This window comes from Serratia sp. (in: enterobacteria) (assembly GCF_051654945.1).
Classification (GTDB): Bacteria; Pseudomonadota; Gammaproteobacteria; order Enterobacterales; family Enterobacteriaceae; genus Chania.
Genome location: NZ_JBOFZA010000072.1, coordinates 399279 through 512771, shown reverse-complemented (window position 1 = coordinate 512771; position 113493 = coordinate 399279). Strand labels below are relative to the sequence as shown.

Here is a 113493-nt window from a genome sequence, read left to right as displayed (position 1 = left end):
ATCCTGTTGGAGGAAGTCTGCGCCTGGGCCACCTGCGTGACCGGCCGCGCGGTCTATTTCCATTACACCCGCGAAGAAGAGTTCATCAGCAATACCTCGCGCCACGTGGCCAAGGTGCGGGTGAAGATTGGGGCGAAAAAAGACGGCCGCCTGACGGCGATCGACATGAACTTCCTGGCCAATACCGGCCCCTATGGCAACCATGCGCTGACGGTGCCCAGTAACGGCCCGGCGCTGTCGCTGCCGCTGTATCCCTGCGATAACGTCAATTTCCAGGTAACCACCTATTACAGCAATATCTGTCCTAACGGTGCTTATCAGGGGTACGGCGCGCCGAAGGGCAACTTCGCCCTGACCATGATCCTGGCGGAGATGGCAGAACAGCTGCAAATGGATCCGCTGGATATTATCGAGCGCAACCGGGTGGTTGAAGGGCAGGAATTGAAGATCCTCGGGGCGATTGGCGAGGGCAAAATGCCTACCTCGGTGCCAAGTGCCGCCAGTTGCGCACTGGAGCCGATTTTGCGCAAAGGGCGTGAGCTGATCCATTGGGGATCGCCAAAAGTGGATCAGGGAGACTGGCAGATTGGCCGTGGCGTGGCCATTATCATGCAGAAATCCGGTATTCCGGATATCGATCAGGCCAACTGTATGATCAAACTGGAGTCGGACGGCACCTTTATCGTCCACTCCGGTGGGGCGGATATCGGTACCGGGCTGGATACCGTGGTGGGCAAGCTGGCGGCGGAAGTGTTGTGCTGCCCGTTCTCCGAGGTGCATGTGATCTCTGGCGATACCGACCATGCTCTGTTTGATAAAGGAGCCTACGCCTCTTCCGGCACCTGCTTCTCCGGCAATGCGGCGAAGAATGCGGCGGAAAATCTCAGGAAGAAAATTCTGTTCCACGGCGCGCAGATGCTGGGCGAGGCGGAAAGCGACGTCACGCTGGTGACGCCAGGCGTGGTGCGGGGTAAACAGGGGGAAGTCACCTTTGCCCAGATAGCTCATAAGGCCGAAACGGGCACCGGCTTTGGTACCCTGGTAGCCACTGCCAGCTATATCACTGCTGACTTTGCCTTCCCGTTTGGTGCCAACTTTGCCGAAGTGGCAGTAAACGTGCGCAGCGGTGAGATCCGGCTGGATAAGTTCTACGCCCTGCTCGATTGTGGCACGCCGGTGAACCCGGAACTGGCACTGGGGCAGATTTACGGGGCCTCCATGCGCGCCATTGGGCACAGCATGACGGAAGAGATTATCTACGATCGCCAAGGCTCGCCGATCACCCGTGATTTACAAAGTTATGGTGCGCCGAAGATTGGCGATATTCCACTGGACTTCCGGGCGTTCCTGGTACCCAGCGACGATCGGGTCGGCCCGTACGGCGCCAAGTCGATCTCCGAGATTGGCGTCAACGGGGCTGCACCTGCGATCGCCATGGCAATCCACGATGCCTGCGGCGTTTGGCTGCGCGAATGGCATTTCACCCCAGAGAAGATCCTGAGGGGGTTAAATAAGCTGTCAGCCTAGTGCTCGTGTAATAAGTCGTGCCGGGATAATGGCAAATTTCAAGGCCATTATCCCGCTATACCGACCGAGTTAAACCGACGGTGGGTATAAGCGATTCAATATATTAGCCAAAAGCTAATCTGTTATTGCCGCCATAGATAAACGATGAGCTAAAGAAAAAAGCTCAGGCTAGCCCGTGGAATTCACATGGCGAAAGAGCAGGGCGTGGAGCAGTTAACGCGTGATTATTGAATCAGATGATCAAATTTACTGGCAGGGAGTAAAGCGATGTCTGATATACCTAATCCCAATAGCGATCTTATTTATCAGTTAGAAGATAAACCACCGTTCGACCAGTGTCTTGTTGGCGCGGTCACCCATCTGTTAGCCATTTTCGTTCCTATGGTGGCACCCGCATTGATTGTGGGTACCGCCCTGTCACTGCCGCCAGAGATCACCGCCTATCTGGTTTCCATGGCCATGATCGCCTCCGGGGTCGGCACCTGGTTGCAGGTGCATCGCTATGGTCGCGTCGGCTCGGGTTTGTTGTCGATCCAGTCGGTCAACTTTTCCTTCGTGACGGTGATGATTGCCTTGGGCAGCACCATGAAAGCCGATGGCCTGCATGTTGAAGCCATGATTTCGACTTTGCTGGGCGTCTCTTTTGTGGGGGCATTCTTGGTGGTGGGCTCCTCGTTTATTTTGCCTTATCTGAAACGGGTGATCACTCCTACCGTGAGCGGTATCGTGGTGCTGATGATTGGCCTGAGCCTGATCAAGGTGGGCATTATCGATTTCGGTGGTGGTTTTGCCGCCAAAAGTAGCGGCACCTTTGGTAACTACCAAAGTATCGGCATCGGCCTGTTGGTGCTGCTGGTGGTGATCGGTTTTAACTGTTGCCAAAACGCACTGTTACGGATGGGCGGTATCGCCATTGGGATTATCGTCGGCTATGTGGTGGCACTGTGCCTGGGGATGGTCGATTTCTCGGTAATGCACAACCTGCCGCTCATGACCGTGCCTGTTCCCTTCAAATACGGCTTCTCTTTCGATCTGCACGCCTTCCTGGTGGCAGGCACCATTTATCTGCTTAGCGTACTGGAAGCGGTCGGGGATATCACCGCCACCGCGATGGTTTCCAACCAGCCGATCAAAGGGGAAGAATATACCTCGCGCCTGAGCGGCGGAGTGCTGGCTGATGGCCTGGTATCGGTGATTGCTACCATGCTGGGATCGTTGCCGCTAACCACCTTTGCCCAGAATAACGGCGTGATCCAGATGACCGGCGTTGCCGCACGCCATATCGGCAGATATATCGCCGTGATCCTGGTGGTATTGGGGCTTTTTCCGGTCATCGGTCGCTTCTTTACCACTATCCCGGCACCGGTGCTGGGAGGAGCGATGACGCTGATGTTCTCAATGATCGCCATCGCCGGGATACGCATCATTATCTCCAACGGTTTAAACCGCCGCGAAACCATCATCGTCGCCACCTCGCTGGGCCTGGGACTTGGCGTTTCCTACGATCCGGAAGTGTTTCGTGTTTTGCCCGAGTCGATTTATGTCCTGGTGGAAAACCCGATCTGCGCGGGTGGGCTGACAGCCATTTTCCTTAATTTATTGATCCCGCTGAATAACAGAGAAACCAACGACGCCAGGGAAATTGAATTAGACGTGGCTCCGGCGGAAAAAAATACCGATTAACTTTGCACGTAATAAGGAATTCTAGAATGGAAAGTGAGCAATCAATCAAGGCCGTGCGGGGCAGTTTTCTCGATATCACCCGCACCGTGCAGTGCCCAGAAGAAATAGAGGGCCACCTGCGCTTTATTAAAGACGGTTTGCTGTTAATTCGTGATGGGCGGGTGGCGTGGTTTGGCGACTGGGAAGAGGGACACCACCAGATCCCGGAGAGCATCCGGGTGCGCGACTACAGCGGCAAAATGATCGTACCGGGATTTGTCGATACCCATATTCATTATCCGCAGTGTGAAATGGTGGGAGCCTATGGCGAACAGCTGTTAGATTGGCTGAACAAGCATACCTTCCCGGCGGAGAAGCGCTATAACGATCTGGAATATGCTCGCGAGATGTCGGCGTTTTTCATCAAGCAGCTGCTACGCAATGGCACCACTACCGCGCTGGTATTCGGCACCGTGCATCCTGAATCGGTAGAGGCACTGTTTGAGTCGGCGCGCCATATCAATATGCGCATGATCGCCGGCAAGGTGATGATGGATCGCAACGCACCCGATTACCTGCAGGATACCGCTGAAAGCAGCTATAGCCAAACCAAAGCGCTGATTGAACGCTGGCATAACAATGGCCGCCTATTGTACGCCATCACTCCGCGCTTTGCGCCAACCTCCTCACCGGCACAGTTGGAGATGGTGCAACGCCTGCGCCAGGAATATCCGGATACCTATCTGCATACCCACCTGTCGGAAAATAAAGACGAAGTCGCCTGGGTGAAAACCCTGTTCCCAGAGCATAAAAATTACCTCGATGTTTATCATCACTACGGCATGACCGGCAGAAAAAGCGTGTTTGCCCACTGCGTGCATCTGGAAGACGCCGAATGGGACTGTCTGCACCAAACCCAATCCTCCATCGCCTTTTGCCCGACCTCTAACCTGTATCTCGGCAGCGGTCTGTTTAATCTGCCTAATGCCTGGCGAAAACAGGTCCGGGTGGGGATGGGCACCGACATCGGCGCGGGCACCACCTTCAACATGCTGCAAACGCTGAACGAGGCTTACAAAATCATGCAGTTGCAGGGTTACCGGCTGTCGGCGTTCGAGGCATTTTATCTGGCGACGCTGGGCGGGGCCGATGCTCTGGGGCTGGCGGATACCATTGGCAACTTCAACCTGGGCAAAGAGGCGGACTTTGTGGTGCTGGAGCCGACGGCCACGCCGCTGCAACAGCTGCGTTACGATAACTCAAAAACCTTGATGGATAAGCTGTTTGTCATGATGACGCTAGGGGATGACCGATCGATTTATCGCACCTATGTCGATGGCCGGTTGGTGTATGAACGCACGTAAATAACCGTACTGCAATTTGCCAGGGTAGCTCACCGGTTATGTGAGCATAAACTTACAGAGGGCATTGATATGTCTAATCATTTATCGCAAGCGACGTCAGAAAAAGCGGCCGGTTCGCTAGATAACTATTTTAAGATCACCGAGCGGGGCAGCAGCGTACGACAGGAAGTGCTGGCAGGCTTGACCACCTTTTTAGCGATGGTGTATTCGGTGATCGTAGTGCCCGGCATGCTGGGTAAAGCCGGTTTCCCCCCTGCGGCGGTGTTTGTCGCCACCTGCCTGGTGGCCGGTGTGGGATCGCTGGCAATGGGCCTGTGGGCGAACTTGCCGATGGCCATTGGTTGTGCCATCTCATTGACGGCGTTTACCGCCTTCAGTCTGGTACTTGGGCAGCATATCAGCATCCCGGTAGCTCTGGGGGCGATCTTCCTGATGGGGCTGATATTCACCGCTATTTCGGTGACCGGGGTGCGTTCATGGATCCTGCGTAACCTGCCAATGGGCATCGCGCATGGCACCGGGATTGGTATCGGCCTGTTCCTGCTGTTGATTGCTGCCAACGGCGTCGGCATGGTGATCAAGAACCCACTGGACGGCTTGCCGGTGGCGCTGGGGTCGTTTGTTTCTTTCCCGGTGATGATGTCGCTGCTCGGCCTGGCGATGATCCTCGGGCTGGAGAAACTGCGTGTCCCCGGCGGTATTTTGTTGGTGATCATTGGTATTTCCCTGATTGGCCTGATTTTTGACCCGGACGTGAGATATCAGGGGCTGTTTGCGCTACCGAGCCTGTCCGGGCCGGACGGCGGCTCGCTGATATTTAGTCTGGATATCAAAGGGGCGTTGAACCCGGCGGTACTGCCAAGCGTATTGGCGTTGGTCATGACGGCGGTGTTTGACGCCACCGGTACCATCCGGGCGGTAGCCGGGCAGGCTAATCTGCTGGACAAGGACGGACAGATTATCAACGGCGGCCGGGCGTTAACCGCCGACTCCATGAGCAGCATGTTTTCTGCGTTGGTCGGTGCCTCGCCGGCAGCGGTGTATATCGAGTCCGCTGCGGGGACGGCGGCCGGAGGCAAAACCGGGATGACGGCGGCGGTCGTGGGCGTACTGTTCTTGTTAATCCTGTTCCTCTCACCGTTATCTTATCTGGTCCCTGGCTATGCAACGGCACCGGCGCTGATGTATGTGGGCCTGCTGATGCTGAGCAACGTCGCCAAGCTGGATTTTGACGACTTTGTCGATGCCATGTCCGGCCTGGTGTGTGCGGTCTTTATCGTGCTGACCTGTAACATTGTCACCGGCATTATGCTGGGGTTCAGTACGCTGGTGATTGGCCGCGTGTTCTCTAACGAGTGGCGCAAGCTGAATATAGGTACGGTGATTATTGCGGTGGCGCTGGTGGCATTCTATGCCGGTGGCTGGGCCATTTGATGGCATAGCTGAGTAGATTACTGACCAACTTGCACCCGATGCTAAAAGTAGGGGCGCTGCACTGCGCCCACTTTCTGCTGCAGGCGGGGAGTACGACCAAGCCGGAGAGGCTGATCCGTGAATTGGCAAGACGCGCGCCAAGGCATAAGGAGGAATTGATGACTATTGCAGAATATCTCGAGCAGAAAGGGCGAAAAGAAGGGCTACAGGAAGGAGTCCAGAAAGGTAAACATGAAGCACTTATGGAAATAGCCCGCGCCATGCTGGCGGATGGTCTCGATCTGGCTAGAGTGATGAAACTGACCGGCCTTTCAGAAGAAGAGCTGGCGCAAATCCATCACTAGCGTTTAGCTACTATTTCTCAACGCGCATCTCCTCATCCAACAGTTGCGCCTGCTCTACCGCCCTGACGATTGAGGTATAGCCGGTGCAGCGGCATAAATTCCCGGCCAGGCCGCGGCGGATCTCCTGTTCGGTGAGGCGGTGACCGCGAAAGCGTTCCACCATAGAGGTGCTGCTCATCACTAACCCTGGAGTACAGAAGCCACACTGCACCGCTCCGACGTTAACATAAGCCTGCTGCACGGCAGACAGTTTGCCCTGTTTCACCTCACCTTCGGTGGTGCGGAGGGTTTTGCCATCGGCCCAGACTGCCAGATATATGCAGGTATCAGTAGCCACTCCGTCGATCAGCACGGTACAGGCACCGCATTCCCCCACGCTACACCCTTGTTTGACACTGTTAAGCCCTTGCTGGCGCAGTAGCTCCATCAGCGATAGGCGGGGATCGACTTCAAACTGATATGGGCGGCCATTGATAGTGCAATTAATCAACATGATCACTCTCCTCCTGCGCGTTGGGCCGCTTGGGCCAGCACACGCTCTGCCAGCGTACGGATGATTTGCATGCGGAACTCTTTGCTGGCGCGCCAGGATGAGCGCGGCAGTACATCACGAACTACCGCCTCCTTTACGGCGGCGAGCGTTTGGGCATTGAACGGCTGACCCAAGGCTGCGGCCTCGGCATTTGGGGCGCGGATCGGCGTTGGGGCCGCCACGCCAAAGGCAATTTTCACCGCGCTAAAGCGGCCGTCTTCGATTTTGCAGGCCGCAGCGCAGCCGATGGTGGCGATATCCATCGCTCCGCGCATGGCGTATTTATAATAACTGGCACCAAAGTTCTGATAGTGCTGTGGCCTGAACAGCAATGCCACGGCAACTTCGTTTTGCCCCAAAGCGACTTTGCCCGGGCCGGTGTGGAACCCCTGGATTGGCGTACGACGCAACCCTGCGGGAGTTGCGATTTCCAGCTCGGCTTCCATCACCACGCAGGGTGAAGCGGAATCTGCGCTGGTGGCACCGTTGCAGATATTCCCGCCCAGCGTGGCCATGTTGCGCACCTGTGGCCCGGCGATGGTGGCAGCGGCTTCTGCCAGGATCGGGATATGACATTGCACCAACGGCGAATCGATAATCTGGCTAAAAGTGGTGCCGCTGCCGATGCACAGCGTGCCATCCGGCAGCAGGTCGATACCGTTCAATTCACTCAGGCCGTGAATATCCACCAGATGACGGTACTTGCCGTTCATATGATGCAGTTGGATCAGCACGTCGGTGCCGCCAGCAATCAGCCGCGCCTGAGGATCGGCGGCCAACTGCCGCACGGCATCGTCTATGCTGGTCGCCCGATAATAGTGTGCAATATCGTACATAGGTTTCTCCAGTTACTCGATCAGGCCCGCCTGCGCGAAATAGCGGTACAGCGTTTTTGGCGTCAACGGTAGTTCATCTATTTTCACGCCGGTTGCCATCCAGATGGCGTTACGTATCGCTGGCGCGGGAGAGATCAGCGGCGGTTCACCCAGCGCTTTGTGCCCATAGGCAGACTGTGGCTCATAGGTTGCGACAAACGCACACTCCAACTCTGGCAGGTCGAGAATGGTGGGGAACTTGTAATCCAGCAGGTTGTTGTTGCGCACGATGCCGCTATGCTCGTCGATGATCATCTCTTCAAACAACGTCCAGCCGATACCCATGCCCATCCCGCCATGCACCTGGCCCTCGGCCAGCAGTGGGTTAAGGATCTGGCCAGAGTCGTGCAGGTTGAGGATCTTGTTGATGGTGACCTTACAGAGTTCGATATCGACGGTGAGATCCACAAAGGTGCAACCAAAGGCCGGCGGGTTGCTGCGGGTTTTGCAGGAAACCTCGGCCATGATCTGCCCGCCGACCTCCTGATCGTAATGGGCACTCATGGAGACCTCTTGTACCGAGAACAACACCTTTTCCGGCATCTCCTTCAACACCACCTCGCCGTTAATGACATCAAGCGCCCATTCGGGTTGGCTGCTCATATAGGCCGCATGGGTGAGGATTTTTCCCCGCAGTTCCTCGGCAGCCTGACGGATGGCGGGGGCAGCGACATAGCTTTGCCGCGAGGCGAAGGCACCAGGATCGTAGGCGGTAATATCAGTATCCTGGGTGGAGATAACGTAGACGCAAGAGAAGGGCACGCCGATGGTTTGTGCCGCCATTTGCGCAAAGACGGTATCCGATCCCTGACCAATTTCCGTCGCGCCGATTTGCAGGTGGACGGTGCCATCCTGGTTCAGCAACAGTCGGGCGCTGGCGATCTCGACCCCGACCGGATAGGTATTGGAGGCATAACTCAGGCAAGCCACGCCAACGCCACGGCGGATGGGGCCACTCTGGTTCAGGCAGGCGGCACGGCGGGCATCCCAGTCAAACAGCTCCCGGCCTTTGAGCAGGCAGTCGATAATACCGGCACTCTTGATTTCTTTATGATTGAGCGGGTTGATATCCCCCAGGCGAGCGACGTTTTTAAGCCGCAGCTCCAGAGGATCCATCCCCAACTGAGCGGCGGCCTCGTCAATCATGCACTCCAGAGCAAAGGTCACCTGTGGCGCTCCATAGCCGCGCATGGCCCCGGCATTCGGCAGATTGGAGTAGAAAGTGGTGGCCTGGTAGCCGAAGGCAATACGCGGGTATAAATAGGCGATTTTATTGGCCCCGGCGGAGGCAATGGAATGACCGTGAGAAGCATAGCCCCCGGTATTTGAGAGCACATCCAGGCTGTAGGCTTGCAGGATACCGTCGCGGTTAATCCCCATCTTACCCTTGATGGCGAACGAGTGGCGGGTGCGGGACGCCAAAAAGCACTCCTCGCGACTCAGTTCTACCTTGACCGGCACGCCACCCAGTTTCCAGGTCAGGAACGCGGCCATCGGTTCTTCCAGGACGTCCTGCTTATTGCCGAACCCACCGCCGATATAGGGTTTAATCACCCGGACAGATGACCACGGGCGATCCAGCGCCTGACCCACCACGCGGCGTACCAGATGGGGGATTTGAGTGCTGGAGACAATCACAATTCGCTCCATTTCATCCATATAGGCGTAGGAAATCACGCCTTCCAGATGGCAATGTTGAACTACCTGTGTGCGGTAACTGCCTTCGATCACCACCTCTGACGCAGCCAGTGCCGCTTCGGGATCGCCACCGCTGAGTTGGTGCCGCTTCAGCAGGTTGCTTTTGCCCCCGTGCAATAAAGGCGCATCGGCCGCCAGCGCCGTTTGTGCAGTGGTCATCACCGGCAGTTCCTGATAGTCCACCTCGACCAGCATGGCGGCTTTTTCCGCGGTTAACGCATCATTGGCCACCACGATCGCCACCCCATCACCGTGATGCCGTACGTGCTGGGTCAGCAGTTGTTTATCGGCCACGTCACGCTTGTTGGCATCCAGCGACCAGGCATGGCCCGCCGTTGGAAAGCCGTGTTGCGGTACATCCTGATAGGTGAATACGGCCTCTACCCCGGGTAGTTGCAGAGCTTTGCTGGTGTCGATACGCGTAACCAGTCCATGGGCGATCGGGCTGCGGACATATTTGGCATGTCGCATACCGGGCATGCTCATATCGTCGGTATATCTGGCCCGGCCGGTGACTTTGGCTTGTGCATCGACGCGTTCGGGCGACGTTCCTACAGGCATCTTGGTCTCCTCGCTGAGAGAAAAAGTCGCGATAGGTCACTGCAGCAACTTGCAGGCCATAATGAGTCGATTAATCAGACGGATGTGGGTTTTGTGAGTTGAATCTGCTTTATTACGCCAGCGTGACATTTTTTGCTGATCAAACAGGGGCGGGGCGCTTCAATGTTGACATGGCAAAGACCAGGCACAACGATAATTTATCATATCGATAAGGATTAGATTATCAGGTTGATACTAGCTGGCTCAAAACCCGATCGCTCTTAAAGAGGGGGCATCAGAATGAGAACAAAAAAATTGCCCATGTATAGGTCAGGGCAATTTTCGTTGCGTGATGGCTGAAGCTAACTTAATGGCAGGGCTACTTTTTCTTGTAGACTTCTGCCGTACCATGAACTTTGTTATCCGTGTTGGCTGAGGTCAACACATAGATATCGCCACCTTTTTCATCCGCTTTTTTGGCCAGTTCCTCTTTTGCATCAGCTTGAGAGGTCTCACCAGAGGTGGAAATACTGCCGACATTAACATATTGATCTTTCACCTTTTCGAAATCTACTTTTGCCATCAATTCTGCGGCGACGGTACTGAAGGCGAGGGTGCTTGCGAAAAGAGCCAGTATCAATTTCTTCATAGCTTGTTTCCTTGTGGCCAGTTGAGTGCATGATATTCAAGTAAAAGCGCATTCATGCGAGGGATTAATCGTGGTTATGCTCAGGTTAAAACAACTGCTAAAGGTAGTCTTCAGGTGAGAGGCTTCGATTGCAAAGTCCCTGATGCCAAGTATAGACGAATAAATGATGAGGGCCCCAAACCGCTCTTGACGTGAGTACAACGTGATACGCGGCTGCAGCGGCCTCCTACACGGTTGGTGGCAAGATTGTGGGGTGCGCATAACAACCGGTGCGAAAACTAGCCTGTTACCGAAAAAATTATTACTTTAGTTTAAATGAATAAATAACAGGTCTACATAATATCCCCTGGGAGACTTTAATTTATTTTAAAGATAAAATGCTTTATCCAGAAGTGAATAATGAAGTTAAAAGTCTGGTAAATCATATGGATGTGTTGCGGTTAAACTATTTTATATTGATAAAGCTTAATGGATTCGATAATGAATTATGTATTGCATGTTTAATTTTGCTGGGTTAATAATGTTTTTCGATGAGGTTGTTTTATATTACTTAACTAAGGAGCTATTTATGATAGAACTCGATAAATCTGTGCTTAGTCAAATTTCTGGCGGTCGCGGGAATAATGGCGGTGACCGGAGCGATAACGGAGGCCGCAATAACAATAAGGGCAGGGGGCCGTCCACTAACTATGGCGGGCAGGCCAATGGCTTTGTCGGCAACTCATCTCCCGGTATGGATGCTGCTTGTGCTTCTGGGATTGCATCTGGTGCATTCGGGGGGGCTTTAGGCGGTTCCCGTGGTGGCATTGGCGGAGCCGCGCTCGGGGCGCTTGGCGGGGCAGTTGCCGGGATGGGGAGTTGCGTCAATACGGGTAATGGTGGCGGCGGTGGGCAGGGGAGTAATAGCAACTGCGGTAGTGGTAACGCGGGTGGTAGTTGCAGCCGGTAATGATGCTCTGTGCAAAAGTCAGTACCGCTATGCTTCATTTCTCGTCACTCAATGGAAGGGTTATACAATGAAGATTCAATCAAAAATTTTATTTGTCATATGGGTTTTGGCTTATATGTCTTTCATTGTTAATCCTCTTTATAAACACATTGGGGTAATAGCCTATTCTGTTATAGAGTACCCACCGTGTTTTGCTGTGGCAATTCTAGTTATTATCATACCGTTAGGCTTCCTCGGCTTGACCGATCTGATTTACAATACAGTGCGTAAGGTAGTGACCAGAATATCGAAAGCAAAATGATAGCCAGACTAATCAAGGAAAAATATTGGCCCCATAACTGTTAATCAGTTTGGGGCCAATCGTGTCGTTGTTTTGATGATTAAATCCCAGTCACACTGCACCTTGTGTGGTATGCAATTGCGGGAGCGGCTCGCAACCGTCACCCACTTCTACCGTCAGCACCAACTCTCCGCGCCGCAGTTGAATACGCAAGCCACCGTTATCCCGGCTGACATACATATCGGTTATCGGTTGCCGATCGTCAAAATCCCAGACGCCAATAAACTCCGCCCGTGGTTGATAGCTACGCAGTGTCAGATAACTTAAATCCGTCACCGCCGGATTGGCTGGCGCATAGCCTTGCCACAGCATCGCCTCGCCATGCAGCCACAGAGCCTGCCCTTTACGGGAGGTGGCAAAGTGGCGCGGCTGGCAGTTGTTAAGCTGAGATACCAGGGCATCATGTATGATCGTCAGAGGCCCTTGTTGGCTGAAGTGGGCTGGTTCACCTTCCGCGTCCAGCGCTTTGCCTTGCAGATGCAGCGTCCAATCCAGCTGCTGCTGATGCGGGTTGTCGATATGGCTGATATCGATCAATGCCCCCGGTAGCCACAGCAAGCGGCGGCGGAAACGGATATCACGATAGGCCTGGCTATCCCATTCCACCCGGGTATGGCTATCCAGCGGCGGTGGGCTTAGCTGCCAATCAACCTCGACATCCAGCCAGCAGAAATCCTCATCCTGGTGATAACGTTTCACCTGCGGGATCGCGGGCGGTTGATTCGCCTGATTGACCGTCAGCGTGTTATGGGTGGCGCTGTTTTTGTAGTAGGCGTAGTGCATCCGTGCACCATAGCCGGTGGTGCCGAGATCGGGCAGGATCTCTTTACCCTGGTCGAACAAAATCAGATTCAGGCGATCGTAATGGTCATGTTCACCGCCGTAGGGCGTATGTTTCACCAACAGCGCACGTCGTTGCTCTGGTTCGCGCCAAATGGTGATGCCGCAATCTGGTGCGTGCAGATGCTGCTGAGGGATCACATTCAACGTCTGAGTAGGCAACTCTGCCCCGTAGAGCAGTGCATCAATATTGGCGCGCGGCGAATCACGGTAGATGGCTTGCAGCGCAGCGGCATACTCTTCTTGCTGATAACAGGACCAGGCAAACTCGTAAACATCGCTGTGATCGAGCCGTTCCTGACCATAAATGCAGTCATTAATGCGTGGGAAACTGCCGTCCGGCATTAGCAGTTGCAGTGGGAAACTGAGCATCTTGCGGTAATAAGGCGCGGCAAGCAGGCTCCAACGGCTGCCCTGCGCCAGCTTTTCAAACGCCAGAAACCCTTGCAGCGCATAAAAGTGGTAATGAATCGAGCCCTCGAACCATAGCCCCTCGTCGAACAAGCCGTGCTCTAACTGATAGCGCAATCCATAGGGCTGATTGACGGCAAACTCCAGCAGCGCATCGTCTTGCAAAATAAACCCCAGCACGCCGATGGCGCTGCTGATCTTCACCTCGTGGTTATGCAACTGTGGTGTACGGTGCGCCATTAGGAATTCTGCACCGCAACGCAGTAAACGTTGTTCAATAGCGTCACGCTGTTCCTGCGTTAACGCCTCGCAGATAAAGTCATAGCCCAGGGTAAAGTCGAGCAGGCAGTTGGCTTCGCACAGGGTTTGGGCATTCATCTTGCCTGGCCCGTTGTAAGGGATACCGCCATGCTCCTGATAATCTGGATAGTATTGCGCGTAACGCAGTAAAATATCGCGCACCTTGTCCAGATAACGCTGTTCACCGGTGAGCTGCCATAGCAGCCCCAGTTGGCGGCAAGCCTTGGCGTTCAGGCCGTTCATCTCCCGCCACCAGGCACCATCATAAGGCTCGCCGCTAAAGCGCCGCCCGTCTACCGGGCAGCAATGTACTTTGGGTGAGTCGTGCTGCCAGACCAACCGCACGCCATGTTCCGGGCAGAAGTAATACAGATTCCAGGTGGCGATGGCGGTTGCTGGCACCTGCAACGGGGTATTGAGCACGACGGCGTTGTCCGCCAGCAGATGTTCCAGCACCAAAGGTTGTCTGGCCGCACGATCTCGCAACGCACTAAGTTGTTGCGTGGTGAACTGCTTCATTAGCTGCAAATCCTTCTTCCCGGAGCTTAAGGTTTTAATGGGGCAATCAGCGTGGTGATATCGTCGGGGTAGCTGGCCATCAGCCATTGCGCTTTTTCACGGAACAGGGGATCTTCCGGCCAGGCGCGGGCGGCGCTGACGATATTGACCAAGGCTTTTTTGTCAGCCATGTTGTCGATATCTTTCCACGGCCACGGCGTGTCGCTATTTACAAAACCGGCAACGTAGCTGTAGCCCTTGCGCAGGCTGTGATCGTCCAGGCTGAAGTTCCACACGTCGACGCCCGCCACTTCCCCCAGACGCCCCAGCTGGTTATAGGCTTCAAGGTTGAAGTTGCTGTAATGCCACGGGCGGGTGCGTTCCAGCTCGGCCATCTGGCGGCCTTGATTATCAAACTGGTTGGCAATGCGCCGCAGTTGAGTGATTTGCAGCCGTTGCTTGGCGGCAGCGGTTTGGCCGCTGAACAGGGCAAAAGAGGCGGCCTGCAGGTCAAAGTAGGTGCCGTGGTTGTTATGCCAGTTATCTTCCTCAAAGCCGTTCTGGCTGGTGGTCATCCAGTGGTAGAAATCACCGTACCACTGTTTGAGCTGTTGATATTCTTGCTCGCTGAGGACGTCGGCCGGGCGTAGCAGTTCGATGGCGTCGATCACGTCCACCAATGCGCGGCTGTCAATCAGGCCGATACCACGGCCATCATTAATCCCAGGGATAGCCTGCGCATATTGCAGGTTCGGGTTCATGCGGGTTTGCGGGTTGATAAACCAGTTCAGCAGTTGATCGCGAGCCTTCTGCGCATAGGCCGGATTTTGGCTGAAGTACCAGGCTAACGCCAGATTGGAGACGTCGTTGCTCATGCCGATCAGACGTTTTTTGTCGGTGGCATCGCTGTTGGCGTCCGGATTGGTTTCCCCGTCCTTGCGGATATAGGGCAGGCCGTCCTTTTTCGTTGAGTCTGGCCACCAATAAGGTGGGAAACTGTAATAGTCGTGCTTGTCGCCGCTGGCGGCGGTCAGGCTTTTGTCCATGACGGAGTACAGCGGTTGCTTGAGGGCGCGATCGGCGGAGGAGATCAGCTTGTTATAGGCACCGACAAACGCCGGGGTTTTCGCCGCCAGCTGTTGTTGGCTGTATTTTAAGTCATCCAGCTTGACGATCTGTGGGTGCGCCTCGGCAGCAAAGCTTCCGCCTGCATGGAATAATGCCGCTATGGTCAATGCCAGCAAGGGTAAACGGGGTAATAAAGCCATTTTTATCGGCAGCATGATTTTCTCCGTCTCTCAGAGGATAGTATTATTAATTGTAGGTGATTAATATTTCACGGCGGGATGGCCGGGAAAAATGCTTATGCTTTAAAAACGTTATTTTCTCTTTTTATGTGAAAATTGAAATAATGTTTCAAGGTGCTGGTGACGCAGTGTAAGAGAAGAGTGATAATTTTTTGTGATATACATCAAATTTAACCTTTGAGAAGAGAATTGACGTCAAAAGTCTGTGTTCGATCACGAAAAACCGGCTTTATCAAATAATTTTTATTTTACATCTAATAAGTTTAGTTTTTTAACCTGATGTTTTTAAAGAATTAATATTATTTGTGTGTTTTTTGCTCACTTGTCGGTGTGACCCACAGCAAAGTTTTTAATTTTGAAACACGATTTCTATTTTATGGCGTTGTATTTAAAAACGGCATTCGATTTAATGGCTGGGCATTCATTTAAAAAATATCTCCACCCTGGTTCACTCCATTTTCGTGATTATCAAACCTCTTAAAAAAGGATGTGAATAAAATGTCCGTTAGCAAAATTAAATCATTATTGCTGTTATCTGTGCTTGGCCTGGCAGCGACATCGGCTTATGCAGCAGAAACGCTTAATATTTGGATCCGTGCCAGTAACGATTCAAAAAACATTTATGCCAAAGAGGCCGAAACCTTCGAGAAGAAAACCGGCATCAAAATTGAGTATTTCAACGCCACCACCGATTTCGAACAACGCCTGGCCCGTGCAGCGGCGGGGAATGCCTTGCCGGATTTGATCTTCAACGATGCGGTCGCCATTGGGCAGTTTATCCAGCTCGGCATCGTTGAAGAGATTGAGCCGAAGAGCATTGCCGGGCATGACAATCTTTACCCCATCGCCTGGGAAAGTACCCGCTATACCGATGGCAAATATTACGGTGTGCCAACCTCGGCTCAGACCTTCGCCCTGTTTGTGCGTAAAGACTGGCGTGAAAAACTGGGGCTGCCTGAACCTAAAACCTGGCAGGACGTGGCTGCGCTGGCCAAAGCCTTCACCACGCAAGATCCGGACGGCAACGGCAAACACGATACCTACGGTTTTCTGCTGCCAGCGTCCACCACCCGTGGCTATGCCAGCTGGTTTATGAGCGCATTCCTCTGGCAGGCCGGTGGTGACTTTATCCGCGAATCGGCGCCGGGCAAATTTAAAGCCTCGCTCGATGAACCTGCAGCGGCAGAAACCCTGCAATTTATGCGCAACATGCTGTGCGAAAAAGTGGTGCAGCCCGGTGCCATTAATGCCACTACCGCCGATGTGATCCCCTCATTCCGTTCCGGCCAGACCGGTATGTTCTTTACCGGGCCTTACCATATCGCGCTGTTTGACAAAGATCCGGGCAAGGATAATTTCGAAGTGGTCGCCCTACAGGGGCCGAAGAGTGGGACCACGCTGGCGGAAGGGACCTCGGTGTTCCTGATGAAGAGCAGCCAGAAGAAAGAGGCCGCCCGGCAGTTCATCGAATTTATGATTTCGAAGGAAGGGCAAGAGATCGGTATGGGCAAAGGCAGCAAGAATATGCCGGTGGTGCGTCTGCCGGTGAACCAGCAGGTCGATATCCAGTCCGTTTACGACGATCCGCGCTGGGCCACCTTCGCCAAGCTGTATACCGAACAGGGCCGCTATGTGCCGCAGGTACCGAACTGGACGCCAATCCGCCAGATCACCGCCGATGGCTTTAACCGCATCCTGGCGGACTGCAATAGCGATATCGCCGCCGAGTTGAAGGCCAGCAATGGCAAGGTCAACGCCGAGCTGGCCAAACAGCAGGTGCTGGCCGAATAACTCTCTTGGGCGCCGCGACGTGCGGCGTCTTGTTACTCCTTCAGAGCGATGATAACGATGTTAACTTCCCGCCAGAAACGGAACCTGGTGCCGTGGATCTTCCTGGCCCCGGCCTTGGTCATTTTTACCTGGTTTAAATTCATCCCGATGCTGCAAGGCCTGGTGATGAGTTTCTACAAGGTGAACTTCAATCAAAAGAACGAGTGGGTCGGGTTTGCCAACTTCTCCCGCGCCTTTGCGGATGCCGAACTGCATGCGGCGGTGTTCAACACTTTCCTGTATGTCATCGTCACCATGGTGGTGGCGGCGGTACTGGCTTTCTTCCTGGCAATGCTGCTTGAAGGCCCGGCACGCCACCTGCGCTTTATTCGTACCGCCATCTTCCTGCCGGCGGTCACCAGTGCAGCGATCGTCGCCGAAATGTGGCGCATCCTGTTCAACCCGACGCCCAACGGCGTGATGAACCAGGTATTGAGCTGGTTTGGCGTGGCGGATCAAGGCTTCCTGGCGAGTTCCGATCAGGCGCTGTGGGTGATCATGCTGCTGCATATCTGGAAGGCGATCCCTTACAACATGGTGATCTTCATTGCCGGGCTGGCTGGCATCAGCCGCGATCTGTATGACGCCTCCAATGTTGACGGTGCCAACTGGTGGAATCGCCTGCGCTACGTGACCTTGCCCGGCATGATCCCGGCGCTTTCCGTGGTGTTGATGCTCTCATTTATCCGTGGTTTCCGCGTGTTTGCCGAAGTGTATGCCACTACCGGCGGTGGGCCTTCCAACTCCACCGAAATGATCATGACGCACATCTACAAACTCGGTTTCGAGCAGTTTGACTACGGCTATGCCTCGGCGGTGTCGTTCCTGTTATTCGCCTTCACCGTGCTGTTGACCATTTGTCATCTCACGCTGAAAAAACGCATTGCACGTTATTAAGGAGCCGCTCATGTCAGGTAAACGTTGGGATACCTTTGGCCGCTGGATGATTTATGCCTTGCTGCTGGTGGTATTTGTCGGCCCGTTCTGGGGCATTGTAGCCACCGCGTTCAGTGGCGCACCGGTCAAACCGGGGGAGCTGCTGGCGTGGCCGAACCAGTTCTCGCTGGAAAACTTCATCTTCGCCTGGAACGACATTGGCGTTTGGCAATACCTGCTGAACTCGATGGTGGTGGTGTTCTTCGGCACCGTTTTGCAAGTGTCAGTCAGCGCGTTGGCGGCTTATGCACTGGCACGCAAGAAGTTCGTTGGCGTGTCGCTGGTCAGCCTGGTGATCCTCTCCACCATGATGCTACCGGAAGAGGTGATCGCCATCCCGCTGTATATGATCATCAACTGGAAGCTGCCGCTAATCGACGCCTCGCTCTACAACACCTATCTCGGCATGATCATGCCGGTAGTGGGCTGGGCATTCTCCATCTTTGTGCTCAGCGAGTTTATGGCCGCCATTCCCAAAGAGTTGGAAGAGGCGGCGCGTATCGACGGGGCCAACGAATGGCAGATTTTCTTCCACGTCATTTTACCGCTGGTGAAACCGGCGCTGGGCACGGTGGTGACCTTCGGCTTCATCATGATCTGGGACCAGTATCTGTTGCCGCTGATCGTCATTAACCGCGACAGCCTGAACACCATCCCGGTGATCCTCGGCACGCTGCGTACCGATGAAAGCATCACCCCGAACATCTTTATTGCCATCACCTTACTGGCGATGCTACCTAGCATCATCGTTTATCTCGGCCTGCAAAAACATTTCAACCGCGGGATTATGTCCGGCGCGGTCAAAGGATAAGGAGCGACCTATGGGTTCCGTGGTACTGAATAATGTCTGTAAATCTTATGGTGATGTGCACGTCATCAAAGATGTCTCTCTGACTATTCCGGAAGGCGAGTTTTGCGTGTTGGTTGGCCCCAGCGGCTGCGGCAAATCGACGCTGCTACGGATGATTGCCGGGCTGGAGGAAATCACCGGCGGTAAGGTCGCGATTAACGAAAAAGACGTCACCGACGTAGAGCCCAAGCTGCGGGATATCGCGATGGTGTTCCAGAGCTATGCGCTCTATCCGCAAATGTCGGTGCGGGAAAACATGGGCTTTGCGCTGAAAATGGCCAAGCTGCCGAAAGCGGAGATTAAGCGCAAGGTGGAAGATGCGGCGGATCTGCTGGGGTTAGGCGTGCTGCTGGATCGGCTGCCGAAAGATCTCTCCGGCGGTCAGCGCCAGCGGGTGGCGATGGGGCGGGCGATAGTGCGTAACCCACAGGTGTTCCTGTTCGACGAGCCGCTCTCTAACCTGGATGCCAAACTGCGTACCCAGGTACGTGGTGAGATCCGCGAGTTACACCGCCGCCTGAAAACCACCTCGGTCTACGTTACCCACGATCAGATTGAAGCCATGACCATGGGGCAGATGATTGTGGTGCTGCGGGATGGGCGTATTGAACAGGTTGGCACGCCGTTGGAGCTGTACGATCGCCCGGCCAACCTGTTTGTGGCTGGTTTTATCGGCTCACCGGAAATCAACCAGTTAAAGGGCGAAATTGTGATCGTGGGCGATGAAACCCTGCTGCGTCTGGCGGATGATTCGCAGCTGCGTCTGCCTGTGGGGTTGCAGGTGCAGGCGGGGCAGAAAGTGGTGTATGCCATTCGCCCGGAACAGGTCAACGTGGTGGGCGAAAACGAGCGGCATGGGGCACTGCAAGCCACTATTACCGCCATCGAAAATACCGGTTCCGATATGCAGCTGTTCTGTAATACCGGCGGTGGGGCGTTCACCTCGGTATTCAAACAGCGCCTTGATGTGCAGGAAGGGGAAACGGTCTGGCTACAGCCGAAGCTGGCTGGGATCCACATTTTTGATGCTGCAAGCGGGCTGCGCGTGCCTTATCGTGACGCATAACGGGAGGGAAGGATGAAGCTGTATACCCTGGATATTGCCTGCCTGGAGAGTGCTCAACGTCGGCTGCAGCAGCCTTTTTCGCCGCTACAGCCTGCGCTGAGCCAACTGGTAAGCGATGCCGACAAACTGCGCAGGCAACCGCTGGAGACGGTAGTCAATAAAAAGCTGCGCCCGGTCAGCGGCGATCCTCATGACTATTACAGCCTGGGCACCTACTGGTGGCCAAACCCACGGCGGCCCAACGGGTTGCCCTATATCCGGCGTGACGGGCATACCAATCCACAGTGTCAGAACAACGATACCGACACCACGCGGATTATCCGTATGTGTGAGCGTTGCCTGACGTTGGGACTGGCCTGGTTCTTCACCGGTCAGCGCAATTATGCGCTGGCCGCCGCCGAGCAGATCCGCTGCTGGTTCCTCAATGGTGAAACCCTGATGAACCCGCACCTGAACTACGGCCAGGCGATACCGGGGATTGTTTCCGGGCGGGGTACTGGCCTTATCGACACGCGGTTGATGTGGATGGTGATCGATACCATTGGCCTGATCAGCCCGGCGGGCGTGTTGGATACCGACGACATTATCGGGCTGCATCAGTGGTTCCGGGATTTCAACCACTGGATGTATCACAGCGAGGTCGGCCATTCCGAGTACGTGTGGCACAACAACCACGGCACCTGGTATGACGCGCAGCGCACGGTGAACGCGCTGTTTTATGGTGATAAGGGGCTGGTGGCGCGGATTATCCAGCAGGGTATCACCCAGCGGATGGCGGCGCAGATCGATCAGGACGGCAAACAGACCATGGAGCTGGAACGGCCGGTGCCGTTCCACTATTCACTATTCAATCTGGAGGCCCACCTGTTGCTTAACCGCTATGCCGAGCACGTGGAATTTGACCGCTGGAACGAGGTGCGGGACGGCAGGAGCGTCAAGCTGGGGATCGACTATCTGGTGCCGTTTATCGCCGATCCTGAACTATGGCCGTATAGCGATTTGCAGGGCATTGTCTGGGATAGTGCGCTGCGGTTGTTGTTGCAATCGATTCGCGGTTATCCGCAGGATGCACCGCGCTATAAAGCGGTGCTAGAGAATTTGCCGGAAGAGACGCTCGGTATGCGTGACCGGTTGATGTGGTGTTGTTAGGGAGGGCTTTTCGTTTGGCGTTGCTTGTTCCCCTCACCCCAACCCTCTCCCAAAGGGCGAGGGAGCTGGTACGATGCGGTGTGTAGGCACAGAGATAGATCTGTCAGAGGGGGAATGCTGTAAGCAAATTGTGGCACGTTCGGTCCCCTCTCCTTTTGGGAGAGGGCTAGGGTGAGGGGCGTTCACCGATCCTGACCGCCCCAAAACTCCCTACAGCTTCACTATCTGCACCAGATTGGTATGTTGCGGATTGCCCTTGGCCAACGGGGAAGGGCGGTGGTTGGTCAGAATATTCACGCTGCCGCCGTGATCGACCTTGTCGCCAAACATATCCGCCGCCAGCCAGGCACCTTGGCCCATCGCCGTGACGCCCGGCATAATGCGCGGTGTGACTTTCGCCTGAAGCTGCGTTTCACCCCTGCCGTTAAATACCTTCACCCGATCGCCGTTCATGATGCCGCGCGCCTGGGCATCCAGCGTGTTGATCCACACCTCCTGCGGGCAAGCCTGCTGTAACACATCAATATTGCCATAGCTGGAGTGGGTTCTGGCCTTGTAGTGGTAGCCAAACAGTTGCAGCGGGTATTGGCTGCTCAGCGGATCTTCCCAACCCTCGAATCCTGCGGCATACACCGGCAAGGGGTGGATCACATCTTCTTTAGCCAACTCCCAGGTAGCCGCGATCTCTGCCAGTCGTTCGGAGTAAATTTCAATCTTACCCGATGGTGTTTTTAGCGGGTTAGCTTGTGGATCTTCGCGGAACTCCTTGAAGGCCACCACGTGCTCTTCCGGGCATTTGCGCTTATAAATGCCGGCGCTTTTCATCTCTTGATAGCTTGGCATTTCCGGGTTGCGTTCCCGGGTTTTCTCACACAGGTATTCGATCCACTGCTGCTGGTTGCGGCCTTCGGTGAACGTCGCTTCGGCCTGTGGTCCAACCCGTTTGGCGACTTCGGAAAGGATCTCGTAAATCGGGCGGCGTTCGAACTTGCGGGTGGTGGCGGGCTGGCCCAGGATCACGTAGCCCATGTTGCCTGCGGACTCATGGGAGATCAGGTCTTCCTGTTCGGTTGGCATCAGGTCGGGCAGTAAAATGTCGCAGTATTTGGCCGACGAAGTCATAAAGTGTTCGATGCCGACGATCATTTCACACTTGGTATCGTCCTGGAGGATCTGGTGGGTACGGCTGATATCGCCATGCTGGTTGATCAGGGTGTTACTGGCGTAGCACCAGATAAACTTGATCGGCACGTCCAGCTTGTCCTTGCCACGGATGCCGTCACGCTTGGCGGTCATTTCCGGGCCGCGCATGATGGCGTCGGTCCAGGTAAACACCGAAATCTTGGTCTGTACCGGGTTGGTCAGCATGTCGAACCATTCCACGCCCAGATCGAAACTGCCTTCACGGCAGCCGGTGTTGCCACCATTGATGCCGACGTTGCCGGTCAGGATCGGTAACATGGCGATGGCTCTGGCCGTTTGTTCACCGTTAGCGTGACGTTGTGGTCCCCAGCCCTGGCAGATATAGGCCGGTTTGGTCATGCCGATTTCGCGGGCCAGCTGGATAATGGTGTTGACCGGGATGCCGGTGATGCGTGCCGCCCATGCCGGCGTTTTGGCGATACCATCGTCACCCTGGCCGAGGATGTAGGCTTTGTAATGGCCGTTTCTCGGTGCGCTGCTGGGCAGGGTTTTTTCATCGTAACCCACGCAGTATTTATCCAGGAACGGTTGGTCTACCAGGTTTTCGCTGATCAACACGTGGGCGATGCCAGCGACTAAAGCCGCATCGGTGCCTGGGCGGATCGGCACCCACTGATCCTCACGGCCACCGGCGGTATCGGTATAGCGCGGATCGATGACAATCATTCGGGCGTTGGAGATGGCCCGAGCCTGTTCCAGATAATAGGTGACGCCGCCACCGCTCATGCGGGTTTCCGCCGGGTTATTGCCGAAAAGTACCACCAGCTTGCTGTTGGCAATATCATCCGGGCTGTTTCCCTGCTGCGCTCCGTATAAATAGGGCATGGCGGCGGTGATCTGGGCGGTGCTGTAGCTACCGTAGCGGCTGAGGAAGCCGCCACAGGAGTTCATCAGGCGGTAAGGGACGTTGGAGTTGGTGATATTGCCGCCGTCGACTCCGGTGCCGTACAGCACGTGCACCGCTTCATTACCGTATTCCGCCAGGGTGTGCTTCAGTTGACCGCTGATGGTGTCCAGCGCCTCTTCCCAACTGATACGTTTGAATTTGCCTTCGCCACGTTTGCCGACGCGTTTCATCGGGTATTTCAGGCGGTCCGGGTGGTTCATGCGGCGACGGATAGAGCGGCCACGCAGGCAGGCCCGCACCTGATGGTTGCCATATTGGTCACTGCCGGTATTGTCGGTTTCTACCCAGTAGACTTCGTCATCCCGCACGTGCAGTCGCAGCGCACAGCGGCTACCGCAGTTAACGGTGCAGGAACTCCAGACCACTTTGTCTTCCGGCTGCTGAGTATTTGGCAACGGCTCGGTGGCGGCGGCGGTTTTACGGAAAGGCAAAACCAGCCCGGAGGTGGCAGCCAGTAAACAGCCAGTGGCCGAGCCGGTTTTGATTAGCTTACGGCGGCTGAATGGGTGATCAAGCAGGTTCGGATTGTTGTTATCGTTCATGGTAGTGCTCCCTGTGCTGACCTATTTCGCTTAGGGGCTACTCGATGCCATTTGGCAGTCGATAACACCAGATGCGAGCCAGTGACAAATGATGCATTAATAGTGCTAACCGGTAGCAAATTATGCTGTCTGCCATAATTAATGTGGCATTGATAATAGTTATCCTGTTTTTAGCCAGGAGTGTTTTATTCAACTAACGGCCTGGTTATTTTATTACCTATTAATGAGTATACCCGTGTGGGACGCAACTGAAGCTTGCTTGAGGTCAAGTTTTTGCTTTGAGCAACACAATAAAGCGGGGCGTTCGGCACTAAACCGCAGTTTGTAGCATATTTGGTTGGTAAAATGATGGGATGCTGGTGAGTTAAATCCAGTCTCGGTACAATATTGTTATGTTTTGATGCAACATACGCCCCCATTGCGCGAGTGGCAGGCGTATTAGTAAAGTGATTAGTTGTTTATTTCCGGGGGTGTTGTGCTGTCAAAATCCCGTCAGCCAGCTAAGGTGTAGTCAATACGTGGTCAAAGATCGGCACCCGGGTAACCACGTAATCAATAGCGGCCCCAACCGATGACGCTGCAATAAAATTATAAACTAAAACGGTATATTACGTGTTGTACTGCCTCGTCCTTTCCTATAATCATCGCTGTGCTGTTGGCCGTTGGACGACGCTCAGGCGACAAGCCCCTACGCTGGGTTGGGGCAGCAGGCTAATCATTAATGGTTACAAAATCACGAGGAATAACACTTTATTCAACTTGCTGTTTACCTCGATTTTTGTTGGTTCGGGAATAGATCTTGAATATGAGCGAACATGTTTGTCTCTTTCGCGAGTGTAATTTGTTTAAGGTCAAGGTTTGTCACTTGCCCTGATAAAAACTCACCTTTCGGCTGTCGGGTTGATGGATAATGGGAGGCGTGGTAATAGGTCATTTTTTACCGATTTGGTTTTCTCATTAACATGCAGATCGACTCAACGCGATCGTTAGGGAACGGTAAGTATGCTGATTCTTTTCCGCGAAGGAATGATTAATATATATTAATCATTAATAGCTTGATGGGCCGTTTTATATTTAAAAGATAATGAGAGTTATTGTTATTTAAATGCCTGCGCGAATAAAGCTAGTGAGGATAATATGCAAGAAAAATATTTTTTGCTGAAGCGATTTTTCTCATGTTACACAAATATTAATCGCTACCTTACCAAAGGTTGATAAAGATCAACTCCGAGCAGCCTTAAAATAACAAAATATTAACCACCCGCACGCTGTGTTTACGGGCTTGTATGTCGGTCATCAACAGGGGATAGATAATAATGATAAGGGAAAATCAAACATTTTTCCGGGATGGCGTAAACCGCCGCGATTTTATGAAGCTATGTGCGGCACTGGCCGCCACGATGGGGCTGAGCACCAAAGCCGCCGCCGAAATAGCCCACTCGGTAGGCTCGCCACAGCGGCCACCGGTTATCTGGATCGGTGCTCAGGAATGTACCGGTTGCACGGAGTCCTTATTAAGAGCCACTCACCCCACGATCGAGAACCTGTTGCTGGATGTGGTTTCCATGGAATACCACGAAGTCCTCTCTGCCGCGTTCGGTGAACAGGCTGAAGAGAACAAGCACCGTGCCATTGAGCAGTACAAGGGCAAATACGTGCTGGTGGTCGACGGCTCCATTCCGATGAAGGATGGCGGTGTTTACTGCATGGTGGCCGGTAAACCGATCGTTGAGCATATCCGTAATGCGGCAGAACACGCCGCGGCGGTGATCGCCATCGGCTCTTGCGCCGCCTGGGGCGGTGTTGCCGCCAGCGGCCCAAATCCTACCGGCGCGGTCAGTCTGCAAGAGATTTTACCCGGCAAAACCGTGATCAATATCCCCGGCTGCCCGCCCAACCCGCACAACTTCCTGGCGACGGTGGCTCACATCATCACCTATCAACGGCCACCGAAGCTGGATGCCAAAAACCGACCTGACTTTGCCTATGCCCGCCTGATCCACGAGAACTGCGAGCGTCGCCCGCATTTTGACGCCGGGCGTTTTGCCAAACAGTTCGGCGATGACGGCCATCGGCAGGGTTGGTGCCTGTATCACCTTGGCTGCAAAGGGCCGGAAACCTACGGCAACTGCTCAACGCTGGAGTTTTGCGACGTGGGCGGTGGCATCTGGCCGGTCGGGATCGGCCACCCTTGCTACGGCTGTAACGAGCAGGGCATTGGTTTTACCAAGGGGATCGCCCAGTTGGCCAGCGTAGAAAATCCCACCCCGCGCAACGCCAAACCCGAGGTACTTAGCGCCGAAGGCGGGCACGTCAGCCCAACGGCGATGGGATTGCTTGGCGGCGTGGTCGGCCTGGTCGCCGGTGTCAGCCTGATGGCGGTGAAAGAGCTGGGGCGGCAGCAGAAAACGCAGCGTAAAGATGACGAGCAGCCGCCAAGCAAGGAGTAAGCCGTGAATCGACGTAACTTTATCAAACTGACTTGCGGCGGCGCGATGCTGGCAGGGGTTGCTCCTGCGGCGCAGGCCGGGGCGGAGAACAAACCGCCAATCCCCAACTCGCTGGGCATGCTGTATGACTCGACGCTGTGCGTGGGGTGTCAGGCCTGCGTCAGCCAGTGTCAGCGTATCAACCATACTGATGAGCCGCATGGGGAAACCTATGCCTATGCGGGCACCGAGGCGACCTGGTCGAACAACGACAAGCTCAGCCCCTACACCAACAACATTATTCAGGTGTGGACCAGCGGAGACGGCAAGCACAAAGACCAGGTGGACAACGGCTACGCCTATATCAAAAAGCAGTGCATGCACTGTGTCGATCCCAACTGCGTTTCCGTCTGCCCGGTGCAGGCGCTGCATAAAGATGCCAAAACCGGCATCGTGCATTACAACCCGGACGTCTGTACCGGCTGTCGCTACTGCATGGTGGGGTGCCCGTTCAACGTACCGAAATACGACTACGACAACCCGTTCGGCAAGATCCACAAATGCGAACTCTGCAATCAGAAAGGGGTTGCCCGGCTGGATCAAGGCGGGTTGCCTGGCTGTGTCGAAGTCTGCCCAACCGGAGCGGTGATCTTTGGCACTCGCGAGCAGTTGATGGCCGAAGCCAAGCAGCGTCTGGCCAGTAAACCCGGCGAAAATTACCGTTATCCACGCCAAACCCTGCAAGGAAATGACCCTTACGAACATCCGGTGCCGCATTACCAACCACACCTGTATGGCGAGCATGAGGGCGGTGGCACGCAGGTGCTGGTGCTGACCGGCGTGCCTTTCGAAAATCTCGGCTTGCCAGCGCTGGAGGAACTGTCCACCGGTGCGCGTTCCGAACATATCCAGCACACGCTGTATAAAGGCATGGTGTTGCCGTTTGCCGCACTGGCCGGGATCACCTTCCTGGTGCAGCGCAACCAGCGTAACGAGCGTCAGGACAAGAAGGAAGATGAACATGACGACGCATAAAACGCAGCCACTCGGCGGGCGGCTGGTGAGCTGGCCGGTCATGATGCTGGCCCCTTTTGTGGTGCTGTGCCTGTTGCTGATCCTCAAACGCCTGGTGTTGGGGTTAGGCGATGTTTCCGATCTGAACGGCGGTTACCCCTGGGGTATCTGGATCGCTTTCGATCTGCTGGTAGGCACCGGTTTGGCCTGCGGCGGCTGGGCGTTAGCCTGGGCGGTGTATGTGTTCAACCGGGGTGAATATCACCCGCTGGTGCGGCCTGCACTGTTAGCCAGCCTGTTCGGCTATTCTCTGGGCGGGCTGTCGATCACCATCGACGTCGGCCGTTACTGGAACCTGCCTTACTTCTATATTCCCGGCCATTTCAACACCTCGTCGGTGCTGTTTGAAACCGCAGTCTGTATGACGATCTACGTGGGCATCGTGGCGCTGGAGTTTGCCCCAGCGCTGCTGGAGCGGCTGGGCTGGAAGGTGTCGCTCAAACGCCTCAACAAGGTGATGTTCCTGGTGATCGCGCTGGGTGCATTGCTGCCAACCATGCATCAGTCTTCCATGGGGTCGCTGATGATTGCGGCGGGGATCAAAATCCACCCGCTGTGGCAAAGCTACGAAATGCTACCGCTGTTCTCCTTGTTGACCGCGGGCATTCTGGGCTTCTCGATAGTGATATTTGAAGGCTCGCTGGTGCAGGCTGGGCTGCGGGGTAAAGGGCCGGAGGAAACGCCGCTGTTTGCCCGCATGACCTACATCATCGATGGATTCTTACTGCTGTTTATCGTGCTGCGCTTTGGGGAACTGATCTGGCGCGGCAAGACGGACTATCTGTGGCATCTCGATCGCTTTGCCATCTCGTTCTGGGTGGAAACGCTGTTGATGTTGGTGCCGCTGGTGATGTTCCGCTGGAAACGTAACCGCCGCAACTCACGCCTGCTGTTTCTCGGTGCGCTGAGCATGGTGTGCGGGGCGTCGTTCTGGCGGCTGAATTACGCGTTGCTGGCCTACGACCCAGGCAACGGCTACCACTATTTCCCGACGGCCAGCGAACTGCTGATTTCCATCGGCTTTGTGGCAATTGAAGTTTGTGCGTACATCCTGTTGATCCGGTTGTTACCGGTGCTGCCTGCGCATCAACACAAGAATGAAAACAACCAGTTAGAGGTAGAGCATGAGCCAACGCATCACCATTGATCCCGTCACCCGTATTGAGGGTCACCTGCGCATCGACTGTGAAATCGAAGACGGCAAGGTGGTTAAAGCCTGGTCTTCCGGCACCATGTGGCGCGGTATGGAAGAGATCCTGCAAGGTAATGACCCGCGTGATGCGTGGATGATCGTCCAGCGGATCTGCGGCGTGTGCACCACCATTCACGCGCTGGCTTCGGTGCGGACGGTGGAAAATGCGTTGGGGATGGAAATACCGGTCAATGCCCAGTATATCCGCAACATTATTGCCGCCGCCCACAGCATTCACGACCATATCGTACATTTTTATCAGCTCTCGGCGCTGGACTGGGTGGACGTCACCTCGGCCTTAAAAGCGGATCCGCAAAAGGCTGCCGATTTGCTGAGCGGCCTGTCCAGTTGGCCGTTGAATAGCGCTGCCGAGTTCACCCGGGTACAGCAGAAGATCAAGGATTTGGTCGCCAGCGGCCAACTGGGTATCTTCGCCAATGGCTACTGGGGACATCCGGCAATGGCGTTACCGCCGGAGATTAACCTGATCGCGGTTGCCCACTACCTCCAAGCGCTGGAGTGCCAGCGTGATGCCAACCGGGTAGTAGCGATCCTGGGCGGTAAAACGCCGCATATTCAGAACCTGGCGGTAGGCGGGGTGGCTAACCCAATCAACCTCGATGCGCCTAGCGTATTGAACCTCGAGCGGTTGATGTATCTGAAAACCTTTATCGATCGCCTGGGCGACTTTATCGAGCAGGTGTATCTGGTGGACAGCGCGGTGATTGCGGCGCATTACCCAGAGTGGCTAACGATCGGTAAAGGTGCGGACTGCTATCTCTGCGTGCCGGAGTTGCCGATTGACCGTAAGGGTGACCAGTTCCTGATGCCGGGGGGCTACCTGGAAAACGGCAAGTTCCGACCGATCGCTAACCAGCGTGATGAATATCTGATCAAGGGCATTCAGGAGAGCGGCAAACACGCCTGGTACCAGGACGATGAACCGCTGGCCCCGTGGGAAGGGCTAACACGGCCTAAATACACCGGCTGGCAGGAAGATGGCAAATACTCCTGGGTGAAGGCACCCACCTTTTACGGCAAGGCGGTAGAGATGGGGCCGTTGGCCTGGCTGATGTGTACCCTGCAAGCCGAGCACCCGCCAACCCAGAAATATTTTGCCAAGGTTAACAGCAGCTATCAGGCGCTGACCGGCAAAGCGTTGACTGCCGAACAACTGCCTTCCACCCTGGGCCGCATTGTCGGGCGCACGGTGCATGCCTGCGTGTTGCATGAAACCCTGGGTCAACAGTGGCAGGCGTTGGTGACCAACATCGGCAACGGCGACCATGAAACCTTTATCCAACCGAATATCCCGTTGACCGGCGAGATCCGTGGCGTGGGCTTTATCGAAGCCCCGCGCGGTGCGTTGTCGCACTGGGTAGTGATCAAGGACGGCAAGATTGCCAATTATCAGGCGGTAGTGCCTTCAACCTGGAACGCCGGGCCACGCAACTTTAACGATGAACCCGGCCCCTACGAGCGTTCGCTGGTTGGCACGCCGGTGGCCGATCCGAGCAAGCCGCTGGAGGTGGTGCGAACCATCCACTCGTTCGACCCGTGCATGTCCTGTGCGGTACATATTGTGGATACCACTGGCAATGAAGTGACCAGGGTCAAGGTGCTGTAATGCGAATTTTGGTATTAGGCATAGGTAATCTGTTGTTGGGCGATGAGGCGGTGGGTGTGCGCATCGTCGAAGCCCTCGAACAGCGCTATCGCTTACCGGCCCATGTCGAGGTGCTGGATGGTGGCACGTCGGGGATGGAACTGATGGAAATCATGGCCGATCGCGATCACCTGATTGTTACGGATGCGGTGTTGACCGGTGCTGCACCGGGCAGCGTCGCCGTGCTGTACGACGAAGAGATCCCGGCGCTGTTCACCCGAAAGGTGTCGCCCCATCAACTGGGGCTTTCCGATGTGCTGATGGCGCTGCGGCTGACGGATGAGTTTCCCCGTCGGCTTACCCTGGTGGGCGTGGTGCCAGAGTCGCTGGAGCCCGGCATTGGCCTGACGGCGGTGGTCAGCCAGGCGATTGAGCCTGCGTTGGCCCAGGTGTTACTGGCGCTGCAAGAAAGCGGCGTGGTAGCGGAGCGAAAAGAGGTGGCCAATGCAGACTGTGACTAACGGCTTTTCGCTCAATCCCAGCGCATTGTTGGAAACCGCGTTTCAGGCGGTCGCCGACGGCGGGATGCAGGATTTGCCGTTTTCTCAGCCGCACATTCCGGTGCGCGCCTGCGGTTTTCAGCTGTTTGAACAGCAGTGGGTCGGAACTTTGCTCACGCCGTGGATGCTCAGCCTGCTGGTACTGCCCGGCCCTGAACAGCAATGGGAACCTCGCGCGGTGGGGGACAAGCTGGCGTTGAGCCTGCCTTGTGGCAGCGTACGGTTTATCGTCGGTGAGGTTGAGGGCTGCGGGCAATACCTGGCTTGTTCACTGATGTCACCGCTGGACCGACATCTGGGGGCCGAACAGGCGCTGGCGTTGGCACAACAGAGCGCGCGGATGGCCCTTTCGCTACCGGTGGTGGATGGCAACATCCCGAGTAATCCGGGGCGTAGGGCGCTATTTCGTCTTTCTCAGGGAACGACGTAGATGCATGAAATCAGCCTGTGCCTGAGCGCGATGGAATTGATTGAGCAGCAGGCCCGGCAGCACGGTGCCAAACGGGTGACGGCGGTGTGGCTGGAAATTGGCGCGCTCTCCTGTATCGAAGAGCATGCTCTGCGTTTCAGCTTCGCCTCGGCAGCCCACCATACGTTGGCAGAAGGCTGCCAATTGGAAATCGAATACCTACCGGCCCGCGCCTGGTGCTGGAGTTGCAGCATGAGCGTGCAGATTGAAAAACATGATGAAGGTTGCCCACAGTGCGGCGGCCACCAACTGCGTGTCGAGAGCGGTGACAGCCTGCGGCTCAAGCAATTGGAAGTGGAATAATTTTGAGGAGTGAATAACGATGTGTACGACTTGCGGTTGCGCCAGCGGCGAAAAAACCATCGAGGGTGACGATCACCATCATCACGACGGCCACCATCACCACGACCATCATGATGCTCATCATCATTCTGATCACCACCATCACGGCGAACAACCTGCCGTGGTGATCCATCACCATCATCACCATCATCACTATCACCACCAAGGCGATGTGCACCATCATTATGCTGGTATCGCGCAGGCAGAACGCTTTACGCCAGAGGTGCAACCTCATTCGCAAGACTTGCACTATGGACACGGAGAGGCGGGGAGCCATGCGCCGGGTATCGGGCAACGCCGTCTGGTGCAGATTGAACAGGACGTGCTGAGCAAGAACAATCATCTGGCGGCCCACAACCGCGAACACTTTTCCGCGCAGCATATTCTGGTGCTGAATCTGGTCTCCAGCCCCGGCTCGGGCAAAACCACCTTGCTGACGGCCACGCTGCAACGATTGGCAGGCAAATTGCCCTGCGCGGTGATTGAAGGCGATCAGCAAACCAGCAACGATGCGGAGCGTATTCGCGCTACCGGCGTACCGGCCATTCAGGTTAATACCGGCAAGGGCTGTCATCTGGACGCACAGATGGTGCACGACGCGGCACATCGCCTGCAATTGCAGGATCACAGCCTGCTGTTTATCGAGAACGTAGGTAACCTGGTCTGCCCGGCGAGCTTCGATCTTGGGGAACGGCACAAGGTGGCGGTATTGTCGGTGACGGAAGGGGAAGACAAACCGCTGAAGTATCCCCACATGTTTGCCGCCGCTACGCTGATGATCATCAACAAGATCGACCTGCTGCCGTACGTGAACTTCTCGCTGGAAAAATGCATTGAGTATGCCCGCCAGGTTAACCCGTCAATCCAGGTGATTGCGCTGTCGGCCACCAGCGGTGAGGGAATGGATCTCTGGCTGAACTGGCTGGAGGCACAATAATGTGCCTCGGCGTTCCCGGTAAAGTGACCTCGGTAGGGGAAGATATCCATCAACTGGCCTGGGCCGACGTGTGTGGCGTGGCGGTCAGGATCAATATTGCGCTGGTCTGTGAAGGCTCACCGCAGGAGCTGATCGGCCAGTGGGTGCTGGTGCACGTCGGGTTTGCCATGAGCCTGCTCGACGAACAGGAAGCGCTGGAAACGCTGGCGGCATTGCAGCATATGCGTGCCGTCGGGCTGGTTCGGGATGAAGAGGATGCCGATGCGTTACGTTGATGAATTCCGCGATCCGGCGCTGTGTCAGGCGCTGTTAAGGCGCATCGAAGCACTGATGTTGGCCATTCCCCAGTCGCAACGCATGCCGCTACAGGTGATGGAGGTCTGTGGTGGCCACACTCACGCCATTTTCAAATTCGGCATTGATCAACTGCTGCCGGACAGCCTGGAGTTTGTCCACGGCCCCGGCTGCCCGGTCTGCGTATTGCCGATGGGGCGCATCGATAGCTGCCTGGAAATTGCCGCCCACCCGGAGGTGATTTTCTGCACCTACGGTGATGCGATGCGTGTGCCAGGGCGCAATGGGTCGTTGCTGGATGCCCGCCGCCGTGGTGCCGATATCCGGGTGGTGTACTCGCCGCTGGATGCGCTACAGCTGGCCGCCGATAACCCACAGCGCGAAGTGGTATTTTTTGGCCTGGGCTTCGAAACCACCATGCCTGCCAGCGCCTTGACCTTACAGCAGGCTCGTCTGCGTCAACTACGTAATTTCACCCTGTTTTGCCAGCATATCACCCTGATCCCGACCTTACGCAGTCTGTTGCAACAGCCCGATGTTCGCATCGACGGCTTCCTGGCACCGGGCCACGTCAGCATGGTGATCGGCAACGCGCCCTATCAGTTTATCGCTGCGGATTATCACAAGCCGCTGGTGGTGACCGGATTTGAACCGTTGGACATTTTGCAAGGTCTGGTGATGCTGCTGGAACAGCTTCGAGACGGACGTAGTGCGGTAGAAAACCAATACCGGCGTATCGTGCCGGATCAGGGCAATCTGCTGGCCCAGCGGGCGATGGCAGAAGTGTTTTGCCTGAAAGAGAGCAGCGAATGGCGTGGGCTGGGCGAAATAGCTCATTCCGGCGTGCAGCTCAAACCCGAGTATGCGGATTTTGATGCCGAACTGCGGTTTAAACCGCAGGCACAGCGGGTAGCGGACGATCCGCGTTCGCGCTGTGGCGAGGTGTTGACCGGGCGTTGCAAGCCGGATGCCTGCCCGCTGTTTGGCAAGCAATGTACGCCAGAGAACGCTTTTGGAGCCCTGATGGTGTCCTCGGAAGGGGCCTGCTCGGCTTACTATCAGTATCGCAGGGAGACCGTATAATGCGTGAACAGAACGACGGGCGGGAAATTACCCTGGCCCACGGCAGCGGTGGCCGCGCCATGCAATCCCTGATTGAAGAACTTATTCTGCCCGCCTTTACCAATCCGGCGTTAAATGCGCGCGAAGATCAGGCACGCATTGCATTGGATGAGCTTGCCACCTCGGGCGATCGCCTGGCGGTATCGACAGACAGTTATGTCATCGATCCTATCTTCTTCCCCGGGGGGGATATCGGCAAACTGGCGGTGTGTGGTACCGCTAACGATGTTGCCGTCAGTGGCGCACAGCCGCGTTATCTGAGCTGCGCCATGATCCTGGAGGAAGGACTGCCGTTTGCCACGCTGGAACGCATCGTCCAATCTATGGCCAGTACGGCACAGCAAGCCGGTATTCAGATTGTCACCGGCGACACCAAAGTGGTACCTCGTGGTGCGGCAGACAAAATCTTTATCAATACCACCGGCTTAGGAACCATCCCGACAGGTGTCCACTGGGGAGCGGCGAACATCCGTCAAGGGGACAGCATTATCGTCAGTGGCACCTTGGGCGACCATGGTGCGACCATTCTGAACCTGCGTGAAGGATTGGGTCTGGAAAGCGAATTAAGCAGCGATTGTGCGCTGTTGGCTCCGTTGATTGCTCCGTTGCTAGCGATTGCCGGGGTTCGCGCCTTGCGCGATGCCACTCGCGGTGGCGTAACGGCGGTGCTGCATGAGTTTGCGGCGGCCAGCGGCTGTGGCATGGCGATTTCTGAAGCAGCGCTGCCGTTGAAACCGGCGGTGCGGGGAATCTGCGAACTGCTGGGGCTGGATGCGCTCAACTTTGCCAACGAAGGCAAGCTGGTGCTGGTAGTGGCACCGGAGGCCGAAGCGCAGGTGCTGACTGCTTTACATCAGCATCCGCTGGGGCGCGATGCGGCGGTAATTGGCCATACCACCGAGCGGCAGCAGGTAAGCCTCACCGGGCTGTTCGGGGTTTCCCGCCGCCTGGATCTGCCGCTGGATGAGCCTTTGCCGCGCATCTGCTAGCCGGGATATTTGCCCCTCACCCCAACCCTCTCCCAAAGGGCGAGGGAGTCTGTTCGGCGTTGTGGTCAGGTACGGTAATCAAATGCTGCCTCCGAAACTGAAACGAACTCGATCGGTCCCCTCTCCCTGTGGGAGAGGGATAGGGTGAGGGGAGCAGGACTAACGAAAGGATCAGAACAAGATGGCAGAGTTTGAGCCGGAGAACATTGCCAGCAGCAACGGCCTTCGCCTGCGGATCAAGGGCAAAGTGCAAGGGGTGGGGTTTCGTCCCTACGTCTGGCTGCTGGCGCGGCGCTTTAACCTGTGCGGTGAGGTCAGTAATGACGGTGCCGGGGTAATCGTCCAACTGTGGCAATCGCCCGCCGTCACGGATTTTTTGCGGATACTGCCGCAAGAGTGTCCGCCCTTGGCACGGATCGACAGCGTCACCTCTGCACCTTTTACCTGGCCGCAACGGCCAGCAAGCTTCACCATTGCCAGCAGCGGCGCGGGGCAAGTGGATACCCATATCGTGGCGGATGCGGCCACCTGTGATGCCTGCCTGGCAGAGCTGAACTCGCCGCATAACCGGCGCTATCACTATCCATTTATCAACTGCACCCACTGTGGCCCGCGTTTTACCATTATCCGCCGGATGCCCTACGATCGGCCCAATACCTCAATGCAGCCTTTCCCGCTGTGCCCGCAGTGCCTGGCTGAGTATCAGGATCCCGCCGACCGTCGTTTCCATGCGCAGCCTACCGCCTGCCCAGAGTGTGGCCCGCAGCTGTGGCTCAGCGATGCCGCAGGCCAAACCATCGCCAGTGCCGATGATGCGTTGCAACAGGCTGCTCAGGCGCTTATTGCCGGGCAGATCGTGGCGGTGAAGGGGATCGGCGGTTTTCATTTAGCCTGTGATGCTACCAATCTGGTTGCGGTACAGCGCCTGCGCACGCGCAAACATCGCCCGGCCAAACCGCTGGCGGTGATGATGCCGGACACCCACTGGCTGCAAGTGTGCGTTCAAGATACGGAACCGACGGCACTGATAACACTGCTGCGTAGCCCGGCGGCACCGATAGTGTTGGTGCCTGCTCGTTTGCCAAGCCCCTTGTGCAACGCGATTGCGCCGGGGCTCAATGAGATTGGGGTGATGTTACCGGCTAATCCGCTGCAACATCTGTTGCTGCAACAGGTCGCGCGGCCATTGGTGATGACCTCTGGCAATTTGTCTGGCAAGCCTCCTGCACTGAGCAATCAGCAGGCGTTGGAGGAGTTGGCTGGCTTGGCCGATGTTTGGCTGCTACATAACCGCGAGATCGTCCAGCGGGCCGACGACTCGCTAGTGCGCTTGACCGGGCAGGGCAGCGAGATGTTGCGCCGGGCACGTGGCTATGTCCCTGATGCGATGGCTCTACCTCCTGGTTTTACTGCTCAACCAGCCATTCTGGCGCTGGGGGCTGACAGCAAGAATACCTTCTGCCTGCTGTGGGGGGACAAAGCGGTCGTCAGCCAGCATCTTGGCTCGCTGGAGGATGAGACCACCCGCCAACAACAGCAGCAATTGATGGCGTTGTTTGGCGAAATCTATGGCGTGACACCGCAGGCGATTGCCATTGACGCCCACCCCGACTATCTCAGCCACCAGCAGGGCCAAACCTTGGCTAATCAACTGGCGATCCCCTGTGTCACCACGCTGCATCATCATGCCCATCTGGTTGCCTGCCTGGCAGAACATGGCTGGCCGCGTGAGGGCGGCAAGGTGATTGGGTTGGCACTGGACGGACTGGGATATGGCCTTGGTGGGCAACTGTGGGGCGGGGAATGTCTGCTGGTGGATTATCAGCATTGTCAGCATTTGGGCGGGTTGCCGGCAGTGGCATTACCGGGGGGCGATGTTGCCGCTCGCCAACCATGGCGCAACCTGCTGGCACAGTTGCAGCGTTTTGTCCCTGATTGGCAATCCTTGCCAGAGGCCGCCGCGATCCCGCAACCGCAGGCGACGATCTTGCTGCGGGCGGTGGAACGGCAAATCAACTCGCCGTTGGCCTCGTCCACCGGGCGCTTGTTTGATGCGGTGGCCGCCGCGTTGCAGATCGTACCGTCACAAATTTCCTGGGAGGGTGAGGCTGCCTGCCAGTTGGAAGCGCTGGCGTGGCAAAGTGCACCTCATCAGCCCCCGGTTTCACTGCCGCTGCTCGGTAACCAGTTGGATCTGGCCACCTTCTGGCGGCAATGGCTTGCCTATCAGGCCACCCCAGCTCAGCGAGCCTATGCGTTCCATGTTGCATTAGCTGAGGGGTTTGCCGCATTGGCCCGCAGAGCCATGCAGCAATATGGCATCAATACCGTCGTGCTGTCTGGCGGGGTATTGCACAACACGCTATTGCGGCAGTTACTGCTGCAACAGCTCGCAGGATCACGGGTTTTGTTGCCATCACGCTTACCGGCAGGCGATGGCGGGCTGGCGTTGGGGCAGGCGTTGATCGCCGCCAACCGTTTTATTCAAGGCATGCACAAGGATGAGTTTATAACGTAATCAACTGTGTTAAAGAGTAAAAAAACACCTTCATTCACTAGAAAATTTAGGTATTCATTATGCGTATTAATGTCAAAGCTGTGGCTGTATCCCTTCTGGCGCTGTTCCCAATGTTGGCTTTTGCCCATGTGGGCAATGACGGCGGCGCGCATCACGTATTAAGCTTTACCGAAGGTTTTATCCACCCGCTGACCGGGATGGACCATCTGGTCGCCATGGTTCTGGTAGGGATCTGGAGCGCCATGAACACCAGGCAATGGTGGCTGGCACCGTTAGCATTTGCCGGTTTGCTGCTCACGGGGGCACTGGTTGGCATGGCTGGTGTAACCGTACCTGGCACCGAGTTAATCGTTGCCGCTTCACTGCTGGGGATTGGCGTGATGGTGGCTTTACAGCTGAAACTGTCGGCGATTACCGGCGCGCTGATTATTGGTGCTTTCGCCATTTTCCACGGCCTGGCCCACGGCGCGGAGCTGTCCCATTCGGTGGCGGCGCTTTCCGGTATGGTTATCGCCACGGCGATGCTGCACGTGGTTGGTTTGGGCATCGGTTATCTGCTGGCGTCTTCGTCTACGCACAGCGGTTGGGCGCGGGTGATCGGCGGCGGCTCATCGCTGCTGGGCATCGGCCTGCTCAGCGGTATTCTTTGATAACCCGAAGCCAATAACGGCAAGGCCATAATAATCCCTGTTAACGGCTGGATTGACGCGCGCTTTTTGGTTAAATTCCACTGGCGGTTAATGCAGGTGCTAACAGGGATTGTGGCAATGAAAAAATTTACCAGCGGTTTTGTTCGTTTCTCTTCGCATCCTCCCGATTATCAGCCATGAAAAAAATTGGCTGCCACGATCTGTTGTTTCTTCGCCACGATAAGAACGCCACTGGCGAAAGCCTGCTGCGGCGCATTCTGGCCGGGGATAAGGTTTTCTATACCTATAGCGACCAGTTTGCCGATGCCAGCGTGCTGGATAAATTGGTATCGGGTGATCGGGTGTATATTGGCGCGCATCGGTTGGCCGACGGCAGCTACTGGCTGCACTGGCTGGTGAGTGAGCAAAAAGGCATCCTGCAACCGCAAGCGGCCGATGAACGCCATCCTTCCGTACTCGTCTTGCAGATGGTGGGTTTCGTTGTGCTGTCTGCGCTGGCTTTGTCTGGTTTTTTCTGGTTCTCCAGCCTTTGGATGGCGGTCATTCTGGCGTTGCTGTTATGCTTTGGCGGGTGGGGCTGTTTTAGCGTCTTCTGCCAACTGACGACCAATGCTACCCGTAGGACGCGCCAGTCGCTGCAAGGTTTTGAGCGAGTCATGCATGGCGATGTGACTCTCTGCCAAACCTCTGGCACACCGCCTCCCGATTCGTTCGATGATGAACGGATGCCTGATGAACCCCACCTTGCTTGTATACCAAGTATTGCGACTCGTGTGAGCGCCAGACGCGAGATTATCGGCAGTGGTGAATACCAGCGTGAGGTGGTCGATTATCAATTCAGCTGTCGCGCCGGGCGGCTAACGTTTCGCACCGCGGTGAACCCCATGCAGGAAAACCTTAACCCGCTATTGTTGCGGGAGCATCCTTTTTTCCTGGCGGCCAACGATCCGTTGACGCTGTTGATTGCCCGCCCGAGCAACGCCGTGATCGGCATTGAAAATCGACGCGACGGCAGTACCTATCTCAACCGGCCGAGTGGTTTGGCCATATCGCTGCAACGTCTGGGGTGGTTGTATAAAACCTTGGCCGTTTGTTACCTGTCATTTATGTTGTTGCTGGCCTGCTTCACCTTGAATGACTGGTGGCACCAGGGCGGGATGCCGGATAAATGGGATTGGCTCGACGCTGCCGAAACGCTGACTAGTCTCGGCGTGTTGGGCATGATGCTCTGCTGCGGCCTGATGCTGTTGTTGGAGGTGGCAGGCTGGTTGGCTCGCCGAGATTCATTGGACGCGGCGGGTTTTGTCTTGGCTCGCCAAAAACTGGCGCAGTTCAAACGCCGCAGTGGCAAGTCTGCCTACCTTCAGGACGTGGCATGATTGGCCGTCGGTTTACCAAAGAAAAAAACTTAAATTAATGCAATTGCAGGCAGGGAATTGAGTGATGAAAAGAGTAATAGGTGTCTTGGGGCTAGGTTTGGTTTCTTGTTCTTCGCTGGCAGATTGTCAGCCGTTGCTGAGCGAATTGGCCAAGCCTTTCACCGCCAAAACCACCCTGAATACCGAGCTGTCCACCTGCAAGGTCTGGCCTTATGCCCCGGAAAAAACCATTGCGGTGCTGATGCTGGAAGCCAAAGGACAGGCTGAGCCAGATTTTACCGACTATGACGTTGCCGTCTACGTGGTCGATAGCCAGAGCGGTAAGGTGCTGGCCAGCAAATACCATCCCAGAGCGATTATGGATGATGCCATCTATACCAGCAGCGTGAGCATCGACACGGCGCGCTACCAACTGTCTCCAGAGCTACGTGCCTTTGGCGTGCGCTTTAACCACCGGGGATCTTCATCGGTCAATCCCATCAACATCGAACGGCTTAACCTCTATACCCTGCAAAAGCAGCAATTATCGCTGGTGCTCAATAATCTCACCATGGACGAATTCGGTGGCGAATGGGATGGCCAATGCACCGGCGACTTCAACGAGACCAAGCGCGTATTGGCTCTGGGGAAGTTGGCGCATAACGCTATGCAGGATTTGGAAATCCAGACCGTGCAAACCGGTAAGCAATCGAAGAAGAAAGGCGAGGAGTGCGTGCAGAACAGCAAAGTTGTTGCCAAAACCCGCGTCGAACTCAAGTTCGATGGGAAGGCTTATCCGGTGGCACAGGATAAGCTGCTCGATCACCGTTTTTGATCCGTAGCCATCATGAAAAAAATCTGTTTCTACGATCTGCCCTTTGTTCGCCACGATCAAAATGCGCCGAGTGAAGGCACGCTGCGGCGTATTTTGGCCGGGGACAAGGTGTTCTATACCTACAGCAAACAGTTTACCGATGCCAAGGTATTAAACCGCCTGGTTGCGGGGGATCGGGTATTGATCGGCGCCCATCAACTGGTCGACGGTAGTTACTGGCTGCACTGGCTGGTGTCGCCGGAAAAGGGAAACCTGCAACCGACGTTGGCCGACATTGATAAACCGGCCGCGCTGATGAAACTGACCGGTGCAACCTTGGTGCTGGTGCTCTCGGCGTTGGGCTATTTTCAGTTGCCGAATATCTGGCTCATGCTGTTGCTGTTCTTGGTGTTCATCTTCGGCTGCTGGTGGTTCGTGGCGTCGTTTCATCGGTTACTGGTGGGCATCAGCTGTAACACGCGCAGGCTGTTGCAAGGGCTGGAGAGCGTCAAACAAGGCGATACCTCAATGTGCCGCACCGCCACAGCGTTGTTAACCGGGCCGGGGAGCGGTGCAGCTTCACTACAAGCCAGCAATGCGCGGGATAACGATCTCGATACGCTCCAGCCGAACGATTTTCTGCTGGCCGATAAGGTGACTCTGACCAGTGTGAGCGGAGAAGCGGCCAATGTCAGTGCACACCGCGATTTTACCGGCAGCGGCAAAAGCCGCCGGGATTTTGTTGAATATCACTTTAGCTGTAACGGCGTGAGATACCTGTTTCGCAGCGGGTTTAACTCGATGACCGAAGGTCTGGATCCGCTGTTCTATCGACAACATCCTTTTTTCCTGGCGGCCGAAGACCCGGTGATGCTGGTGGTCAATCAGCAAGATAATGCGGTGCTGGGCCTGTGTAATGAAAGGGATGGTAGTGCCTATCTGAAACTGGGCGGCCTGGCCGTCTCTTTTCACCAGCTCAAACTGATGTATAAAGTGATCCTTGGCTGCTGCTCGTTGCCCATGGTGATGATGGTGCTTATCACCCTCTATGACTGGTGGGAGCAGGGCGACATGCCGGATCGCTGGGATTGGCAGTATGCCGCAGGTATGTTTTATGACTTTGGTTTGATGAGCGTCATGATCTTCTGCGTGCTGATGCTGGTGATGGAAATCAGCTGTTGGGTTACGCGCAGGAACTCGCTTGGCGCGGCACGTTTTGTCTTTGCCCGCCAGTTGCTGGTGCTGTTTAAACAACGCACCGGTGTAAAGCCCTATATTCAGGAAGTGCCCTAATGTTCAGTAAAAGCCAAACGCGCATGACTCTGCTGACCTTGGGAGTCATTGCTTCCTGGATGCTGTTTTATTTTGACGGCTTTGCCGGGTTTGCCCCCGATTGGCAGTGGCGGCAAGACTATCAGGCCGAGCAGCCGGCAGTCGTGGTGAGCGATCAGCGCCTGAGCAGTTTTCAGCAGGGGGTACTCATCACGGGCGTCAGCGATGCGATCCATACCGAGACCACCAAAATTGAGCGTGACCAGAATGCGCTGATCTATCACTACGACAATACGGTGCAGATCGATGTGCTGGCAGACCACGGGCCTCCCTTGTTGAACCTGCAGATATCCCTTGATACCAGTATGCTCCGCTTGATACTGGAGGCCAAGGTTGGCCGAGGCACGACCCGCAACCGGAGCTATGATGAACGCGCCACGATCCCGGTCAGCCAGATCATTATCGAAGATAATGGCCAGCTGCGTGTCAGCGCCCGCTTTTTGGGTTACGTGGCAGAGCAACAGTGTGATGCGCAAGGGCATTGCCTGATCGTGTTCGGCACCCGCTCATATAGCAAAGATGCCGTATTTTATTCGGCCGATGGTGGACGCCACTGGCGCTGGTTATCTCAGTGGCGAGAACCCGAGGACTATCAAACATCTCAACTCCTCGGTCTTTTTGGGGCACAGAGCGTACTGTTGGTGCAGCAGGGCAAACTCTACCGGTCAGACGATCTTGGCCAGCATTGGCAACAGCTATTCGACCTGCCAGAGTTGCTAACAGAGCGCGGGATCGATCCTGCCCTGTATGCGGCCAGTTGGTACTATAACGGCGGCGATCGGGTGATCGTGAGTAATCAGCCCCACAATACCGGGGAGGAGGAGGCTTTAACCGGTTCACTACTGCTCGATTTCAACCTGAAGTCTGCACGAGTTCAGACCAGCCAGTGGGTCAACGGTGAGATTATTGCCGCCGACATCAGCCCGCAGGGGGAGGTTGACTTTATCTTGCGCCAGCTGCCACGGCAGTTGTATAGCCTGAACCGCTGGCAGGAAAACGGCACGCTGCAACCGCTGCTGGAAACCGGCAAAAAAGCCTTGGCTAGGCTTTACGCGGGCAATAATCTGCTGATGATGAATAAACAGTTCAACGACCCGCTGCATATGACCGTATCTACCGATGGCGGCCAGCATTGGTTCAGAATGAAAAAGCTGCCTGATAGCTATGACTATCGCGTACAGTTTGACCGCTGGCGTAACCGCCTGTTCCGCTTCCCCACCCACGATTATAATTACCCGAAATTGGGTAATGCCGACGGTTTGGTGTATGAAACGACCACGCCTCCATGATGCAGCTGTTACGCATGGGCGAAAGGGGTCCCTACAATTAACGTACGCCGCCGTGGATCAACTGCAGGCGATGCTGTTGCGGGTAATCGTCGGTAATACGCCGCTGTTGCAGCAGCCAGCAAAGCTGCTCGACATCGTGCCGACCGGCGTCAAACAGCAGCCCGACAACGCTGCCGCTGTGCGCCACGTTAAGGCCATAAATCCCGCTGTGTCTGACGATCGTCAGTAGCTCGTCAAACCTGGGTTTAGGTAACAGTTGCTGGTTGGCGCAGGCGCTGAGCGTGGTGGCTTCGCCCAGCTTGTGATGGTCGCGATCCTGCATTGCCTGAGAAAATAGCGCCCAGGATTGGGACAGGGTGGCGGCCTGCTCCAACAGGCTTTGGCGACGATCGCGGCGGTGGTAATCGGCGGTATTCAGACGTTGTGGGCTTTCCAACAGCAGGATATCAATGTTGGGTAACCATTCGTTGGGGCGTTGGGTGGCCGCCGTCTGATGATCGAATAACGTCAATTGGCGAAACAGCGTGCTGTCGGTAGGTTCCAGCTTTACGCAGAGCGTGGCCAACGTGTTTTCGTCCAGAGAAACGCCGAAATGGCGCGCCGTGGCCTGGGCGGTGGCGGCAATATCGGCGGTGCTGCTGGCCATGCCTTTCGCCAGCGGAATGCTGGAGTCAAAATCGATGCGCAGCCCCTTGGCTGCCTCGGCGGCAATGCCAAGATGTTGCAGCACATTGACCAGCATCTGGCGCATCAGCGGGCGCTCATGCTTGCTTGGCATTCCGTCGCTAACGTTGACGTGGCTAAACCAGTTGACCGGGCAGGACACCAGCTTTTCACCACCCAGGATCCACCCCTGGATCAATTCACCGCAGGACGCGGGGCATCTCGCCTCAGCCATCCACCAACACCTGTTGTAGCGCGGCGATCAGTTTGCGGTTAGCTTCTTCGCTCTTTATCGCCACCCGGTAATAGTCGGCGGAAAGGCCAGGATAGTTGGCACAGTGGCGGATCAGGATGCGGTGCAGCAATAACGCCTGCTGTAGATCGACGCCGGGCCGCAGGCAGCGTAGCAAAATATAGTTCGCTGCCCCGGGCCAGATGCGTAAATGCGGCAGGGCGCTCAGTGCGTCAAACAGCCACGAACGTTGTGCCGCCAACCATTGATGGGTTTGCTGGATATAGCCGTGATCCTCGAGGATCACTTCACCCGCCAGCGCGGCGTAGGCATTGATGGTCCAGGGTTCGCGCAGCTGTTTCATCTGCTGCAAAGCCGCGCGATCGCTGCTGACCAGATAGCCGAGCCGCAGTCCGGGAATGGCGAAGAATTTGGTCAAAGAGCGCAGGATATACAGCCGGGAATACTCCGCCATTTGCGGGATCAGCCCCGGTGCAGCCGGCAGAAAATCGATAAAGGCTTCATCAACGATCAACGCAATGTCGTGCTGGCGGCAGCAGGCTAAAATGGCCTGTAACAGCGCGGGGTCTGGCATCAGTCCGGTGGGGTTGTTGGGGGTGGCCAGGAACAGGCAGTCTGGCTGGCGTTCGGCCAGCACCTGCAACAGACGCTCATCGGGTTGAAAGCCGCCGGCTTCATCCAACGGATAGTCATCAATCTGGCAGTCAATCCGCTGCAACGCCCGGCGATACTCGGCAAATCCCGGGGTAAGAAGCAGCGCCGTACGGGGGCGTAGGCGCTGGACAATAGCGTAAATCAGTTCGGTGGCCCCGTTACCCGCCATGATATTTTCCGCTGGGCATTGATGAGCCCGTGCCAATGACGCATGCAGACGCCGGTATTCGACATCGGGATAGCATTCGGCGCTGGTCAGTTGCTCGATAATTGCCGCCTTCAGGCTGGCAGGCATGCCCAATGGATTGATATTGGCGCTGAAATCAATAATCTCGGCCGGATCCAGGCCGGTTTTCAACGCCATTTCCAGTACGTTACCACCATGTTCACTCACGGTTTTGCTATTCCTCTGAACCTACTTTGCCAGCAGGATAACATCCCTGAGCGAGTGGCTGGTAATCAGCGTTATTCGGCCATTACCAGGATCTAATCCCTTGTTCTCCAATTGGTCACGCTGTATGTTGCACCACTGAACGATGTCATTAACCTTAATTTTTATGCAATCAATAGACAGCTTGTCCACGGTTACCCACGATACCCTATTGCCGACCGCCAGGTGCGCGCTATGACGCTGCTAGCCTGGTTCGTGGCTTTTCTACTCGACAGTCTGTTAGGTGATCCGCCGCACTGGCCGCATCCGGTGCGCTGGATCGGCAACCTGATCACGGTGCTGCAACGCGCGATCCGCCGGATCTGTCACAGCGAGCGGGCGCTCAAACTTGGCGGCGGGGTGCTGTGGCTGGCCGTCGTCGGGCTGGTCTGGCTGGTAAGTTGGGGCTTTTTAACGCTGATGGGGCATATTCATCCGTGGTTGGGGTGGCTGGCGGAAGTTTGGCTGATCTACACTTTGCTCGCTGGGCGCTGCCTGGAACAGGCGGCGATGGAGGTTTATCACGCGCTGCAAAGTGCCGATCTCGCGCAGAGTCGCCATAAGCTGTCGTGGATTGTCGGGCGGGACACATCGCAACTGGAAGAGCCGCAAATCACCCGGGCGGTGGTGGAGACCGTTGCGGAAAACAGCGTGGATGGCGTGATTGCGCCGCTGTTCTTCCTGCTGCTCGGCGGAGCACCGCTGGCTATGGCCTATAAAGCGGTCAATACCCTTGACTCGATGGTAGGTTATAAAACGCCGAAATACCGTGCTATCGGCTATGTATCAGCGCGGATGGATGACTTCGCCAACGGGTTACCGGCTCGGCTCAGTTGGCTACTGCTGAGCTGTGCGGCCTGGCTGAACGGTTTGGACTACCGTCTGGCGTTACGTATTGGCTGGCGCGATCGCTATCAGCATACCAGCCCCAACTGCGCCTGGCCGGAAGCTACGGTAGCCGGGGCGCTGGGTGTGCGTCTGGGCGGCCCCAACGACTACTTCGGGCAGCGGGTGGAAAAACCGTGGATCGGTGAGGCGAACCGGGAGATTACCTTGGCAGATATTCCCCACAGCACGCGCCTGATGATGACTGCCTCCTGGCTGGCGTTGCTGCTTTTTGCCTTGTTGCGCCTGCTATGGTTGGGCGCTTGACGGAGACCGCATGGATTATCGAAACACCTGGTTGGTGAAATTCGCTGTGCAAGATGGAACAACAGCTTTTTGCGCGACTCAAGCGCGACGCGGAGAAATGTGATGAAACGGTGTGTCATGGTGCAAGGAACGGCATCCGATGTGGGTAAAAGCGTGCTGGTTGCCGGCCTGTGCCGGATTTTCATGCAGGATGGTTATCGCTGTGCGCCGTTCAAGTCGCAGAATATGGCGCTCAACTCTGGTATTACCGCCCGTGGTGAAGAGATGGGCCGGGCGCAGATTTTTCAGGCCGAGGCCGCAGGCATCGCCCCCGATGTGCGGATGAATCCGATACTGCTGAAACCCACCAGCGACTGCAAGGCGCAGGTGGTGCTGATGGGCAAAGTGGCCTGCAATATGGACGCGGTCAGCTATCACGAGTACAAACCGCAGTTGCAGCAACAAATCAGCGAGGTGTACCACAGCCTGGCCAGCGGTTACGACATCATGGTGCTGGAAGGGGCAGGAAGCCCGGCGGAAATCAACCTGCGCGATCGTGACATCGTCAATATGGGTATGGCAGCGATCGCCGATGCGCCGGTGCTGCTGGTGGCCGATATCGATCGCGGCGGGGTGTTTGCCGCCATTTACGGCACGCTGGCCCTGTTGGAACCTGAAGAGAAAGCGCGGGTGAAAGGGGTGATCATCAACAAATTCCGCGGTGATATTGCCTTGCTGTATTCGGGGCTGGAGCAGATCGAAGCCCTGACCGGTGTGCCGATATTGGGCGTGATGCCCTGGCTGAATATCGATCTGGAAGATGAAGACGGTGTGGCGCTGCAAAATGGCAAATATGCCCCAACAGGTAGCCGCGCTGAACTGGATATCGCGGTGTTGCAACTGCCCTATATGTCAAACTTCACCGATTTTAATGCGTTGGCTGCCCAGCCGGACGTGGGGCTGCGCTATGTCACGCATCCGGCGGCGCTGGCCGGTGCCGATCTGGTCATCCTGCCGGGAAGCAAAAATACCCTGAGCGATCTGCAATGGTTGCAACAAAGCGGGCTGGCGGCGGCGTTGCAGGATCAGCACCGGGCCGGAGTATCTATCGTGGGCATTTGCGGCGGCTATCAGATGCTGGGTAAGCATATAGTCGATGGTGTGGAATCCGGTGTGGATCAGATGGCGGGCCTGGGATTGCTGGATGTCACAACCCGGTTCGCGCCGCAAAAAGTCACTACGCAGGTAACCGCACAATGCCAGCCAACACTGCCCGGCGTTTGGTCTGACTGTGGCGAGCAGGACGTGGTTGGTTATGAAATCCATATGGGGACCACTCAGCTAGGGCCGGAGGCAATACCGTTTGCCCGCCTGTCCCTACGCAACGGCCAGCCGGACAGCGCCTTTGATGGGGCGGTGAACGCTGCCGGTAACGTGTTGGGTAGCTACATTCATGGCTTATTCGACAGCGCGCCTTTTTGCCGTTCGTTACTCAACGGGCTGCGCCAGCGTAAAGGGCTGCCCGTTTACGATGGCCCGGCTTTCGACTATGCCGATTACAAGCAGCAACAGTTTGATATCCTGGCCGATAAAATGCGGGAACATATTGATATGGAACAAATTTACCGCTTGATGACCGAACACCAGCAGGCGGTGGCCCGATGATCCTGATCACCGGCGGGGCACGCAGCGGCAAAAGTTCGCTGGCAGAAAGGCTGGCGGCCAGCGTCAGTGACCGGGTGTTGTATATTGCCACTTCGGAGGTGACCGATGAGGAAATGGCTGAGCGGATCAGGCTGCATCGTCAGGCCAGGCCTGCGCACTGGCGTACCTGGGAAGGAAGCCAGCAGTTGGCTAGCGTGATCGACCAACAGGCGGCGGGAGAGGCGGTTATCCTGGAGTGCATTACTACGCTGATCGCCAACCTGATGTTTGAATTGACCGGGGCAACGCCGGTGGAAACCATCGACTTCGCCACGGTAGAAACGGCGATCCAACGGCAAATCGATGAGCTGCTGGCCGCCTGCGCCCGCAGCCCGGCAACGATCTATCTGGTCACCAACGAGTTGGGAATGGGCATCGTGCCGGAAAACCGTTTGGCACGACACTTCCGTGATATTGCCGGGCGCGTTAACCAGCGTTTGGCTGCCGCTGCCGAATCGGTGTTGTTGGTCATTTCAGGTATTGAGGTGAAGATTAAATGAGTTTGCGACTGTTTTGGGCCACCCTGCAATTGATGACGCGTATCCCGCTGCCCGCCAGTTGGACGCAGGGGTTGGCGATGGATAATTACCAGCGAGGCATCGTCGGCTTCCCCTTGATTGGCCTGATTGTTGGCGCGATCGGTGGTGCGGTGTTTACCCTGTTGGCACCCTGGTGTGGGGTGCCGCTGGCGGCGTTGGGCTATCTGCTGGCGCTGGCGCTGGTGACAGGAGCCTTCCACCTCGATGGCTTGGCAGATACCTGTGACGGCGTATTCTCGGCCCGCAGCCGGGAAAAAATGCTGGAGATCATGCGCGACAGCCGTCTTGGTACCAATGGCGGGCTGGCGCTGATTTTTATCGTGGTGGCGAAAGTGCTGGTGATCAGCGAACTGGCGCTGCGCGGTGTACCTATGCTGGCCACGCTGGTAGCAGCGGGAGTGGCTTGCCGGAGTCTAGTAACCGTGATGATGTACCGCCAGCCCTATGCCCGCGAAGGTAACGGGCTGGGCAATCTGTATATCGGCAAAATTAGCGGTGGGCAAACGCTGTTCACTCTGGCGCTGGGGGCGGTATTGGTCGTCTTGCTGGTGCATGGCCAGGGGGTGTTTGCCCTGGGCTGTGCGCTGATCGCCCTGCTGATACTGCGAACCTATCTGCGCCGTCGTTTGGGCGGGCAAACCGGTGACACCTTGGGCGCGGCGATAGAAATTGCCGAACTGGTCTTCTTATTGGCACTGCTGTGAGTGAGCGTGATGCGGCTATTTTTGGTAAGACACGGGCAAACGGCGGCGAATCGGCAGGGCGTATTTTGTGGCATGACCGACTTACCGTTGACCGAGCAAGGTGAGCAGCAGGCACGGCAGGTGGCACTTTGGCTGGCCGAGGTGTCTTTTACCCAGGCGATCAGCAGTGAATTGTTACGTGCCCGGCATACTGCCGAGATCGTGCTTGGGCAACGGGAACTGGCGATCCAGCCGGACGGCGGCTTTAACGAAATGAATTTTGGCGACTGGGAAATGCGCCATCACCAGGATTTACAGCAGCAGGATACGGCGGCCTGGGCCGATTGGGTGGCGGATTGGCAACAGGCATGCCCGCCAGCCGGGGAGTCTTTTCCGCTGTTTTCACAGCGAATTAGCCAGCAGGCCGAACGCTTGCTGGCCGAACAGAGCGATGGCGATCGTCTGCTGGTGGCGCATCAAGGCTCCCTGAGCCTGCTGCTGGCCGGGTTGCTACAGTTGCCCGCCGCCGGAATGTGGCACTTCCCGTTTACCCAGGGCGCCTACAGCGTGCTGGATATCAACCAGGGCTTTGTCACGCTAAAAGTATTTAACAGCCAGGCTCATTGGCAGCCTGCCACCAGAGAATAAAGTTATGCAAACACTGTCATCGTTAATCGACCTGATTAAGCCGTTGGACGCGGCCGCCATGCAACAGGCTGCGGCCAGGATTGATGGCTTGCTGAAGCCACCGGGCAGCCTTGGCCGTCTGGAGCAGTTGGCGACGCAGTTAGCCGGGATGCGCGGGTTCAGCGGCATGGATGCCAGCCGCAAGCAGGTTATCGTCATGATGGCCGATCACGGCGTTTATGACGAAGGCGTAGCGGTGTCGCCGCGTGAAGTGACGATGATCCAGGCGTTGAATATGGTGAAAGGCAATACCGGCGTCTGCGTGTTGGCGGCCAATGCCGGTGCTGAAGTGAAGCTGGTGGATGTCGGTATCGACAGCGACCCACTGCCGGGCCTGATCAACATGAAAGTAGCGCGGGGCAGCGGCAACATTGCTCGCGGGGCGGCAATGACTCGCCAGCAGGCGGAGGAGTTGCTGTTAGCCACGGCTCAGCTGACGCTGGAACAGGCGGCGCTTGGCGTTAAACTGTTTGGCGTTGGGGAGCTGGGGATGGCCAATACCACGCCAGCGGCAGCGTTAGTCAGCGTGTTTACCGGCCGCGAGCCGCAAGAGGTTGTCGGCATTGGCGCCAATTTGCCCAGCGATCGTTTGCATCACAAGGTGGAAGTGGTGCGTCGGGCCATTGAGGTCAACCAGCCGGATACCGAAGATGCGCTGGACGTATTGGCTAAGCTCGGCGGCTACGATCTGGTGGGAATGGCTGGGGTGATGTTGGGGGCTGCGGCAGCCGGTTTGCCGGTGATCCTCGACGGTTTCCTGTCTTATGCTTCTGCGCTGGCGGTCTGCGGCATCGCGCCACAGGCTCGCGATTATCTGCTGCCGTCTCATTTCTCTGCGGAGAAGGGCGCGGCTGCGGCACTTGAGCATCTGCAATTAGCGCCTTATCTGCACCTGGATATGCGACTGGGGGAGGGCAGCGGTGCCGCCATCGCCATGCATATCGTGGATGCGGCCTGCGTGATGTATAGCCAGATGGGATCGCTGGCGGACAGTAATATCGTGATCCCAGGCAGCGCGACCTAACCTGCTGACTAGCTTAATGGGCGCAGCATGTGAATGAACTGCGCCCGTTGATGCTTATGAATTACGCGGTTTGCAAGCTGGTTGCCCGGTTAAACAGGCGTTTGAACAGCCAGTAAATCACGCTGGCCGCCAGCAGTGAGTTAATGGTTGGTACACCCCATTCGGTAACCAGACCGATCACGCTGCCGACAATGCTGGCGATTATCGCCGCCCAGCCGATCAGTGGAGTTTGCTGCGGTAGTTGCCCAAGCTGCCGGCTGGCGTCCAACGCATCGCGGTGGCTGCGCAGCACGAAATAATCCACCAGCATCACGCCGAGGATTGGCGGGAATACCACACCCAGAATGGTCAGGAAATCCACGAACCGATCCAGAATACCCAATACCGAAAGCAGAGTGCCCAACAAACCGATAACCACTGTGGTCGCGGTATATTTCAGCTTTTTGCCGGTAATGCCTTCAACCGCATTGACCACCCCCAACGATGACGAATAGAGATTCAGGTCGTTAACGCGCAAGGTAGAGAACACCACGACCAGCAAACCGATACCGCCTGCGCTCTGGGCCATGATCGTCACCACGTCTGCGGTACCGAGCGTTTTGGCGATAAAAATGGCCAGGCCGTTAACCACGAATTCACCGGCAATAATGGTCAACAGCGTAATGCCAAACACGTGGCGCTTGTTTTTAGAGTAGCGGGTCAGGTCTGGGGTCATCAGGCTGGCAACGATGGCACCGCCGACCACGATGGTGATGCCTGCACTGATGGTCATCGCATCCCCCATCGGGGCCAGCAGAATGGCCTCATGCAGTTTCTGACCTGACAGCACGTTATAGGAAATAAAGAACACCAGCAGGATAAACAGTGGCACCGCGATACGTGCGGTGATGCGCAGCGCTTTAAAACCGAAAGCGACCAACACCGTCAAAAACAGGCCCGACAGTGAGGCTGCCAATGGGAAACCCAGGCGATCGCCCAAGGCAAAGTTAAGCGACTTGGCAAAGATGGCGTTCTGAATGCCAAACCAGCCTAACAGACTCACGGCCACCACCAGGCCGATAAGCACGGAACCTATACGGCCAAAGCCACACCAGCGGGCCAGCAGGCTGCCGGAAATCCCTTCGCGCATCCCCGCCAGGCCCAGCCCGAAGGTGACTACCCCAAAGATCAGGCTGCCGATAAAGATGGCGATAAAGGCATCGCTCAGTGTCATTGAGTTGCCCAGCACGGCCCCCAACATAAACTGATCCAGGGCCGTTAGCATACCCATATGCACGATGGCGACGCTGAGAAAGGATACCCGCTTATCCTGTGGTACCCGGCTCAGTGGGTAGTCTTCAATTTTAATCACGATAATCTCTCGTTATTCTTAAATAAATTGGATGCCTTTTTCAATCAGGCGTACTGGAATGTAGCTGTCCAAATGCACCAGTTTGCAGTACTCCTCGAACTGTTGGAGCGTATGCACATCGGCTTTTTGGTAGATGTTGTAGATCCGGTTTTCTATGGTTTTATTAGTGACGTTATATAACCTGGCAATCTCTTTGTTGGTGTAGCGTTGCAGCATCAAAAAGATGATATCCAGCTCCGATTGGGTAAAGGTCTGGATGCTGACCTCGGTCGTCAGGACGCTGGGTTTTTGCTGGTTGATATATTTTAGCGGTGAAAGACTGTCCAGCGGGCGGGCGTTCCACATGGTGCCGACCAGTTCTTCCTTGTCGTTATAAATAGGCAGTTTTTCGCTGACATAAGGGACCAGGCTGTCGCTGCCGTACCAGAAGTGGGTTTCGATAACCGCGACGCGATCCCGTGTCCCTTCGGTTTTACGATCGTGCTCCTGAAAATCAGGCGAAAATTCCGCCCAATCGGCAGGGAATTCGGCATCCAGCTTGCCCGCGATATCGAAATCGAGAGGCGTATTGGTATAAAGGTAGGCCGCCTTGTTCATATAAATATGGCGTGAGGATAAATCTTTAATGCCCCAAGGCTCATTTAAATGCCCCATCATGGTGATGAGGCCTTTTAAATATAATTCATTGCTCTGCCAAAATGAATCCATGTGAACCTCTTAGCCTCAGCGCGATCAGATGTTTTTTGCTAAATAGATACGGGTATGGCGATGCGCATAGCCGGCTAAATTGCCATAAGGTTGGTACCCCAGCTTTTCGTAAAATGCCTGCGCCTGGAAACTGAAGGTATCGACATAGGCCATATGGCAACCGCGCTTCACGGCTTCCTGTTCCGCTTGCAGCATCAGGTCACGACCATAGCCTTTTTTGCGATACTCGTCACCGACCCAGAGATACTGTACTTCTAATCCCCCCCACCAGGTTCTGGCAACTAATCCGGCGACAATCTGCCCATCATCATCGGTGACGGTCAGGAATAACGGATGAATATCTACCGCATCATACTGGTGATTATGCGCCCAGAGGCTGTCTATCACGAACTCTTCGTCCTGCGGATTAGGGGTATCCGTAACGTTAATCTTCATGGCTAATCGTTCCTTTTCATGCTAATAATTCAAACTGTCATAAAGGTAGTTGTATTGATTAGCTTTAGTTAACATTTATTGTCATTGATTACAAGGGTGTTTTTCACCTGTTTCCCTGGTGGCGAAAAATGGGTATGTTGTGCCGAGAGACGGGAATTGTTGACCTTTCTCAAGAGTATATCGAAAAGAAAATATTGTGCTTCACCAGGGAACGCCCTTTAGGGCAGAGGGTAATGACTAGAGCAAGCTAACTTGCCAACAGCATTATGCCTCACAGAATATGTAGTAAGACTTATCATCACCTCGTAGTCATGACCTGCGCAAAGCAGCGGGTTGGATCCCGCTGCTTTACCGCACAATCCGCGCCGATATCGTATAATTACCTGTTAATCACCGCGTTTGCTGGTGTTCCTCGCCTCAAGTGGCTCCACTGGGGTATTATGGCGGAACGACCGAATTCGCGGCCAGTTCGCAACAGGTGAGCAAGTATTGATGGCATTATGAAAACACTTAAGCCGCGCCGCCCGCATGGGAGGTGGATCTACTACATTCTGCACGAAGATATTCTGTGGCCCTGCCCGGTGAAATGGGAGTGGGAAGACAGTTTCGACGCGTGGTTGCCTTTTTACTACTCGCCTACGCTGGAGTTTGTGGCGGGCGATCCGGCGAAAGCCGTCAAGGTGACGAAACTCCAAACGCCGGGCTTGCTGCCGAAACGCCTGGAGTACGCCTGAGAGGAGAGTTGATCTTCCGGTGCCTGGCGCCGATCCCCGCAAAACCCCCCATCAGATCGTAAATCCCCCGTGTCCGCTGCGGAACCGTTTTTCTAGCACCGCTCAGTTGAGTAAATCGTGAACGGTACGGCGTACATAGTGGGTCATTTGTGCCAAGTCTTCGGGCGCGACTGGGCCACCGCCGGCTAACACCACCTGCTGTTCGATCTGAGCGATCTCTTGCTCAACCCGATTGGCGATCTGTACCTTGACGATCTTGTCTACCGATGACAACAGAACTTTCAACACCACTTTCAGCGCAATATTTTCGCAGAATGAATCGTAGGCGTGGGCTGTTGGCGCCGCTTCTACCGCCGGTGGCGGCATGCGTGGGGCCATAGCCTTGAAACTGTCTACATTTTCAATAATAAGATCCATGTCTCTTATTAGTTCATCAAAATCTTTAGACACTGACTTATTTCCCTTTGCAATACGCAAAAAATTGAACGCCTGGCTTTGGTAGGCAGCCGGGCGGACACAGCATGAATCGACCGGACGTTCAGCGGATGAGCGGTAGGTTGAGCGGCATTTTAACCCTGCCAGGGGGCCGCAAACAAGATAGGGATGACGGATGATTTAATTGCTATATATCACTGATGGTGATGGTTTGTTGGCTGCCCATACGGAGGGGATGCTGCAGGGAGTTCTGTTAGCCGGGGAGGGATAAATAATGCGAATGGCATCCAGATAAACGCTCAGAGCGTAACCTATCGGGCGTCATACAGGCTAAACTTGAGGAGCAAATATCAACACAGGGAGGAGATATGGAACCTGAACGTGGCATTAAGCGAGTGATACTTTCTGATGGCGCTATCAAACATGTGGTGGTGGAGGATGCCATGGGCAACGAACGAACCTTGGCCGCCAGGGATTATATTTCTGAGGGAATTCAACCCCCGTTGGAAAAACTGCCGGAAGTGCCTGCGCAGGAAGACTAACAAGGTTCAGGGAGATTGGCTGCCACCCCTTGGCATCGGGTGGCGTTTCCTACCATCGGACCGGCATACTGTTGCCGTTTGCTGACCTTTACCCCCATACTGGTAGAAATTGTGCAATCTAGTGCACCCAGCAGGAAGGGCAAGTCAGTGTCAACGGTCAAGAAAAACGCTATCCCCACGCTGTTTTTGAAAATCAAACCCCAGGAAGCCGTGTTGGTCCTGATCACCATGATCTGGGGCGGCACCTTTTTGGCCGTGCATCAGGCGATGTTGGTCAGCGGGCCATTCTTTTTTGTCGGGCTGCGGTTTGGTACCGCGACGCTGGCGCTGGTGCTGTTTTCCCTGCGTTCACTGCGGGGGATGACATGGTACGAAATCAAGGCCGGAGTGTTTATCGGCACCTCGATCATGGTTGGCTACGGCCTGCAAACCATGGGGTTGCAAACCATTACCAGCAGCCAGTCGGCGTTTATTACCGCCATGTACGTGCCGATTGTGCCGTTATTGCAGTGGCTGGTGCTGGGCCGCATGCCGGGGATTATGTCCTGGATTGGCATTTTACTGGCCTTTATCGGGCTGATGCTGTTGAGTGGGCCGGACAGTTCCAGCCTGGCATTCAGCGGTGGTGAGTTCCTGACCCTGGTCAGTGCGTTGGCTATCGCCATCGAGGTGATTTTGATCGGCGCGTTTGCGGGCAAGGTCAACGTGCGGCGGGTGACCATCGTACAGCTTGCGACGGCATCGCTGTTATCGTTTGTGATGATGGTCCCTACCGGGGAGTCAGTGCCGGCATTTTCCCACTATCTGCTGTACAGCGCGATAGGGCTGGGGCTCGCCAGTGCGGTGATCCAACTGACGATGAACTGGGCACAGCGCAGCGTTTCGCCGACTCGTGCAACGGTCATTTATGCCGGTGAGCCGGTATGGGCGGGGATTGTCGGCCGTATTGCCGGTGAACGTTTGCCAGGGTTGGCCTTGATGGGTGCGGGATTGATTGTGCTGGGGGTGATTGTCAGTGAAATACGTATCCGGCGTAAACCAAAGCCAGCAGAATTGACGTGAAAAAAACGCCGCGTTGCTACGCGGCGTTGCAATAATCCGGTTAGGCTGCCTTTTTACGGCGGACAAATTGATAACCGATCCCCAGAATGATAAACCACAGCGGCGTGACGACCAGCGCCTGCCGTGTATCTTCGCGCAGCGTCAACAACACCAGCACAAACACGAAGAACGCCATACATACCCAGCACATCAACTTACCGGCAGGCATCTTGTAGATCGATTTCTGGTGTAGCGCCGGGCGTTGCTTACGGTAGACCAGGTATGAGCACAGAATAATGGTCCAGACGAACATGAACAGAATGGCCGACACGGTGGTCACCAGCGTGAATACGGTCATCACGTTCGGGATCAGGTAGATCAGCACCACGCCGCCCAGCAGACAGATACAGGAGAAGGTCAGACCGTTCGCCGGTACCGCACGTTTGGACAGGTTGGCAAAGGATTTAGGTGCATCACCTTCCTGCGCCAGCCCGAACAGCATACGGCTGGTGGAGAACACGCCGCTGTTGGCTGAAGAGGCGGCAGAGGTCAGCACCACGAAGTTGATCACGCTGGCTGCCGCTGGCAGACCGATCAGCACGAACAGTTCTACGAACGGGCTCTTATCGGCCACCACCGAACTCCACGGCGTGACGGACATGATCACGATCAGCGCAAAGACGTAGAACATGATGATGCGGATTGGGATGGAGTTGATGGCGCGCGGCAGCACTTTTTCTGGATCTTTGGTTTCTGCGGCGGTAGTCCCCACCAGTTCGATGCCGACAAAGGCAAACACCGCAATCTGGAAGCCGGCAAAGAAGCCGCTGATACCTTTCGGGAACATGCCGCCGTCATTCCATAAATGGGAGAAGGAGGCTACGCTGCCGGTTGGGGATTCAAAGTGCATTGCCACCATCACCAGACCGGCGATGATCAGGCCGACAATTGCGACGATTTTGATCATCGCAAACCAGAATTCCATCTCACCGAACATTTTCACCGTTGCCAGGTTCAGGCTGAGCAACAGCAGCACGCACAGCAGTGAAGCAATCCATTGGGACAGATCGGGGAACCAGAACTGTGCATAGGCGGTGATGGCCACCACGTCGGCAATGCCGGTGACCACCCAGCAGAACCAGTAAGTCCAACCGGTGAAGAACCCTGCCCAAGGGCCGAGCAGATCGGCGGCAAAGTCGCTGAAGGATTTGTACTGCAAGTTTGAGAGCAGCAGCTCGCCCATCGCACGCATCACGAAGAACAGCATAAAGCCGATGATCATGTAGACGAAGATGATGGAAGGCCCGGCCAGACTGATGGTCTTACCGGAACCCATAAACAAACCTGTACCAATGGCACCGCCGATAGCGATCAGCTGGATATGTCGGTTTGAGAGGTTTCGCCTTAGGTGATCTTCTGATCCGGGCGCGGCGTCCACTGCTATTTTAGAATGATCTACCATCGTTTGCTGTCCTGTTTTACCTGTCATGAGTGGAATGGCGAGCTCTGATATGGCTCTTTTTTATCTGTATGGGCCGGTTTTTCCGACAAAAGTTAAGGTAACTCAATATCACCACCTTTGTGCAACATATTTACAACATAATTGGGTGGGATTAAAGCCGATTATTCTTTACTCAGGGGAGGCAAATCGGACGTTCAGGGGGCGGAAGATTACTCTTTACCGGGGCAAATGAACAGTGGCGGTAGGCGTTATCTTATTGATTAAACAGGGGCTTATAAAATTCGCATGAGAAAAACTAATGCTAAAGTGCGAGTAAACTAATCCTGACGCCTGTCTGGGGGGTAGGGGAAGATAATCGGCATGACGCCTGGAGCAGTTGAGTTCTAATCAGTTTATGGCAGCGGCTGGCGCGGCTTGGCAGAGGATTGCCGGGGGTAACGCGCACATTTCGCCGGTTTTGCGGTTCAAATCACAAAAGTAAAAATCATTGGTTGAGCAACAGCTGGGGAAACCAGCGTGAGCATCGGCCGATCACAAAAGCATCATAAACTGGTTCTCGCTCCTGGTGGCAAGCGGTAAGCTATGCTCATCACGGTAACCACAGAAGGGATGGAATATGTACAAGACCATTTTAGTACCGGTAGATATCGCAGAAGACGTATTGACTGAACATGCACTCGAACACGTGGTGTATCTGGCCAAGATGTCCGGGGCCAAGGTGCATTTCTTCCATGCCTTGCCGGATGCTTCGGCGTTTGTGACCGCCTATTCGTTTGGCATCAAAGAGTTTGAAAACCAGGCAGAAGTGAAAGCCATCGAGGGGCTGAAGAAGATCATGGCGGCGATCGACCTGCCGTTGGAACGTCTTTCTTATACCATCAGCTTCGGTTCACCACGCGACGAGGTGCTGCAACTTGCCGAGGAGATCGAAGCCGACCTGATCGTGATCGGTTCCCGCCGTCCAAGCGTCAAAACCTACCTGCTCGGCTCGAATGCGGCCGCCATTGTCCGCCACGCCAAAATTTCGGTGATGGTTGTCAGATAAAGGGGCGTTAACGTTTCAGTCAAACCCGGCCCGTGCCCTGCGGGCCGATTACCCCAAATAAAAACGCTGACAGATTGCAGGTATCTATCGATACCTGCACAACGGGTGGCTACTTGTCAGTAAATCCAGGCCAGGCAGGGTTATTTATTCGGGAAATGAACAATATTGGGGTAATAAAAATCCCACAATATTATTAATGTTTAAATGGGAGTAATCCTATTGTTGTTTATTCATTGGTGAGAAATTAACTGCGAGGGAATGTTGATTTAGGCAATGACTGTAGCATTCTTTTACGAAACTTATCATTTAAGGGCTAGGCATGTGTTACTTTACGGTTATCGCCAAATCGCTATCAGACCCCAGATGGGCGGCCTGATAGCACCCGGACTATTGACGGTAGGCGTGCTTGATCTGCTGAATGCTGTTCTTGAAAATTTCAGCCTGATCCTGATCATCGACCTGAGCGGCAAAACGCTCCAGATTAATGATCACTTTACCGGCATCGGCTTGGCCAATTGCCTTTAATATCAGCGTCAAAGTCGCTTTAAGGCAGGCAACTTCGGTGGCCAGCGCTTCCGGGTTTGCAGACGTAGTGAAGTCAACGTTACTCATTTTATCTCCTGATTTTTAAGGCGTTAGCCTGAAATGAAATGTGGTTTGATGCTCAACTACCGGTTGCCGACCCACCCCCGGCAGGCTCCCGAGCCTCATTTAGGGCGCGGAGTATAGCATAGCATTGGCGGATGGTATCGTGTGAGGCCGGTTGGCAGGGGCTTCCAGCCGGTAAGGGGGGGAAGAAAGGGCATTTTTTGCCACTGGTGGTGTAATTCCTTCGCATACTCATTTATAGTTAGCGATGGGATATGTGCCCAAGAGCATTGGGACTTATAAAACGTATTACTGGCTTAATTCGACGCTGTGAATAACTATTTTCTCTGCAAGCTATTGACATTTAAGTGCGTTATTTTGATTGGAAATGTCACCCTTTTCGCCGTCAACAATGGTTATGTATTCTGAATAAGGGTTTCCCTACAGCGGTTTGTTCGTGATTAAAAATGGCGTAAGTTTGTTATATTTTTGTAATTCATATGGTTACGAGTGATAATTGGCCGCGTAGTTATTATCTGGTTTACAGGAAATGGCGATTAATTTTCCCGCCAGATGGCGCAAAATGGCGTATCATAGTGGTATTGTATTGAGCCTAATAGGTTTGATGGTTTTTTATCCGCTAACCAGTGGGTTAATCGTAACCATGGTGGAGCAGGGTTCTGCAACGCTGGCCCGAGTTAACCGAGAGTAAGTATTAATCTGTATTCATTCTTTGCTGGAAACCAAGTAATATCTGTTTCGATGACAGAGGCTGATTGATTGCGTTACTCCCCTATTTTGGAGAATTTTCCTTGATTAGCGTTCTTCTTGTTGATGACCACGAACTGGTGCGCGCAGGGATACGACGCATTCTGGAAGATATCAAAGGCATTAAAGTTGTTGGCGAAGCACAATGCGGCGAAGATGCCGTCAAATGGTGCCGCGGCAACTCTGCTGATATCGTTTTGATGGATATGAATATGCCGGGTATTGGGGGGCTGGAAGCCACCCGTAAGATTGTGCGTTACACGCCCGATATCAAGGTCATCATGTTGACCATTCATACTGAGAACCCGTTGCCTGCCAAGGTGATGCAGGCTGGTGCGGCTGGCTATCTGAGCAAAGGCGCTGCACCGCAAGAGGTGATTAACGCGATTCGCTCGGTACATGCAGGCCAGCGTTACATCGCTTCCGACATCGCACAGCAAATGGCATTAAGCCAGTTGGAGCCGCAGGCGGAAAACCCGTTCAGCACCTTGTCTGAGCGTGAGCTACAAATTATGTTGATGATCACTAAAGGGAAGAAAGTGAATGAGATCTCGGAGCAGCTGAATCTCAGCCCTAAAACGGTGAATAGTTATCGTTATCGTATGTTCACCAAGCTGAATATTAGCGGGGATGTTGAATTGACCCACTTGGCGATCAGACACGGGTTGTTCAACGCGGAGACATTGTTAAGCAGTGAATGATCGTTTTGATGCTCAAGCATTTCTTAAAACCGTCACCAGCCAGCCTGGCGTTTACCGTATGTATGATCTGACAGGGACGGTGATCTACGTTGGCAAAGCCAAGGATCTGAAAAAACGTCTCGCGAGCTATTTTCGCACCCAGGTCAGTAGCCGCAAGACGGAAACGCTAGTCAAAAATATCGCGCAAATAGATGTTACCGTTACACATACGGAAACCGAGGCGTTATTGCTGGAGCATAATTATATCAAGCTGTATCAGCCACGATATAATGTTCTGTTGCGCGATGATAAATCCTATCCGCTGATCTTTTTAAGTGCCGATAGCCATCCACGGCTGACGGTGCACCGTGGTGCCAAGCATGCCAAAGGTGAATACTTTGGCCCATTCCCCAATTCTTACGCCGTGCGTGAAACGCTAGCGCTACTGCAAAAGTTGTTCCCCGTGCGTCAGTGTGATAATAGCGTTTACCGTAATCGCTCCCGTCCTTGCCTGCAGTATCAGATTGGTCGTTGTCTGGGGCCATGTGTTGCCGGTTTGGTGAGTGAGGAAGACTATCGCCAGCAAGTGGACTATGTGCGGCTGTTTTTATCCGGCAAGGATCAGCAGGTGTTGCACCAACTGATTGCGCGGATGGAAAACGCCAGCAAGTTGCTTAATTTTGAAGAGGCGGCACGTATCCGCGATCAGATCCAGGCGGTACGGCGGGTAACGGAGAAGCAGTTTGTCTCGGGCGACAGCGACGATCTCGACGTGATCGGCGTGGCCTTCGATGCGGGCATGGCTTGCGTACACGTGCTATTTATTCGCCAGGGCAAGGTGTTAGGCAGCCGCAGCTACTTCCCGAAAGTGCCGGGTGGCACAGAACTGAGTGAAGTGGTGCAAACCTTCGTAGGTCAGTTCTACCTGCAAGGCAGCCAGGCGCGCACTTTACCATCGGAGATCTTGCTGGACTTTACGTTACCGGAAAAAGATCTGCTGGCTAGCTCGCTAAGCGAACTGGCGGGCCGCAAGATCCAGATTCAGAGCAAGCCGCGTGGCGATCGTGCCCGCTATCTGAAACTGGCGCGGACCAATGCCTCTACGGCGCTGGTTACCAAGCTTTCTCAACAATCGACCATCCATCAGCGGTTGGCAGAACTGGCCAAGACGCTGAATCTGCCCGAAATTAACCGGATGGAATGCTTCGATATCAGCCACACGATGGGTGAGCAGACGGTTGCTTCCTGCGTGGTGTTCGACGGCAACGGCCCGTTGCGCTCGGAGTATCGGCGCTACAATATTACCGGTATCACGCCGGGCGATGACTATGCCGCCATGGCGCAAGTGCTGAAACGGCGCTATGGTAAAGCATTGGAAGAAAGCAAAATCCCGGACGTCATCTTTATTGATGGGGGTAAGGGTCAACTGGGTATGGCGATCGACGTGTTCAATTCGTTGAACGTCACCTGGGACAAGCACAAACCGTTGCTGATTGGCATCGCGAAAGGAACCGATCGCAAAGCCGGCCTGGAGACGTTGTTCTTCGTGCCAGAGGGGGAGGGGATTTCACTGCCTTCGGACTCGCCGGCATTGCACGTGATCCAGCATATTCGTGATGACTCACACAACCATGCGATCGCCGGCCATCGTCAGAAACGGGCGAAAGTGAAAAACACCAGCGCCTTGGAACTGATCGACGGCGTTGGGCCAAAACGGCGTCAGGTGCTGTTGAAGTATATGGGTGGACTTCAACCATTATTGAACGCCAGCGTAGAGGAAATTGCAAAAGTGCCGGGTATTTCACAAGCATTGGCAGAAAAGATCTACAATGCATTGAAACACTGAGGGCAATGTAGCAACATACTCTTAATTTCCACTCCAGCCAGATAGTTACCAGCATTATGCAATTGAATATACCGACTTGGCTTACCCTGTTCCGCGTAGTTCTGATCCCATTCTTCGTTCTGGCATTTTATCTGCCGTTCGTCTGGGCACCGATGCTCTGTGCGGTCATTTTTGTGTTTGCTGCTGTAACCGATTGGTTTGACGGCTTTTTGGCCCGCCGTTGGAAGCAGACGACCCGCTTTGGCGCGTTCCTCGACCCGGTTGCCGATAAGGTGATGGTGGCGGTGGCTCTGGTGCTGGTGGCGGAGCATTACCACACCTGGTGGATCACGTTGCCTGCCGCAACCATGATCGCTCGCGAGATCATCATCTCTTCGCTGCGCGAATGGATGGCGGAAATCGGCAAGCGCAGCAGCGTGGCGGTGTCGTGGATTGGCAAAGTGAAAACCATGGCGCAGATGATGTCTTTGGTTGGCTTGCTGTGGCGTCCAGAGCGTACGGTGGAGTATCTGTCGTTCGGCCTGCTGTACATCGCTGCCGTGCTGACTTTCTGGTCAATGTTCCAATATTTGAACGCTGCACGCCGTGATTTGCTGGAACCTTGATCGAAGCGATGTAAAAATCGGCAAACGAACCTGATGAGACAACAATTTTATTGACTCATCACGCCAGATAAGTAGAATGCATCGCATCGGACGGCAGCGATGAGTTGCAAAAAGATTGAAAAAAATCAGCAAGTTCTGATTGATGCGGGAATAGCTCAGTTGGTAGAGCACGACCTTGCCAAGGTCGGGGTCGCGAGTTCGAGTCTCGTTTCCCGCTCCAAATTTAGTAAAGCTGGCGATTGCGAGCTTTAGCCTGAGAAGGCAACAGAATTAAGGCGCGTTAACAAAGCGGTTATGTAGCGGATTGCAAATCCGTCTAGTCCGGTTCGACTCCGGAACGCGCCTCCAATTTTCCCGAGCCCGGGTGGTGAAATCGGTAGACACAAGGGATTTAAAATCCCTCGGCTTATGGCTGTGCGGGTTCAAGTCCCGCCCCGGGTACCAGGGAATAAAACCTAATAAAATCAACAAAGTACCAGAATAAACTAAACCGCCGAAAGGCGGTTTTTTTATGCTTGAAATCCTCTTTCCTAACATCTTTCCTAACATCATTTCCCGCCTGATTATTTTTTAATCAAAATTATTGCCCGCCAACTACCGGCACAATCTCAGTTTTTCGATCATATCTGGCAGTCTGTGAGCTGTTTTTGTGGCCGGAAATTTTCTGCTTATCCTGCAACGATCCTTCCAAATCTGAAATGCCTTTTGCCTTGAGATCGTGAAACGTAAAATTAAAATCCAACTCTGGAAATTTTGCTTGTGCTAACTGCTTGGCTTTAGACCATCGGCTATTGAATCCGTCCCTTGTATACCGCTGCCCACGCGGTTGATGCAAAACATAGATAGCTGCCATGCCGTCAACGATTGGTAGCGTTCCAGCTAGCGCTATGGCCGCGCGTAAGCGTTCTGACCATCGCTTGATCTGCTTTTTACCCGTCTTACCTTGCCTAATGAAAATTCCATCATCAACAAGCTGTGATTTTGTTAACGCGAGAATGTCAGCCTGCCGGGCGCAACAGAGATAAGCCAGTTCCATCGCGCATTGAACTATCAATGGCGATACAGAATAAAGAGCATCATATTCAACATCAGTTATGTAACGATCCCGTGCTTCTTCTTTAAATTGTTTGATACCTATCGTGGGGTTAATCTTCACCAATCCACGCTCATAGAGCCATCTAAACACACGTGACATAAAACTTTTTTCTCTGTTTGCTTGTGTTGGTGCAGATGCGCCGCGCTTGTCCATATACTGGCGTATGTGTTTTGGTTGAATGCTATCAGGATCCATTTTTCCAAAAGCATGAAGAATTTTTTTTGAATATTTTCTGTAATCTTTTTGTGTTTCAACGCCAAGATTGCAAAAATCAGCGGATAAAAAAAATGTTTCTACCCTGGAACTAAACGTTACATAAGCAGGTTTTTTGTTGTTTATTTCAGAAAATTTAGCCCAAAGAATGGGCATGGGAGTGTCTAAGGGGCAAAGATTTATAGACCCGCCGCTAGGCGGGTGGAATTCATATTGCGATTTACCACGATAAACGCGGGACGGTAAAGCATTGTCTTTCGGGTTTTTTCTCTTTCCAACCATAACGATCTCACAATGAGCTAAAATTGGGTGTATCGCGTTCTGCGTGTTGCTGATCAGGTTGGCGCAATGCGATAGGATTGGCAATATGGAACCAGGTTGTAGCGGGCGAGCCGTCCCGGCGTTCGCCATACCAGATCCCCGCCTTGTTCAACCATAGGCATTGTTGCGCTTTAAAATGACAACCGGTTAACTCTACCAAATCATCATGGGTTAAAATGTCATGATCTGTTTTCATAGTCTTACCCTACGCAACCGGCTACATTTTAATATGTTAGCCGGTATGATTTTGATTTATAGGAATCAGCTTACAAACTCCGGGCGCATATCTTCTAACATAATCTGGAAGCGTTCTAAATCATCGGCGCTTAGATCGCGTCCAGGTTCAGAGCGCTGAATTAAACCTTCCAATGCTGCGAAATCATCCGGGGTTTTACAGGCTTCTATCTTGGAATTTATATCCATTGCTTTTTCAAACTGACGGTAACGCCTAACGGCTTTATTTTTCAGTTCGGTATAATCAGTAATACCAAGTTTTTGTTTTAATTCTTCAACTTGTTTACGGATCGCTGATGCCTGCTCTAAGTTGCTCACAGTCTCGATTGCTGTCCTGATATCCGTAGCGATGCAACTATTATCTACTGATGGTTTATCCTCTTTGTTAGCTGCTGATGGTTTAATTTCCTGTTTAGCTACTGGGGGGTTACTGGCTAATTTACTGGCGCTAACACGCATTGAAGAGTTTTGCGGGTTAATTTCCCGCTCAACCCTTTGCTCTAATTCATCAGGCGTGTATACCCCTAAAATAACTGCTGAAGCATATAAGCGCGCCCAATATTTAACCGCCAAATATGCCATTTGTTGTTTTGGATTTGTTACCCATAGCGGGGAATTGCGTATAGCTACAGATGATAAATGAATAGGTTCCCCCCATGTAATTTCATGTTCACCTTTGATGATTGCGCCAACACGGATAAATAATCCTTCTTCATCCGCATCATTCCATGCGCGAACGCGCTTTGTTACATTATACGCACCAGTTTTTCCCATTTTCTTTTCGATTACTTCCGCAGTACGAGCACATTTAGACCAGTCCCCACCGCCATATTCATAATGAAACCTTCCCTTAATGGCATCAGAGCTGGTGATCACTGCATTTACGAGCTGAGCCTCATATCCTAAAACACCATTCACTACATAGGTTTTTTGTGCAACAGAATAAGGATTCATGCCCCATTGCATGGCCTGCATGATGACAGCCATACAATCCGCAGGTCTACCGGCAAGATGCGTCGGGATTGTAATAGTAGAATCAGCCATCAAATTAGCAAAGACAGTTAATTGATCTAACATTTGACCATTAAAAATCATGCTAATAGATGTAGCAAAAGATGCGCCATTTTCTACAGGTAAGCTTGTATTTTCCATTTATTATTCCTCACACAATGCGCAAAGATTCAAGACGACGTAAATCGAAATCATTTAAATCATCGATGATTTCTTCAGTGATTGGCGCGGGCCAATTTTCTGTATCAAAAGCTTGTTTAATATCCCGCAATGCTTTTTTATATTCCAGGCGACCCAATTCCAAAAGATCAGGAGAAGCCTCAACAATAGCTACCCAATGATAATTTTCATCCTTATTAACAAAAATCCAGAAGAATTGATCGAGTGCTGCAACATCACAATACATAGCCGCGCTTAAATGATAGTCACGATCAATAATTTCACGGTGTAGCTTTGCACGTAAAAAATCCTGCTTTATTTTCCCCATGCTTGTTGATTTTAGATCTACGCCCAATCTTATATTTTCAAGGTCAATTTCAAGATCGGGACGGACACGCACATCTAACCCTGTATCTTCATCAATACCGAAATAACTAATTTCTACAGCGCGATTTTGATGTTGTAAAATCGGGCCAGCTGACGGGTGAGTAAATAAAGCACGTTGAATAGCTGTTGCCGCCTGCATTTGTTGCTGTGTGACTAATTGACGACCATCGCTAGAAGATGTCCATGCATCAATAATTTCATCAGAAAAAATAGCATCAGGAAGAATTGTTTTGATACGGTTCGCCATATCTTCTTTTGTTCCACTAACTGGCAGCGGTGCAGGAATGGCTTTTTCAAGTGTGGCGAATTCTAAATCAATAATTGCCAATTGCTCTAACAAGGCATCCCGGCCACCGCTGGTTTTTAATGGTTCTGGCAAAGTGGCATTGTATTCTTTAATGCAAGCCTTCATTGCTGTTGCTGTGAATTTCTGCCCTTCTTGAATGCTTTGGAATTCAGGCGGCAACAGGGTGTAAATTCTGCCGATTTCATCAGCGTTGCCGCCCAGGGCATAAGGTGTTGGCAACTTGGCGTTGTGCTCATCAAGGATTGAGCGCAAAGTGTCTGAATCCGTCATTTTTGGCAAATTTGCGTTATGTTTATCGATGAATGCCCGCATTGATGCCGTGCCAGTAAAAGCGCCTTCAGGGATGATTGGTTCAACGTTAAAATCTTCAGCTAATTTTTCTGGTTCTAATGCCATGGTATGGACTAATGATCCAAATGTTAGCGCGTCACTACGTTCGCGAGAAATAGATTTGATAACATGGCGACCATGAAAATACATTAAACTGATTCGAGCATCTTTTAACATCGTGCTACTGATGCCGTTCGCAGCATGATAAACATCGTTAGGAATATTTTCATAACGCCCAGGCTCAAAAAAGGTTGGATAGGAAACAGTAGATTCTATAGTTTCCGTATTTACCGGATCAACATTTGAAATTTCTGCCGTTTCAATAACATCATGATTTTCATTGTCGATTTCATTAACTTCAATTAATTCAGTGGTCAATTTTTCCAAAGGTGACTCAGTGAATAATTTAGACATATCTTTACTTTCATTGCTTGGATCACATTCAAAAACGCCATGCCCCAAAAGATAATTCTCAATCCATATTGAAAGATCAACAGGTGATGAATATATTTCTCTAGATGGAGCTAAGCGAATGACATTGAAAATAGTTTCACGATTATAATTTAAAATATTTGATTTGGTGCGTAATGCCATAGACCAACGCTTAAAATCTTCATCGTTGTTTTTAATTTTCTTTTGTGCCCAACGATCAATTTCACCAGGTATATTTTCGAAGTCAACATCACCAGGCCACAAAGCGCATGAAATTTCACGATCAAGATATTCAAATGTCTGTTTAAAACTACGCTTATAAATAGACTTTGTTTCAGTCGTTACGATTTCTGATGACGCTGAATCTTCAACTGGTTTAGCAAGAAGTTGATCAACATACTTTCTGATATTTACGAAAGTAGATTCAGCATCATTATGACCATAACGTCGAACAACCCCGGCAACGAATGCGGCCAAATGTTCTGCATTCATTGCTATGATTTCATTAATCGTTAAAGCCTTGATTAAATCAGCATAATATTTATCTTCTTGCTGTATTGCGATGGAAATTACCTTATCTGATTCCTCTTTTGTGAAGCTGGTATCAATAGCATCAAAACCATGTTCGGCGATAAAGACAACTTTGATCGCGTGGCTGAATTTTGAGAATGATTCACGTGGATTTTTATTAGCCGCTGGCGTTAGCGTTGGGCCTGGTGTTGGTGTAGTGCCTTCGATTGATGCCGGTTTAACGGCTTCAGGCGGCAGCTGTTGCCCCGGTTCGGTAATGATGCGTTCCCATGACTTACCATCATCAGCAAGGCTGTAGCGGTCACACCAGGTATCACAGAATTCACCCTCGACAGGGAGATCATCAACTACATGGAAATCAGTTCTAACCGGCTTGAAATAATCCTTTGGATTTAACCCGGCATCTTCGATTTTATTTTGCAGATCACGCATTGCGCGATCCTCATTAAGAGATTCAAAAAAAACCCAAAGAGATTTTTTCCCTGATTTTAATTTCCCTTTGAGATAGAACGCGAAAATATCTTTCATTATATTACCCCTTAAGCTTAGATGCGAATTCACAAACAGCCCGCTTTACGCGGGCTTTTAGGATTTATATTTAATGAATCGGAAAAGTAATTGTTTTCGTATTTTCCGGTTTTGTTGTGGAACATCCTGATTTTTCCCTTGCCTCATCCAGCATGATATATAAATCACTGATAGCATCAATCGCACAATGTGGACAATGATAAGAGCCTAAAATATAACCGCCATGCAAACGAACCGTAGCAGGCTCCGCTTCATTTTTAGAATCCAAAATGATATTACCAAACGGATCGCCATCAATTGAAAACTCGACAACTTCATCATTCAAAAGAGACAATTTCACTTCGATTTTTTTGATTGCAATTTCCATGATAAATTCCTTAATTTTAAAATAATGTGCATTGTTTGCAACTAACGCAAATAGCAATAGCTGCATATAGATCCCTGGTGTTGGCGTTTAATAATAGGTGCCGGTACTTTCCCGGCTGTCAGAATTTCATACCTTATTAATTCCTTGCGCCGCCCCACGGAGTCAAGGAAAGACAAGGTAAGAAATTCATTGCTACTTGGAAAAGGTAACCTGTTTTTTATCTGCATCAATTTGAATGTCAAAGCCAGAATATGCAGCAAGGTTTTCTAAAATCTCAATTGTGAGAAATGGGTTTTCAAAACTAACAACAATAATTTCTTGTTCCATGATGCAGCCCTCATTTAATTAATGTGACGCGTCGTGACACGTCATAATCAGAATAATTTGTTTCGCCTAGATCATTGCTACCATGTATGCCTGCAAACTCATCAACCTGGATAACGCTATAAGCTGCACGGCAATAATGGCGCGGTACGCGTTCAATAAAAGTACCCTTAAAGGTTTCTCCATCCTCATAACAAGACTGTATTAGAACGCGCTGACCAGGCTTTAATGAAGTTGGTTTCATCATTCCCCCTGGTAAATCATGCGCCCCGCAGGGCGCGACTGATTAAAATGGGATATCTGCGCCGGTATATGCTGATACTGGTTTAGGTTCAACCTCAAGATAACCGGTCAATGTCTTGGCGATGCGTCGAGCATTAACAATCACTTTTATGATGTGATTAGCCACGCGTGGGCCACCATTGAAAGCATCACGTTTGTATTGTGCGATCACTTCCTGTTGAGTGTTGTGGACAGCTATCGCATTCATCCAGTAACAGCGGCGATCCGCTAGTTTCTGCGCAAGTGCATCAATTTCATGATTCATGATCAGCGCTGCGGCGTGAGCCTCAAAAATGGCGTTCTTTTCTACCATTTCAGCCAAGCGCATCAGTTCGCAAGCGATGGTTCTATTAAACCCGCTAAATTCTGCCTGGTTCCAGGTGTCGAGATTAGATTCAATATAACCAGTAACCGCTTGAGTCATGTTGTCATAAAGGTTCGCGTCTAATGTTTCGCTGTTCTCGCACTGGAAAGCGTTAGCAACTGAATCGATGAGCAAGCAAGCCATTTGATCAGCGTTACGCCAATTTTTGCGCCAGTCGCTTGCAAGATAACCAACAAGATTAAGAGATACACCAACGGCGGTGATTATGTCTTGTGCTTTTGTCAGTGCCTTGATTGCTGTTTTGCTCATCATGTAATCCTCTTTGATAGCCCTAAGTGGTTTTTCCCTTTGCCGTCTTTCCGAGCTGTCAGAACTTGCCGCCTACCTGTCTACACGTTGTGCTGATTTCGTTTGTTGCCGTGTTGAGTGATAGATTAAACCATAGGGTTAAACCTATTTCAACCAAAGGGTGAAGGTAATTATGATTTTATGGGTAACTAGTTGAATTTTTGACGAAAAAAAACCGACCTAAGTCGGTTTCAAAAAAGTGGAGGGAGTTATTTTTTTCTTTTTGATTTGATTATCTCTTTGATATTTCTACCCTTTAGCATTTCAAAGAATAGTTTATCATAATTTTCAACTTTAATTTTCAAGGTTTCCAGATGATTATCCTGTTCTGTTTCTGGTAGCCGATCAAATAGTCTTAATAAATTTTTGTGTTTTTCACTCAAAATAAATTGATTATCAAATACTTGATCATCAACATCTTCAGCATCACTTAAGAGCCATGTTAAAGACACACCAAACGCCTCAGAAATTTTTAGCGCAGAATCTTTACTCATCTTTCCTTTAGTAAACCAGCGCCCAGCCGCCTGGGGGCTAACGCCACATATGCGAGCAAGTCCAGATTTATTTACGCCAGTTTCATTCATCAGCTGATACAGGCGGGCCGCAATGGCTGGTTCTTTTGAAACATTTTCTTCATTCATTTCAAAATTATAACCCAAAGGTTTAACATTAAAAATAACCCAATGGTTGCATATTGATATAACCCTGTGGTTTACTGCATTCTCAATAACAACAAGGGTTGATGTGAACATGTCAAAAGAAATCCTGCTACGTGCCATTAAGGCCGTAGGTTCTACAAAATTGTTTGCTGAGAGGTTAGGGATCTCTCAACAATCAGTTGGTAAATGGATAAATAAAAGGAACGGCGTTATCCCTCAAGGCCGGGTATTAAAAGTATATGCAATTTCTGGTATCACGCCGCATGAACTGCGGCCTGATCTCTATATCAATCCCACTGATTGCCTGCCACCAGATGATCAATCTACACCCCAGGAGAAATAGGTAACGATTTATGGAAATCAAACACGAACAGATCCGCAATGCTTTGCGCGTATGGGCCGCTGAAGTGGGCCAACGGCGTATAGCTGCGCTAATCACTGAAAAGTTTCATCAACAAAAAATGACCACGCCACGGCTTGGCGTGATTGAACGTGCGGATGGGACTATAGATTTTTCCGCCTGGCACAATAACAAGCAACAGATCTTCCGTTGGATAGATAGTGATTCACGTAAAAGCGAAAAAAATATCCAGGCACTCTTACCAGCGATTGAAAAAGCGATGCCGATTTTTTTACTTGCGCGTATGCGTAGCCATTCATCGGAGACTTTGAGGGAAATCCTGGAACGGAAAGCACGTATTGATCGAGAGGTTGAAGCCTTGTTTGGTGCAATGATTGAAATGTCAGAGCACATAGCAAACAGCGGCCCCGTAGGTGGTGGTGTAAATTTGCATTAAAAGGAAATTTTAAAATGGCTAATTTCACAAAAGAACAAATAGAAATGCAAATTCGTGATCAATTAGTTCGCGATGGATTTCCTATAAATGTCGCACGTTCTGCGGCAATCCATGGAGCTAATCATTATATTGATCGCGCTAATGCTACTGTAGCTAGTTCCCTTGCGTATGCTAAAACTTATGCCAAGCCATTAAAAAGGATAAAAGATAAGCCGGAAACAAAAAAGAGTAGACGTTAAAATGACTCGGCGCAATTGGGGGATCAATGGCTAACTCATGGCTAAGATTGTGGCACGATATGCCCAACGATCCAAAATGGCGAACTATTGCTAGATTATCTGGGCAATCAATTGCTTTAGTGCAAGCTGTATATGTGCAATTAATGATTTCCGCCTCACAAGCCCAGGAGAGGGGTATTTATCAGATTGGTGAGGAAGATATAGCAAGTGCTCTTAATGAGGATGACGCAGCCATAGAAGCGATAATTGCGGCTATGCAAAAGAGGGTTCTGGATGGCAAACGCTTGACGGGTTGGGAACAGCGCCAGCCACAAAAAGAAGATATTGCAACCGGGAAAGCACAGAGTAGTAACTACGTATACTACGTAGCTACTACGGATGGTGACGTAGTAAGAGTAGGAATTAGTCGTAATCCGTGGGCCAGATGCAAGGATTTAAAATCCAGTTCCCATAGTAAATTTGAGGTGCTGGCGACGTTAAAAACTACTGAACAAAATGACGCTGTGATCCTTGATTTCTTCAAAGAGTCTCGGAAAACTGAAGGTTGGTTTTACAAAACTGATGCGCTTAACCAGTTGATTTTAAAAACCAAAAACAAAGATTTCAATTCGATAGATGACTGTATTTCATTTTTGCAATCACTGCCTGATGAAAGCTTCAAAGTTAACCGTAGTAACTACGGTGTAGCTACGTCGTCTACGAAAGATAAAGATCAAGAGGAAGATAAAGATCAAGAAAGAGAAGATCCCCCCCAAGCCCCCCAGGGGGAGGGAGAGGAAATTTTTGATCCGTTGAATTTTCAACTGCCGGAATGGTTATCCGTCGAGCTGTGGCAAACCTGGGTTAGATTTTGTGTCGAGCTGCGCAAGCCGATTAAAACCCAAAGTGCGGCAGCTGCTTGCGTGAAACGTTTGGATGGATTTAGGAAACAGGGGCATTCAGCGGAATCAGTAATAACGCATACAATCGCGAATGACTGGAAAAGCTTTTCTCCGCCCATGATAACTAATATTGCGGGAATTGATTTCGAAGGATCGTTTAACAGGATTATTGTTTGCAAGAAAAAACCTTTGAATAAATCAGAGGAAATAGCATTAGATAAATACTCAAGATCAAACTTGCGTATGGCAAAGGAATATGAAAGCAAAAAGGCTTGGCATGAATTTTTAAAACTGGCTTACCAGGAAACTGGCGAACAACCGAATCAAGGGGGCTAATCATGGAAACAATGAATATTGATAGAATTATTAATTGTAATTATTGTAACAAGCCTGCAAGGCTAGTCCGTGGATATGAGCTTTTCCCATATCGCCGTGATTTGAGCAAAAGGTATTATTGGGTATGTTCGCCATGTAATGCCTACGTAGCCTGTTTTCATGATAGCGATGCTATTCCAGTGGGTAGACTGGCTAATGCTCAATTGAGAGCTGTACAGAGATTAGCTTATGCAGCGTTCGATCCATTGTGGAAAGAATTCGGCATGAATCGGTTAGACGCTTATCAGTGGTTAGCCGAACAAATGAAAATGCCAAGCGCACAATGTCGGATTGGTATGTTTGATACTGAGCAATGCAGAAAGGCAACGCGAATAGCAACGGACTATAAAAACGAATTGCAAAGGAGGGCATGATCATGACGTTAGAAATTAACAGTCTAATCCGTGAAAGGCGTCCCGTTGTTGATGATGGTCGTGATTATAGCGCCGTGTATATCGACACGTGGCAGGCCGCAGCACGTGCGCGGTGTAAAGTTGCATACTTTCCTACAGTGAAAGCATCGAAGGTCTGTAAACCCGTTACAGAAGGTTTACCGGTGGTAAAAATCGGTGACCGAAACGCATACGGTAATGGCGTGTTAACCGGGATTTACCAGTTGTATCTTCTTGGCCGTACAGCTGAGCAGATAGCCAAAATGTTAAAAATGCCGCTTCAGCGCGTAGAGCATTTACTAACAAGAACAAGCGCGAAACGGAAAAGCATTTTTATTAAGGCAGCAAAGCAAAAGCTACCTACTGAAGCGGAAATAATGCGCCGCTTATCTGCTGAATCAAAAGCATGAGGGGTGAACAATGGCTGAATTGTGGGAGTGGTTACAGACGGTTGATAAATTAGATTATGGCGCTGTTGTGGTGATAGTAGTGTGTGCAATTTTGTTGTTGTGTTGCTATTTGGAAGATGACGATGATGATGACGATTTTAAACCAACTGAACAGAATTACGATTAACAAAATCATAAGGAGCATAAAATAATGGCTAACTCATTCAACAAGATGATTGATGAGAAAATTATCAAGCGTGGTAAAACATCGTTGTTGATCCCTCTTGATTATATCTTTTTTAAAGAAGATTTTAATAGACGTGTTGATAACGAACGCTATCGCACAGCAAATGAAGAATTTTATCAATACATGCTAAGTGGTGGGAAAGTCCCTAATCTTGAAGTGATACCACGCGATGAAGGTGGCGTGTGGGTTGTCGAAGGGCATCGCCGTACGTTGATGTATCGTCGTCTGCGTGATGAGGCCGGTAAACCGGTTGAATTTATCAAGATTGAACCCTTTGAAGGCAATGATGTTGATAGGATTGCGCGGATAAGAACAAGCAATAATCAGTTGTCATTAACTGATTATGAAGAGGCTTTATTAGTCAGAGATTTGCAAAATCTTAATTTGTCGCCGGATAAAATCGCTGAAGCTTTGCACATTCCACGTTATAAAGTTGATAACGCTATTATATTGATTTCGGCTAACAATGACGTGCATCAACTCGTTGAAGAGGGGGTTATTGATATTCCCTTGGCGGTAGAGCGTGTAAAAAAATTCGGGGAGAATGCCGGGGAGATTTTAAAGGTTGATGCGGATGGCGCTAAAGAAAAAGGCAAGAAACGCGCCACCAAATCAACAGCGATCCCGCAATTCAGCGCTAAAAAGTCACGTACTGTTTTAGAGCTATTATCGACTGATGATTTTTATACTTTCATTACGGAAAGTGACTTTATTCCGAATGATAAAAAAATGCAGGTGTTGGAAATCCTGGATCAGTATAAAGATTTTGAAAAAGAAAACAAAGGCGAAAGCGCTGATCCAGGTGACAGCGATAAGCAATTAGAAATTCAGGACTAGTGATAATCCGCCGGTTATAAATCGGCGGAGATAATCGGGGGTTTTTATGCTTTGGGATATGTTGAAAAGTTTAGACCGTCTTTCATGGGCTTCTATAATTATTGCTTTTATTTTTGTTGTTGCATTAATTATAGATGCGTTTGCTGATGATGAGGTGAAAAATGACAAATAATATTGAAATGGATAAAAAATATTGTTATCGCTATGTAGATGGTAATGATAGCGAAGGCCGTCCAGTTATAAGTTTATTTAGACGCGTCATTATTCGCGAAACTGAAAAAACATTTTGGCATGTTTATGATATGCCATATATGCCGCTAGAAACGCTCATCAAATATCAGACCGGTGGCCCGAAAGAGAACGTAAAACGTAATGTAAAACGCTGCGCCAAGGGTGCTTATCGTTCCAGTTACCATTACACCAAAGAAGAAGCGTTGCGCGCATTCGTCTATCGTAAAATGTTCCAGCTAGAGAAAATGCAGCTTAGAGAAGAAACTGTTCGCCTATGCCTTAAAGGTCTACGCGATGGAGGATTTATTACAGGTGGCTTTCAATGTACCGTGGAAAAATTACCTGATGGTAGGGAATTCCTAGCCGCACAAGAAAAAGGCCCGGTAGCATCAACTTACAATTGGGGGGATTACTAATGGCAAAGCGTGGACAGCTTACAGAAGCTATAAAAGAAAAGGCTATGGAAATTCTGGGGATTGAAATTACCCAGGGCGAAATACGTTTAATTCCATATGTACAATATCGTGCAGTTAATGAGGGATTTATTGAACGGATTCATACTAATGCAGATGAGAAAAAAATTTTAATGCAATGGGAATCATTGGGATTCGGGAAATTTATCGGCCCTAGTATGGATATCGAAAAACGATTTTGGGATGCAATGAACGAAATTTTATGGTTGGCATATGTTGTTTATGATTCCCAGGAGGAAGCAAAGCTATGAGAAAACCAGATTTCGCATCAACAAAACGTAACGCTACTTTTGAAGAATGGCATGAACAGCTTTGTGACTATGCCTATTTACGCGGTGAAAGCGCCGCAGATGCCGATGCATGGCGTTATGACTACGATGCAGGCAAAACGCCAGTTGATGCTGGTTGCGATGAATGGGGCAATGACTGATGAACTATAGCGACCTATCAGACTTTGATATCAACATGCGCGTTGCTGACGCTATCGAAAAACAAACAGGCCGGGAGATTGGCCCTGCGCTCCCTGACTACTGCAATCTCTCTAGTAACGCCTGGCCGATCATAGCAGCCAATAAAATCAACATTATCTGGCGCGGTGAAACGTGTGGGGCGCGAACTGTACACACGCCAGTAATCGAAGATGCCAACCCCCTACGTGCGGCGATGGTCGTCTATCTCATGATGCAGGAACAACAGCATGACAATGGAAAATGACACGTACGAATGCAGCCGCAGGAAGTGCAAGCTGATTCATCAGCACTCTGAGCGCGTTCTTGTCGAAGCCAAGCCCATACACGGCATACCGGTAAAAGATTCAACCTGCCCCCGCTGTGGGTGCAAGGAGTTCTATATCGTTAAGCGTGAGGATGAAAGCGAATGACAGATAAATTAGAAGCATTGAAAGCGTCTGCAAGGGGCATTGCTCGCTTGCTCGGAGATATTGCCAGTTTCGACAGTTGGGACATTGACGGCGACATCGTAGATATACGGTTTGAAGATGAAAATGGCTGTGATACCGGCGCTGACGTTTCGATAACTGAAACGGCAGATAAAGCGTCACAGGTTATCGGTGAACTGCTGGCAGCGCTGGAAGAGGCCAAAAGCAAAAACTATCTTGTTGACATGCTGGAGTGGCGTGGGAAGGCAGAAGAGGCAGATAGGCGAGTGACCACGCAAAACAGGCACGTTTGTGAGTTGTTTGATGAGGCCAAAATGCTACGGGAGCGAAACGCAGAGCTTGAGCAGCGGCTACAAATGGAGCCAGGGCAAGCAGATCAACGCCGTGCCGAAAGTCGCGCTGTACGTGTCGCGCTTGGTTTTGGGGAAGATGCTATTGATGTTGCACCTGTTGATTTAGTTGAAGCAATACAGGCTATCACGCAACGCGCAGCAGCTGCGGAACGGCAGTTAGCCGCGCTACCGGCTGACTGGTCAAAGGATAGCAGCCTTGTAACCTGGTTCCCGTTTACCGCCGCAAAACTGGCGGAGCTTGAGCAGCAATTACAGGAATCAATTAAATTACCTAGAGTGGCCGCTATCTATACGTTTTTATCCGATGTTGCCAGGCATCGTACAAGCGCTGAAAACGTGCGTGATGTAGTAGAGGCAATTCAAGCACATGCCATTAGCAAAATAGAGGAAATATGATGAAAAGAGAAAGTCGCTATATTGTTATTAAAGTATCCGATGCTGAAAAGTATCTCGGCCCGGTGAATTATCAACTGTTGCATACTATTTCTAAAAGTATTGCGATTGATAGGAAAATACAAGGAGAAATCCCGTTTGAATGTGTTGTTGTTGAATCAGATTGGCCGGAATATGAACCAGTTTGGAACATGATAGCCGCCAGGGTGGATGGATTAAAAAGCATACGCCAACAACACGCTGAATGGTCGAACGCCACATTCGGGAACGTTGGCCCCGTTGGCCCGCTAAGGCATCTGGCAAAAGAAGCCATAGAAGCGGCAGAAAAGCCTGACGATCTCTTAGAGTGGGCTGATATCCAGTTTCTCTTTTGGGACGCCCTGCGCCGCGCCGGTATCACTGATGAGCAACTAAATCAGGCGATGATAGAAAAGCTAGCAATAAATAAGGCTCGGTCATGGCCGGAACCAAAAGACGGTGAGCCAAGGTTACACATTAAATAACCATATGTTGAAAATTTAAAAAAGGATATTAAAAATGAAAATTCAAAAAGATGATGCAACCGCCGCAATGCAAGATTTTTTCCCAAACGGTGGGCGTGATTGGGATCAGGTTTGCGCAATGTATGACGCTATCGCAGCCGGGAAAATTCCAGGCGTGACTATAGAGCAGCAACCTACCATTACAAGCCTGGACACCGATCCACGGCGCAGTGATTTTTATTGCCGTCATACTGCTAGTGATTTTTACATAACTCAACTTGGCTCGGTTCCTGGGCGTGAGTTTGCGCTATACCGCAATGAAGTTGAGGCTCTCTATCTAAGCCTGCGTGATGCTCTATGTGCGGCGGATAAGGTCGAGGGGGTGTGATATGTCAGCACTAAAATTAGGAAAGAATCAGCAGAGCTGTTTAGAATGGCTTTATTCTCGAAAAGGTTGGTTTCCAGGCTGCGGATGGATATGGAACGGTAGATCGGGAACTATCCGCATTATGGAATCACTTGTAAAAAAAGGTGTTGCGGTAAAATCTGGAAGCGCTGCAACTCCACAGTACACAATAAATAAGAAAGGATTGGAGCATTTAAAAGTTACCAATCCTATAGTTTTTAAATATCACTAGCGGGTGAGTTATGGCAATCGCAGCATGTTACACAATGGATTTATACTGTGAGTGTCTGGAGTGCAAAAAGCCGGAAAGTGATTATCAATATAACGGCGGATTTGCTCAATATTTCGGAGAAAATTGGGCTGATTGCAAATCCCAGGCAAAGGCGGAAGGTTGGAGCATTCACAGGGATAGAGATACATGCTTTGCGCCAGGGCATAAAAAATTTAAGGTGAAATAATATGGCAGAACTAACGGTAGAGGAAAGAAAGTGGATTAAACAAGTGAACGCGCTTTTAAAAAAATGCCCGTCTAAACGGATCGGGTTCTATACTATTGGTGATGATAGCATAGGGCTTTACGATACGAGTTATCAAGATGAAATAAATGCTGCGGATATTGACTTAGTTCGAGCACTTAACATAACCGGCCACGGATTTAGCGAGGATATTTATTTTCCCAATGCTGTTCAAGGTGTATGCGGATAAGGATGGAAAATGACTAATACAATAAAACCAGATGGCCCATTCGTTCTAATGACGCTTGAAGGTGACGATGTTCTTTATGATGAACGCGGCATCGTAATGATGAATGGAAAGCCTAAATTTATCGGAGTTGGACGCCTTTATTTTGAATGCGATCTTGGTGAGTACAAAGCCAAATACTGGACGAAAGATATAAAAAATGCGCACACATTCAACACAATTGATGAGGCGACGACACAGCTTTGCAAGATGAAAAATCCGAACTTAATCAAAATTCGTAAGTTATTGCCAGGAGATAAAAATGATCCCCACTCATGAAGATTTATTGAAAATATTACATGATGCAAAAGAGGCCCGATCAACGCCTGCCATGCCGCCAGATGAAAGAATGCGGAAAATGAATAATTTTTTTTCAACTTTCAACCCTGATTTTGTTGAAAAATTGCTGGTGGATCTTCAAGAAAAAAATCAGCAAACGGATAGCCAAGAAATTTTGGAACGGTTGAAAGCTGCGGAAAGCCGCTTGCAAACACCGATCACGCTGCCCGCACCAGTAGAGATAGAATCGGAGGGAAAAATCGTATCAGTGATCCCTTACAAGCGCACACGCAAAAGCATTCTTGCGGCTGGCTTTAAGATTGCGCCAGGTGATGAATAGTTAGCATGTTCAACTATATCAATTAAAATAATAATCAATAAAGCAATCCCATTAACCCTATTTAGTTAGGGTTTTTTTATGTGATCTATATCTCAAAGATTCATTTTCAATACATGAAAAAGCTTCTTTTATCTCATTGTATTTAAAAGAGATTCATTTTTATTCATAATTATTTTCAATTAAAAGCTAAAGTTTCATATTTGCAGGATATGAATCTTTAACTAACTATTGATCGGCGCATTGATGCTTGGGCAATGTAGGGATAGAAAGCCAGCTAAATAATTTTATTGTGGGGTTTTCATGAGCAAAGTCTTTTTCATAAAATTCATTAAGTTACCAAGAAGTGGATGCACTGTTGTTTACACTAAAGATGGAGTAATAACGGCTAAGGAGCCATTAAGAGCAGATCAACATATTAATACGATACCGGGATTTATTGAGATTGCCAGATCTACTGGATATGACATTATTCAACCTCAAATCAGGTAGAGCGTTTATAAGGATATGCTATAATCATTTGGTCAGCTTGAACAACTGACACCTGGTCTTACGTTGTGCCATGAGGTGATAAGATGGCACAACTTTTAACGCTTGAAAAATGCGCCGTAGGTCTGCTAAGACCGGCGACGATTATTGATGTGGATTTCATTAGCAAGATAAAACTTGGTGATGCGATTTCTGCTAAATTCAGTCATCCCCGCAATTATAATTATCACAAACGTTTTTTCAAATTGTTGCAATTGGGCTTTTCATATTGGACGCCAACCGGTGGCGTTATCTTGCCAGCTGAGCAACAACTTATTAACGGGTTTGTAGATTACCTATGTAGAAATGTTGGCATGGATCATAACGCGGCTTTATCTGAAGCCGCTGATCGCTATCTAAATGAAGTCGGGCTAAATCGCACTTCCGATATTGCATTTCTAAAATCTTTCGATGCTTTTCGTGATTGGGTAACAATTCAGGCCGGTTATTATACTGAACATATTTACCCGGATGGCAGCAAAAATAGGCGAGCAAAATCCATCAGTTTTTCAAATATGGATGAATTGGAATTTAGGCAGCTTTATAAATCTTCATTAAATGTTCTTTGGAATTGGATCTTATTCCGAAAATTCAAATCACAGAATGAAGTTGAAAACGTTGCTGCACAATTGCGGGATTTTGAATGATGAGCAAACTTACAAAAGAAGCGCGCGGGCGTGAATGCCAGATTCGAATACCGGGGATCTGTAATCAGAATGATGAAACTACAGTCCCGGCGCATTACCGCCTAGCGGGAACCTGTGGAACAGCCATTAAACCGCCAGATACCCAAATAGCATGGGCATGTAGTGCTTGCCACGATGAAGTTGATCGGCGTACACGTAAGATTGATAGCGATACAGCCAGGCTCTATCATGCGGAAGGTGTGATGCGTACTCAATATATTTTAATAGCTGAGGGCAAATTATGAGACTCAAATTTGCATTAACGATTGGCGATCCAAAATCTGCGCAAATTGTCGCATATCAGGCTAGATCTACGGGTAGTAGTCATCTAACTAAAACTGACGTGTTAACGGCCCTAGGAATGACTCAGGCGCGACATCGTGCCGGATTGTGCCTGCTATATGCCAAATATACAAAAGATGCTGATGCTGGCTTTACTGCGTTAAATGAGTTAGTGAAATATGCCAATACTCAGGTGCGGAAATATGTTGGTAAGATACCAGGAAGAAAAGGCGCTATGGCTATCCGCGTTTTGGCTACAAAAGTTTTAGAGGAATATTGTAGAACGGCAGACACACCAGGCGCAAAATGCCGATGCGGCGGAAGTGGTGAAGTCTGCGATAGAAAAGCGACTGATAGAGAAGGCCGGTTGATCATTGTACCGTGTAAAAAATGCCACGGTTCGGGATTGCGCCCATTAACACAAACTCATGTGCATCATGCCATTCTGGCATTAGTTCCCGGCGTATCCCGCGCCACGTGGTATAGAGTATGGTCGCGCTTTTATGAAATTCTTTTGGCGTGGTGTTATTCACAAGAAGCTATTGCTGAATCCGAATATCAAAGAATTACGGCAATGTCATCTTTTTATACGGAATCTGTTGCAATGTGAGAAAATTTGCCCTAAATTGACTCCCATAGTGGGAGTTTATTAAGCTGAATACTAATAAAGCTTTCTTAATCAAGTTTACTGTTTTGAATGGCGGCTTGAAGCAAACCAACACCAGGGTTTTGAAATCTTCAAGCCGCCGTTTAATTTATAAAAACATCAATAAAATCAATAATATAAATACCCCCGATTTTTTGAGTTTGTGATTGTCATCACCGATTATAAAAATTTTTGAACGCTCAACAAAGCATATGATAGAGTTATGTAACTTAATTTTAACATTACATAAACATATGTATCGAAAAAGCGCTGTAGCAAAACATGCTGAATTTATTCATAAAATGATATCTAATGGTTATCGTTTTGTTGTTATGCGAGATGGGAAAATTCAAGAAAAATACCGCTATAGATATGAAGCTGATAGGCATAAGCGCAAAGGGATTTCAATCATTCCTATTGAAAGATTATTAGAAGATTAAGCCGCCTATGGCGGCTTGTCGTCATAATCATCTGGCGGTGGCCTGGTGGGCCATGGTGGGATATCACTCATCGTCGTCTACCTCTTTTTTTTGCGTTGTTGTTTCTGGTTCGATATCAAAATCATCTACCGTGGCAAATTCATCCTTGGCCCGCTGGTGGATTTCCTCTTCCGACATTTCAACGGGTTTCATGCTCCCAGCCATGCTTTGCCGAAAGTATGGAAAAAGATGATTAGTGAAAAATTCCTTACCCCCATTAACTAGCATTCGTCCCAATGGGGATTGCATAAATTTAATGATGCCGTCTAAATCATTCATTTTAATAATTCCCGCGCTAGTGGATCATCTATCATCCGAACAAAGGAGAGGCGCGGCTTTCCATCAATGCGCGTTCCTGCACCATATCGATCCGCTAACACAGGAAAGGTGTTATAGGCCAAAATCGCATACTGTTTATCGGTCTTGATGCGGTCAAACAATTTACCCAAATTATTCAAACTGGTTTTTAAATCCTTGGGTACGGGTAAATATTTTATTCGGCTGTTTAACTTTTCATAAAGCGCCTTTATCGGCGGGAATGCGAGTTGTGCGCGACTCATGCGCCCGCTGGTATTCGGGCGCGTTTCACGCAAAATTTTTCGCATTTCGATAACACCAGGATTAAATTCCCAATCGTCAAAAATAAGCGCGTCACCACGTTGAGCCGCTTTGACTAAGGCCATATGTTCGGACATTTAAACCCCCGCAAAATTTTGTTTGGCTTTATCTTTCGTTGAACGAATTATTTTTGCTGTTTGCCGCTCTGGTTCTGGTTCTGGCTGTGGTTGCAATGGTGTTTTTTCTTCAATCTCTGTTGGTTCCACAACGGAATTAACGAGAGGTGGATTCGTTTCTGGTAAAATTAATTTCTCGTTAACTGTACGTTCTACCAGCATTTTTATGACATCAGGCCATGATGTAGTCGGATTTGTGCCTTCTAATTGTTTACGCAACAATTTGAAAACCTGCACGTCTGCCGGTTCTGAATAGCCGTTTTCTCTTTGAAGCTGAAGCCGCAGGGTTTCCAGGTAACGATCATCATTCAGCATGTGGAGCAATTCTTGCCCATCCAATGATAGCAATGTGTATTGCTCGGCCAGGCGAACCGTTAAGCGCGGTTCCAGTGATTGTACCAGGCGAAGATGATAGGCTTCATTTTCGTTGAATTGGTCAGTAACCATAATCCCTTTACGCGGGCCAACTTCATAATAAGCAATATTGCTATTATCTTGAATGTAAGTTAATGCGCGTTTCAGGCCGTCAATTGTTAAAGCTGCCATGTGATGCCCCATATAGAAATTGTGAATATGAAAATTCAGACAAACGATTGAATCAGAGAAAAAAAGGGGCCATAAAGACCCCTGGATCCTCATCAGATTTGTTCCCAAATACTGCCATTCCATTTAAGAGTTAAATATGATCCTGCGGTAGTTAAAGCTGTTGCAGAAACATTACTTGCCCCTAAAACAGTCAGTGATGTAATGCCTAATGCAGTTTCAACAACTACATACCCCTCTTCACAATCTTGTAAAGGTTGCAAGACGATTGTATAAGTCGCCAGGACTGCCGCATTATTCAATACTTGAATAGCAACGCGATCAGGGAATGCTCCAATAACAGTAGTACCGCCAGCCACCGCGACGATTGGAGCTAATACGACGGGGGCTTTAACCTTTGGGTGGCAGCGATGCCCATTGCGATTATTATGGCATTCTCGGTCATCGTCATGACGTTCGCGACGTTCACGACCTTCCCCGCGACCTTCTTCAATGAAGTGGTCTTTGCGGTTATGATCATTGCGGTTATGGTTATCAACTACGTTGTCATCACCGAACCGCTCATCATAATCGCCGCGCACGCGTCCGTGACCATGCCCCCGGCCTTCCCCGTTATGGTATTCATGCCCGCGACGCTCATCATGCCCGCGACGGTTATGATTAAAATCATCGTTATTATCACGCTGATTTGATTCGTGGTTAATTACAATAGCCATATCTTTTTTCCTTATAGGGGGCCGCTTAAGACCCCCGGCAGATGATTACAGAACGCTGTGATCGTAGGCGAATGTATTTGTGTCTGACAGCTGAGAGCCATTAATCACGCCGCCATGGCGATGCCCCCGATGTTCCCCGCAATGGGCAGGCGCAGCCGTACATAGGCGTTGAGTATGTTCACCATATGGCGCACCGAAACGAAGCATAGTTTCTTGCTCGTAGCACATACGGTCATAAATTTTTTCTTCTTTTTGAATAATTTTTTCTTCCATGCACTGCATATCATTAAGTTGTTTGCGGGTATAACCCATTTCATAACCCAACTTATCAATGCAGCGCATAGCGTCATGGTGTTTATCAATATCGCGAACATGGTTTTCAGCTGACCGGTGATGACCAGCCCACACAGCCCAGATAATCACGATAAACGCGATAAAGGCCAGGATGCCCCAACCCACGCCAACAGCGGCATAATCTTTGTGGTGGTATGGATACCCGGCATGAGGGTGATAATCATGATCATGATGTTCAATATTGATCCCTTTATCTTCAGTCATTGCTTTTACTCCCGATTTTTTTTGGATGGGTTCTTTCACTACATCGTCGTCGTCGTCATCTATAAGTGGCATATGAATGCTTTCCTGTGGTTATATCCACACCATGAATGATTGACGTTAGATTGATCTATATCAATATTGCTTAGCAAATAGTGACGCCTATGGGTAACGCGCTTCCCCGCCAGCGGTGTAGATGCTGCGGCACACTTCAATATTTATGTGAATGTGGGCGATGGTTCACGCCTACGAGGTCAGATCAAAAATCCTGTAATAAAGCCTGTAAAATGCGAAAGATGCGGGAGCGGAAAATGTCGATCTCGAAAATTTTAATAAATGGTAAAAAATATCATTTATTAGCTGAAGTATTAGATGGTGATTCAATTTTTTTAGCAGTAAAAATCTATGACCATAGTAAGAAAATCTGGATTCATGAACTGAAACCGAAAAAATTAATAAAAGAATAATTCCCACTTTATTTTTAAATATCTAATGCCCAGCGGGGTGAGGATTAATGAAAATGTCTGACAAAAGCCCTGAAGTATGGGCGGCAATTTTTGCGTGGTTAGTATCAATAAAAGAGCAAGGGATCGCGGCGGTGCTTGCTGGTGGCATGGCATATTTGCGCGGGAAGTATCAAGGGGATGGAACATGGAAATCTCTTCTTGATGCGCTGATGTGTGCTGTGTTTGGCTGGTTTATTAAAGATGCGCTATCTGTTATTGGCGTTGGCCCGGATTGGTCATATTTTGCAAGCGTTGTTATCGGATACCTTGGGACAAGCTATTTCGGTGGCAAGATAAAGGATCTTGCCGATAAAAAAACAGGGGCAATAAAATGACAAATAAATTTATTTTCAGCCAGCGCAGCGAAGGAAATCTAAAGGGTATTCATCCTGACCTGATTAAAGTCGCTCGGCGGGCGCTGGAATTAAGCGTTGTAGATTTCGGCGTGATTGAGGGCTTTCGCACCATGGAACGGCAGCGGCAGCTATTGAGAGAAGGATCAAGCCAAACGCTGAAAAGTCGACATCTGACCGGACACGCTATTGATGTGGCCGCATTCATTGGAAAGGGTGTTTCCTGGGAATGGCGATATTACGAGCAGATTTCTACGGCGTTTAAGAAAGCGAGTTCTGAATTAAAGATCCCCATTGAATGGGGCGGGGATTGGAAAACGCTTAAAGACGGGCCGCACTTCCAGCTACCTTTTGAGGCTTACCCCTAATGGAGCTAAAAAACATCAGGATAACGGCCATTGTTCTGATGATTATCGCTGGCGCTATTTTTTACGGTGGAAAGCGATATGCAGATTATCAATGGCAACTCAAATGGGCGGATCGCGACATAACTGATAAGGCCGCACAAGCTATTCAGGAAGCCGCCAACCGCGCCGTTGAACAGAACATGCAAAACAAGGTTGCGGAGGTAAGCGAAGATGCAGCTAAAAAAATCGATGCTATGGAAACTGATGTTATTTACGCTACTGATGCCGCTGATCGGCTGCACGGCACAATCAGCGACTTACAGCAAAGATTGCGCGACAGTCAAGGAACCGTCAATTCCGCCATTGCCGGAAAACGCGAAGCAGAAGCCCGCGCGGCCCGCTTGTTTGCCGAACTGCTTAAGCAATCTGACCAGCGAGCGGGGGAATATGCGGCAACAGCTGACGACGCTCGAATTAGGGGATTAGCTTGCGAACGTGCATATGATGTAATTTATAGGAAATAAAAAATGACCATTACATTTAGTCCTGAAGAAAGAACTGAAAAAATCTGTTACATCAATGAGGCTATGGCTCAAGGCTACAAAAAAATGTTTCATCTGCCCTTTCGAATGATGAGCGACGTACAGCTACGTGATGAGCATGGGAAAGCGTGGGAATTCTTCAACACGCAGACCGCCAAGCATGATCACGCCTGCGTCAACTGCTTTACTGATCAAGGGCCATGCCTGGATGAATGCGCAATTGGTGATGAAATTGGCCTTATCGGTGAGTATTATTTTACAGCGGCGCAAGGTGATCACCAGGCTAAGGAAGATGATCTAAAAATTAATCCTATGCCATACGTTGAAGCCACCCCTGATCCATTGCATTTGCTGACGTTCTGCGTGTTATTGCTACGCGGTGGCCGGGTGGTAATTGGTGAAGATATACGCCCTAACTTTGAAGGTTATGATCCAGATGTAGGGCAGAAAGCCGCACGCTCTAACGCGTTAAAGAAAGCCCAACAAATTATGGCGCTAAAAGAAACTGAGCAAAAGAAACCAGCCAGCTTTGAAGAAGCCGCCAAGCCGCTGATCAAGTGGATGGCTGAGAACGTCCACCCTCATCACACAGCGGTCATCACATCCAACAGTGCGGAGCTACTCGAAACCAAAATGTGCAGCCGTACAGACGAATACCTGAAGGATTAAGGCCATTACAGGTGGCGTTCTAAGAGCGCCACCGATAATGGATTTTTTTTATCAAAGCGATCCAAAGCTGGTGGCTGAATTTTATGATCTTCTGAAAAAATCATGATTGAGTGTGTTTTAAAGAATAAATGATCTGTTTTCAGGGTGGGCGGTATCGCCGTTTGCCAGGGTTATATTTTACAAAGCAGCAGGAAATTCTAAATGAACATCAGTGAAAACGGTTTGAACCTGATCAAGAGCTTTGAACATTGCCGGTTACGCGCTTTTAAAAATGATGGTGGCGAGTGGATCATAGGCTACGGCTGGAAGCGCCCCATAGACGGACTGGAGTTGCACGAAGGCATGATCATAACCAAGGCTAAGGCCAACGAGCTGTTGCTTAAGATGATAGGCCGCTATGAGCTTCAGTTAACTGATGTGATCACTGTTGAGATTGGGCAACGTCAATTTGATGCACTGATGAGCCTGGCTTGCAGCATCGGATCAAAAGCGTTCACCGCATCCAGCTTGCTACAAAAACTGAATGCTGGCGATCAAGAGGGCGCGGCGGAAGAATTTTTATCCTGGTCAGATTTACCGGGACGCTGGACACCGTTCGAACAAAGACGCCGCATTGTAGAAAGAGAACTATTTTTATCGTAGGTAAGCTATGACTGACTCAGACGGGGGCCAACTCAGGATTGATTATTGTGCTGGTTTGCTCACGATCCAGGGTGTAGCAGATAAGCATGGTGTAAAAAAAACCACGCTGATCGACATGGCGAAAAGATTGGGATGGGTACGTAAAAAAAAACCTTCTAAGACGGCGACTAAAAAAATCGCTCAAAAAAAAATTAGTCGGTCATCTGGGAGAGAAAAAAAACAGTCTGAAATAACTGATGATGATGGCACAACGTTATCAATCGATCCTGACGAATACGGGATAACAGTCCAACAGGCTTGGTTCGCGTACTGGTTCACGGTCACAAAAAGCCGCGTTGAGGCTTACCGTAAGGCTGGTTACACCTGCCAGGGCAACACGGCCTACGCTGCGGCCAGTCGCCTGTATAGGGATGTTAAGGTTAGACGGGCAATTCGTGACCAGGAAGCCAGGACGGCAAAGCGTTATGAAGCCGATCTCGACCAGGTGATCAATCAGCTGATGGCTATCATCAATGCAGACCCGAACGCGCTTTCTCAGTACCGGCGCGTTAACTGCCGTTTTTGTTGGGGAGAAAAAAATCACTACCAATGGCGGGATCTGGATGAGCAGTTAAAAGCGGAAAAAAAAGCGGAGACTGATAAAAAACCCCCCGTTGATTTAACAGGTGGAATAGGATTTGTGGAGAACATGGATCCTAACCCTGATTGCCCCCGCTGCCAGGGTGAAGGCATTGGGGAAACGTTTTATTCAGATACGCGTGATTTAGATGGTGATGCCCTGCATTACTTTGCTGGTGTGAAAGAAAGCAAATTTGGCATAGAAATTTTAACTGAAGATAAAAAAGCAGCGCGGATCCAGTTGATGCAATTGCTCAACTTCCGCCGCACTGAAAGAGCGCAGGCATTAGATTTGCAACGCCTACAGCTTGCCAATGAGAAATTACGCGCTGAAATAAACAACCTTAAACAGACGGGCGGTGATGAAACGATCATTGTTCACAACGCGCTGAAGCCGCCAGGAAGCGAATGATCGGGGCATGTAATGAGAGAAATATTCATACCCGAATTACACACCGGGCAGGAAAAAATATGGAAGGAAGGAAGCCAGTATCGATATAACGTAGTTCGGTGCGGTAGACGTTGGGGTAAAACGGCGATGTTGGTGACGATAGCAATTAGCTATGTCACTAATAAATTCAAGGTTCCAACTTCTAAAAAAATAATTGCTGGCCGCGTGGGTATTTTTACCGCGCAATATCGACAATACCAGGAAATTTTTGATGAGTTAGAGGAAGCGCTAGGGCCATTAATAAAAAGTAGTTCCCGGTCTGAAAAGCGTATTCTTTTAAAAAATGGCGGGAAAATAGATTTTTGGGTAACGAATGATAATAAGCTTGCAGGACGTGGGCGAAAATATCATGCCGTGCTCATTGATGAAGCGTCATTTACTAAATCGCCGGAAATGCTGGCGGAAATCTGGCCTAGAGCTATTAAACCTACGCTGTTGGACTATATAGGTTGCGCCTGGGTATTTTCTACGCCGGATGGGATTAACGATGAAAACTTCTTCTATGCGATTTGTCATGATCCAAAATTAGGATTTCATGAACATTACGCGCCGACTTCATCTAATCCGTTTATGTCGCCGGAAGAATTGGCAGAAATAGAAAGGACTTCTGATCCGCGTGTATGGCTGCAAGAATATTTGGCTAAGTTTGTTGATTGGTCAAAAGATGCGTTATTTGATATCAATAAATGGCTGGTGGATGGTAAGCCGGTTCCCATGCCGGAAACCTGCGATTTAATTTTTGCTGTCGCAGATACTGCGCTCAAGGGCGGGACGGAAAACGATGGAACAGGCGTTGTATATTATGCTTACACTTACAATTACGTCCCTAGACCACAATTAGCAATTATTGATTGGGATGTAACGCAAATAAAAGGCTCGTTGCTGCCTGAATACATCCCCAATGTTTATTTAAACCTTGAGCGTCTTTCACTTCTTTGCAAGCCACGTATGGGCAGTGCAGGAATATTCATGGAGGACGCCGCAATGGGCGCTATCTTGCTACAGAAGGCCGAAACGGAAGAATGGGATATGAAAGCCATTGATTCCGAGCTTACAAGCAAAGGTAAGGATGAACGCGGCGTAATGGCTTCAGGCTACCATTACCAGGAAATGTGTAAAATCACTGAGCAGGCATTTAATAAAACAATGCCATTTAAAAACACTGAGGCTAATCACCTTTCAAAACAGGTTGCCGGGTTCCACTTGGCAGATAAAAAAGCACATATACGCGCTGATGATCTGCTAGACGGCTACATGTACGGTCTGATTATCGCGTTCGGGAACGGAGCAGCATTATAATGGCTGAATTAACGAATGTAGGCGGGGTAGGCTCGGAGCTATCCCGTTTATTACAATGCGCCAACATTACGCCAGGTGATCAAGCAAGTTATGAAATGTGCAAAATCATTTGGGCTGAGCATCCATTGGGCGGAAAGCTGGTGGAAAAGCCGATCACGATGGCGTTATTTAAACCACGGATTAATAATGTCGATGATGATCCGGATGACAAAATCGTCAAAGCCTTTGAGGATGCCTGGTTAGCCCTAGGTGTGACCGAAAAAATTCGTAACCTCTTCTTTCTGGTGCGTTGCTACGGGGCCGCAGCAATCGGCGTAGGCACGATAAATGAGAAAAGCGAGGATCCACTAGGTGGGTTTGGCTTATCGGCTGATAATATTTTTATCAACGTATGGGATCCGCTAAACGCTGCCGGTTCCATGGTGACGGATCAGCAACCGAATTCACCAGATTTCCAACGTCCTGATGACACATTAAACATTTCAGGTCAAAAATGGCATCCATCACGCACCATGAAAATTTTTAACGGTGCGCCAATTTATCTTGGCTATCAGCGTTCGGCCTTTGGTTACACCGGGCGATCAGTCTTTCAGCGTGCGTTATACCCGTTACAATCATTTATAAACACAATGGTCACTGATAATTTAGTCAGTAAAAAAGCGGGTGTTATCATTGCTAAAGTACAGCAAAATTCATCGGTGATTTCTAATTTAATGGGAATTGCAAACATTGCCAGGCGAAAGGATATTAAGGACGCAGAAAACGAAGGTGTATTAAGTATTGGACAAAGTGACTCTATCGAATCCATGGATTTACAAAATATTGATAAAGCCATGACGACCGCTAGAGATAATATAATTTCTAACATTGCAGCCGCCAGTGATACGCCTTCATTTCTGATGAAAGATGAAGCGTTCGCAAATGGCTTTGGTGATGGCAAAGAGGATTCGAAAGCTATTGCTCAATATATCGATAGTGTGCGACAAACTATTGAGCCGGTTATTTTATTCTTTGAGCGTATAGTGCAATATATCGCGTGGAGTGAAGATTTCTTTAACGCATTAAAAGCATCTAACCCGGAAATTATTTCCGGTGAATATCAAGAGACTTTTTTATCATGGCGTCGTAGCTTTAGGTCTAAATGGCCTGAATTAATGGAGAAATCACCAGAAGAAAAACAGGATGCTGATTCAAAATTGATTGTTAGGGCAATAAAATATGTATCCGCTATGGCTCCATTAGTCGATCCCATTAACAGGACGAAATTAATTGAATGGTCAAATGAAACAATAAATACTACCTATGTTGCGAAAAACAATCCTATTGTATTTGACTATGAATATTTACAGGAAAATGCCCCACCATTACAGGTAAGCGATAATGGCCAGCAAGACTTATCGGAAAAAGACATTATATGAAACGCTAACCGATGCAATTAATTATTATATTGATCGCGGTTGGGATTCAGAAAAATCACTACTCAGTTGGAGCAATAAACTAAGGATTGCCGCAAATAGAGAAAACGATAATCTTGATGTCACGCGAAACCATCTTAAAGCCGTATACAGGCGGCTAGTTATCGATGGTGGCGCATTACGTGATCAGCCTGTTGATGGGCCTAACAGGATTACATTAAACAACATCAAGCCTGATTTAAGGCGTGAATTGGATAAGCGTATATTTATGGCGGCTGATTTAATTAAATTAAATCGCGAAACTGCTATAAATAAAACGGTTCAACGCTTTCAAGGGTGGGTTTCATCCGTGCCGCCTGGTGGCACATCTGCGGTAGATAGGAACGCACAAAAGCAAGCGATTAAAAGTTCTTTGATGGAACAATCCTTTATTAATCGACGTGTGGCGATTGACCAGGGCCACAAGCTTGCTAGTGCCGTAACTCACATCCTATCCATTCAGGGTGGCGCTATAGCGTTTCAATGGCATTCTAATTGGCGTAGGCCCGGATATAACTTCCGCGTAGACCACAAAGATCGCGATGATTTAATCTACCTGATCCGTGGTTCCTGGGCGCTTGAGAAAGGGCTGATTAAACCTGTTTACGGCTATTATGATGAAATCACCGCCGCTGGTGAGGAAGTTTTTTGCAGCTGTAAGGCATTGCCGATTTATGCCCCGCAAAAATTGCCGCTCGAGTTTTTAACAGAAAAAGGGAGGCTAGAATTTGTTAACTGAATTCGAATTAGCAGAAAATATCCGTGATGGCACTATTCCTTCACCGATGAAATTTTCTAGTATGTGGCTCGTAAATCTGCGGATAACCGGCACTGGCTTAGCTTATAGAGCCGGTATAGATGAACATGTATGGCGCGATCCTGATATTTATTTAAATGATGAATTTCTAAAACGCTGTAATGGCCTGCCGGTTATTATGAATCATACCGATGATGGGAGATTAACAGAAAAAGATTTTAAAGAAAAAGTAGTGGGTAGCGTAATGTTACCCTATATCAAAGGCAATGAGGTTTGGGCGGTTGTTCGCATATATTATGAGGATGCCGTTGATAAAATACTGACCGGAAAAGTATCTACCAGCCCATCAGTAATTTTTGACGACGAATCTGGAAATATTGAATTAAAAATCGATGATTCAACGATGTTAATCGAAGGAAAACCGTTTTTAATTGACCATATCGCATTAGTAACAGCGGATCGGGGTAGTTTGGGCGTCTGGGATGTAGATAAAATTCCGGCAGGTATTGAAATTACTAACACAGGTAAATTAGATATGAACGAAGAAGAAATGAAAGCGCTACTGGCTGGCATGTTCGGCGAGGTAACGAAAACTATTAATACAAAATTTGATGCCCTGACCACGCGAATGGATAGCATGGAATCATCAGCGCAACAACGGATCGAAGCGGAAGAAAAAGAAAAGGTTCGGGCAGAAAAAGCCAGGGCTGACGCAGCCGCCGAAGAGGAAAAGGCGAAAGCTGACGCGGCAGAAGAAGAGGCGAGAAATAAGGAGGCCGAAGAAAAAGCGAAAGCTGACGCTATGGAGGCCGAAGAAGAAAAAGCCAAGGCTGATGCCGCAGAACAGGAAAAAAATGTTATGGCTGATGAGGCTGATCTTACAGCTGCACAAGTTAAAGCGGATTCCGCTTATACTGCCTGCGGTAAAAAAGCCCCGTCGCCATTCAGTGGTGAAAATTCCTTGGCTTATCGCAAGCGCGTTTTGGCTGGGCTGCAAAAATATTCCGAGCAACACAAAGATCTCAATATTAAAGTTATCGCTGATGCTGCGGTATTGTCGATGGTAGAAAAAGAAATCTTTGCAGATGCGCAGGCATCCATTGCGCGGGAAATCGCAAATAAACCAGGACAATTGATTCAAACTGTCAGACATGATGATGCGGGCCGTCCTATCAAAGAATATAAAGGCGATATGGATGTTTGGCTAAATTCTGTTAAATACCCAGGTCAAAAATTAGTCCGTTTTAACACACCAGGAGCAATGAATTATGGCGCTAAGTAATGCTTACAAAACAGGCCCGGCATTTAAAAATAGCTTTAATGTCGATTCAACAGGGCTAACACAGGGCGACGCTCAAGACGATCCAGCCATTCGCCTATCATTGGCAGCGGGTATCATTGCTGACGATGTTGTAGGCTCACTGTGGGGTGGGTTGGCGCTGAATGCCGCTATTCCTCAAGCGAAAAATAATGCCCTGGGCGCGGTAATTCGTCCCGCTACGGAAACTAATGCCAATTCGTTTTGCGTATTCAACCAGGCCAACCATGGGGTAATTAGTCCGAGCAGTGGCGTTCCCCAATATATGGCGACTAACGGCATCCATTTTTATCGTATTGGTTCTGGCGCTCGTATTCCATTACCTATCAGCCCACAAGTGGCGGCATTGGCTGATGGTTCTACGGCAGTCGATGAACATACGTTTTCATGGGATCCGGTAAATAAACGAATCGACATAGCCGCCAGCGATGGCATGGCTATTAAACTGCTACTTGTTTCAATGACCGGCAACATGGCGGCAGAAGAAGATAGCGCAACTAAAAACGTTAACTGGACTGACGCCCCATTGGGACTATTTCAGATTTAAATTGAGGGTACATAATGAGCACATTTGCACCAGCGTATGTTACGCTTAATCCATCAATGATGTTGCCTGACATTGCCATGCAATATTCGATGGTAACAGGCGCGTTTGATTTACTACCAAGTTCCCGGCCTGAAGTGAAAATTGGCACAAATGATCTTTTGGTTTACCAAAAAACATTGCGCCTCACCACTCAGAACTCAGTGAGCCAATCCTTACCTAATCAGCTGATGTCATCTTCTGTTGTTCCTGGTTATACCCAGATGATGACATACCGCATTGCTACACGTTCGCAATACGGGCTTTATGACGATACCGCCGCTAGCCAATGGGGCTACGCGTTGCCCGCAGCCCTACAGCTTGCAGCGCGGCAAGGTACGGCGCAAACGCTGCGCGTTATGTTGCTGTACGGAATGCAGCCATCAAACGGCGAAGGCATCGTAAACGCACCGAATGCGATGACTGTAAACCTTGGCGCTGATAGCCATGGCGAAACGGCGTATACGCGTTGGGATAACGGCGAATTGGCGCAAGCGCTGTTAGGTCATATTGCAGCGTTGAAAATTCGCATGTTGATGTTGGGCCAGCCAGCGCGGATCGTCGTGTGCGGGCCGCAGCGCTTCTTAAGTCAGTTGTCATACACTGGCATTGTAGAGCTGACGAGCTATCAACGTCCGGGCGCTGGTACATCAACAACTGGCGTTATTGTGCAGACAATCGCAGGTGAAGCCGTTGGCGATGATGTGATTTTCACAGTTGATGAAACATTGCTGGAAAAAGGCGCTGGCGGTGCTGATCTGATTATCATCAGTGCGCCAGTGTTGAACGTTCCTAGCAATGATGCGGGTATCAACACGAACATTTTCGCCAGTTTGACGCCTAACCAACGGGCGGTAAATCAGATGTTCTGTGATGTGGCCGCGCCTACGGAAATCACGACCCCGATTGCTGACGGCGCTTTAACTACGCTGTACACCATGCGATCAACGCCGGGTTGGACGCTGCGATCTGAAGGCGTAACGTTGCTTTCTGCGATGTATGGTTAATATTAATTTTCCCTCATGGCGGCGTAATGCCGCCTTTTTTAAGGATATTTATGAAACTCTTTATCGGAAATTGCACCGCACAACTTCACGCATTTAATTATAAATTGCCTGAGCGCACACAAAATTTTGTCAGAGAAATTAAATCTGGCGAACAGATCATGATCGAAGGTAACTCAGATGAAATTGCCGCGATCATCCACCAGCACAAGCCATATGGTTTTGTTGATGTGAAAAAAATTCCATCTGATTTTTCCGGGCTGTGTTATTCGCAGGATAAACAGATCGAATTACCAAAAATCCGCCAGGCTTATGAGGCCCGCGTTGAATTCTTGGATCAACGAGCGCAGGAAATCCGCGATAACAGCGTTTTATCCATGAATAACGAATTGACGCAAGTCGCCAGAAATCACGGTAAAGAAGAAAAATCTGGCTTTGAAATGACAATCGAAGGTCAGCCGCTTGAGCCGTCGCAAACAGAAGAGACAAAGACATTCAAACAAAAAATTAAAGTGGAGAAATAAAATGATCGGGGAGCTTCCAAGCTTTGAAGGATTTTTAAAATTCGTCCGTAGTTATATGGAAGTTCCTGTATCTGCTATTGCTGATGACAGTTATTTTTTGCAATGCGCCTTTGAAGTCGCTAGCGAATGGATGCCGAAGGGAACGGGGCTAGAAATGTTGCCTGCCATGTATAAAACATGCGTGTATAACCTTGCCGCCTCTTTTCTTTTAAATTTCGCTAATGACATTCCGCCAGGCACTTTTTTTGCAGATGCGCGATCAAAATTGGGGCTTGGCAAAAAAGTTACTGGCGTTATGACAGCCGCAGCCGATCAAGGAACATCCGGATCAACGGTTATAGGTGATGCGCTGAGCAATTTAAGCTTGGCGGATTTAATGCTATTGCAAGATCCATATGGGAAAGTTGCACTGGCGATCCTAATGGAGTTGGGGCCGTATTGGGGGCTGACGCGATGAAAATAAATCTTGGCGTAATTGATATCCCTTATGACTACGGGATTGCCCCGGCAACGACGCACCAGGTCGCAGACGATTTAGAAGATCGCTATCAGCTTTTCACAAATTTTTATCATGAGCATGAAGAGGAGATCATAAGGGAAGTAAATGAAGCCATTACGCTACAGCTGATTAATCATATCAGTTACGGAGCGCCTTTTGATGAATCAGAAATTATTTTAAGCGGTGTTGTTAAAGCATTCAGTCTTTTTCTTGAGCGTGAGGAAATGGCCGGATTGGACGTTGACGGCGTTCCTACGCTTGCGGCACTGGAAGGCATTAACAGCCGTTTAAAAATCCATCACGGCCCGCGCAGGCCGTCATTTATCGATGGCGGTCTATTCCTTTCATCTGTCACTGCCTGGATAAGTTTCGATGCCTAGTTTAGAAGAATCCGCAAAAACAGCGAGCACGGATTTATCAAATGTTTTGCAGGCCGCTGTAGAAACCATTTCAGCACATCAGCAAATCACATTTACGCTTTATGTGAAACAGGTTTTGCCGCTGGACGGTTATGTATTTTGGGTAAAAGCAAGCGTGGTAAACAAGGAGGAATTAAAACGGCTGGGGTTTGATAATGCGCCGCTAACGGTAAAAATTACTGGCAGCTTGCACCGCCAGGCAGTCATAGAACAAACAGAAACCGCATCACAATCAGTAAATCATATTATTTTTACACCGCTTGAACCGATTGCAGATTTTAATGTACCTAGTCCCCAGGGGGTTTATCTTGGTGAATATGATGGCGTTCAATTCACTTTTTCACGTATGGAAAGTAAATATACGCAAGCAGGAATTTTTCATTATCGGGGAAACGCGGTTTTACCAACGCTAAAATCTCAAATCATCAACGATCCCGCAGATATCGATACTGATTTGATTTTATCTAATAGTATCCCTATCTGGATGAGATTAAAAAAATACGGGACGGTTTACCCGTCTTATCTATCACCGTCTGACATGATACCGCCTTATATTGTTGCTGATGTCAAAGAAACACAGCCGCTACAGGCCGCAGCTAATTTATTTACACGCTCACAGCATGTAGTTGATAAGGTGCGCGTAACGCTATACGGATTAAATAACGCTCAAGCCCTAAATTATATGGATTATATCGTTTACAATGCATGTGATGAAGAAGGCTATGGGATAAGCAATTCCCCGGTAATGATTGATGATAAATTAAATCAAGTTGAAATACATGCTTTAGCAAAGAAAAAGCATATCGACTTTGAAATAAATTATTATCAAAAGACCGCAAGAGATATTGCGCTACAACTAATCAAAGAAGCTTTCATTCATTTGGAGATTTTATAATGCCGGATACTTCAGATTTTCAAATCGTAACAATAAACGTAACGCAAACTATCGGCGCGATCCCTTCAACATTACAAAAAACTGCGGCGCTCGTTTCAAGTGGAGAAACAACGCTTGAGGCGGGTACATCACAGTTAATTACGCAGGCTTCCGATTTAAAGGATATTCTCAAGGCAACGGGAACGGCATCGATTACAGCTATGACAGAAAGCTTTTTTGCTCAAGGCCAAAATCAAGCCGTATATATTTATGAAACCGGCAGCACTGAGGCAGTGGCGGCAATTGCAAATCTGAAAGAATACATTGATGATCCAGAATTGCGATTTTATGCATACACAGTTCCCGCATCTTGGGATGGCATTGCAAGCTTTATTAGTTTAGCGGCGGCACACGAGACTACAACATCTATGTTATATTTTTTCGTTGATATAGATGAAGATGATGGAAAAAACCCGTATGAGGGGACGAAAAGCGTTATCGTAACCCGGAAAAGCGATGATGCTACAATCAGTAATTCTGCCGCGTTTATGTGGAATCTGGTTAGCGCTGATCCATCTGAAATTAACAAAGTTCCACCGATGGCATTTCGCTTCATGTTCGGCGTAATCCCCTTTGCCAAGAGAAAATCAGTAAAAACACTTTTGACCAATGGTTATATAAATTATATTGGCGTTGGCGCTGAAGGTGGGATTAGCAATAAAGTTTTGTTTAATGGTATGTCATCAGATGGCAATGATTTGACTTATTGGTATTCAGTAGACTGGATCCAAATTAACGCGCATCTTGCATTGGCTAATGAAATTATCAATGGAAGTAATAACCCAATAAATCCGTTGTATTTTAATCAGGATGGCATCGAACGCTTACAGCTTAGAGCACAAAGTGTCTTTAATTCTGGCGTTAGTTATGGCCTGGTTAATGGTAATCCAACAGTTAACGCTGTAGGCTTCAGGCAATATGTGAAAAATAATCCAAATGATTACGCCATTGGCCGATATGCAGGATTGTCGGCAGAATATACCCCAATGCGTGGTTTTGTGAAAATTGTCTTTAACATTAACGTTACTATGCAATTGCCATAAACATTTCTTAATCTAAATAGTGGGAATAAAATAAAATGCCTAATCCATTTGTTTCGCAAGGTGTATTCAATAAAGTTAGAGCGTCTGTGAAATTCACACAGCATCCAGAATTAAACATTACCGCCGCATACTTAACCCAGGATGCTATAGACATTCAATTTCAAGGCGATGCGGGCGTATTGCTGCCTACCATGACTGGTGGCGCACCGTCCCCTAATCCATACCAAATGATCAATGTTCAAATTCATTTGGTGCGTAGCCAGGGGATGGCGCAACTATTTAAAAATCAGATTGAAACGGATACTTTTTTAGGTGAGGCAAAAATTTTCTCAGATACAACAACGCTAGGCGATTTCGTCATACGCAGCGCAACCTTGCGTTCTGCGGGTGATGTAAGTTTCGCTGGACGTGATCCGGCGTTCCTTATCTCAGTATTTGGGATTTATGACGTTAACAAAGATATGTGGGATTTATAAAAATGGAAATTTCAAGAAAAATGAATTTGGTCACGCCTGTTGAAACTGATACAGGCGTTATCTATGTGCATTCCGTGCCAATCTCTAAAGAAATTTACCGGGAACATTTTTTGCCCTTGAGTAAAACCTTTGCCGCCATTTTTGGACAGGGATTAAATGTGATCGCTGGCCCGCGCGTGGCTTATATGATGCTTGAAAATATTTCAAAACTCGATCAGACGTGGGAAGGTGCGCACGGTGTAAAAAATACACTAGTGCAAGAAATTATCAGAAATTCAACGGCGATTGTTCCCGTCGAGGGTAAAGGGTGGGAAGAAATTCCCCTGGACGTGGCGATCAGTCGCGATATTGTTGATCCTGATGATGTGCTAGGCGAGATTGTTTTTTTTACTTGTGTTTACACCATCAACAAGCCAGCGCAGGCCAAGTCACTGATGGAGGATGTGAGTTCTCTATGGGGCAGTGTCTATACGTCGCAAACTGCTACGGAGTGGCTAACATCATTGCAGACATCGATCAACAAAGAGAATACTGGCGGGACGGAGAAAACCTCATCAGTTCCATCTTAGAGTATATAACTCATGATGGAATTAATGCCTTTATGCGTGAGTACGGTTTTAATATTAATACCGCCGCAGAACTCCGCGAACTCATGAAACATAAAAGGAGCAAAATATAATGGCAGAGCCAATCCCCACACTAGTTATTAATGTTGATAACGAAAAATTAAAAGAAACCCTATCACTTTATGAAAAATTACGTGAAGTGGCCGAACGTTATCAGCGTGATTTTCCGGGATCTGCCCCTCCTTTAAATGGTGGCGCTGGCGGTGCTGGTGGCCCTGGTGCGGCTGGCGGTGCTGGCGGTGCTGGCGGTGCTGGCGGGGCTGGTGGTGCCGGTGGCGCTGGCGGTGGCCGTGGTGGCGACCAGGGGCGCTTTCTGGCTAACGTGGAGCGACTGGCTAGAGGGATCAATAAAACATTTGGCGAAGTTAATAAAACAATTGAAAAAACCATCGGCGGATTAAAGGGGCTGTTTGAATCTGCTTTAAAATGGAGCGTGCGGATCGCGTTAATCGGCGGGGGTAGTCTGTTTGGCTATGACATGATGGCCCGCCGCGCCTCACAGCAAGCTATGGCCGCGCAAGGTCTTAACGTGCCTGTAGGGCAAATGCAGGCCGCGCAAAACGTCTACGGTAGCCGCATATCGGGCGTATCCGGCATTATGCAAGGATTGGCCGCAGCGCAACAAGATGTAACCAATCCCGCTTATCGTGGTCTATTGGCGGCAGGCATCGATCCGACAAAAGGAGCGGGAACCAATCTACCTTTGCTTTTTCAAAAAGTAGCAGAATTAACAAAAGGAATGAAAGATACCGGCTTAGCCTATACCACAATTAGTAGTCGTGGCCTGGGGGGGTTAATCAGCCCTGAAGTGCTTAATCAGATCATGGCTAACCGGGAAAATTTACCAGGATTAGCCCGGCAATTTGAAACAACATCAACACAATTAGCATTGCCAGAAAATGTTAATTCATCATTTCAAAAGTTGATTACAATTTTTGATACCAATAGCGATTTAATGGCTAATTCATTTAAAACATGGGTTAGTAATTTAAATGGCCCGATTGGTGAATTGGCTACTACATTTACTCAGGCTGTTGATAAATTTCTAAAAGGCCCAAATGGTAAGGCTGTATTCGATACTATTCGGGAAGGTCTTGAAACCTTCAGCGCATGGATCAGCAATCCAGGTTTTCAAAAAGATTTGGGAGACTTTAGTAAAGCGATTGCAGATATAGTCAAGGCTATTGCGAGGGGGATTATCTGGCTCGGTAGTTTGCTGGGCGGTAAGGACGATCTGTTAATTAATCAGATAAGAGATAATGCACTTAACTCTTTGAGTAACCCGAAAGTAAACAAATCTATTAGCTCGTCTTTCAGTCAATACAACGCCGCACCTCATGAACCAGATCCCAGCGCATGGGGTTTTGTTAAAGCTTTGGGCAAAACTGCTTTTGGCCTTCTGACTGGAGTCGGTGTAGATGATGTTGAAGAACGTTGGAATGCCGGTGGATGGTCAAATTATGAATTAAATAAAAATGAACCAGTACAACATGCACAATCAACAAGGCGCGTAAATCGTGGAAGTTATGCGCAGCTTGAAAATCAATATAATCTTCCCGCTGGTATGCTAAGCGTTGTTGAAGATGTTGAGTCTGCCGGGAATAGATTTGCCGTTTCTTCAGCTGGCGCTAAAGGCCCGTTTCAATTTATGCCAGGAACAGCTAAGGATATGGGCTTGTTAGGCGGAGAAGTCTTTGATCGCGAAAAAGCCTCAAAAGCCGCAGCGAAATACCTAAATAGTTTATTGAAAAGATATGATGGCGACGTAGCAAAAGCCGTAGCCGCTTATAACTGGGGTATGGGCAATGTTGATAAGCATGGGCTAACATCACTCCCTAAAGAAACCTATGACTATCTAAATAAAATTCTACCACGGCTTGGTTATGAGGATGAATTATCCCGAATAGCTCTACGTGATGGCCGTTCTACAGATAAAAATCCAAATAGGGTTAAATTGGATGTTGAGATTAAACAAACACCAGGATCTGATATAACAGCACAAATTGCCGCTAATATGTATTCGCCTATAGTGGTTCCATACTAAGGAACAATTATGAATTTATACGAAAATGCTTTTTCGTTGGCCTTTCAAAAAACGCCAATCTTGCTAGTTGATGGCATTGCGGAATCCATACCTGGTGGAATCATGCCTATTGCCGTGTTAACAGATGGATTAAGTTTAGTTAATGGGCTTTTACAAGGAAAACTCAGTGATACGGGGTTGGATGCGGAATTATTGACAACTAACTTTAGAGTAGTTCCAGGCAGCACACTAATCGCTCAAGATGTCGGCACGTATCCATTTTTTAATATGGCTACCGCTGGCAATGCGACGATCAAAAGGCCAAATAGAGTAACCATGAATATGCTAAAACCAGCAACCACTAGGGATGGCGGTTACATTACGAAGCCTATTACATTTACAGGGATCAAGATGGCTTTAGATAAACATCATGAGTTGGGAGGAACGTACACTATTTTAACCCCTGCTTTTATCTATGCTGGCTGTGTGATGCGTTCAATGACGGATATTTCAGGGTTTAGCGATCAGATTAAGCAAGTACAATATGAATGGGCATTCGAATTTGAACAACCTCTTTTATATATTTCACAATTAGATATTGTCATGGGAAATCTCATGGATAAATTTACTCAAGGAGTATCGTCACCTGGTGGCAATGTTTGGTCAACAATTAAACAGTCTATATCAGGATTATTCCCATCATGACCGTATTTATAGCATTCACACCATCAGATAAAGCGCCTTTCAGATTTACGGCAAGTATAGGCGGGCAAACTTTCTTCATCACGATCCCATATAATCGTTATGCAAATCGCTATTATGTTCAAATCAGCGATGTTAATAACACAATCGTTATTTATACTCCGCTAGTGGCATCCCCAGATAATTATGATATTAATTTGGCGTTACCTTATGCGCCAGGTGCTTTAGTTTATCGGGAGAGCACGAAAAATTTTGAGGCTACATAATGCGTTATTATCGAATAGAATTAACTGATGCAAGTGGTAAGCCTGTTACTGATGCAAACGGAATGAAGATTTTTCCCTTATACAGTGTGCCAGAAAAAGGAGAAAGACAAATTTCAGCACCGTTACAAGTTGCATTTGATATAAATACAATAACGATGGATTTACCAGCGCAAGGGGCAATGTTAGTGATTTATGGTTTGCCATTATCCATGTTGAGGCAGGCGGTAAATTTACAAAATAGTATCGTTACTATTTATGCTGGATTCTCGAAAGGTTTACCGTTAGCGAATTCTGCACAACAAGGAATGATTTTAACCGGGCGCGTATGGAGTTCTTACGGAAATTGGGAAGGCGTAAATCAAACGTTAAATCTTATTATAAACCCTATGGAATATACCACTATTGATGGAGAGCCTATAAATATAAACATGTCTGGAAAAAAAGGGGAAAAATTAGCTGACGTAATTACAAGAACATTAACAGAGGCTTACCCAAACAAAAAAATAACTGTAGATATTCACCAGAATTTAATTTTGCAAGAAGATTGGATCGCGCCTTTTCGTACTTTGACGCAAATGTCATTGGCGTTAAAAAATATCACAATTGGAATGAATGGTGGTTTAAGATATTCCGGTGTTAGAATTGTGGTGCAAAAAGGTGAAATTAATATTTTTGATAATTCAGTCACGGCGGAGCCTATAAAATTCTATGCTCAAGATATTATAGGGCAACCAACATGGGTTGGCGGAAATGATCATTTCGCAACTATTTCCGTAAAAACCCCGATGAGAGCAGATCTTAGTGTTGGTGATCATGTGACATTACCTATTGATATTATTAATGGCCCACTATCAATTTTGAGCATTGGTAGCCAAATGTCGATTATTAATGAAACTCAAAGATTAAGTTTTACGGGGATCTATGTAATTTTGGGAATCCGGCACATTGGAGATTTTTACAATGGTTCTGGTGAATCATGGGTAACAGTGTTTGAAATGGTTGAAATTAGTGAATGGGAAAAACAAAATAAAAGAAGTTAATTAAATAAATCCATCTTAAGGGGAACATATGAGTAATTCACAAAAGATTTCACCATTAAAAACACTTGCGGAATTTAGCCAAGGGGCCGCACGTGATAACACATCTATATTAGGTAAGGTGTTACCTTGCCATGTTGTGAAGGTTGAAGGGGCTATCATTACGGTAAAATTTGACGTTTTACCAGGTGATTTTAATATCCCGGAAGTTAAAATCCCGCTTTCCGGGGCTGAATATATTAGATATCCGATTCAAGTTGGCGACAAAGGGATCGCGCTTGCCGCTAGCGTGTCCATACGGGACGTGAGCGGCTTGGGAGTGGGCTTGCCTGATATGAGCACACCTCCATCATTGACCGCGTTAGTATTCCATCCTATTTCTAATGTGGATTGGATAGCATTCGATCCAGACCAGGTTACAATTCATGGGCCAAAAGGGGTGTTGTTGCAGACCACAGGCGCGGATTCTTCAATCAACATTGAGCCGGGAAAAATTTCCATTACTGCGGCAGATATCTATTTAAATGGGATCATCCATTTAAACGGTCTGATAGTTCAGGATGCGGATCAGATGACCAGCGGCACAACGGCAAGATTGATTGGCCCTGTACACGTAGAAAATGACGTAACAGCAAGCAACATCAGCACCATCGGGCATACGCACGAAGTTAAGGGAATCCAGACCGGTAGCGGTACGGTAACATCGGAGAAACCGAACAAATGAGAACATGGGGCCGTATAGATGTGGATGGCGTTAAAAAATGGGTTGCCGTTGAATCGGATGAAAATGGTGATTTCACATATGGTTGGATTACAACGCTGATCCAAACGTTAAAGCTAAACCTGCGGGAATCCCCATTTTATGCTCAATATGGCATCCCCGCACAACAGAGCGTAGTTGAACAGGTTTACCCAGATTACTATGTCAATATGGTACAACAACAGTTTTCCGGTTACTTTGCCTCACTTGCGATAAGAAAGGTTACAGGCGCTCAAAATCCAACATATGACATTGATATTGTGACGCTTTCTGGTGCATCGTTTAGCAGTACGATCGCCGTGTGATAATCCATGGTGATAGTTATGCTAGCTAGTGATAAAATATTTCTACTCGTAATGGATGAGGGTAGAGCATTGAAAATAATAAATTATAGTGTATTGTTTTTAGTTTCTATAAGTTTATCAGGATGCATTATCGGAGAAACTTATTTAGAGGCTTTGAAATCATTTAATCCGGCCACCTGGAGCGGAAAACCTAGAAATGATCCTCCGGTTTGTTATTATAAAGGATTCACATCTGAAAATACCGTTGCATTGCTAAATAAATCTTTATCTGAAAATAAAAGTAACATAATAGCAAAATCTATTGTTATAAATAAAAGCATTGATAATGAGGATAGAAACTCCATTAAAGAGAATACCATAATATGTCGTTCTGAAATTGAACTCCACGGAGGAGGTAAGGAAAGCGGATATTTAACATTTAAAGAGGATAATGAGGGGAAACCGGAAGTTACATGGGAATCAGATAATGATATTAAAAAAACTAAAGAAGATGAAATAAAAGAAAGAAATAGAAAAGAAATTGAATTTAATTCTATATCAATAAAAGCATATCCATATATGGCATACGTTAGTTGTAAGCTCATGGGATATGATTATCCGATAATTCATTGTGCTTATGGTACATACACACAATCGACATTTGAAATTAAAAATGGAAATAATTATAATATGTATCAAGGGGCTGATATTGGGGCTGCTGGAAATAATAGTGTCGGCGTGCTAAGAATACCACTTTCAAAACACTTCCAAATTAATGTTAGAAATGGTAGTGGAAATTCTCTTATTAATATGAAAATAATTGATAGGGCTACAGGTTCAATTGTTTTTGAAAAATCAGCAGGAATGTACAATTACATCTCCGTTGAAAATTAAATCATTTAGTCATTAAATCTCACGAACCCGCCTAGCGCGGGTTTTTTTACGCCTGGAGTAATCGAAACCATGTCAGATTTCCCCGTAACAATAACACAGGCCGGCGCTCAACCTACGCCACCAGCTGAATTATTAGAAAAATTGGTAACATCTGTAGAATCAAAAGTTCCAGGTTATACGGCAAATCTTCCACCAGCATTGATCACGGATTTAGCCAGTACAGCCATAGGGGCGCTAGCCCTGATAGATTCCGCCATGGTAGACCTTATCAACTCGGTAACGCCATATGGTGCCAATATCCCCTTATTGAATCAGCTAGGGGGGATTTACGGCGTTCCTAGGGGCATTGGTTCCAATACATCGGTAAGCGTGATTTTCATGGGTTCACCTGGATTTGTCGTGCCGCGTGGATTTATCGTTTCTGATGGTAATTACCAATACGCAGTTCAAAATAACAGCATCATTCCCGCCAGCGGGCAGAGTGGATCGGTTTACTGCTTAGCTGTCGCTGGTGGCTCCTGGGCCGTCCCGGAAGGAACTGTCACGCAGATAATCACATCCGTTCCAAAGGGCATCACGCTATCAGTGACCAACGCGATTGGCGGCTTACCTGGTCTGATTGCGCAAACGAATGAAGATTACAGAACGCAAGTGATGAATGCGGGGATGTTTACCGTTCAAGGAACGCCGGAAAATTTGAAGTCTGCCCTGGAAAGGGTGCATGGTGTTTATCCTAATTTAATTTCATATCGGCAAGTTGCGCTAAATAAATGGGCAATTATTGTTGGCGGTGGCGATCCCTATGAGGTTGCATTGGCAATTTATGAATCTGTTCCTGATATTTCTATGTTAACGGCTGATGTGGTTAGCGCGACGGGATATGCCCCCCATAGTGAAACAATAACAATAAATGGATTTCCTGATTTTTATGATATTCCTTTTATTGTTCCTAGCTCACAAACTGTAACGGTGATTTTAACGTGGAATACATCAGGAACTAATTTTGTTGATCCAACAATTATGGCTACACTTTCAACGCCTGCCATTGTGGAACAAATTAATAATATATTTGTAGGTCAACCGATTAACGTTTATCAGTTACAAGCTTTATTTTCAACATCGGTTAGTTCAATTATTAATGTTGAGCAAATTTCATTGATAAGAATTCGAATTGCCATTGACGGTGTCATAGTTGAACCTGATGTTAATACAGGATTAGTTACCGGTGATTATTATAAATATTTCACAACTAACGCCTCTCATGTAACGGTGCAAAAATATGATGGATCAAATTGAAACAAACATAATTCCCTCATATGTTTTTACTCAATATAACGATGATGAGGATGTAACGGCATTTTTTGAGTCTTATAATGAAATGGCTCAAAAATATTTGGATGCGTTTAATAATTTACAATTGCCATGTTGGACATCACAATTAATTACAGGGTGGCTGTTGGATTGGATAGCACAAGGGATTTATGGGCAAATCAGGCCAGCATTGCAAATTGTAAAAGAACAAACACAAAAAGGGGATTACAACACAATAGAATATAATGCTATTACATATGCGACCATTTCAAACTATGTTGCCGGGCAATATAGCAATTTATCAGATGATTTGTTTAAGCGCGTTTTAACCTGGAATTTTTACAAGGGTGATGGATTTCAATTTTCAATCCCCTGGTTTAAACGGCGTATAACCAGATTTATTCTGGTCAATGATGGGATTGATCCACCAGTAGATGAAACTTTTGATATTAGTATTAAATCAAAAGATGGAACATTCTATGTTCGCATACCCGATTATGATGATGGTGTAGCTTATGCGCTGGCAGCATGTATTGAACAAGAGTTTGTAAATTTGCCATTCATGTATAAATACATCGTAACTGTATATAAAATTATACCGGTATCAGAAATTAAATTATCTGAAACTATTATTGATCTTATGCCTGGTGAGGTTCGTATTTTGGATGTGACAGTCTTACCAAAAGACGCAACAAATAAAACTTTCACAGCCGCTTCAGATGATACTTCTATAGCAACAGTTATCATCCCAGAAGAATAAATTATCAAAGCAAAATATAAAATCCTTTATTGGAGGAATTGCCATGGCTGACGGCCAAATAATTATTACGGGCGGAAGTAAATTTGGAAATACAAACGTTACTGTAACTACGGAAGATGGCGGATATATAGCCTCTGTAGTAACAAACGTTGTTAGCGCAACACAATTTGTTATGCGTATTGATGCCGTAGAGCGTCCGCTATTTTACGTCAATATGGCAGAACCATTCACTATTGATTACGGCGACGGGGTAGACAGTGTCGATTATCGGTTTATTGAGGATAGTCTCACCACCGGATATGGCTGGGTGCTGACAACCCGAGACCTGAATATTGGCGAAGATTACACCATCACCGTTAAGCGCAGCGATACCATCCGGTTCTTTGGCTCTGGAACGGGCACGACGTACGTATTCAACACGTTGCGTGAAATCATCCGGGTATCCAGCGCTCGAACTAGCATGTCGTCATTTGCTCGCGCCAATACCGGATTGTATAAAATCCATGATAATGCATTCCAATACCTGAGCAGTGTCACCAGTTTTGAGGCAGCATTCTATGGTTGTACCAGTCTACTGACGCTGCCAGATAGATTGTTCGACCCATGCCCCAATGTGACAACATTCGCACAGGCGCTTTTTGGTTGTACGAATTTAACATTGCTTCCTGATGGTTTATTCAGCAAATGTAAATTAGTAACAACGTTCCTGCAAACCTTCTCTAACTGTTCTGGGTTGTTAAAAATCCCCGATGGTTTATTTTCTGGATTGGTCAATGTCACGACATATCAGAATGTATTTTACGGCTGTTCCTCATTAACGACCACGCCTAGCAACTTGTTCTCTGATGGATTAAACGTAACAACATTTTATGGAGCATTCCAGGCGTGCACCAAATTGGCAACAATCGGGAATGGAATTTTCAAAAACTGTTCTGCCGCGAGTAATTTTTATTACGTGTTTGGTAGTTGCACTGCCCTCACCGCAATTCCTGACGCATTATTCGCTGATTGCTCAAGTGCATTGACATTCCAGGGCGCTTTTTATAACTGCCAATCTCTGGCGTCATTGCCACACGGAATATTCACAGCAATTGCTGGTGGTAATTTTACACAGACATTTTACAACTGCAAATCATTAACATCTGTCCCTGATAGCCTATTTGAGGGATTGAAAGGGGCCTCTACATTCACAGAGACATTCTCAGGGTGTTCAGGGATTAAAACTGTTGGCGCTGCTGTATTTAAAAATTGCTCATCAGCGACAATATTCTCAAATACATTTTATAATTGCTCTGCATTAATATCGGTTGGTTCTGATATTTTTTCAGGATGTACGTCAGTAACGACATTTGCGTATGTTTTTTATGGTTGTGTCGCACTGACAAACATGCCGTTATTCACAGATTGCAATAAAATAACGACAATACAATACAGTTTTTACAACTGTAAAGCGCTAGCAGAAATCACACCTTATGCTTTTGATGGAAAGACCTTATTAAGTAATGCCGCCAGGGCATTCCAACTATGCAGCGGATTAAAAACAATACCCACTGGAGTATTCAGAGGTTGTTATGCTCTCGCCTCTCTTCAATATACATTCCAAGGGTGCAGTGGTCTTGTCTCATTACCGGGTGGGATATTTGAAGGGTGTTCAAAAGTAACTGATATTCAGTATCTGTTCAATACCTGCTCAAATCTTATTACCTTAGCACCAACCCTTTTTGATGGGTTGAGCGGGGCCATATCAACCAGTTTGTCTTTGTTCGGAAAATGCACATCACTGGTAGAAATTCCTGCCGGGTTGTTTGACCCAATGATTAATATTACGTCATTGCAATCTACATTCCTCGACTGTAGTAAATTGCAGGTAATTCCCTCTGGATTGTTTAAATACAATACAAAGTTGGTCACCGCGACAGGATTATTCTCGAGTTGCGATTTGAGAAACATTCCAGAAGATATATTGGAGAATTGCCATTTAATAACCAGTTTTAGCAGTGCCTTTTCATTTAATACCTACTTGGTTGATATTCCAAGAAATTTATTCGCAAACAATATAAACGCAACAGATTTTACTTATATTCTTTCAGCAACTGGAATAACAAATGTTCCTGCTGGATTGTTTGAGAATAATGTAAAGGCAACTACATTTATGTATGCATTCCAAAGCTGCCCTAATTTAGTTAGTGTTGCTGACGGATTATTCAATAACACTGCCGCAACGACATTGTATTACGCATTCAATAGTTGTGGGAATTTAACTAGTAATATAAACTCTATATTCAATTTAACTGCTTATCCTACGATAACAAATGTTAGTCGGTTATTTGGTAATTGCGCACTGGCAACAGGTAGTGGATTGTCATTAATAGCTGCGTTGCCAAATGCTACGACTCATGTAAGCACATTCAACTTGGCGACCAGCTTAACTGACTACAATCAAATACCCGCAGCATGGGGCGGAGGTGGTGCATAATGAAAACAATTAAGCAACTAAAAAAACTCATCGGTTATTCACAGACTGATGATGTATTTAAAGATTATATTACTCAACTGGAAGCGGCGGATGTCATAAAAGTTATGGGGGATGATATTGTAGATAATAAAGTTGGTGATGATTTTTACGAACGATTCGCGAATGTTTTCGGAATCCAACTTGATGATGAATTAAATCCTATTGCACAAGGGGATCAAGATGAATCTGGGATTCGGTAACAACATACGGGCAACGCTGGCGGCAGATATAAATTCATTACAAACGGTGATTGCTGTCATGCCTGGGACGGGGGCATTATTCGCAAGAACATTACAAGAAGATGCCTCAATCGCTAATCCATCATATAGTAAAACCATTTATTCAAAAATTACTATTACTGATGAGCTTGAAACCGTATTTGAAATTTGCCATCTTATTAGCGTTTCCGGTGATAATTTAACGGTAATTCGTGGGCAGGAAGGCACAACAAGAAAAGGCTGGTCTTTAAATGATGTGGTTTCAAATTTTTCAACGCGCGGATCTGAAAATAATTTTGTCCAAATTGAAGATTTGCAAAATGGAAAATATTTATCGGCTATTGCTGGCGGTACGGCGAATGCACTAACTGTTACACTTCCATCTACTTTTTTCATTAATGGGGGAAACACATTTGCATTACGGGCATCATTAAGTATAAAACCAATCCTTGCAAATACAGGGGCAACAACAATTCAACTGATCGTTTCAGATAGAATTATTGGGACGTATCCATTATATAAGGGAGTAAACTCCAATTTAGAGGCGGGAGATCTAAATATTAATCAGCCTGCCATCATTGTATTTTCACAGGAATTATCTTGTTTCTTTATAGTGAATCCCGCAAAAGGGCTTTTCGATTCGGATAAGTTTTTAGTTAAATCTAATAATTTATCAGATCTAACTGATGCGGCAGCGGCAAGAAAAAATCTAGGCATTCCAGATTGTCCGTTTGAAGTCGGCGATGTGATATTTAAAGGGAATACTAATGATCCAAATGTAAAATATCCAGGTACAACATGGTTAGATCTATCAAAAAGCTATGACACACGAACTATCATGATCGGCACTACCCCATTAACCGTGGGCGGGGCTGATGATGTAACGTTAAGCGTGGCGCAGTTACCTAGCCACGGACATACATTTTCGGGTTCTACGGGGGGCGGTGGTGCGCACACGCATAATTTACGGTCTTATCCATCAAACACGGCGCTAGATAGTGGAACATCTAACCGGCATTCTATCGAGGCTGGCGTAGCATATTCAGGGGTGGATCTGATCTCTGCCGCAGCTGACCATACTCACACGGTTTCTGGCACAATTGGAGCTACCGGAAGCGGGCAAAGTTTCTCTGTTATTAGTCGGTATTTGCAACTGCGGGCCTGGATGAGAACGGCATGATCTTACACTGTGTGTTTTAGAAAAAATCCTGGCGATCCTTTCCTAACATGAGGGAAATCCTAAACGGCAAACCCAGTAATGGCGCGGGTTCTTGAAAGCGCCATCTTAGGAAAAAAAAGGCTAATGAATTGAAATTTAACAAGTAAGCGCGGGATTTAAAATCCCTCGGCTTATGGCTGTGCGGGTTCAAGTCCCGCCCCGGGTACCAGGAAAATAAACTAAGAATAATCAAAGCAATATGTAGTAATGTCGTACCGCCGAGAGGCGGTTTTTTTGTGCCTGAAATCCGCTTGTCGGCTGAAATAGTTCGGCCATTCCCCTTTATTTGGCGTTAATCGCTGCTTGGGTGCCTGCTACATTATTCACCCACGCATCTTCCCCATTGAGGCAACGTTCTCCTTGAATGGTTTAAATGACAGGACCATTGCTGAATACCAGTACGCCATCGGATTTTTGCGTTGGCCTGCTTATCGTATGGTCCATACACGGCCCTTATTATCAATACTGATTGTTGCCCGTCTGTGGGAGGATGACAGCCCACTCACGGCAAATGGGGTGGCACTGGTGGCTGTGGCTGCAAAACCGGCCTTGGCATTCTCTGCTTTGGTCTTGTGAATAGGATCCTCTCTCTCCCTCTTGTGGTTTTGGTCTGACCAAAATGACAAAGTTCTATGATATCTCCTGTCCGATCATAAAATACAAAGTTAAACAGTCATTTTCACTTACACAAAAAGAAGTGGGTAAAACCAGTCTGATGATGGCTATAAAGATTATCCACCTGTCATTATAGTCAATGTTGTTTTTTTAAGTTTGCAATCAGAATCGATTAATAATGTAATTAAAGATTGTTATCATTATTTATTTTTGATGTATATCACAATTATTTGCAAATCTACAAGTCAAGACGGGGTGTGAGGTTGGTGAAATAATGTTTTTTAAAAATAAGAACATCATTTCATTTTGTTGTATTTTTGTGATTGGGCTCAACTTAAAAACCTGTGTGATAAGTTACGGTGCTTGTATTGTAACGATGTGTTTCATTGTGGTTTTACCAAAGTGCTTGCGGCAGGGAAGCCGCTTAACAACGTCAATCTTCACGTTATCCAGTCATAACAACAATTAATTAGCATTACTGCCCCGGGAGATATACCGATGAAATTGTCCAAAATTCTATTCGGCGTTTGTCTGACATCTGCCACGCTGCTGAGTAACCATTTGGCTTTGGCCCAAACGTTTAAAGCTGCCGATGTGCACCCTGAAGGATATCCCAACGTCGTGGCTATCCAGCATATGGGGGAAAAATTAAAAGCCGCGACCAATGGTCGTCTTGAGATCAAGACCTTCCCAGGTGGAGTGTTAGGTGATGAGAAACAGATCATCGAACAGGCCCAGATCGGCGCCATAGATATTATCCGCGTCTCAATGACGCCGGTTGGAGCAATATTACCTGACGTCAACATGTTCACGTTGCCCTACATCTTCCGTGACGAAGATCATATGCATAAGGTGCTCGATGGGGCGGTAGGTCAGGATATTGGCGATCGTTTGTCGAACAGCCCAAAATCGCGGATGGTCTTTTTAGGATGGATGGATAGCGGTACGCGTAACCTTATCACCAAAAGCCCGGTGACTAAACCGGAAGAATTGCAAGGCATGAAGATCCGTGTTCAGCCAAGCCCGGTCGCCTTGGCCACGCTGAAAGCAATGGGGGCCAACGCGGTGGTGATGGGGGTTAGTGAAGTCTTCAGTGGAATGCAGACCGGTGTAGTCGATGGCACTGAAAATAACCCGCCGACGTTTGTTGCACATAACTATTTGCCGGTCGCGAAAAACTATACCTACAGCCGTCACTCGATTATTCCAGAAGTGTTCCTGTTCTCCAAAACCAAGTGGGATAAGTTAAGCAAGGAAGATCAGACATTGCTTATCCAACTCGCCAAAGAAGCCCAGGTTGAGCAGCGCGAACTGTG

Annotated in this window: 126 protein-coding genes, 3 tRNA genes and 2 pseudogenes (2 of these 131 running past the window's edge); 102 read left to right on the top strand and 29 right to left on the bottom strand. The window is 49.5% G+C overall.

Annotation, left to right across the window (positions count from 1 at the left end; translation table 11 throughout):
- The 5 genes from ACRDCA_RS12990 to ACRDCA_RS12970 all read left to right on the top strand — a co-directional run.
- On the top strand, nt 1-1527 hold the 3' portion of the coding sequence (locus ACRDCA_RS12990) for a molybdopterin-dependent oxidoreductase Mo/Fe-S-binding subunit (RefSeq protein ID WP_438690151.1). It extends 1353 nt beyond the left edge of the window; only the last 1527 of its 2880 coding nucleotides appear in the window; the start codon falls outside the window, past its left edge; the stop codon is at nt 1525-1527.
- A gap of 267 nt (nt 1528-1794) precedes the next feature.
- Nucleotides 1795-3210 carry a nucleobase:cation symporter-2 family protein gene (locus ACRDCA_RS12985; protein ID WP_438689881.1) on the top strand — a complete coding sequence of 472 codons (1416 nt, stop codon included), beginning with the start codon at nt 1795-1797 and terminating at the stop codon, nt 3208-3210.
- A 26-nt stretch (nt 3211-3236) separates the two neighbouring features.
- Nucleotides 3237-4553 (top strand): guanine deaminase, encoded by a 1317-nt coding sequence (gene guaD / locus ACRDCA_RS12980; RefSeq protein WP_438689880.1) that lies wholly within the window; start codon nt 3237-3239, stop codon nt 4551-4553.
- Between the two features lie 69 nt (nt 4554-4622).
- Nucleotides 4623-5987, top strand: a complete 1365-nt coding sequence (locus ACRDCA_RS12975) for an NCS2 family permease (protein ID WP_438689879.1) — start codon at nt 4623-4625, stop codon at nt 5985-5987.
- 38 nt (nt 5988-6025) lie between these two features.
- A complete protein-coding gene (locus tag ACRDCA_RS12970) occupies nt 6026-6331 on the top strand; it encodes an Rpn family recombination-promoting nuclease/putative transposase (protein ID WP_438689878.1) in 306 nt (101 codons plus the stop codon).
- Between the two features lie 10 nt (nt 6332-6341).
- On the opposite strand, the gene xdhC is transcribed toward ACRDCA_RS12970, so the two are convergent.
- From xdhC to yahO, 4 genes are all read right to left on the bottom strand, one after another.
- A complete protein-coding gene (gene xdhC / locus ACRDCA_RS12965; protein ID WP_438689877.1) occupies nt 6342-6824 on the bottom strand; it encodes a xanthine dehydrogenase iron sulfur-binding subunit XdhC in 483 nt (160 codons plus the stop codon).
- 2 nt (nt 6825-6826) lie between these two features.
- Nucleotides 6827-7699 carry a xanthine dehydrogenase FAD-binding subunit XdhB gene (gene xdhB / locus ACRDCA_RS12960; protein WP_438689876.1) on the bottom strand — a complete coding sequence of 291 codons (873 nt, stop codon included), beginning with the start codon at nt 7697-7699 and terminating at the stop codon, nt 6827-6829.
- A gap of 12 nt (nt 7700-7711) precedes the next feature.
- Nucleotides 7712-9997: a xanthine dehydrogenase molybdenum-binding subunit XdhA gene (gene xdhA, locus ACRDCA_RS12955; RefSeq protein WP_438689875.1), complete on the bottom strand. Its 2286-nt coding sequence runs from the start codon at nt 9995-9997 to the stop codon at nt 7712-7714.
- 358 nt (nt 9998-10355) lie between these two features.
- Nucleotides 10356-10625: a DUF1471 family periplasmic protein YahO gene (gene yahO / locus ACRDCA_RS12950; protein WP_438689874.1), complete on the bottom strand. Its 270-nt coding sequence runs from the start codon at nt 10623-10625 to the stop codon at nt 10356-10358.
- A 568-nt stretch (nt 10626-11193) separates the two neighbouring features.
- On the opposite strand from yahO, the gene ACRDCA_RS12945 reads away from it, so the two are divergent.
- Nucleotides 11194-11574 carry a hypothetical protein gene (locus tag ACRDCA_RS12945; RefSeq protein ID WP_438689873.1) on the top strand — a complete coding sequence of 127 codons (381 nt, stop codon included), beginning with the start codon at nt 11194-11196 and terminating at the stop codon, nt 11572-11574.
- A 391-nt stretch (nt 11575-11965) separates the two neighbouring features.
- Here ACRDCA_RS12945 and ACRDCA_RS12940 read toward each other — a convergent pair whose 3' ends face one another.
- Nucleotides 11966-13984, bottom strand: a complete 2019-nt coding sequence (locus ACRDCA_RS12940; protein ID WP_438689872.1) for a heparinase II/III domain-containing protein — start codon at nt 13982-13984, stop codon at nt 11966-11968.
- Between the two features lie 26 nt (nt 13985-14010).
- Nucleotides 14011-15231 carry an alginate lyase family protein gene (locus ACRDCA_RS12935; RefSeq protein WP_438690150.1) on the bottom strand — a complete coding sequence of 407 codons (1221 nt, stop codon included), beginning with the start codon at nt 15229-15231 and terminating at the stop codon, nt 14011-14013.
- Between the two features lie 537 nt (nt 15232-15768).
- Here ACRDCA_RS12935 and ACRDCA_RS12930 point away from each other — a divergent pair.
- From ACRDCA_RS12930 to ACRDCA_RS12910, 5 genes are read left to right on the top strand one after another with little or no spacing between them, the layout of a single operon-like run.
- The gene (locus tag ACRDCA_RS12930; protein WP_438689871.1) at nt 15769-17061 is read left to right on the top strand and encodes an ABC transporter substrate-binding protein; all 1293 of its coding nucleotides are present in this window, start codon (nt 15769-15771) and stop codon (nt 17059-17061) included.
- 48 nt (nt 17062-17109) lie between these two features.
- On the top strand, nt 17110-17997 hold the full coding sequence (locus tag ACRDCA_RS12925; RefSeq protein ID WP_438689870.1) for a carbohydrate ABC transporter permease: 888 nt from the start codon (nt 17110-17112) through the stop codon (nt 17995-17997).
- Nucleotides 17998-18007: 10 nt separating this feature from the next.
- Complete coding sequence (locus tag ACRDCA_RS12920) at nt 18008-18847, top strand: carbohydrate ABC transporter permease (protein WP_438689869.1); 840 nt, start codon at nt 18008-18010, stop codon at nt 18845-18847.
- Between the two features lie 10 nt (nt 18848-18857).
- Nucleotides 18858-19952 (top strand): ABC transporter ATP-binding protein, encoded by a 1095-nt coding sequence (locus ACRDCA_RS12915; RefSeq protein WP_438689868.1) that lies wholly within the window; start codon nt 18858-18860, stop codon nt 19950-19952.
- A 12-nt stretch (nt 19953-19964) separates the two neighbouring features.
- Nucleotides 19965-21101, top strand: a complete 1137-nt coding sequence (locus ACRDCA_RS12910; RefSeq protein WP_438689867.1) for an alginate lyase family protein — start codon at nt 19965-19967, stop codon at nt 21099-21101.
- Nucleotides 21102-21311: 210 nt separating this feature from the next.
- Here the strand turns inward: ACRDCA_RS12910 and ynfF are convergent, their stop codons facing one another.
- Nucleotides 21312-23753: a selenate/tellurate reductase subunit YnfF gene (gene ynfF, locus ACRDCA_RS12905; protein WP_438689866.1), complete on the bottom strand. Its 2442-nt coding sequence runs from the start codon at nt 23751-23753 to the stop codon at nt 21312-21314.
- Nucleotides 23754-25069: 1316 nt separating this feature from the next.
- Here ynfF and hybO point away from each other — a divergent pair.
- The 17 genes from hybO to ACRDCA_RS12820 all read left to right on the top strand — a co-directional run bounded on the left by hybO (nt 25070) and on the right by ACRDCA_RS12820 (nt 42728).
- Nucleotides 25070-26203, top strand: a complete 1134-nt coding sequence (gene hybO, locus ACRDCA_RS12900; RefSeq protein ID WP_438689865.1) for a hydrogenase 2 small subunit — start codon at nt 25070-25072, stop codon at nt 26201-26203.
- Between the two features lie 3 nt (nt 26204-26206).
- Nucleotides 26207-27217: a hydrogenase 2 operon protein HybA gene (gene hybA / locus ACRDCA_RS12895; protein WP_438689864.1), complete on the top strand. Its 1011-nt coding sequence runs from the start codon at nt 26207-26209 to the stop codon at nt 27215-27217.
- Nucleotides 27204-28403 carry a Ni/Fe-hydrogenase cytochrome b subunit gene (gene hybB, locus ACRDCA_RS12890; protein ID WP_021804782.1) on the top strand — a complete coding sequence of 400 codons (1200 nt, stop codon included), beginning with the start codon at nt 27204-27206 and terminating at the stop codon, nt 28401-28403. The genes hybA and hybB overlap by 14 nt, the downstream gene beginning before the upstream one ends.
- Entirely contained in the window at nt 28381-30075 is a 1695-nt protein-coding gene (hybC, locus tag ACRDCA_RS12885) for a hydrogenase 2 large subunit (RefSeq protein ID WP_438689863.1), read from the top strand. The genes hybB and hybC overlap by 23 nt, the downstream gene beginning before the upstream one ends.
- Nucleotides 30075-30575: a HyaD/HybD family hydrogenase maturation endopeptidase gene (locus ACRDCA_RS12880; protein ID WP_438689862.1), complete on the top strand. Its 501-nt coding sequence runs from the start codon at nt 30075-30077 to the stop codon at nt 30573-30575. Before hybC ends, ACRDCA_RS12880 begins: the two co-directional genes overlap by 1 nt.
- Nucleotides 30559-31044, top strand: a complete 486-nt coding sequence (hybE, locus tag ACRDCA_RS12875) for a hydrogenase-2 assembly chaperone (RefSeq protein WP_438689861.1) — start codon at nt 30559-30561, stop codon at nt 31042-31044. The genes ACRDCA_RS12880 and hybE overlap by 17 nt, the downstream gene beginning before the upstream one ends.
- Nucleotides 31045-31386, top strand: coding sequence for a hydrogenase maturation nickel metallochaperone HypA (hypA, locus tag ACRDCA_RS12870; protein WP_438689860.1), 342 nt, complete (start codon nt 31045-31047; stop codon nt 31384-31386). It begins immediately after the preceding gene.
- Between the two features lie 19 nt (nt 31387-31405).
- Nucleotides 31406-32362 (top strand): hydrogenase nickel incorporation protein HypB, encoded by a 957-nt coding sequence (hypB, locus tag ACRDCA_RS12865; RefSeq protein WP_438689859.1) that lies wholly within the window; start codon nt 31406-31408, stop codon nt 32360-32362.
- Nucleotides 32362-32637, top strand: a complete 276-nt coding sequence (gene hybG / locus ACRDCA_RS12860; RefSeq protein ID WP_438689858.1) for a hydrogenase maturation factor HybG — start codon at nt 32362-32364, stop codon at nt 32635-32637. The genes hypB and hybG overlap by 1 nt, the downstream gene beginning before the upstream one ends.
- On the top strand, nt 32624-33739 hold the full coding sequence (gene hypD, locus ACRDCA_RS12855) for a hydrogenase formation protein HypD (protein ID WP_438689857.1): 1116 nt from the start codon (nt 32624-32626) through the stop codon (nt 33737-33739). Before hybG ends, hypD begins: the two co-directional genes overlap by 14 nt.
- Nucleotides 33739-34767 (top strand): hydrogenase expression/formation protein HypE, encoded by a 1029-nt coding sequence (gene hypE, locus ACRDCA_RS12850; RefSeq protein WP_438689856.1) that lies wholly within the window; start codon nt 33739-33741, stop codon nt 34765-34767. Before hypD ends, hypE begins: the two co-directional genes overlap by 1 nt.
- Nucleotides 34768-34948: 181 nt before the next feature.
- Nucleotides 34949-37285: a carbamoyltransferase HypF gene (gene hypF / locus ACRDCA_RS12845; protein ID WP_438689855.1), complete on the top strand. Its 2337-nt coding sequence runs from the start codon at nt 34949-34951 to the stop codon at nt 37283-37285.
- A 59-nt stretch (nt 37286-37344) separates the two neighbouring features.
- Complete coding sequence (locus tag ACRDCA_RS12840; protein ID WP_438689854.1) at nt 37345-37935, top strand: HupE/UreJ family protein; 591 nt, start codon at nt 37345-37347, stop codon at nt 37933-37935.
- Nucleotides 37936-38111: 176 nt separating this feature from the next.
- The gene (locus ACRDCA_RS12835) at nt 38112-39314 is read left to right on the top strand and encodes a hypothetical protein (RefSeq protein WP_438689853.1); all 1203 of its coding nucleotides are present in this window, start codon (nt 38112-38114) and stop codon (nt 39312-39314) included.
- Between the two features lie 64 nt (nt 39315-39378).
- On the top strand, nt 39379-40128 hold the full coding sequence (locus ACRDCA_RS12830) for a hypothetical protein (protein ID WP_438689852.1): 750 nt from the start codon (nt 39379-39381) through the stop codon (nt 40126-40128).
- Nucleotides 40129-40140: 12 nt separating this feature from the next.
- Nucleotides 40141-41400 carry a hypothetical protein gene (locus tag ACRDCA_RS12825; RefSeq protein ID WP_438689851.1) on the top strand — a complete coding sequence of 420 codons (1260 nt, stop codon included), beginning with the start codon at nt 40141-40143 and terminating at the stop codon, nt 41398-41400.
- Nucleotides 41400-42728: a hypothetical protein gene (locus tag ACRDCA_RS12820; protein ID WP_438689850.1), complete on the top strand. Its 1329-nt coding sequence runs from the start codon at nt 41400-41402 to the stop codon at nt 42726-42728. Before ACRDCA_RS12825 ends, ACRDCA_RS12820 begins: the two co-directional genes overlap by 1 nt.
- 37 nt (nt 42729-42765) lie before the next feature.
- On the opposite strand, the gene ACRDCA_RS12815 is transcribed toward ACRDCA_RS12820, so the two are convergent.
- Nucleotides 42766-43626: a GHMP family kinase ATP-binding protein gene (locus tag ACRDCA_RS12815; protein WP_438689849.1), complete on the bottom strand. Its 861-nt coding sequence runs from the start codon at nt 43624-43626 to the stop codon at nt 42766-42768.
- Entirely contained in the window at nt 43619-44692 is a 1074-nt protein-coding gene (cobD, locus tag ACRDCA_RS12810; RefSeq protein ID WP_438689848.1) for a threonine-phosphate decarboxylase CobD, read from the bottom strand. Before cobD ends, ACRDCA_RS12815 begins: the two co-directional genes overlap by 8 nt.
- Before the next feature lie 231 nt (nt 44693-44923).
- Here cobD and cbiB point away from each other — a divergent pair, with 231 nt between their 5' ends.
- The 6 genes from cbiB (at nt 44924) to cobT (ending at nt 50496) form a co-directional block, all read left to right on the top strand.
- Nucleotides 44924-45880, top strand: coding sequence for an adenosylcobinamide-phosphate synthase CbiB (gene cbiB / locus ACRDCA_RS12805; protein WP_438689847.1), 957 nt, complete (start codon nt 44924-44926; stop codon nt 45878-45880).
- Nucleotides 45881-45982: 102 nt separating this feature from the next.
- A complete protein-coding gene (locus tag ACRDCA_RS12800; RefSeq protein ID WP_438689846.1) occupies nt 45983-47524 on the top strand; it encodes a cobyric acid synthase in 1542 nt (513 codons plus the stop codon).
- Nucleotides 47521-48063 (top strand): bifunctional adenosylcobinamide kinase/adenosylcobinamide-phosphate guanylyltransferase, encoded by a 543-nt coding sequence (gene cobU, locus ACRDCA_RS12795; protein ID WP_438689845.1) that lies wholly within the window; start codon nt 47521-47523, stop codon nt 48061-48063. The genes ACRDCA_RS12800 and cobU overlap by 4 nt, the downstream gene beginning before the upstream one ends.
- The gene (gene cobS, locus ACRDCA_RS12790) at nt 48060-48806 is read left to right on the top strand and encodes an adenosylcobinamide-GDP ribazoletransferase (RefSeq protein ID WP_438689844.1); all 747 of its coding nucleotides are present in this window, start codon (nt 48060-48062) and stop codon (nt 48804-48806) included. Before cobU ends, cobS begins: the two co-directional genes overlap by 4 nt.
- A gap of 9 nt (nt 48807-48815) precedes the next feature.
- Nucleotides 48816-49433, top strand: coding sequence for an adenosylcobalamin/alpha-ribazole phosphatase (locus tag ACRDCA_RS12785; RefSeq protein ID WP_438689843.1), 618 nt, complete (start codon nt 48816-48818; stop codon nt 49431-49433).
- Between the two features lie 4 nt (nt 49434-49437).
- Nucleotides 49438-50496: a nicotinate-nucleotide--dimethylbenzimidazole phosphoribosyltransferase gene (gene cobT, locus ACRDCA_RS12780; RefSeq protein WP_438689842.1), complete on the top strand. Its 1059-nt coding sequence runs from the start codon at nt 49438-49440 to the stop codon at nt 50494-50496.
- Nucleotides 50497-50557: 61 nt separating this feature from the next.
- Here the strand turns inward: cobT and ACRDCA_RS12775 are convergent, their stop codons facing one another.
- From ACRDCA_RS12775 to ACRDCA_RS12765, 3 genes are read right to left on the bottom strand one after another with little or no spacing between them, the layout of a single operon-like run.
- Nucleotides 50558-51847: a cytosine permease gene (locus ACRDCA_RS12775; RefSeq protein WP_438689841.1), complete on the bottom strand. Its 1290-nt coding sequence runs from the start codon at nt 51845-51847 to the stop codon at nt 50558-50560.
- Between the two features lie 18 nt (nt 51848-51865).
- Nucleotides 51866-52555 (bottom strand): helix-turn-helix transcriptional regulator, encoded by a 690-nt coding sequence (locus tag ACRDCA_RS12770; RefSeq protein ID WP_438689840.1) that lies wholly within the window; start codon nt 52553-52555, stop codon nt 51866-51868.
- Between the two features lie 24 nt (nt 52556-52579).
- Nucleotides 52580-52990, bottom strand: coding sequence for a GNAT family N-acetyltransferase (locus ACRDCA_RS12765; RefSeq protein ID WP_025121419.1), 411 nt, complete (start codon nt 52988-52990; stop codon nt 52580-52582).
- 500 nt (nt 52991-53490) lie between these two features.
- Between ACRDCA_RS12765 and ACRDCA_RS12760 the strand changes: the two genes are divergently transcribed.
- Nucleotides 53491-53724: a hypothetical protein gene (locus ACRDCA_RS12760; protein WP_438689839.1), complete on the top strand. Its 234-nt coding sequence runs from the start codon at nt 53491-53493 to the stop codon at nt 53722-53724.
- Nucleotides 53725-53826: 102 nt separating this feature from the next.
- Here ACRDCA_RS12760 and ACRDCA_RS12755 read toward each other — a convergent pair whose 3' ends face one another.
- Complete coding sequence (locus ACRDCA_RS12755) at nt 53827-54141, bottom strand: hypothetical protein (RefSeq protein ID WP_438689838.1); 315 nt, start codon at nt 54139-54141, stop codon at nt 53827-53829.
- A gap of 386 nt (nt 54142-54527) precedes the next feature.
- Between ACRDCA_RS12755 and ACRDCA_RS12750 the strand changes: the two genes are divergently transcribed.
- Nucleotides 54528-54701 carry a hypothetical protein gene (locus tag ACRDCA_RS12750; protein WP_198530689.1) on the top strand — a complete coding sequence of 58 codons (174 nt, stop codon included), beginning with the start codon at nt 54528-54530 and terminating at the stop codon, nt 54699-54701.
- A gap of 147 nt (nt 54702-54848) precedes the next feature.
- Nucleotides 54849-55763 (top strand): DMT family transporter, encoded by a 915-nt coding sequence (locus tag ACRDCA_RS12745; RefSeq protein ID WP_438689837.1) that lies wholly within the window; start codon nt 54849-54851, stop codon nt 55761-55763.
- A 40-nt stretch (nt 55764-55803) separates the two neighbouring features.
- On the opposite strand, the gene cycA is transcribed toward ACRDCA_RS12745, so the two are convergent.
- The gene (gene cycA, locus ACRDCA_RS12740) at nt 55804-57204 is read right to left on the bottom strand and encodes a D-serine/D-alanine/glycine transporter (RefSeq protein WP_438689836.1); all 1401 of its coding nucleotides are present in this window, start codon (nt 57202-57204) and stop codon (nt 55804-55806) included.
- A 616-nt stretch (nt 57205-57820) separates the two neighbouring features.
- Between cycA and ACRDCA_RS12735 the strand changes: the two genes are divergently transcribed.
- Nucleotides 57821-58249 carry a universal stress protein gene (locus ACRDCA_RS12735; protein ID WP_438689835.1) on the top strand — a complete coding sequence of 143 codons (429 nt, stop codon included), beginning with the start codon at nt 57821-57823 and terminating at the stop codon, nt 58247-58249.
- Between the two features lie 387 nt (nt 58250-58636).
- On the opposite strand, the gene ACRDCA_RS12730 is transcribed toward ACRDCA_RS12735, so the two are convergent.
- The gene (locus ACRDCA_RS12730) at nt 58637-58861 is read right to left on the bottom strand and encodes a DUF2594 family protein (protein ID WP_438689834.1); all 225 of its coding nucleotides are present in this window, start codon (nt 58859-58861) and stop codon (nt 58637-58639) included.
- Nucleotides 58862-59649: 788 nt separating this feature from the next.
- Between ACRDCA_RS12730 and uvrY the strand changes: the two genes are divergently transcribed.
- The 6 genes from uvrY (at nt 59650) to ACRDCA_RS12700 (ending at nt 63180) form a co-directional block, all read left to right on the top strand.
- A complete protein-coding gene (gene uvrY, locus ACRDCA_RS12725; protein ID WP_438689833.1) occupies nt 59650-60306 on the top strand; it encodes a UvrY/SirA/GacA family response regulator transcription factor in 657 nt (218 codons plus the stop codon).
- The gene (gene uvrC, locus ACRDCA_RS12720; protein WP_438689832.1) at nt 60299-62131 is read left to right on the top strand and encodes an excinuclease ABC subunit UvrC; all 1833 of its coding nucleotides are present in this window, start codon (nt 60299-60301) and stop codon (nt 62129-62131) included. Before uvrY ends, uvrC begins: the two co-directional genes overlap by 8 nt.
- A gap of 56 nt (nt 62132-62187) precedes the next feature.
- Nucleotides 62188-62736 carry a CDP-diacylglycerol--glycerol-3-phosphate 3-phosphatidyltransferase gene (gene pgsA / locus ACRDCA_RS12715; RefSeq protein WP_024528495.1) on the top strand — a complete coding sequence of 183 codons (549 nt, stop codon included), beginning with the start codon at nt 62188-62190 and terminating at the stop codon, nt 62734-62736.
- Nucleotides 62737-62880: 144 nt separating this feature from the next.
- Nucleotides 62881-62956 (top strand) — tRNA-Gly (locus ACRDCA_RS12710).
- A gap of 54 nt (nt 62957-63010) precedes the next feature.
- Nucleotides 63011-63084: transfer RNA gene (locus tag ACRDCA_RS12705), tRNA-Cys, on the top strand.
- Between the two features lie 10 nt (nt 63085-63094).
- Nucleotides 63095-63180, top strand: a tRNA-Leu gene (locus ACRDCA_RS12700).
- 136 nt (nt 63181-63316) lie between these two features.
- Here ACRDCA_RS12700 and ACRDCA_RS12695 read toward each other — a convergent pair.
- From ACRDCA_RS12695 to ACRDCA_RS12655, 9 genes are all read right to left on the bottom strand, one after another.
- The gene (locus ACRDCA_RS12695) at nt 63317-64327 is read right to left on the bottom strand and encodes a tyrosine-type recombinase/integrase (RefSeq protein ID WP_438689831.1); all 1011 of its coding nucleotides are present in this window, start codon (nt 64325-64327) and stop codon (nt 63317-63319) included.
- A gap of 7 nt (nt 64328-64334) precedes the next feature.
- Nucleotides 64335-64562, bottom strand: coding sequence for a DUF4224 domain-containing protein (locus ACRDCA_RS12690; RefSeq protein ID WP_438689830.1), 228 nt, complete (start codon nt 64560-64562; stop codon nt 64335-64337).
- A 65-nt stretch (nt 64563-64627) separates the two neighbouring features.
- The gene (locus ACRDCA_RS12685; RefSeq protein WP_438689829.1) at nt 64628-65752 is read right to left on the bottom strand and encodes a RecT family recombinase; all 1125 of its coding nucleotides are present in this window, start codon (nt 65750-65752) and stop codon (nt 64628-64630) included.
- A gap of 10 nt (nt 65753-65762) precedes the next feature.
- Complete coding sequence (locus ACRDCA_RS12680; RefSeq protein WP_438689828.1) at nt 65763-68285, bottom strand: RecE family exodeoxyribonuclease; 2523 nt, start codon at nt 68283-68285, stop codon at nt 65763-65765.
- A 70-nt stretch (nt 68286-68355) separates the two neighbouring features.
- Nucleotides 68356-68652 carry a DNA breaking-rejoining protein gene (locus ACRDCA_RS12675; RefSeq protein ID WP_438689827.1) on the bottom strand — a complete coding sequence of 99 codons (297 nt, stop codon included), beginning with the start codon at nt 68650-68652 and terminating at the stop codon, nt 68356-68358.
- Between the two features lie 192 nt (nt 68653-68844).
- Complete coding sequence (locus ACRDCA_RS12670) at nt 68845-68979, bottom strand: hypothetical protein (RefSeq protein ID WP_438689826.1); 135 nt, start codon at nt 68977-68979, stop codon at nt 68845-68847.
- Nucleotides 68980-68989: 10 nt separating this feature from the next.
- A complete protein-coding gene (locus ACRDCA_RS12665) occupies nt 68990-69223 on the bottom strand; it encodes a hypothetical protein (RefSeq protein ID WP_438689825.1) in 234 nt (77 codons plus the stop codon).
- Between the two features lie 39 nt (nt 69224-69262).
- A complete protein-coding gene (locus ACRDCA_RS12660; protein WP_438689824.1) occupies nt 69263-69895 on the bottom strand; it encodes a hypothetical protein in 633 nt (210 codons plus the stop codon).
- A 245-nt stretch (nt 69896-70140) separates the two neighbouring features.
- Entirely contained in the window at nt 70141-70683 is a 543-nt protein-coding gene (locus tag ACRDCA_RS12655) for a helix-turn-helix domain-containing protein (RefSeq protein ID WP_438689823.1), read from the bottom strand.
- Between ACRDCA_RS12655 and ACRDCA_RS12650 the strand changes: the two genes are divergently transcribed.
- The 25 genes and pseudogenes from ACRDCA_RS12650 (at nt 70682) to ACRDCA_RS12530 (ending at nt 81922) form a co-directional block, all read left to right on the top strand.
- The gene (locus ACRDCA_RS12650) at nt 70682-70933 is read left to right on the top strand and encodes a transcriptional regulator (RefSeq protein WP_438689822.1); all 252 of its coding nucleotides are present in this window, start codon (nt 70682-70684) and stop codon (nt 70931-70933) included. The two genes, ACRDCA_RS12655 and ACRDCA_RS12650, sit on opposite strands and share 2 nt — an antisense overlap.
- A 10-nt stretch (nt 70934-70943) precedes the next feature.
- Nucleotides 70944-71387: a toxin YdaT family protein gene (locus ACRDCA_RS12645; protein WP_438689821.1), complete on the top strand. Its 444-nt coding sequence runs from the start codon at nt 70944-70946 to the stop codon at nt 71385-71387.
- Between the two features lie 14 nt (nt 71388-71401).
- Nucleotides 71402-71626, top strand: coding sequence for a cell envelope biogenesis protein OmpA (locus ACRDCA_RS12640; RefSeq protein WP_438689820.1), 225 nt, complete (start codon nt 71402-71404; stop codon nt 71624-71626).
- Between the two features lie 26 nt (nt 71627-71652).
- Nucleotides 71653-71949 (top strand): annotated as a pseudogene (locus ACRDCA_RS12635) (hypothetical protein); the annotation flags it as partial.
- Between the two features lie 896 nt (nt 71950-72845).
- The gene (locus ACRDCA_RS12630; protein WP_438689819.1) at nt 72846-73256 is read left to right on the top strand and encodes a zinc-finger-containing protein; all 411 of its coding nucleotides are present in this window, start codon (nt 72846-72848) and stop codon (nt 73254-73256) included.
- 2 nt (nt 73257-73258) lie between these two features.
- Nucleotides 73259-73684 carry a hypothetical protein gene (locus tag ACRDCA_RS12625; RefSeq protein ID WP_438689818.1) on the top strand — a complete coding sequence of 142 codons (426 nt, stop codon included), beginning with the start codon at nt 73259-73261 and terminating at the stop codon, nt 73682-73684.
- Between the two features lie 10 nt (nt 73685-73694).
- Nucleotides 73695-73850, top strand: a complete 156-nt coding sequence (locus ACRDCA_RS12620) for a hypothetical protein (RefSeq protein ID WP_438689817.1) — start codon at nt 73695-73697, stop codon at nt 73848-73850.
- Between the two features lie 24 nt (nt 73851-73874).
- Nucleotides 73875-74747 (top strand): chromosome partitioning protein ParB, encoded by an 873-nt coding sequence (locus ACRDCA_RS12615; protein ID WP_438689816.1) that lies wholly within the window; start codon nt 73875-73877, stop codon nt 74745-74747.
- A gap of 46 nt (nt 74748-74793) precedes the next feature.
- On the top strand, nt 74794-74919 hold the full coding sequence (locus tag ACRDCA_RS12610; protein ID WP_438689815.1) for a hypothetical protein: 126 nt from the start codon (nt 74794-74796) through the stop codon (nt 74917-74919).
- Nucleotides 74909-75394: a hypothetical protein gene (locus ACRDCA_RS12605; protein ID WP_438689814.1), complete on the top strand. Its 486-nt coding sequence runs from the start codon at nt 74909-74911 to the stop codon at nt 75392-75394. Before ACRDCA_RS12610 ends, ACRDCA_RS12605 begins: the two co-directional genes overlap by 11 nt.
- Nucleotides 75394-75702 (top strand): hypothetical protein, encoded by a 309-nt coding sequence (locus ACRDCA_RS12600; protein ID WP_438689813.1) that lies wholly within the window; start codon nt 75394-75396, stop codon nt 75700-75702. The genes ACRDCA_RS12605 and ACRDCA_RS12600 overlap by 1 nt, the downstream gene beginning before the upstream one ends.
- Nucleotides 75699-75881, top strand: a complete 183-nt coding sequence (locus tag ACRDCA_RS12595) for a hypothetical protein (RefSeq protein WP_438689812.1) — start codon at nt 75699-75701, stop codon at nt 75879-75881. Before ACRDCA_RS12600 ends, ACRDCA_RS12595 begins: the two co-directional genes overlap by 4 nt.
- Nucleotides 75881-76165: a phage protein NinX family protein gene (locus ACRDCA_RS12590; protein WP_438689811.1), complete on the top strand. Its 285-nt coding sequence runs from the start codon at nt 75881-75883 to the stop codon at nt 76163-76165. Before ACRDCA_RS12595 ends, ACRDCA_RS12590 begins: the two co-directional genes overlap by 1 nt.
- A gap of 162 nt (nt 76166-76327) precedes the next feature.
- Nucleotides 76328-77098, top strand: coding sequence for a hypothetical protein (locus ACRDCA_RS12585; protein WP_438689810.1), 771 nt, complete (start codon nt 76328-76330; stop codon nt 77096-77098).
- A 221-nt stretch (nt 77099-77319) separates the two neighbouring features.
- A pseudogene (locus ACRDCA_RS12580) lies at nt 77320-77595 on the top strand (dATP/dGTP pyrophosphohydrolase domain-containing protein); the annotation flags it as partial.
- Between the two features lie 37 nt (nt 77596-77632).
- Nucleotides 77633-77965, top strand: a complete 333-nt coding sequence (locus tag ACRDCA_RS12575; RefSeq protein WP_438689809.1) for a hypothetical protein — start codon at nt 77633-77635, stop codon at nt 77963-77965.
- Nucleotide 77966: 1 nt separating this feature from the next.
- Entirely contained in the window at nt 77967-78215 is a 249-nt protein-coding gene (locus tag ACRDCA_RS12570) for a hypothetical protein (protein ID WP_438689808.1), read from the top strand.
- A 10-nt stretch (nt 78216-78225) separates the two neighbouring features.
- The gene (locus tag ACRDCA_RS12565) at nt 78226-78441 is read left to right on the top strand and encodes a hypothetical protein (RefSeq protein WP_438689807.1); all 216 of its coding nucleotides are present in this window, start codon (nt 78226-78228) and stop codon (nt 78439-78441) included.
- 1 nt (nt 78442) lies between these two features.
- On the top strand, nt 78443-78688 hold the full coding sequence (locus ACRDCA_RS12560) for a hypothetical protein (protein ID WP_438689806.1): 246 nt from the start codon (nt 78443-78445) through the stop codon (nt 78686-78688).
- Between the two features lie 9 nt (nt 78689-78697).
- A complete protein-coding gene (locus ACRDCA_RS12555) occupies nt 78698-79003 on the top strand; it encodes a hypothetical protein (protein WP_438689805.1) in 306 nt (101 codons plus the stop codon).
- Nucleotides 78987-79343 carry a hypothetical protein gene (locus ACRDCA_RS12550; RefSeq protein ID WP_438689804.1) on the top strand — a complete coding sequence of 119 codons (357 nt, stop codon included), beginning with the start codon at nt 78987-78989 and terminating at the stop codon, nt 79341-79343. Before ACRDCA_RS12555 ends, ACRDCA_RS12550 begins: the two co-directional genes overlap by 17 nt.
- Before the next feature lie 572 nt (nt 79344-79915).
- Nucleotides 79916-80515 carry a DUF1367 family protein gene (locus ACRDCA_RS12545; RefSeq protein ID WP_438689803.1) on the top strand — a complete coding sequence of 200 codons (600 nt, stop codon included), beginning with the start codon at nt 79916-79918 and terminating at the stop codon, nt 80513-80515.
- Nucleotides 80515-80799: a DUF1364 domain-containing protein gene (locus ACRDCA_RS12540; RefSeq protein WP_438690149.1), complete on the top strand. Its 285-nt coding sequence runs from the start codon at nt 80515-80517 to the stop codon at nt 80797-80799. Before ACRDCA_RS12545 ends, ACRDCA_RS12540 begins: the two co-directional genes overlap by 1 nt.
- The gene (locus ACRDCA_RS12535; RefSeq protein ID WP_438689802.1) at nt 80796-81446 is read left to right on the top strand and encodes an antitermination protein Q; all 651 of its coding nucleotides are present in this window, start codon (nt 80796-80798) and stop codon (nt 81444-81446) included. The genes ACRDCA_RS12540 and ACRDCA_RS12535 overlap by 4 nt, the downstream gene beginning before the upstream one ends.
- A 203-nt stretch (nt 81447-81649) precedes the next feature.
- The gene (locus ACRDCA_RS12530; protein ID WP_438689801.1) at nt 81650-81922 is read left to right on the top strand and encodes a hypothetical protein; all 273 of its coding nucleotides are present in this window, start codon (nt 81650-81652) and stop codon (nt 81920-81922) included.
- Between the two features lie 63 nt (nt 81923-81985).
- Here the strand turns inward: ACRDCA_RS12530 and ACRDCA_RS12525 are convergent, their stop codons facing one another.
- From ACRDCA_RS12525 to ACRDCA_RS12505, 5 genes are all read right to left on the bottom strand, one after another.
- The gene (locus ACRDCA_RS12525) at nt 81986-82240 is read right to left on the bottom strand and encodes a hypothetical protein (protein WP_438689800.1); all 255 of its coding nucleotides are present in this window, start codon (nt 82238-82240) and stop codon (nt 81986-81988) included.
- The gene (locus ACRDCA_RS12520; protein WP_438689799.1) at nt 82237-82656 is read right to left on the bottom strand and encodes a hypothetical protein; all 420 of its coding nucleotides are present in this window, start codon (nt 82654-82656) and stop codon (nt 82237-82239) included. Before ACRDCA_RS12520 ends, ACRDCA_RS12525 begins: the two co-directional genes overlap by 4 nt.
- Nucleotides 82657-83241: a hypothetical protein gene (locus tag ACRDCA_RS12515; RefSeq protein WP_438689798.1), complete on the bottom strand. Its 585-nt coding sequence runs from the start codon at nt 83239-83241 to the stop codon at nt 82657-82659.
- Between the two features lie 92 nt (nt 83242-83333).
- On the bottom strand, nt 83334-83954 hold the full coding sequence (locus ACRDCA_RS12510; RefSeq protein ID WP_438689797.1) for a hypothetical protein: 621 nt from the start codon (nt 83952-83954) through the stop codon (nt 83334-83336).
- Nucleotides 83955-83999: 45 nt separating this feature from the next.
- The gene (locus tag ACRDCA_RS12505) at nt 84000-84584 is read right to left on the bottom strand and encodes a hypothetical protein (RefSeq protein WP_438689796.1); all 585 of its coding nucleotides are present in this window, start codon (nt 84582-84584) and stop codon (nt 84000-84002) included.
- 236 nt (nt 84585-84820) lie between these two features.
- On the opposite strand from ACRDCA_RS12505, the gene ACRDCA_RS12500 reads away from it, so the two are divergent.
- The 33 genes from ACRDCA_RS12500 to ACRDCA_RS12340 form a co-directional block, all read left to right on the top strand.
- Nucleotides 84821-84976 (top strand): hypothetical protein, encoded by a 156-nt coding sequence (locus ACRDCA_RS12500; RefSeq protein WP_438689795.1) that lies wholly within the window; start codon nt 84821-84823, stop codon nt 84974-84976.
- Between the two features lie 53 nt (nt 84977-85029).
- On the top strand, nt 85030-85350 hold the full coding sequence (locus ACRDCA_RS12495) for a phage holin, lambda family (RefSeq protein ID WP_438689794.1): 321 nt from the start codon (nt 85030-85032) through the stop codon (nt 85348-85350).
- Nucleotides 85347-85736 (top strand): M15 family metallopeptidase, encoded by a 390-nt coding sequence (locus ACRDCA_RS12490; protein ID WP_438689793.1) that lies wholly within the window; start codon nt 85347-85349, stop codon nt 85734-85736. The genes ACRDCA_RS12495 and ACRDCA_RS12490 overlap by 4 nt, the downstream gene beginning before the upstream one ends.
- Complete coding sequence (locus tag ACRDCA_RS12485) at nt 85736-86239, top strand: DUF2514 family protein (protein WP_438689792.1); 504 nt, start codon at nt 85736-85738, stop codon at nt 86237-86239. The genes ACRDCA_RS12490 and ACRDCA_RS12485 overlap by 1 nt, the downstream gene beginning before the upstream one ends.
- Before the next feature lie 3 nt (nt 86240-86242).
- Entirely contained in the window at nt 86243-86926 is a 684-nt protein-coding gene (locus tag ACRDCA_RS12480; protein WP_438689791.1) for a Gp49 family protein, read from the top strand.
- Between the two features lie 201 nt (nt 86927-87127).
- Nucleotides 87128-87568, top strand: a complete 441-nt coding sequence (locus tag ACRDCA_RS12475; protein ID WP_438689790.1) for a lysozyme — start codon at nt 87128-87130, stop codon at nt 87566-87568.
- 7 nt (nt 87569-87575) lie between these two features.
- Entirely contained in the window at nt 87576-88598 is a 1023-nt protein-coding gene (locus ACRDCA_RS12470; protein WP_438689789.1) for a terminase small subunit, read from the top strand.
- Between the two features lie 12 nt (nt 88599-88610).
- Entirely contained in the window at nt 88611-89936 is a 1326-nt protein-coding gene (locus tag ACRDCA_RS12465) for a terminase (RefSeq protein ID WP_438689788.1), read from the top strand.
- Complete coding sequence (locus ACRDCA_RS12460; protein ID WP_438689787.1) at nt 89936-91354, top strand: anti-CBASS protein Acb1 family protein; 1419 nt, start codon at nt 89936-89938, stop codon at nt 91352-91354. Before ACRDCA_RS12465 ends, ACRDCA_RS12460 begins: the two co-directional genes overlap by 1 nt.
- Nucleotides 91317-92129 (top strand): hypothetical protein, encoded by an 813-nt coding sequence (locus ACRDCA_RS12455; protein ID WP_438689786.1) that lies wholly within the window; start codon nt 91317-91319, stop codon nt 92127-92129. Before ACRDCA_RS12460 ends, ACRDCA_RS12455 begins: the two co-directional genes overlap by 38 nt.
- Entirely contained in the window at nt 92119-93429 is a 1311-nt protein-coding gene (locus tag ACRDCA_RS12450; protein WP_438689785.1) for a DUF2213 domain-containing protein, read from the top strand. Before ACRDCA_RS12455 ends, ACRDCA_RS12450 begins: the two co-directional genes overlap by 11 nt.
- The gene (locus tag ACRDCA_RS12445; RefSeq protein WP_438689784.1) at nt 93416-94012 is read left to right on the top strand and encodes a hypothetical protein; all 597 of its coding nucleotides are present in this window, start codon (nt 93416-93418) and stop codon (nt 94010-94012) included. The genes ACRDCA_RS12450 and ACRDCA_RS12445 overlap by 14 nt, the downstream gene beginning before the upstream one ends.
- 14 nt (nt 94013-94026) lie before the next feature.
- On the top strand, nt 94027-95055 hold the full coding sequence (locus tag ACRDCA_RS12440; protein WP_438689783.1) for a hypothetical protein: 1029 nt from the start codon (nt 94027-94029) through the stop codon (nt 95053-95055).
- 50 nt (nt 95056-95105) lie between these two features.
- Nucleotides 95106-95576, top strand: coding sequence for a hypothetical protein (locus tag ACRDCA_RS12435; protein ID WP_438689782.1), 471 nt, complete (start codon nt 95106-95108; stop codon nt 95574-95576).
- Between the two features lies 1 nt (nt 95577).
- Nucleotides 95578-96033, top strand: a complete 456-nt coding sequence (locus ACRDCA_RS12430; RefSeq protein ID WP_438689781.1) for a hypothetical protein — start codon at nt 95578-95580, stop codon at nt 96031-96033.
- The gene (locus ACRDCA_RS12425; protein WP_438689780.1) at nt 96030-96455 is read left to right on the top strand and encodes a hypothetical protein; all 426 of its coding nucleotides are present in this window, start codon (nt 96030-96032) and stop codon (nt 96453-96455) included. The genes ACRDCA_RS12430 and ACRDCA_RS12425 overlap by 4 nt, the downstream gene beginning before the upstream one ends.
- Nucleotides 96448-97389 carry a hypothetical protein gene (locus tag ACRDCA_RS12420; RefSeq protein WP_438689779.1) on the top strand — a complete coding sequence of 314 codons (942 nt, stop codon included), beginning with the start codon at nt 96448-96450 and terminating at the stop codon, nt 97387-97389. Before ACRDCA_RS12425 ends, ACRDCA_RS12420 begins: the two co-directional genes overlap by 8 nt.
- On the top strand, nt 97389-98471 hold the full coding sequence (locus ACRDCA_RS12415; protein ID WP_438689778.1) for a hypothetical protein: 1083 nt from the start codon (nt 97389-97391) through the stop codon (nt 98469-98471). Before ACRDCA_RS12420 ends, ACRDCA_RS12415 begins: the two co-directional genes overlap by 1 nt.
- 35 nt (nt 98472-98506) lie before the next feature.
- Nucleotides 98507-98947 (top strand): hypothetical protein, encoded by a 441-nt coding sequence (locus ACRDCA_RS12410; RefSeq protein ID WP_438689777.1) that lies wholly within the window; start codon nt 98507-98509, stop codon nt 98945-98947.
- Nucleotides 98948-98949: 2 nt separating this feature from the next.
- Entirely contained in the window at nt 98950-99516 is a 567-nt protein-coding gene (locus ACRDCA_RS12405) for a hypothetical protein (protein ID WP_438689776.1), read from the top strand.
- Between the two features lie 109 nt (nt 99517-99625).
- Nucleotides 99626-101617, top strand: a complete 1992-nt coding sequence (locus ACRDCA_RS12400) for a lytic transglycosylase domain-containing protein (RefSeq protein ID WP_438689775.1) — start codon at nt 99626-99628, stop codon at nt 101615-101617.
- A gap of 9 nt (nt 101618-101626) precedes the next feature.
- Nucleotides 101627-102301, top strand: a complete 675-nt coding sequence (locus ACRDCA_RS12395; RefSeq protein WP_438689774.1) for a hypothetical protein — start codon at nt 101627-101629, stop codon at nt 102299-102301.
- The gene (locus ACRDCA_RS12390; RefSeq protein ID WP_438689773.1) at nt 102298-102564 is read left to right on the top strand and encodes a phage baseplate plug family protein; all 267 of its coding nucleotides are present in this window, start codon (nt 102298-102300) and stop codon (nt 102562-102564) included. The genes ACRDCA_RS12395 and ACRDCA_RS12390 overlap by 4 nt, the downstream gene beginning before the upstream one ends.
- Nucleotides 102564-103604: a hypothetical protein gene (locus tag ACRDCA_RS12385; RefSeq protein ID WP_438689772.1), complete on the top strand. Its 1041-nt coding sequence runs from the start codon at nt 102564-102566 to the stop codon at nt 103602-103604. The genes ACRDCA_RS12390 and ACRDCA_RS12385 overlap by 1 nt, the downstream gene beginning before the upstream one ends.
- Before the next feature lie 28 nt (nt 103605-103632).
- Nucleotides 103633-104325 carry a phage baseplate protein gene (locus ACRDCA_RS12380; RefSeq protein ID WP_438689771.1) on the top strand — a complete coding sequence of 231 codons (693 nt, stop codon included), beginning with the start codon at nt 103633-103635 and terminating at the stop codon, nt 104323-104325.
- Nucleotides 104322-104666 carry a hypothetical protein gene (locus ACRDCA_RS12375; protein ID WP_438689770.1) on the top strand — a complete coding sequence of 115 codons (345 nt, stop codon included), beginning with the start codon at nt 104322-104324 and terminating at the stop codon, nt 104664-104666. The genes ACRDCA_RS12380 and ACRDCA_RS12375 overlap by 4 nt, the downstream gene beginning before the upstream one ends.
- 18 nt (nt 104667-104684) lie before the next feature.
- Nucleotides 104685-105539 (top strand): hypothetical protein, encoded by an 855-nt coding sequence (locus ACRDCA_RS12370; RefSeq protein WP_438689769.1) that lies wholly within the window; start codon nt 104685-104687, stop codon nt 105537-105539.
- Between the two features lie 69 nt (nt 105540-105608).
- A complete protein-coding gene (locus ACRDCA_RS12365; protein ID WP_438689768.1) occupies nt 105609-106835 on the top strand; it encodes a baseplate J/gp47 family protein in 1227 nt (408 codons plus the stop codon).
- Complete coding sequence (locus tag ACRDCA_RS12360) at nt 106819-107610, top strand: Ig-like domain-containing protein (RefSeq protein WP_438689767.1); 792 nt, start codon at nt 106819-106821, stop codon at nt 107608-107610. Before ACRDCA_RS12365 ends, ACRDCA_RS12360 begins: the two co-directional genes overlap by 17 nt.
- A gap of 43 nt (nt 107611-107653) precedes the next feature.
- The gene (locus tag ACRDCA_RS12355) at nt 107654-110086 is read left to right on the top strand and encodes a phage tail protein I (protein WP_438689766.1); all 2433 of its coding nucleotides are present in this window, start codon (nt 107654-107656) and stop codon (nt 110084-110086) included.
- The gene (locus ACRDCA_RS12350; RefSeq protein ID WP_438689765.1) at nt 110086-110325 is read left to right on the top strand and encodes a hypothetical protein; all 240 of its coding nucleotides are present in this window, start codon (nt 110086-110088) and stop codon (nt 110323-110325) included. The genes ACRDCA_RS12355 and ACRDCA_RS12350 overlap by 1 nt, the downstream gene beginning before the upstream one ends.
- Complete coding sequence (locus ACRDCA_RS12345) at nt 110306-111523, top strand: hypothetical protein (RefSeq protein ID WP_438689764.1); 1218 nt, start codon at nt 110306-110308, stop codon at nt 111521-111523. The genes ACRDCA_RS12350 and ACRDCA_RS12345 overlap by 20 nt, the downstream gene beginning before the upstream one ends.
- A 1152-nt stretch (nt 111524-112675) precedes the next feature.
- Nucleotides 112676-113493, top strand: partial view of a TRAP transporter substrate-binding protein gene (locus tag ACRDCA_RS12340; protein ID WP_438689763.1) — the 5' portion only. The gene runs 160 nt beyond the window's last position; the window shows 818 of its 978 coding nt (coding positions 1-818); it begins with the start codon at nt 112676-112678; the stop codon falls past the right edge of the window.

Bases quoted from the DNA above. Each gene is read 5' to 3' on its own strand.
- ACRDCA_RS12985 (WP_438689881.1), top strand. From the start codon at position 1,795: ATGTCTGATATACCTAATCCCAATAGCGATCTTATTTATCAGTTAGAA.
- guaD (WP_438689880.1), top strand. From the start codon at position 3,237: ATGGAAAGTGAGCAATCAATCAAGGCCGTGCGGGGCAGTTTTCTCGAT.
- ACRDCA_RS12975 (WP_438689879.1), top strand. From the start codon at position 4,623: ATGTCTAATCATTTATCGCAAGCGACGTCAGAAAAAGCGGCCGGTTCG.
- ACRDCA_RS12970 (WP_438689878.1), top strand. From the start codon at position 6,026: ATGCTAAAAGTAGGGGCGCTGCACTGCGCCCACTTTCTGCTGCAGGCG.
- xdhC (WP_438689877.1), bottom strand. From the start codon at position 6,824: ATGTTGATTAATTGCACTATCAATGGCCGCCCATATCAGTTTGAAGTC.
- xdhB (WP_438689876.1), bottom strand. From the start codon at position 7,699: ATGTACGATATTGCACACTATTATCGGGCGACCAGCATAGACGATGCC.
- xdhA (WP_438689875.1), bottom strand. From the start codon at position 9,997: ATGCCTGTAGGAACGTCGCCCGAACGCGTCGATGCACAAGCCAAAGTC.
- yahO (WP_438689874.1), bottom strand. From the start codon at position 10,625: ATGAAGAAATTGATACTGGCTCTTTTCGCAAGCACCCTCGCCTTCAGT.
- ACRDCA_RS12945 (WP_438689873.1), top strand. From the start codon at position 11,194: ATGATAGAACTCGATAAATCTGTGCTTAGTCAAATTTCTGGCGGTCGC.
- ACRDCA_RS12940 (WP_438689872.1), bottom strand. From the start codon at position 13,984: ATGAAGCAGTTCACCACGCAACAACTTAGTGCGTTGCGAGATCGTGCG.
- ACRDCA_RS12935 (WP_438690150.1), bottom strand. From the start codon at position 15,231: ATGGCTTTATTACCCCGTTTACCCTTGCTGGCATTGACCATAGCGGCA.
- ACRDCA_RS12930 (WP_438689871.1), top strand. From the start codon at position 15,769: ATGTCCGTTAGCAAAATTAAATCATTATTGCTGTTATCTGTGCTTGGC.
- ACRDCA_RS12925 (WP_438689870.1), top strand. From the start codon at position 17,110: ATGATAACGATGTTAACTTCCCGCCAGAAACGGAACCTGGTGCCGTGG.
- ACRDCA_RS12920 (WP_438689869.1), top strand. From the start codon at position 18,008: ATGTCAGGTAAACGTTGGGATACCTTTGGCCGCTGGATGATTTATGCC.
- ACRDCA_RS12915 (WP_438689868.1), top strand. From the start codon at position 18,858: ATGGGTTCCGTGGTACTGAATAATGTCTGTAAATCTTATGGTGATGTG.
- ACRDCA_RS12910 (WP_438689867.1), top strand. From the start codon at position 19,965: ATGAAGCTGTATACCCTGGATATTGCCTGCCTGGAGAGTGCTCAACGT.
- ynfF (WP_438689866.1), bottom strand. From the start codon at position 23,753: ATGAACGATAACAACAATCCGAACCTGCTTGATCACCCATTCAGCCGC.
- hybO (WP_438689865.1), top strand. From the start codon at position 25,070: ATGATAAGGGAAAATCAAACATTTTTCCGGGATGGCGTAAACCGCCGC.
- hybB (WP_021804782.1), top strand. From the start codon at position 27,204: ATGACGACGCATAAAACGCAGCCACTCGGCGGGCGGCTGGTGAGCTGG.
- hybC (WP_438689863.1), top strand. From the start codon at position 28,381: ATGAGCCAACGCATCACCATTGATCCCGTCACCCGTATTGAGGGTCAC.
- ACRDCA_RS12880 (WP_438689862.1), top strand. From the start codon at position 30,075: ATGCGAATTTTGGTATTAGGCATAGGTAATCTGTTGTTGGGCGATGAG.
- hybE (WP_438689861.1), top strand. From the start codon at position 30,559: ATGCAGACTGTGACTAACGGCTTTTCGCTCAATCCCAGCGCATTGTTG.
- hypA (WP_438689860.1), top strand. From the start codon at position 31,045: ATGCATGAAATCAGCCTGTGCCTGAGCGCGATGGAATTGATTGAGCAG.
- hypB (WP_438689859.1), top strand. From the start codon at position 31,406: ATGTGTACGACTTGCGGTTGCGCCAGCGGCGAAAAAACCATCGAGGGT.
- hybG (WP_438689858.1), top strand. From the start codon at position 32,362: ATGTGCCTCGGCGTTCCCGGTAAAGTGACCTCGGTAGGGGAAGATATC.
- hypD (WP_438689857.1), top strand. From the start codon at position 32,624: ATGCGTTACGTTGATGAATTCCGCGATCCGGCGCTGTGTCAGGCGCTG.
- hypE (WP_438689856.1), top strand. From the start codon at position 33,739: ATGCGTGAACAGAACGACGGGCGGGAAATTACCCTGGCCCACGGCAGC.
- hypF (WP_438689855.1), top strand. From the start codon at position 34,949: ATGGCAGAGTTTGAGCCGGAGAACATTGCCAGCAGCAACGGCCTTCGC.
- ACRDCA_RS12840 (WP_438689854.1), top strand. From the start codon at position 37,345: ATGCGTATTAATGTCAAAGCTGTGGCTGTATCCCTTCTGGCGCTGTTC.
- ACRDCA_RS12835 (WP_438689853.1), top strand. From the start codon at position 38,112: ATGAAAAAAATTGGCTGCCACGATCTGTTGTTTCTTCGCCACGATAAG.
- ACRDCA_RS12830 (WP_438689852.1), top strand. From the start codon at position 39,379: ATGAAAAGAGTAATAGGTGTCTTGGGGCTAGGTTTGGTTTCTTGTTCT.
- ACRDCA_RS12825 (WP_438689851.1), top strand. From the start codon at position 40,141: ATGAAAAAAATCTGTTTCTACGATCTGCCCTTTGTTCGCCACGATCAA.
- ACRDCA_RS12820 (WP_438689850.1), top strand. From the start codon at position 41,400: ATGTTCAGTAAAAGCCAAACGCGCATGACTCTGCTGACCTTGGGAGTC.
- ACRDCA_RS12815 (WP_438689849.1), bottom strand. From the start codon at position 43,626: ATGGCTGAGGCGAGATGCCCCGCGTCCTGCGGTGAATTGATCCAGGGG.
- cbiB (WP_438689847.1), top strand. From the start codon at position 44,924: ATGACGCTGCTAGCCTGGTTCGTGGCTTTTCTACTCGACAGTCTGTTA.
- ACRDCA_RS12800 (WP_438689846.1), top strand. From the start codon at position 45,983: ATGAAACGGTGTGTCATGGTGCAAGGAACGGCATCCGATGTGGGTAAA.
- cobU (WP_438689845.1), top strand. From the start codon at position 47,521: ATGATCCTGATCACCGGCGGGGCACGCAGCGGCAAAAGTTCGCTGGCA.
- cobS (WP_438689844.1), top strand. From the start codon at position 48,060: ATGAGTTTGCGACTGTTTTGGGCCACCCTGCAATTGATGACGCGTATC.
- ACRDCA_RS12785 (WP_438689843.1), top strand. From the start codon at position 48,816: ATGCGGCTATTTTTGGTAAGACACGGGCAAACGGCGGCGAATCGGCAG.
- cobT (WP_438689842.1), top strand. From the start codon at position 49,438: ATGCAAACACTGTCATCGTTAATCGACCTGATTAAGCCGTTGGACGCG.
- ACRDCA_RS12770 (WP_438689840.1), bottom strand. From the start codon at position 52,555: ATGGATTCATTTTGGCAGAGCAATGAATTATATTTAAAAGGCCTCATC.
- ACRDCA_RS12765 (WP_025121419.1), bottom strand. From the start codon at position 52,990: ATGAAGATTAACGTTACGGATACCCCTAATCCGCAGGACGAAGAGTTC.
- ACRDCA_RS12760 (WP_438689839.1), top strand. From the start codon at position 53,491: ATGAAAACACTTAAGCCGCGCCGCCCGCATGGGAGGTGGATCTACTAC.
- ACRDCA_RS12755 (WP_438689838.1), bottom strand. From the start codon at position 54,141: ATGGATCTTATTATTGAAAATGTAGACAGTTTCAAGGCTATGGCCCCA.
- ACRDCA_RS12750 (WP_198530689.1), top strand. From the start codon at position 54,528: ATGGAACCTGAACGTGGCATTAAGCGAGTGATACTTTCTGATGGCGCT.
- cycA (WP_438689836.1), bottom strand. From the start codon at position 57,204: ATGGTAGATCATTCTAAAATAGCAGTGGACGCCGCGCCCGGATCAGAA.
- ACRDCA_RS12735 (WP_438689835.1), top strand. From the start codon at position 57,821: ATGTACAAGACCATTTTAGTACCGGTAGATATCGCAGAAGACGTATTG.
- ACRDCA_RS12730 (WP_438689834.1), bottom strand. From the start codon at position 58,861: ATGAGTAACGTTGACTTCACTACGTCTGCAAACCCGGAAGCGCTGGCC.
- pgsA (WP_024528495.1), top strand. From the start codon at position 62,188: ATGCAATTGAATATACCGACTTGGCTTACCCTGTTCCGCGTAGTTCTG.
- ACRDCA_RS12695 (WP_438689831.1), bottom strand. From the start codon at position 64,327: ATGGTTGGAAAGAGAAAAAACCCGAAAGACAATGCTTTACCGTCCCGC.
- ACRDCA_RS12690 (WP_438689830.1), bottom strand. From the start codon at position 64,562: ATGAAAACAGATCATGACATTTTAACCCATGATGATTTGGTAGAGTTA.
- ACRDCA_RS12685 (WP_438689829.1), bottom strand. From the start codon at position 65,752: ATGGAAAATACAAGCTTACCTGTAGAAAATGGCGCATCTTTTGCTACA.
- ACRDCA_RS12680 (WP_438689828.1), bottom strand. From the start codon at position 68,285: ATGAAAGATATTTTCGCGTTCTATCTCAAAGGGAAATTAAAATCAGGG.
- ACRDCA_RS12675 (WP_438689827.1), bottom strand. From the start codon at position 68,652: ATGGAAATTGCAATCAAAAAAATCGAAGTGAAATTGTCTCTTTTGAAT.
- ACRDCA_RS12670 (WP_438689826.1), bottom strand. From the start codon at position 68,979: ATGGAACAAGAAATTATTGTTGTTAGTTTTGAAAACCCATTTCTCACA.
- ACRDCA_RS12665 (WP_438689825.1), bottom strand. From the start codon at position 69,223: ATGATGAAACCAACTTCATTAAAGCCTGGTCAGCGCGTTCTAATACAG.
- ACRDCA_RS12660 (WP_438689824.1), bottom strand. From the start codon at position 69,895: ATGATGAGCAAAACAGCAATCAAGGCACTGACAAAAGCACAAGACATA.
- ACRDCA_RS12650 (WP_438689822.1), top strand. From the start codon at position 70,682: ATGTCAAAAGAAATCCTGCTACGTGCCATTAAGGCCGTAGGTTCTACA.
- ACRDCA_RS12655 (WP_438689823.1), bottom strand. From the start codon at position 70,683: ATGTTCACATCAACCCTTGTTGTTATTGAGAATGCAGTAAACCACAGG.
- ACRDCA_RS12645 (WP_438689821.1), top strand. From the start codon at position 70,944: ATGGAAATCAAACACGAACAGATCCGCAATGCTTTGCGCGTATGGGCC.
- ACRDCA_RS12640 (WP_438689820.1), top strand. From the start codon at position 71,402: ATGGCTAATTTCACAAAAGAACAAATAGAAATGCAAATTCGTGATCAA.
- ACRDCA_RS12630 (WP_438689819.1), top strand. From the start codon at position 72,846: ATGGAAACAATGAATATTGATAGAATTATTAATTGTAATTATTGTAAC.
- ACRDCA_RS12625 (WP_438689818.1), top strand. From the start codon at position 73,259: ATGACGTTAGAAATTAACAGTCTAATCCGTGAAAGGCGTCCCGTTGTT.
- ACRDCA_RS12620 (WP_438689817.1), top strand. From the start codon at position 73,695: ATGGCTGAATTGTGGGAGTGGTTACAGACGGTTGATAAATTAGATTAT.
- ACRDCA_RS12615 (WP_438689816.1), top strand. From the start codon at position 73,875: ATGGCTAACTCATTCAACAAGATGATTGATGAGAAAATTATCAAGCGT.
- ACRDCA_RS12610 (WP_438689815.1), top strand. From the start codon at position 74,794: ATGCTTTGGGATATGTTGAAAAGTTTAGACCGTCTTTCATGGGCTTCT.
- ACRDCA_RS12605 (WP_438689814.1), top strand. From the start codon at position 74,909: ATGACAAATAATATTGAAATGGATAAAAAATATTGTTATCGCTATGTA.
- ACRDCA_RS12600 (WP_438689813.1), top strand. From the start codon at position 75,394: ATGGCAAAGCGTGGACAGCTTACAGAAGCTATAAAAGAAAAGGCTATG.
- ACRDCA_RS12595 (WP_438689812.1), top strand. From the start codon at position 75,699: ATGAGAAAACCAGATTTCGCATCAACAAAACGTAACGCTACTTTTGAA.
- ACRDCA_RS12590 (WP_438689811.1), top strand. From the start codon at position 75,881: ATGAACTATAGCGACCTATCAGACTTTGATATCAACATGCGCGTTGCT.
- ACRDCA_RS12585 (WP_438689810.1), top strand. From the start codon at position 76,328: ATGACAGATAAATTAGAAGCATTGAAAGCGTCTGCAAGGGGCATTGCT.
- ACRDCA_RS12575 (WP_438689809.1), top strand. From the start codon at position 77,633: ATGAAAATTCAAAAAGATGATGCAACCGCCGCAATGCAAGATTTTTTC.
- ACRDCA_RS12570 (WP_438689808.1), top strand. From the start codon at position 77,967: ATGTCAGCACTAAAATTAGGAAAGAATCAGCAGAGCTGTTTAGAATGG.
- ACRDCA_RS12565 (WP_438689807.1), top strand. From the start codon at position 78,226: ATGGCAATCGCAGCATGTTACACAATGGATTTATACTGTGAGTGTCTG.
- ACRDCA_RS12560 (WP_438689806.1), top strand. From the start codon at position 78,443: ATGGCAGAACTAACGGTAGAGGAAAGAAAGTGGATTAAACAAGTGAAC.
- ACRDCA_RS12555 (WP_438689805.1), top strand. From the start codon at position 78,698: ATGACTAATACAATAAAACCAGATGGCCCATTCGTTCTAATGACGCTT.
- ACRDCA_RS12550 (WP_438689804.1), top strand. From the start codon at position 78,987: ATGATCCCCACTCATGAAGATTTATTGAAAATATTACATGATGCAAAA.
- ACRDCA_RS12545 (WP_438689803.1), top strand. From the start codon at position 79,916: ATGGCACAACTTTTAACGCTTGAAAAATGCGCCGTAGGTCTGCTAAGA.
- ACRDCA_RS12540 (WP_438690149.1), top strand. From the start codon at position 80,515: ATGAGCAAACTTACAAAAGAAGCGCGCGGGCGTGAATGCCAGATTCGA.
- ACRDCA_RS12535 (WP_438689802.1), top strand. From the start codon at position 80,796: ATGAGACTCAAATTTGCATTAACGATTGGCGATCCAAAATCTGCGCAA.
- ACRDCA_RS12525 (WP_438689800.1), bottom strand. From the start codon at position 82,240: ATGAATGATTTAGACGGCATCATTAAATTTATGCAATCCCCATTGGGA.
- ACRDCA_RS12520 (WP_438689799.1), bottom strand. From the start codon at position 82,656: ATGTCCGAACATATGGCCTTAGTCAAAGCGGCTCAACGTGGTGACGCG.
- ACRDCA_RS12515 (WP_438689798.1), bottom strand. From the start codon at position 83,241: ATGGCAGCTTTAACAATTGACGGCCTGAAACGCGCATTAACTTACATT.
- ACRDCA_RS12510 (WP_438689797.1), bottom strand. From the start codon at position 83,954: ATGGCTATTGTAATTAACCACGAATCAAATCAGCGTGATAATAACGAT.
- ACRDCA_RS12505 (WP_438689796.1), bottom strand. From the start codon at position 84,584: ATGCCACTTATAGATGACGACGACGACGATGTAGTGAAAGAACCCATC.
- ACRDCA_RS12500 (WP_438689795.1), top strand. From the start codon at position 84,821: ATGTCGATCTCGAAAATTTTAATAAATGGTAAAAAATATCATTTATTA.
- ACRDCA_RS12495 (WP_438689794.1), top strand. From the start codon at position 85,030: ATGTCTGACAAAAGCCCTGAAGTATGGGCGGCAATTTTTGCGTGGTTA.
- ACRDCA_RS12490 (WP_438689793.1), top strand. From the start codon at position 85,347: ATGACAAATAAATTTATTTTCAGCCAGCGCAGCGAAGGAAATCTAAAG.
- ACRDCA_RS12485 (WP_438689792.1), top strand. From the start codon at position 85,736: ATGGAGCTAAAAAACATCAGGATAACGGCCATTGTTCTGATGATTATC.
- ACRDCA_RS12480 (WP_438689791.1), top strand. From the start codon at position 86,243: ATGACCATTACATTTAGTCCTGAAGAAAGAACTGAAAAAATCTGTTAC.
- ACRDCA_RS12475 (WP_438689790.1), top strand. From the start codon at position 87,128: ATGAACATCAGTGAAAACGGTTTGAACCTGATCAAGAGCTTTGAACAT.
- ACRDCA_RS12470 (WP_438689789.1), top strand. From the start codon at position 87,576: ATGACTGACTCAGACGGGGGCCAACTCAGGATTGATTATTGTGCTGGT.
- ACRDCA_RS12465 (WP_438689788.1), top strand. From the start codon at position 88,611: ATGAGAGAAATATTCATACCCGAATTACACACCGGGCAGGAAAAAATA.
- ACRDCA_RS12460 (WP_438689787.1), top strand. From the start codon at position 89,936: ATGGCTGAATTAACGAATGTAGGCGGGGTAGGCTCGGAGCTATCCCGT.
- ACRDCA_RS12455 (WP_438689786.1), top strand. From the start codon at position 91,317: ATGGCCAGCAAGACTTATCGGAAAAAGACATTATATGAAACGCTAACC.
- ACRDCA_RS12445 (WP_438689784.1), top strand. From the start codon at position 93,416: ATGGCGCTAAGTAATGCTTACAAAACAGGCCCGGCATTTAAAAATAGC.
- ACRDCA_RS12440 (WP_438689783.1), top strand. From the start codon at position 94,027: ATGAGCACATTTGCACCAGCGTATGTTACGCTTAATCCATCAATGATG.
- ACRDCA_RS12435 (WP_438689782.1), top strand. From the start codon at position 95,106: ATGAAACTCTTTATCGGAAATTGCACCGCACAACTTCACGCATTTAAT.
- ACRDCA_RS12430 (WP_438689781.1), top strand. From the start codon at position 95,578: ATGATCGGGGAGCTTCCAAGCTTTGAAGGATTTTTAAAATTCGTCCGT.
- ACRDCA_RS12425 (WP_438689780.1), top strand. From the start codon at position 96,030: ATGAAAATAAATCTTGGCGTAATTGATATCCCTTATGACTACGGGATT.
- ACRDCA_RS12420 (WP_438689779.1), top strand. From the start codon at position 96,448: ATGCCTAGTTTAGAAGAATCCGCAAAAACAGCGAGCACGGATTTATCA.
- ACRDCA_RS12415 (WP_438689778.1), top strand. From the start codon at position 97,389: ATGCCGGATACTTCAGATTTTCAAATCGTAACAATAAACGTAACGCAA.
- ACRDCA_RS12410 (WP_438689777.1), top strand. From the start codon at position 98,507: ATGCCTAATCCATTTGTTTCGCAAGGTGTATTCAATAAAGTTAGAGCG.
- ACRDCA_RS12405 (WP_438689776.1), top strand. From the start codon at position 98,950: ATGGAAATTTCAAGAAAAATGAATTTGGTCACGCCTGTTGAAACTGAT.
- ACRDCA_RS12400 (WP_438689775.1), top strand. From the start codon at position 99,626: ATGGCAGAGCCAATCCCCACACTAGTTATTAATGTTGATAACGAAAAA.
- ACRDCA_RS12395 (WP_438689774.1), top strand. From the start codon at position 101,627: ATGAATTTATACGAAAATGCTTTTTCGTTGGCCTTTCAAAAAACGCCA.
- ACRDCA_RS12390 (WP_438689773.1), top strand. From the start codon at position 102,298: ATGACCGTATTTATAGCATTCACACCATCAGATAAAGCGCCTTTCAGA.
- ACRDCA_RS12385 (WP_438689772.1), top strand. From the start codon at position 102,564: ATGCGTTATTATCGAATAGAATTAACTGATGCAAGTGGTAAGCCTGTT.
- ACRDCA_RS12380 (WP_438689771.1), top strand. From the start codon at position 103,633: ATGAGTAATTCACAAAAGATTTCACCATTAAAAACACTTGCGGAATTT.
- ACRDCA_RS12375 (WP_438689770.1), top strand. From the start codon at position 104,322: ATGAGAACATGGGGCCGTATAGATGTGGATGGCGTTAAAAAATGGGTT.
- ACRDCA_RS12370 (WP_438689769.1), top strand. From the start codon at position 104,685: ATGCTAGCTAGTGATAAAATATTTCTACTCGTAATGGATGAGGGTAGA.
- ACRDCA_RS12365 (WP_438689768.1), top strand. From the start codon at position 105,609: ATGTCAGATTTCCCCGTAACAATAACACAGGCCGGCGCTCAACCTACG.
- ACRDCA_RS12360 (WP_438689767.1), top strand. From the start codon at position 106,819: ATGATGGATCAAATTGAAACAAACATAATTCCCTCATATGTTTTTACT.
- ACRDCA_RS12355 (WP_438689766.1), top strand. From the start codon at position 107,654: ATGGCTGACGGCCAAATAATTATTACGGGCGGAAGTAAATTTGGAAAT.
- ACRDCA_RS12350 (WP_438689765.1), top strand. From the start codon at position 110,086: ATGAAAACAATTAAGCAACTAAAAAAACTCATCGGTTATTCACAGACT.
- ACRDCA_RS12345 (WP_438689764.1), top strand. From the start codon at position 110,306: ATGAATCTGGGATTCGGTAACAACATACGGGCAACGCTGGCGGCAGAT.